108 protein-coding genes and 2 riboswitches (1 of these 110 only partly in view) are annotated in these 111978 nt (G+C 64.5%); of the genes, 68 read left to right on the plus strand and 40 right to left on the minus strand.

Features of this window, described 5'->3' with window-relative positions; genetic code table 11:
* Positions 1-81 precede the first annotated feature (81 nt).
* The 7 genes from MTR65_RS05170 to MTR65_RS05200 form a co-directional block, all read right to left on the minus strand.
* Positions 82-747 (minus strand): retropepsin-like aspartic protease family protein, encoded by a 666-nt coding sequence (locus MTR65_RS05170; protein ID WP_243797821.1) that lies wholly within the window; start codon positions 745-747, stop codon positions 82-84.
* Positions 748-802: 55 nt separating this feature from the next.
* Positions 803-1426 carry a retropepsin-like aspartic protease family protein gene (locus MTR65_RS05175; protein WP_243797823.1) on the minus strand — a complete coding sequence of 208 codons (624 nt, stop codon included), beginning with the start codon at positions 1424-1426 and terminating at the stop codon, positions 803-805.
* Entirely contained in the window at positions 1423-2598 is a 1176-nt protein-coding gene (locus MTR65_RS05180; protein ID WP_243797825.1) for a CCA tRNA nucleotidyltransferase, read from the minus strand. Before MTR65_RS05180 ends, MTR65_RS05175 begins: the two co-directional genes overlap by 4 nt.
* A complete protein-coding gene (locus MTR65_RS05185) occupies positions 2591-3184 on the minus strand; it encodes a CoA pyrophosphatase (protein WP_243797827.1) in 594 nt (197 codons plus the stop codon). The genes MTR65_RS05180 and MTR65_RS05185 overlap by 8 nt, the downstream gene beginning before the upstream one ends.
* The gene (locus MTR65_RS05190; RefSeq protein WP_243797830.1) at positions 3181-3726 is read right to left on the minus strand and encodes a DUF1285 domain-containing protein; all 546 of its coding nucleotides are present in this window, start codon (positions 3724-3726) and stop codon (positions 3181-3183) included. The genes MTR65_RS05185 and MTR65_RS05190 overlap by 4 nt, the downstream gene beginning before the upstream one ends.
* A gap of 103 nt (positions 3727-3829) precedes the next feature.
* On the minus strand, positions 3830-4357 hold the full coding sequence (locus MTR65_RS05195) for a GNAT family N-acetyltransferase (RefSeq protein ID WP_226636879.1): 528 nt from the start codon (positions 4355-4357) through the stop codon (positions 3830-3832).
* Between the two features lie 38 nt (positions 4358-4395).
* Entirely contained in the window at positions 4396-5583 is a 1188-nt protein-coding gene (locus MTR65_RS05200) for a PQQ-dependent sugar dehydrogenase (protein WP_243797833.1), read from the minus strand.
* A gap of 16 nt (positions 5584-5599) precedes the next feature.
* On the opposite strand from MTR65_RS05200, the gene MTR65_RS05205 reads away from it, so the two are divergent.
* The 5 genes from MTR65_RS05205 to MTR65_RS05225 all read left to right on the plus strand — a co-directional run bounded on the left by MTR65_RS05205 (position 5600) and on the right by MTR65_RS05225 (position 10707).
* The gene (locus tag MTR65_RS05205; RefSeq protein WP_052322643.1) at positions 5600-6238 is read left to right on the plus strand and encodes a ribonuclease HII; all 639 of its coding nucleotides are present in this window, start codon (positions 5600-5602) and stop codon (positions 6236-6238) included.
* A 263-nt stretch (positions 6239-6501) separates the two neighbouring features.
* Positions 6502-7635, plus strand: a complete 1134-nt coding sequence (locus MTR65_RS05210) for a site-specific DNA-methyltransferase (RefSeq protein WP_327194316.1) — start codon at positions 6502-6504, stop codon at positions 7633-7635.
* A gap of 58 nt (positions 7636-7693) precedes the next feature.
* Complete coding sequence (gene folP, locus MTR65_RS05215; RefSeq protein WP_243797836.1) at positions 7694-8806, plus strand: dihydropteroate synthase; 1113 nt, start codon at positions 7694-7696, stop codon at positions 8804-8806.
* A 238-nt stretch (positions 8807-9044) separates the two neighbouring features.
* Positions 9045-9419, plus strand: a complete 375-nt coding sequence (locus MTR65_RS05220) for a hypothetical protein (protein WP_243797838.1) — start codon at positions 9045-9047, stop codon at positions 9417-9419.
* 130 nt (positions 9420-9549) lie between these two features.
* Positions 9550-10707, plus strand: a complete 1158-nt coding sequence (locus MTR65_RS05225) for an alkaline phosphatase D family protein (protein ID WP_243797840.1) — start codon at positions 9550-9552, stop codon at positions 10705-10707.
* Here the strand turns inward: MTR65_RS05225 and MTR65_RS05230 are convergent.
* Positions 10704-12128, minus strand: a complete 1425-nt coding sequence (locus MTR65_RS05230; protein ID WP_226636869.1) for a sigma-54-dependent transcriptional regulator — start codon at positions 12126-12128, stop codon at positions 10704-10706. The genes MTR65_RS05225 and MTR65_RS05230 overlap by 4 nt on opposite strands.
* Before the next feature lie 284 nt (positions 12129-12412).
* Here MTR65_RS05230 and MTR65_RS05235 point away from each other — a divergent pair, with 284 nt between their 5' ends.
* From MTR65_RS05235 to gcvPB, 11 genes are all read left to right on the plus strand, one after another.
* Positions 12413-12538 carry an aa3-type cytochrome c oxidase subunit IV gene (locus MTR65_RS05235; protein WP_084592220.1) on the plus strand — a complete coding sequence of 42 codons (126 nt, stop codon included), beginning with the start codon at positions 12413-12415 and terminating at the stop codon, positions 12536-12538.
* Between the two features lie 44 nt (positions 12539-12582).
* The gene (locus MTR65_RS05240) at positions 12583-13716 is read left to right on the plus strand and encodes an NAD(P) transhydrogenase subunit alpha (protein ID WP_243797842.1); all 1134 of its coding nucleotides are present in this window, start codon (positions 12583-12585) and stop codon (positions 13714-13716) included.
* Positions 13717-13736: 20 nt separating this feature from the next.
* Positions 13737-14021 carry an NAD(P) transhydrogenase subunit alpha part 2 gene (locus tag MTR65_RS05245; protein WP_039393145.1) on the plus strand — a complete coding sequence of 95 codons (285 nt, stop codon included), beginning with the start codon at positions 13737-13739 and terminating at the stop codon, positions 14019-14021.
* A 32-nt stretch (positions 14022-14053) separates the two neighbouring features.
* Positions 14054-15520, plus strand: coding sequence for an NAD(P)(+) transhydrogenase (Re/Si-specific) subunit beta (locus MTR65_RS05250; protein ID WP_243798123.1), 1467 nt, complete (start codon positions 14054-14056; stop codon positions 15518-15520).
* Between the two features lie 39 nt (positions 15521-15559).
* A complete protein-coding gene (locus MTR65_RS05255; RefSeq protein ID WP_243797845.1) occupies positions 15560-15877 on the plus strand; it encodes a hypothetical protein in 318 nt (105 codons plus the stop codon).
* A 48-nt stretch (positions 15878-15925) separates the two neighbouring features.
* A complete protein-coding gene (locus tag MTR65_RS05260; protein WP_243798126.1) occupies positions 15926-17086 on the plus strand; it encodes a deoxyguanosinetriphosphate triphosphohydrolase in 1161 nt (386 codons plus the stop codon).
* Positions 17079-17780 (plus strand): NAD(P)H-binding protein, encoded by a 702-nt coding sequence (locus tag MTR65_RS05265; RefSeq protein ID WP_243797848.1) that lies wholly within the window; start codon positions 17079-17081, stop codon positions 17778-17780. The genes MTR65_RS05260 and MTR65_RS05265 overlap by 8 nt, the downstream gene beginning before the upstream one ends.
* Positions 17781-17842: 62 nt before the next feature.
* Positions 17843-17963: riboswitch (glycine riboswitch) on the plus strand.
* Positions 17964-18091: riboswitch (glycine riboswitch) on the plus strand. It abuts the riboswitch before it with no gap.
* A 44-nt stretch (positions 18092-18135) separates the two neighbouring features.
* Positions 18136-19284, plus strand: a complete 1149-nt coding sequence (gene gcvT, locus MTR65_RS05270; RefSeq protein WP_243798128.1) for a glycine cleavage system aminomethyltransferase GcvT — start codon at positions 18136-18138, stop codon at positions 19282-19284.
* 13 nt (positions 19285-19297) lie between these two features.
* Positions 19298-19669, plus strand: a complete 372-nt coding sequence (gene gcvH / locus MTR65_RS05275; RefSeq protein ID WP_039393152.1) for a glycine cleavage system protein GcvH — start codon at positions 19298-19300, stop codon at positions 19667-19669.
* 133 nt (positions 19670-19802) lie between these two features.
* The gene (gene gcvPA, locus MTR65_RS05280; RefSeq protein ID WP_243797851.1) at positions 19803-21173 is read left to right on the plus strand and encodes an aminomethyl-transferring glycine dehydrogenase subunit GcvPA; all 1371 of its coding nucleotides are present in this window, start codon (positions 19803-19805) and stop codon (positions 21171-21173) included.
* Positions 21170-22738, plus strand: coding sequence for an aminomethyl-transferring glycine dehydrogenase subunit GcvPB (gene gcvPB, locus MTR65_RS05285; RefSeq protein ID WP_243797854.1), 1569 nt, complete (start codon positions 21170-21172; stop codon positions 22736-22738). The genes gcvPA and gcvPB overlap by 4 nt, the downstream gene beginning before the upstream one ends.
* Positions 22739-22832: 94 nt before the next feature.
* Here the strand turns inward: gcvPB and MTR65_RS05290 are convergent, their stop codons facing one another.
* The 3 genes from MTR65_RS05290 to MTR65_RS05300 form a co-directional block, all read right to left on the minus strand.
* Positions 22833-22964, minus strand: a complete 132-nt coding sequence (locus MTR65_RS05290; RefSeq protein WP_243797857.1) for an entericidin A/B family lipoprotein — start codon at positions 22962-22964, stop codon at positions 22833-22835.
* 163 nt (positions 22965-23127) lie between these two features.
* On the minus strand, positions 23128-23259 hold the full coding sequence (locus MTR65_RS05295; protein WP_148627888.1) for an entericidin A/B family lipoprotein: 132 nt from the start codon (positions 23257-23259) through the stop codon (positions 23128-23130).
* Positions 23260-23329: 70 nt separating this feature from the next.
* Positions 23330-24340, minus strand: coding sequence for a DMT family transporter (locus MTR65_RS05300; protein ID WP_243797859.1), 1011 nt, complete (start codon positions 24338-24340; stop codon positions 23330-23332).
* A gap of 44 nt (positions 24341-24384) precedes the next feature.
* On the opposite strand from MTR65_RS05300, the gene MTR65_RS05305 reads away from it, so the two are divergent.
* On the plus strand, positions 24385-24591 hold the full coding sequence (locus tag MTR65_RS05305) for a hypothetical protein (protein ID WP_226636854.1): 207 nt from the start codon (positions 24385-24387) through the stop codon (positions 24589-24591).
* Positions 24592-24668: 77 nt separating this feature from the next.
* Positions 24669-25982 carry a phospholipase A gene (locus MTR65_RS05310; RefSeq protein WP_243797861.1) on the plus strand — a complete coding sequence of 438 codons (1314 nt, stop codon included), beginning with the start codon at positions 24669-24671 and terminating at the stop codon, positions 25980-25982.
* Positions 25983-26056: 74 nt separating this feature from the next.
* Here MTR65_RS05310 and MTR65_RS05315 read toward each other — a convergent pair whose 3' ends face one another.
* Positions 26057-27577, minus strand: coding sequence for a TadA family conjugal transfer-associated ATPase (locus MTR65_RS05315; RefSeq protein WP_243798131.1), 1521 nt, complete (start codon positions 27575-27577; stop codon positions 26057-26059).
* Positions 27578-27731: 154 nt separating this feature from the next.
* Here MTR65_RS05315 and MTR65_RS05320 point away from each other — a divergent pair, with 154 nt between their 5' ends.
* Positions 27732-28010, plus strand: a complete 279-nt coding sequence (locus tag MTR65_RS05320; protein ID WP_243797863.1) for an HNH endonuclease — start codon at positions 27732-27734, stop codon at positions 28008-28010.
* Between the two features lie 242 nt (positions 28011-28252).
* Here the strand turns inward: MTR65_RS05320 and MTR65_RS05325 are convergent, their stop codons facing one another.
* The 6 genes from MTR65_RS05325 to MTR65_RS05350 form a co-directional block, all read right to left on the minus strand.
* Complete coding sequence (locus MTR65_RS05325) at positions 28253-28510, minus strand: ATP synthase F1 subunit epsilon (protein WP_039393165.1); 258 nt, start codon at positions 28508-28510, stop codon at positions 28253-28255.
* A gap of 127 nt (positions 28511-28637) precedes the next feature.
* Positions 28638-30095: a F0F1 ATP synthase subunit beta gene (gene atpD, locus MTR65_RS05330; protein WP_226636849.1), complete on the minus strand. Its 1458-nt coding sequence runs from the start codon at positions 30093-30095 to the stop codon at positions 28638-28640.
* Positions 30096-30120: 25 nt separating this feature from the next.
* Complete coding sequence (locus MTR65_RS05335) at positions 30121-31002, minus strand: F0F1 ATP synthase subunit gamma (protein WP_226636847.1); 882 nt, start codon at positions 31000-31002, stop codon at positions 30121-30123.
* A 103-nt stretch (positions 31003-31105) separates the two neighbouring features.
* Positions 31106-32635, minus strand: a complete 1530-nt coding sequence (atpA, locus tag MTR65_RS05340; protein WP_226636845.1) for a F0F1 ATP synthase subunit alpha — start codon at positions 32633-32635, stop codon at positions 31106-31108.
* Positions 32636-32649: 14 nt separating this feature from the next.
* Positions 32650-33204, minus strand: a complete 555-nt coding sequence (locus MTR65_RS05345) for a F0F1 ATP synthase subunit delta (protein WP_148627881.1) — start codon at positions 33202-33204, stop codon at positions 32650-32652.
* A 540-nt stretch (positions 33205-33744) separates the two neighbouring features.
* Positions 33745-35922: a primosomal protein N' gene (locus MTR65_RS05350; RefSeq protein ID WP_243797865.1), complete on the minus strand. Its 2178-nt coding sequence runs from the start codon at positions 35920-35922 to the stop codon at positions 33745-33747.
* Between the two features lie 48 nt (positions 35923-35970).
* Here MTR65_RS05350 and MTR65_RS05355 point away from each other — a divergent pair, with 48 nt between their 5' ends.
* From MTR65_RS05355 to MTR65_RS05405, 11 genes are all read left to right on the plus strand, one after another.
* A complete protein-coding gene (locus tag MTR65_RS05355) occupies positions 35971-36696 on the plus strand; it encodes a DUF4197 family protein (RefSeq protein ID WP_243797867.1) in 726 nt (241 codons plus the stop codon).
* Positions 36697-36877: 181 nt separating this feature from the next.
* Complete coding sequence (gene fsa / locus MTR65_RS05360; protein WP_039393175.1) at positions 36878-37528, plus strand: fructose-6-phosphate aldolase; 651 nt, start codon at positions 36878-36880, stop codon at positions 37526-37528.
* 348 nt (positions 37529-37876) lie between these two features.
* Complete coding sequence (locus tag MTR65_RS05365; RefSeq protein WP_039393177.1) at positions 37877-38146, plus strand: hypothetical protein; 270 nt, start codon at positions 37877-37879, stop codon at positions 38144-38146.
* Between the two features lie 234 nt (positions 38147-38380).
* Positions 38381-40204, plus strand: coding sequence for a cobaltochelatase subunit CobT (cobT, locus tag MTR65_RS05370; protein WP_226636837.1), 1824 nt, complete (start codon positions 38381-38383; stop codon positions 40202-40204).
* Positions 40201-40863 carry a nitroreductase gene (locus tag MTR65_RS05375; protein ID WP_243797869.1) on the plus strand — a complete coding sequence of 221 codons (663 nt, stop codon included), beginning with the start codon at positions 40201-40203 and terminating at the stop codon, positions 40861-40863. Before cobT ends, MTR65_RS05375 begins: the two co-directional genes overlap by 4 nt.
* 25 nt (positions 40864-40888) lie before the next feature.
* Positions 40889-41794, plus strand: a complete 906-nt coding sequence (locus tag MTR65_RS05380; RefSeq protein WP_243797871.1) for an EamA family transporter — start codon at positions 40889-40891, stop codon at positions 41792-41794.
* Between the two features lie 279 nt (positions 41795-42073).
* The gene (locus tag MTR65_RS05385; protein WP_243797874.1) at positions 42074-42553 is read left to right on the plus strand and encodes a hypothetical protein; all 480 of its coding nucleotides are present in this window, start codon (positions 42074-42076) and stop codon (positions 42551-42553) included.
* Positions 42554-42559: 6 nt separating this feature from the next.
* Positions 42560-43132, plus strand: a complete 573-nt coding sequence (locus MTR65_RS05390) for a DUF2846 domain-containing protein (RefSeq protein WP_243797877.1) — start codon at positions 42560-42562, stop codon at positions 43130-43132.
* A gap of 93 nt (positions 43133-43225) precedes the next feature.
* Positions 43226-44677, plus strand: coding sequence for a cysteine--tRNA ligase (gene cysS, locus MTR65_RS05395; protein ID WP_243797880.1), 1452 nt, complete (start codon positions 43226-43228; stop codon positions 44675-44677).
* 276 nt (positions 44678-44953) lie between these two features.
* Complete coding sequence (locus tag MTR65_RS05400; RefSeq protein ID WP_243797883.1) at positions 44954-45904, plus strand: D-2-hydroxyacid dehydrogenase; 951 nt, start codon at positions 44954-44956, stop codon at positions 45902-45904.
* A gap of 118 nt (positions 45905-46022) precedes the next feature.
* Positions 46023-47696: an acetolactate synthase large subunit gene (locus tag MTR65_RS05405; protein WP_243797886.1), complete on the plus strand. Its 1674-nt coding sequence runs from the start codon at positions 46023-46025 to the stop codon at positions 47694-47696.
* 12 nt (positions 47697-47708) lie between these two features.
* On the opposite strand, the gene MTR65_RS05410 is transcribed toward MTR65_RS05405, so the two are convergent.
* Positions 47709-48092: a hypothetical protein gene (locus MTR65_RS05410; RefSeq protein WP_243797888.1), complete on the minus strand. Its 384-nt coding sequence runs from the start codon at positions 48090-48092 to the stop codon at positions 47709-47711.
* Complete coding sequence (locus tag MTR65_RS05415; protein WP_039393190.1) at positions 48082-48282, minus strand: hypothetical protein; 201 nt, start codon at positions 48280-48282, stop codon at positions 48082-48084. Before MTR65_RS05415 ends, MTR65_RS05410 begins: the two co-directional genes overlap by 11 nt.
* A gap of 103 nt (positions 48283-48385) precedes the next feature.
* Here MTR65_RS05415 and MTR65_RS05420 point away from each other — a divergent pair, with 103 nt between their 5' ends.
* Together MTR65_RS05420 and MTR65_RS05425 are read left to right on the plus strand one after the other, a co-directional pair.
* The gene (locus tag MTR65_RS05420) at positions 48386-49030 is read left to right on the plus strand and encodes a LexA family transcriptional regulator (RefSeq protein ID WP_243798134.1); all 645 of its coding nucleotides are present in this window, start codon (positions 48386-48388) and stop codon (positions 49028-49030) included.
* Between the two features lie 68 nt (positions 49031-49098).
* On the plus strand, positions 49099-49779 hold the full coding sequence (locus tag MTR65_RS05425; protein ID WP_327194317.1) for an MBL fold metallo-hydrolase: 681 nt from the start codon (positions 49099-49101) through the stop codon (positions 49777-49779).
* A gap of 13 nt (positions 49780-49792) precedes the next feature.
* Here MTR65_RS05425 and MTR65_RS05430 read toward each other — a convergent pair whose 3' ends face one another.
* Positions 49793-50185, minus strand: coding sequence for an MAPEG family protein (locus MTR65_RS05430; protein ID WP_243797891.1), 393 nt, complete (start codon positions 50183-50185; stop codon positions 49793-49795).
* A 163-nt stretch (positions 50186-50348) separates the two neighbouring features.
* Between MTR65_RS05430 and rpmF the strand changes: the two genes are divergently transcribed.
* The 5 genes from rpmF to MTR65_RS05455 all read left to right on the plus strand — a co-directional run bounded on the left by rpmF (position 50349) and on the right by MTR65_RS05455 (position 53430).
* Positions 50349-50528 carry a 50S ribosomal protein L32 gene (gene rpmF / locus MTR65_RS05435; RefSeq protein WP_013833797.1) on the plus strand — a complete coding sequence of 60 codons (180 nt, stop codon included), beginning with the start codon at positions 50349-50351 and terminating at the stop codon, positions 50526-50528.
* A gap of 28 nt (positions 50529-50556) precedes the next feature.
* Complete coding sequence (gene plsX, locus MTR65_RS05440) at positions 50557-51618, plus strand: phosphate acyltransferase PlsX (protein WP_039393202.1); 1062 nt, start codon at positions 50557-50559, stop codon at positions 51616-51618.
* On the plus strand, positions 51615-52589 hold the full coding sequence (locus tag MTR65_RS05445; RefSeq protein WP_327194319.1) for a beta-ketoacyl-ACP synthase III: 975 nt from the start codon (positions 51615-51617) through the stop codon (positions 52587-52589). The genes plsX and MTR65_RS05445 overlap by 4 nt, the downstream gene beginning before the upstream one ends.
* A 110-nt stretch (positions 52590-52699) precedes the next feature.
* Positions 52700-52996, plus strand: coding sequence for an integration host factor subunit alpha (locus MTR65_RS05450; RefSeq protein ID WP_243797895.1), 297 nt, complete (start codon positions 52700-52702; stop codon positions 52994-52996).
* A 50-nt stretch (positions 52997-53046) separates the two neighbouring features.
* Complete coding sequence (locus MTR65_RS05455; RefSeq protein WP_243798139.1) at positions 53047-53430, plus strand: MerR family transcriptional regulator; 384 nt, start codon at positions 53047-53049, stop codon at positions 53428-53430.
* A 136-nt stretch (positions 53431-53566) separates the two neighbouring features.
* Here the strand turns inward: MTR65_RS05455 and MTR65_RS05460 are convergent, their stop codons facing one another.
* From MTR65_RS05460 to MTR65_RS05480, 5 genes are all read right to left on the minus strand, one after another.
* Positions 53567-53884, minus strand: coding sequence for a hypothetical protein (locus MTR65_RS05460; RefSeq protein ID WP_243797898.1), 318 nt, complete (start codon positions 53882-53884; stop codon positions 53567-53569).
* A gap of 371 nt (positions 53885-54255) precedes the next feature.
* Positions 54256-54801 carry a SixA phosphatase family protein gene (locus MTR65_RS05465; RefSeq protein WP_243797901.1) on the minus strand — a complete coding sequence of 182 codons (546 nt, stop codon included), beginning with the start codon at positions 54799-54801 and terminating at the stop codon, positions 54256-54258.
* A gap of 59 nt (positions 54802-54860) precedes the next feature.
* Complete coding sequence (locus MTR65_RS05470; RefSeq protein ID WP_243797903.1) at positions 54861-57581, minus strand: ATP-dependent DNA helicase; 2721 nt, start codon at positions 57579-57581, stop codon at positions 54861-54863.
* Between the two features lie 104 nt (positions 57582-57685).
* Positions 57686-59128 (minus strand): amidohydrolase family protein, encoded by a 1443-nt coding sequence (locus MTR65_RS05475; RefSeq protein WP_243797905.1) that lies wholly within the window; start codon positions 59126-59128, stop codon positions 57686-57688.
* A gap of 90 nt (positions 59129-59218) precedes the next feature.
* A complete protein-coding gene (locus tag MTR65_RS05480) occupies positions 59219-60094 on the minus strand; it encodes a mechanosensitive ion channel family protein (protein ID WP_243797907.1) in 876 nt (291 codons plus the stop codon).
* 135 nt (positions 60095-60229) lie between these two features.
* On the opposite strand from MTR65_RS05480, the gene MTR65_RS05485 reads away from it, so the two are divergent.
* A complete protein-coding gene (locus MTR65_RS05485; protein WP_243797910.1) occupies positions 60230-61849 on the plus strand; it encodes a lysine--tRNA ligase in 1620 nt (539 codons plus the stop codon).
* A gap of 17 nt (positions 61850-61866) precedes the next feature.
* Here the strand turns inward: MTR65_RS05485 and MTR65_RS05490 are convergent, their stop codons facing one another.
* The 4 genes from MTR65_RS05490 to ettA form a co-directional block, all read right to left on the minus strand.
* A complete protein-coding gene (locus MTR65_RS05490; protein WP_243797912.1) occupies positions 61867-63630 on the minus strand; it encodes a DUF885 domain-containing protein in 1764 nt (587 codons plus the stop codon).
* Between the two features lie 146 nt (positions 63631-63776).
* A complete protein-coding gene (locus tag MTR65_RS05495) occupies positions 63777-64442 on the minus strand; it encodes a 2OG-Fe(II) oxygenase (protein ID WP_243797914.1) in 666 nt (221 codons plus the stop codon).
* A 113-nt stretch (positions 64443-64555) separates the two neighbouring features.
* On the minus strand, positions 64556-65392 hold the full coding sequence (locus tag MTR65_RS05500) for an RcnB family protein (protein ID WP_243797916.1): 837 nt from the start codon (positions 65390-65392) through the stop codon (positions 64556-64558).
* 251 nt (positions 65393-65643) lie between these two features.
* Positions 65644-67323 carry an energy-dependent translational throttle protein EttA gene (gene ettA, locus MTR65_RS05505; RefSeq protein ID WP_148627856.1) on the minus strand — a complete coding sequence of 560 codons (1680 nt, stop codon included), beginning with the start codon at positions 67321-67323 and terminating at the stop codon, positions 65644-65646.
* 177 nt (positions 67324-67500) lie between these two features.
* Between ettA and MTR65_RS05510 the strand changes: the two genes are divergently transcribed.
* Positions 67501-68874: a M28 family peptidase gene (locus MTR65_RS05510; RefSeq protein ID WP_243797918.1), complete on the plus strand. Its 1374-nt coding sequence runs from the start codon at positions 67501-67503 to the stop codon at positions 68872-68874.
* A gap of 48 nt (positions 68875-68922) precedes the next feature.
* Here the strand turns inward: MTR65_RS05510 and MTR65_RS05515 are convergent, their stop codons facing one another.
* Positions 68923-69801, minus strand: a complete 879-nt coding sequence (locus MTR65_RS05515; protein ID WP_243797921.1) for an HpcH/HpaI aldolase/citrate lyase family protein — start codon at positions 69799-69801, stop codon at positions 68923-68925.
* A gap of 389 nt (positions 69802-70190) precedes the next feature.
* Between MTR65_RS05515 and MTR65_RS05520 the strand changes: the two genes are divergently transcribed.
* From MTR65_RS05520 to MTR65_RS05535, 4 genes are all read left to right on the plus strand, one after another.
* The gene (locus MTR65_RS05520) at positions 70191-70730 is read left to right on the plus strand and encodes a peroxiredoxin (protein ID WP_243798142.1); all 540 of its coding nucleotides are present in this window, start codon (positions 70191-70193) and stop codon (positions 70728-70730) included.
* 185 nt (positions 70731-70915) lie between these two features.
* A complete protein-coding gene (gene prfB, locus MTR65_RS05525) occupies positions 70916-72043 on the plus strand; it encodes a peptide chain release factor 2 (RefSeq protein ID WP_243797923.1) in 1128 nt (375 codons plus the stop codon).
* Between the two features lie 143 nt (positions 72044-72186).
* Positions 72187-72939, plus strand: coding sequence for a class I SAM-dependent methyltransferase (locus tag MTR65_RS05530; protein ID WP_419145032.1), 753 nt, complete (start codon positions 72187-72189; stop codon positions 72937-72939).
* Positions 72940-73045: 106 nt separating this feature from the next.
* On the plus strand, positions 73046-74452 hold the full coding sequence (locus tag MTR65_RS05535) for an NAD(P)H-dependent flavin oxidoreductase (RefSeq protein WP_243797927.1): 1407 nt from the start codon (positions 73046-73048) through the stop codon (positions 74450-74452).
* 59 nt (positions 74453-74511) lie between these two features.
* Here the strand turns inward: MTR65_RS05535 and MTR65_RS05540 are convergent, their stop codons facing one another.
* Together MTR65_RS05540 and MTR65_RS05545 are read right to left on the minus strand one after the other, a co-directional pair.
* Positions 74512-75840 carry an ammonium transporter gene (locus MTR65_RS05540; protein WP_243797929.1) on the minus strand — a complete coding sequence of 443 codons (1329 nt, stop codon included), beginning with the start codon at positions 75838-75840 and terminating at the stop codon, positions 74512-74514.
* Between the two features lie 84 nt (positions 75841-75924).
* Positions 75925-76941, minus strand: a complete 1017-nt coding sequence (locus MTR65_RS05545) for a 2-hydroxyacid dehydrogenase (RefSeq protein ID WP_243797932.1) — start codon at positions 76939-76941, stop codon at positions 75925-75927.
* Between the two features lie 82 nt (positions 76942-77023).
* Here MTR65_RS05545 and MTR65_RS05550 point away from each other — a divergent pair, with 82 nt between their 5' ends.
* A complete protein-coding gene (locus MTR65_RS05550; RefSeq protein ID WP_243797935.1) occupies positions 77024-77500 on the plus strand; it encodes an SH3 domain-containing protein in 477 nt (158 codons plus the stop codon).
* An 82-nt stretch (positions 77501-77582) separates the two neighbouring features.
* Here the strand turns inward: MTR65_RS05550 and MTR65_RS05555 are convergent, their stop codons facing one another.
* Complete coding sequence (locus MTR65_RS05555; protein ID WP_243797938.1) at positions 77583-78776, minus strand: acetyl-CoA C-acyltransferase; 1194 nt, start codon at positions 78774-78776, stop codon at positions 77583-77585.
* 504 nt (positions 78777-79280) lie between these two features.
* Between MTR65_RS05555 and ndhC the strand changes: the two genes are divergently transcribed.
* From ndhC to MTR65_RS05655, 20 genes are read left to right on the plus strand one after another with little or no spacing between them, the layout of a single operon-like run.
* A complete protein-coding gene (gene ndhC, locus MTR65_RS05560; protein ID WP_039393231.1) occupies positions 79281-79655 on the plus strand; it encodes an NADH-quinone oxidoreductase subunit A in 375 nt (124 codons plus the stop codon).
* A complete protein-coding gene (locus tag MTR65_RS05565) occupies positions 79652-80215 on the plus strand; it encodes a NuoB/complex I 20 kDa subunit family protein (protein WP_039393232.1) in 564 nt (187 codons plus the stop codon). Before ndhC ends, MTR65_RS05565 begins: the two co-directional genes overlap by 4 nt.
* A 13-nt stretch (positions 80216-80228) precedes the next feature.
* Positions 80229-80978: an NADH-quinone oxidoreductase subunit C gene (locus MTR65_RS05570; RefSeq protein WP_243797940.1), complete on the plus strand. Its 750-nt coding sequence runs from the start codon at positions 80229-80231 to the stop codon at positions 80976-80978.
* A complete protein-coding gene (locus MTR65_RS05575; RefSeq protein WP_243797942.1) occupies positions 80975-82186 on the plus strand; it encodes an NADH-quinone oxidoreductase subunit D in 1212 nt (403 codons plus the stop codon). The genes MTR65_RS05570 and MTR65_RS05575 overlap by 4 nt, the downstream gene beginning before the upstream one ends.
* The gene (locus MTR65_RS05580) at positions 82183-82533 is read left to right on the plus strand and encodes a nuclear transport factor 2 family protein (protein ID WP_243797945.1); all 351 of its coding nucleotides are present in this window, start codon (positions 82183-82185) and stop codon (positions 82531-82533) included. Before MTR65_RS05575 ends, MTR65_RS05580 begins: the two co-directional genes overlap by 4 nt.
* Positions 82530-82730: a hypothetical protein gene (locus tag MTR65_RS05585; RefSeq protein ID WP_039393239.1), complete on the plus strand. Its 201-nt coding sequence runs from the start codon at positions 82530-82532 to the stop codon at positions 82728-82730. Before MTR65_RS05580 ends, MTR65_RS05585 begins: the two co-directional genes overlap by 4 nt.
* Complete coding sequence (gene nuoE, locus MTR65_RS05590; protein WP_039393241.1) at positions 82723-83391, plus strand: NADH-quinone oxidoreductase subunit NuoE; 669 nt, start codon at positions 82723-82725, stop codon at positions 83389-83391. The genes MTR65_RS05585 and nuoE overlap by 8 nt, the downstream gene beginning before the upstream one ends.
* Positions 83392-83394: 3 nt before the next feature.
* Positions 83395-84696, plus strand: coding sequence for an NADH-quinone oxidoreductase subunit NuoF (gene nuoF / locus MTR65_RS05595; RefSeq protein ID WP_226636760.1), 1302 nt, complete (start codon positions 83395-83397; stop codon positions 84694-84696).
* Positions 84696-86714, plus strand: coding sequence for an NADH-quinone oxidoreductase subunit NuoG (gene nuoG / locus MTR65_RS05600; protein ID WP_243797948.1), 2019 nt, complete (start codon positions 84696-84698; stop codon positions 86712-86714). Before nuoF ends, nuoG begins: the two co-directional genes overlap by 1 nt.
* Positions 86711-87754: an NADH-quinone oxidoreductase subunit NuoH gene (gene nuoH, locus MTR65_RS05605; RefSeq protein ID WP_243797950.1), complete on the plus strand. Its 1044-nt coding sequence runs from the start codon at positions 86711-86713 to the stop codon at positions 87752-87754. The genes nuoG and nuoH overlap by 4 nt, the downstream gene beginning before the upstream one ends.
* Complete coding sequence (gene nuoI, locus MTR65_RS05610) at positions 87754-88239, plus strand: NADH-quinone oxidoreductase subunit NuoI (protein WP_039393248.1); 486 nt, start codon at positions 87754-87756, stop codon at positions 88237-88239. Before nuoH ends, nuoI begins: the two co-directional genes overlap by 1 nt.
* Before the next feature lie 15 nt (positions 88240-88254).
* Positions 88255-88872, plus strand: coding sequence for an NADH-quinone oxidoreductase subunit J (locus MTR65_RS05615; protein WP_243797953.1), 618 nt, complete (start codon positions 88255-88257; stop codon positions 88870-88872).
* Entirely contained in the window at positions 88869-89174 is a 306-nt protein-coding gene (gene nuoK / locus MTR65_RS05620; RefSeq protein WP_039393252.1) for an NADH-quinone oxidoreductase subunit NuoK, read from the plus strand. Before MTR65_RS05615 ends, nuoK begins: the two co-directional genes overlap by 4 nt.
* 4 nt (positions 89175-89178) lie before the next feature.
* Complete coding sequence (gene nuoL, locus MTR65_RS05625; RefSeq protein ID WP_243797956.1) at positions 89179-91206, plus strand: NADH-quinone oxidoreductase subunit L; 2028 nt, start codon at positions 89179-89181, stop codon at positions 91204-91206.
* Between the two features lie 4 nt (positions 91207-91210).
* Positions 91211-92746, plus strand: a complete 1536-nt coding sequence (locus MTR65_RS05630) for an NADH-quinone oxidoreductase subunit M (RefSeq protein ID WP_243798145.1) — start codon at positions 91211-91213, stop codon at positions 92744-92746.
* The gene (gene nuoN, locus MTR65_RS05635; RefSeq protein ID WP_243797959.1) at positions 92746-94209 is read left to right on the plus strand and encodes an NADH-quinone oxidoreductase subunit NuoN; all 1464 of its coding nucleotides are present in this window, start codon (positions 92746-92748) and stop codon (positions 94207-94209) included. The genes MTR65_RS05630 and nuoN overlap by 1 nt, the downstream gene beginning before the upstream one ends.
* A gap of 12 nt (positions 94210-94221) precedes the next feature.
* Entirely contained in the window at positions 94222-94944 is a 723-nt protein-coding gene (locus MTR65_RS05640; RefSeq protein ID WP_243797961.1) for a biotin--[acetyl-CoA-carboxylase] ligase, read from the plus strand.
* Between the two features lie 17 nt (positions 94945-94961).
* Entirely contained in the window at positions 94962-95741 is a 780-nt protein-coding gene (locus MTR65_RS05645; RefSeq protein WP_243797963.1) for a type III pantothenate kinase, read from the plus strand.
* Positions 95738-97366, plus strand: a complete 1629-nt coding sequence (locus MTR65_RS05650; RefSeq protein ID WP_243797966.1) for a ribonuclease J — start codon at positions 95738-95740, stop codon at positions 97364-97366. Before MTR65_RS05645 ends, MTR65_RS05650 begins: the two co-directional genes overlap by 4 nt.
* Positions 97367-97426: 60 nt before the next feature.
* Positions 97427-97717, plus strand: a complete 291-nt coding sequence (locus tag MTR65_RS05655) for a DUF1467 family protein (protein ID WP_243798147.1) — start codon at positions 97427-97429, stop codon at positions 97715-97717.
* A gap of 46 nt (positions 97718-97763) precedes the next feature.
* Here the strand turns inward: MTR65_RS05655 and MTR65_RS05660 are convergent, their stop codons facing one another.
* Positions 97764-100526, minus strand: coding sequence for an ATPase (locus MTR65_RS05660; protein WP_243797968.1), 2763 nt, complete (start codon positions 100524-100526; stop codon positions 97764-97766).
* A gap of 429 nt (positions 100527-100955) precedes the next feature.
* Between MTR65_RS05660 and MTR65_RS05670 the strand changes: the two genes are divergently transcribed.
* The 3 genes from MTR65_RS05670 to MTR65_RS05680 are packed head-to-tail and all read left to right on the plus strand — an operon-like array spanning position 100956 to position 104546.
* Positions 100956-102167 (plus strand): hypothetical protein, encoded by a 1212-nt coding sequence (locus MTR65_RS05670; RefSeq protein ID WP_243797973.1) that lies wholly within the window; start codon positions 100956-100958, stop codon positions 102165-102167.
* A 35-nt stretch (positions 102168-102202) separates the two neighbouring features.
* On the plus strand, positions 102203-103174 hold the full coding sequence (locus tag MTR65_RS05675; RefSeq protein ID WP_243797975.1) for a hypothetical protein: 972 nt from the start codon (positions 102203-102205) through the stop codon (positions 103172-103174).
* Positions 103164-104546: a sensor histidine kinase gene (locus MTR65_RS05680; protein ID WP_243797977.1), complete on the plus strand. Its 1383-nt coding sequence runs from the start codon at positions 103164-103166 to the stop codon at positions 104544-104546. Before MTR65_RS05675 ends, MTR65_RS05680 begins: the two co-directional genes overlap by 11 nt.
* 129 nt (positions 104547-104675) lie before the next feature.
* Here MTR65_RS05680 and MTR65_RS05685 read toward each other — a convergent pair whose 3' ends face one another.
* On the minus strand, positions 104676-105959 hold the full coding sequence (locus MTR65_RS05685) for a citrate synthase (RefSeq protein ID WP_039393269.1): 1284 nt from the start codon (positions 105957-105959) through the stop codon (positions 104676-104678).
* A gap of 13 nt (positions 105960-105972) precedes the next feature.
* Complete coding sequence (gene gltX / locus MTR65_RS05690; RefSeq protein WP_243797979.1) at positions 105973-107442, minus strand: glutamate--tRNA ligase; 1470 nt, start codon at positions 107440-107442, stop codon at positions 105973-105975.
* Between the two features lie 403 nt (positions 107443-107845).
* Between gltX and MTR65_RS05695 the strand changes: the two genes are divergently transcribed.
* The gene (locus MTR65_RS05695) at positions 107846-109750 is read left to right on the plus strand and encodes a ComEC/Rec2 family competence protein (RefSeq protein ID WP_243797981.1); all 1905 of its coding nucleotides are present in this window, start codon (positions 107846-107848) and stop codon (positions 109748-109750) included.
* Between the two features lie 27 nt (positions 109751-109777).
* Here MTR65_RS05695 and lexA read toward each other — a convergent pair whose 3' ends face one another.
* From lexA to moaC, 3 genes are all read right to left on the minus strand, one after another.
* Complete coding sequence (gene lexA, locus MTR65_RS05700) at positions 109778-110464, minus strand: transcriptional repressor LexA (protein ID WP_243797984.1); 687 nt, start codon at positions 110462-110464, stop codon at positions 109778-109780.
* A gap of 122 nt (positions 110465-110586) precedes the next feature.
* A complete protein-coding gene (locus MTR65_RS05705) occupies positions 110587-111834 on the minus strand; it encodes a molybdopterin molybdotransferase MoeA (protein WP_243797987.1) in 1248 nt (415 codons plus the stop codon).
* Positions 111831-111978, minus strand: partial view of a cyclic pyranopterin monophosphate synthase MoaC gene (gene moaC, locus MTR65_RS05710; protein WP_243797989.1) — the final stretch only. Its footprint extends 350 nt past the window's final position; 148 of the gene's 498 nt are visible here — the last part of the coding sequence; its start codon lies off the right edge, out of view; its stop codon occupies positions 111831-111833. Before moaC ends, MTR65_RS05705 begins: the two co-directional genes overlap by 4 nt.

A 111978-nucleotide genomic window follows, 5' to 3' on the forward strand; every position in this document is an offset into this window, starting at 1 on the left:
TGGCGCGCCGCGCTGGCTGAAAGAGGTGAGGTCACCCATTTCGGGGCCAAGGGGCGATGGCCCCTTGAATAAATCCTTCTACTAGACTTCTTCCACCGACTGCGGATGGTTCGGCACGAGGATCAGCGTGCGTCCTTCAACCCGCCAGCTGGCAAGGCGCGAGAGCAGGTTCATCCCGATCACGTTCTGCTCGCCCAGGCCTGGCGCGACGACCGCGTCGAGATCGCGCGCGACGATGTTGCCGAAGCGCAGTTCGTCTACGGTGACCAGTTCGGCGGGGACGGTGCCATTGGCCGTGCGCATCGCGATCCGGCGCGGGACAGGCGAGGGTTCGATCTGCGCGGCCTGGGCCGTCACCGGGGCAAGCGCGGTGAGCGTCGCGCCGGTGTCGACGAGGAAGTCACGCTCGACACCGTTGATGCTGGCGCGGATCCAGAAGTGCCCGTCAGGGGCCATGGCAACCCGTGTCTCGCGGCCCTCGACGCTTTGCCGCTCAATGCCGACCTGGGGCAGGGCGAAGTCGAAGCCCGTATTGAGGCGCGCGAACTGGGCGATGGTGAGGAGCAGGGCGGCGACGAGGCCGAGGTTGCCCACGCCTTTCACGAAGCCGCCGAGGAAGGGCAGGGGACCGCGCAGGAGGCCGCCGATCATCGTGACCAGCAGCGCCCCCAGCGCGAGCGCAAGGAGCGGCTGGCCCGCGAGGTAGGTCGCAAGCTCATCGAGCTGGTCGGGAATTTCAAGGTCCATGGTCCCTATACTACCCGCAGATAGCTTGCCGGTTCCTGACCGGGATGGGCCGTGCTCACGGTGTCAGGATGAGCCGCTCGCCTTCCACGCGCCAGCTTTTCATCTGCGAGAGCAGGTTCATGCCGATGACGGCGGTGTCGTTCTGCGTGTCGGGCAGGACGGCGAGAGGCAGGTCGGTCGCCTCGATGGTGCCGAGGCGCAGCGAGCGGGCAAGGCCCATGCGCGCGACAACGGTGCCGTTGGCGGTGTCGAGCAGGCGTCCTTCGCCGCTCTGGCTGGCGGCAAGACCGGTGCGCTGCGCGACACTTTGCGGAACGGTAGTGTAAGTGGCGCCGGTGTCGATCATGAAGTCGACTGGTTCGCCATTGAGTTGGGCCTTGACCCAGAAGTGTCCGTCCGCGCGCATGGCGATGACGGTCTCGTCGCCTTCAATTCGGGCCTCGCGGGTGTGATCGAGCCAGAGCGCGGCGTCCGAGGTCCGGTTGCTGCCTGCGAACTGCACGACCGTCAGCAAGCCGGCGACAAGCAATCCGAGATAGGCGACATTGCGCATTCCCGTGCCAAGGCCCGGACGTTGCGTGCTCACCATCTGCGCGGCCACGGCGAGCACGATGGCGGCCACCGTTAACGCGAGGAGCGGCTGGCCTTCCAGCGTGGCACCAAGATCGCCTCCGCTCACGCGGGGCCTTGCTGCGCGATCACGTCGTCAAGCAGCTGCTCGACGCGCGGGCCTTCCGGGAACCCTTCCGCGATCCAGCGCGCTTCGACGGCGCGCAGGACACGCGCGACCTCGGGCCCAGCACCGACACCGCGCGCGACGATCTGTCCGCCCTTGAGCGGGAAGGTGGGGATGCTCCAGCCCTTGAGAGGGGTCACATCGGCCCCCGCAATCAGCAGGCGGTCGAGCGCCTGGTCCATGCCCAGTCGGAAGGCGAGGGCCCGCGGTGCACCGGGAATATCCTCGCGCGCCGCGGCAAGCGCCAGGCGCTTCTTCTGTGCGCCGGAAAGCCGGAAGCGCGAGGCGATCTGTTCGCCAAGAGCCACATCGGCCGGGAGCAGAGCGGCAAGTCGGCGTACTGGATCAGGCGCGATCCCCTCGCGCTGCTCGCAGGCGATAAGGGCGGCGAGCGCTTCGGGGCGGGCCTCGGGCAGGATCACGTCGAGAACGCCCAGCGCCTTCATGCGCGCGATGGTCGGCGCGGGATCGGCGAGGCCGAGGAGGTTCATCGTCTCCATGCCTACCCGCTCGCGCGAGAGGCCCTTGAGTGTCGCGGCGAGTTCGCGGCAAGCGCTTTCGGCTTCTTCGTCGGCGGGCTGGCTGCCGAACCGGGCCTGGAAGCGGAAGTAGCGCAGGATACGCAGGTGATCCTCGCGGATGCGCTGGCGGGCATCGCCGATAAAGCGCACGGTGCGCGTGGCAAGGTCGGCCTGGCCCTCGAAATAGTCGAAGATCGTGCCGTCCACAGGATCGGCGTAGAGGGCGTTGATGGTGAAGTCGCGGCGCGCGGCGTCCTCGTGCCACTCCTGCGCGAAGGCGACCGTGGCGCGGCGCCCGTCGGTGGAGACGTCGTGGCGCAGCGTGGTGATCTCGACCGGGCCGCCGGGCAGGACCGCGGTGACGGTGCCGTGTTCGATGCCGGTGGGCACGCGCCGGATCCCGGCATCCTCAAGGCGCTGCATGACCTCTTCAGGACGCAGCGTGGTGGCCATGTCGATGTCCTTGACGGCGAGGCCTAGCAAGGTATCGCGCACCGCGCCGCCGACGTAGCGCGCACAGTCCTTGCCCAGTGCCGCGACCAGATCGGCGAGATCCGCGCGGCCCATCCATTCGGCGCGAAGCCGTTCAGTCATGCCAGTTCAGCCTATGCGTCAGGTTGGTGATGATGGCGCCGGTGACGCCCCAGATGCGGTGCCCCTCCCACATGATCTCGACATATTCGCGCTGTGCGCCTTCCCATTTCAGACTCCTGGCTTTCTGGTTGGCGGGATCGAGCACGAAGTCGACCGGGGCTTCGAACCACTTGGCAACCTCGGCGGGGTTGGGGCGGATCTCGATGTCGGGGGGCACGATGCCAAGGACCGGCGTGATCTCGTAGCCGCTGCCGGTGCGGTAGAGATCACCCGTGCCGACGACCCGCACGCACGCGGGATCAATGCCCAGTTCCTCGTTCGCTTCGCGCAAGGCGGCCTCGACAGGCGCTTCGCCCGGATCGATCCGGCCGCCGGGAAAGGCGACTTGCCCCGGATGTGCGCGCATCGAGGAAGGGCGGTGAAGGAGGAGCATGCCGGGGCGCTCGCGTTCGGTCAGCGCGATGAGGACGGCGGCGGGGATGAAGTTCTCGATCTGCGCGGTGCGCGGATCGGTGAAGCGGTGGGGCTGGGCATGGCCCTCGCGCGCCTCGAAGCGGCGCTTCACGGCCTCGAACAGGGCGCTCATGCCGGGCTCAGCGGGAAACGGGCGGTGCCGCTGGTGACCGAGAGGTCATCGCCGGCAAGCGCGATCTCGGCGAGCTGGGCGTAGGTGCTGCGGTTGAGCCGGGCACGGCAGCCGTGGCGCACGCCAAGGTAGATGGCGGGGGTGTCGGGATCGCCTTCGGCCGTGACCCGGTGCGCAGGGCCCGCGATCACGAGGTCATCGGTGTTGAGGCGAAAGACGAGATTGCCGTCCTCCTCCTTGAGGTCGACGGCGAGGAACGCGGCGTCCTCCACCGCGATCGACAGCTTCTGGGTGGGGGTGACCAGCCAGTGCTGGCCGTCCCCGTCGCACAGCAGGAGCGATGCAAAGGCGCGCACCATCGCGGGGCGCGTGATCAGGCCGTCCTCGTGGTACCACCGTCCGTCGGCGGCGATGCGCATGTGGCTGTCCCCGACATGCGAAGGCTCCCAGGTCTCGACAGGCGGCAGCCGCCGCGCTTCGAGGAGCGCGGCCACATCGGCGAGGGAAAGGCCGGCAAGGTCGGGTGGGGCTTCATAGGGCATGGCGTGTGCGATGCCAGATAGGCACGCACGCGCCAAGCGCCAAGCCTTTCCAGCTTCATTCCCGAGCCAGGCGCCGCGATATGCGGCCGGGACCTGGTCCGGTTCAGCGCGTCCAGGGGCCGAGCGTGCCCTTTGCGGGCAGCACGGCGGGGTTGTCGCAGCGCACCAGCAGGCGGCTCGCCTCGAACGGACCGGGCAGGTCCCAGCCTTGCGTCTGGGCGTTGCTGAAGCCCCAGAAGCGGCCGTAGTATTCGGGATCGCCGATGAGGACCTGCGGGAGCGGGGCGCGTTCGTCGATGCCCGACATGGCCGCTGACATCAACGCCTGGCCGTAGCCGCGGTTCTGTTCCTCGGGTAGGACGGCAACGGGGCCGACCATGATCATCGGGTGCGCGCGACCATCGTCGTCGGTCAGCGCGACCGGCCAGCACTGGATCGAGCCGACCATCATGTCCTTGTCGTCCATGACCGCGAAGCTGAGCGCAGGCAGCCATTCCATGCCTTCACGCACCTTGTAGGCGGTGCGCTGGCGTCGCTCGGGTTCGAACGCACGGTCGAGGAGATCCTCGACGAGGGCGGGGTCGACGTTGTCGAGCGGAATGACGGTGGCGGTTTCGGACGAGTTGGACATGGCGCGCGCCGATAGGGCGGGCTGCGCGCTTTGTCGATTCAATTCGCGCTTTGGCCCTTGGCAGGCGGCACCAGTTTGAGGAGGTGTCCGCTGTCCGGAGCCGGCCCGTCTTCCAGCAGCCAGATCTCGCCCGAGGGTGTCTCGCGCACCTCGCGGATGCGGTGATCGAGTTCATAGCGTGCCTCTTCAACACCTTGCGTGCCGTTGAGGGCGACAAGGACGAGGCCGGGGACGGAGAAGGAGGCAATGACGGCCTTGTCGTGGAAGCCGGGGTAGCGGTCTCCCTTGTAGAGGATGAAATCGCCCGGTGCGATCACCGGGTTCCAGCTGATGGCGGGCCCGGCAAGGTCGGGGCGGGTGGAGTGGCGCGGGATCGGGTCACCGTTGTAGTGATCGCCGTCCGAGACCAGCGGCCAGCCGTAGTTGAGCCCTGCCTCGACGCGGTTGATCTCGTCGCCGCCAGCCGGTCCGTGTTCAAGGTCCCACAGGTCCCCGTTCGCATCGAAGGCAAGGCCAAGGACGTTGCGGTGGCCATAGGACCAGATCTCGTCCGAGGGTGAGCCCTTGTCGGCGAAGGGATTGCCAGGCGCCGGGGAGCCATCGGGCAGCAGGCGCACGATGGTGCCCAGCGTGTTCGAGGTGTCCTGTGCGGGCTCGCCCTTCTGCCGCTCCCCCGAGCTTACGAAGAGGTAGCTTTCGTCGGGCGAGAAGGCGAGGCGGTGCGAATAGTGTCCGGCGCCTGTCACCTTGGGGGTCTGGCGCCAGATGACCTCAAGGCCTTCCAGAGCACAGCTGGCCGGCGCCGAACAAGTGAGGGTGCCAAGCCCCACGGCTGCACCGCGCGTGTCGCCGTCGCCGGGCTCGGCCCAGGAAAGATAGACCCGGCGTCCGTCGAGCGAGCCGTTCTCGGGCGGTGTCCAGTCGGCCTGCGGGGCGAGGAGGACATCGCCAAGCCCGCCCTGGCCCTGGTAGGCGACCTTTGGCGCGCCGCTGACGGTTCCTGTGCTGCCATCGGGGAGGTAGAGGCGGATCGTCCCGGCTTTCTCGGTGATGATCGCGGTGTTGGTGGCCGCATCGATGTCCATCGCCCAGGGCTCCTCGAAGCTGGCCAGCGTTTCCACCGTGAAGGGGGGAGGCGCGGCTTCGGGAGCCGGGCGCGTGTCGGAGGCCGAAGATCCGCAGCTTGCCAGCGCCAGCCCGAGCGCCGATAGGGACGGCAGAAACATGGATTTTCCGGAGATCATGACGCTTCCTTCTATCGGCCCCTACGGGGGCATCGCGCTGGTTCGCCCGCATGTCATGGGCATCGACGAGGCCGGTCGTGGGCCGCTGGCCGGTCCCGTTGTGGCGGGCGCTGTGCTGCTTGGCAAGAACGCCCCGGCCGGGCTCGACGATTCCAAGAAACTCTCGGCCAGCCGCCGGTTGCAGCTGGAAACAGAAATACACAAAACCTGTCTCTGGGCGGTTGGCGTGGTGGATGTCGAGACGATCGATCGCATCAACATTTTTGCCGCGACCATGCTGGCGATGACCCGCGCGGCCAGTTCGCTGTGCTCCAAGGCCGGGCTCGAGCCGGACGAGGTGCTTGTCGACGGTAACAAGACGCCGGAGGGACGCAGCGAGGGCTGGCGCTGGCCCAACGTGCGCGCGATCGTGGGCGGCGATGGCAGCGAGGCGGCGATCTCGGCGGCCTCGATCATCGCCAAGCAGCACCGCGACCGGATCATGCGTGTCCTGGCGCAGGCCTTTCCGATGTATGGCTGGGAGCGCAATGCCGGTTACGGCACGGCGGGGCACCTTGCCGCCCTGCGCGAGCACGGGCCGAGCCCGCATCACCGGCGCAGTTTTTCGCCCATCGCCCAGCTTGAGATGGCCTTCTGATCGCGCACCTCTGATCCCGGGCGCGACATCGGATTTCGGGCTGGCGTAAAAAAATTTCGCGAAGGCCGGTTGGTTGCTCGGCACAAGATGTTGAGTCGGTCGTGAATCGCGAGACTCCATATGCTGTGTCGGATTCGTTTTGTTCCGTTTTATGATACCTTGAATCATCAGGATTCCCGGCGAGTCGCAGCTTGACGGCGACTCGCCGATGAATCATTAGGGTCGTCTTTCCACAGTTAATTACGGTTTTAGACGGGGTCATAATGGGTCAGGTACTGGTCAAAGAACGGATTCGTGCGAAGGCACCGGCGCCGACCCCGAAGGAACTGCTGCCGCTTGGCCAGATCATCCCGGGCGACTGCATCGAGGCGATGCGCCAGATCCCCGACGCGAGCGTCGACATGGTCTTCGCCGACCCGCCGTACAACCTGCAGCTGGGCGGCGATCTTGATCGTCCCGACGGCAGCCGCGTCGATGCGGTCAACGACGAATGGGACAAGTTCTCCAGCTTTGCCGCCTACGACCAGTTTACCCGTGACTGGCTGACCGAGGCGCGCCGTGTTCTCAAGCCCGATGGTTCGCTGTGGGTGATCGGCTCGTACCACAACGTGTTCCGCCTCGGCGCGATCATGCAGGACATGGGCTTCTGGATCCTGAACGACATCGTGTGGCGCAAGGCGAACCCGATGCCCAACTTCAAGGGCACACGCTTCACCAACGCGCACGAGACGCTGATCTGGGCGAGCATGGGTGAAAAGGCGAAGTACACCTTCAACTACCGCGCGATGAAGACGCTGAACGATGAACTCCAGATGCGTTCGGACTGGCACCTGCCGATCTGCAACGGCGCGGAGCGTCTGAAGAAGGAAGGCCGCAAGGTCCACCCGACGCAGAAGCCCGAGGCGCTGCTCTACCGCGTGCTGCTCGCCACCACCAACAAGGGCGATGTCGTCCTCGATCCCTTCTTCGGCACCGGCACCACCGGCGCCGTCGCCAAGCGCCTTGGCCGCGAATGGATCGGCTGCGAGCGCGAGGGCGACTACCGCGAAGCGGCGATGGAGCGCATCGAGATGGCGCTCGAACTCGACGAGAGTTCGCTCAAGACCATGCAGTCCAAGCGTGCGGCGCCCAAGGTCGCCTTCGGCACGCTGGTGGAGACCGGCTGGATCGCGCCGGGCACCGAACTGACCGCCAAGAAGGGCAAGTTCACCGCGACCGTGCGCGCCGACGGCTCGCTCGCTTCGGGGCCTGTGACGGGCTCGATCCATGGCGTGGGTAAGGAACTGCAGGGCGCGCCCTCGTGCAACGGCTGGACCTTCTGGAGCATCCAGCACGAAGGCAAGCTCAAGCCGCTTGACGACATCCGCCAGCTCTACCTGCTTGCCACCGAACCGTGAGACGAGGGCCTTCCTCACCCTCTCTCGACACCGTCCGGTAAAAGGCTAAAGAGCCGCCATGCCCCGCAAGATCTATATCCGCCCGATCGCTCTGGTCGACAGTCCCCAGAGCGAAGCGGGCAACGCTGTCCGCCTTGGCGGTTCGCTGGCCTGGGCCAGCCGCTTCGCCCTTATCGAACGTAAAGGGCGCAAGGTTGTCGCGCGCTCGCTGGTCGATGCAGCGGCCATGCCCGATGCGATTGCGGCGCTCGATGCGCCCCTGAAGGCGCAGGCCGAGGCGCAGTGGGCGGCGCTTGCAAAGGTTCACGCACCGATCACCTGCGGCGAGCGCACGATCCGGCTCGACCAGCCGCAGGTCATGGGCATTCTCAACATGACGCCCGACAGCTTTTCCGATGGCGGGCGCTTCCTGGACCACCCCGATGTCGCCATCGACCACGCCGTGGGCATGCTGGAAGAGGGCGCCGCGATCATCGACGTGGGGGGCGAGTCCACACGCCCCGGTGCAGCCGCGGTCTGGGAAGGGGATGAGATCAAGCGCGTCGTGCCCATGGTCGAGCGGCTTGCCATGATGGGCGCCGCGATCAGCCTCGACACCCGCCGCGCGGCGGTGATGGAGGCCGCGCTGGCGGCTGGCGCGCACATCATCAATGACGTCTCGGCGCTGCGCTACGATCCCCGCAGCCTGGAACTGGCGGCCGCTTCGAACGCGCCGGTGGTGCTGATGCACGCGCCGGGCAAGGGCGATGACCTCCACTCGGACGGGCACTACGCCGATGTCGTTCTCGACGTCTTCGACTGGCTGGAAGTGGCCCGCGACGAGGCCGTGGCCGCCGGCATCGCGCGCGAGCGCATTCTGCTCGATCCGGGCATCGGCTTTGGCAAGACCTTGGCCGAGAACCTCGCGCTGATGAACGCCCTCGCGCTGTACCACGCACTCGGCCATCCGCTGCTGGTGGGGGCAAGCCGAAAGCGCATGATTGGCGCCCTCTCGAACGAGGCGGCGGCGCACGAGCGTCTGGGCGGTTCGATCACGCTGGCGCTCAAGGCCATCGAGGCGGGCGCGCATATCGTACGCGTCCACGACGTGGCCGAAACGGTGCAGGCCGTGCGGGTGTGGCGCGGCATGCGCGATGCGGCGCTCACCGACTTCTCGCAACTGGTGGATTGATCGGGCCGCCACAGGGCGCTCCGATCTTCCGAAATCTTGACCGTGGATGAACCGCAGATTTCTGTGGGATGAACCCGCAAGGCGCGGTGCGTGCAGCGGTGCACGCATCGCCGTTTTCGTCGCGCCAAGGGTTCATTTCGTCGCTTCGCCGGGAGGGATTTGCCCGGCCGGCCCGTTTCCCTCTCGAACGCAAGGCAATCATGCCCGGCGCTGATTTCGAAGAAGGGAGATACGTCCCATGATCAAGACCAAGACCTTTCGCACCGCCGTTCTCGCCGCTGCCGTGGCCATCCCCGCAGGCGCAGCTGTCGCCGCCATGCCGATGAGCGACATGCCCATGACCGCCGAGCAGCAGTGGGCCCAGACCGAGGAAGGACGCATCATGACCTCGCCCATCGCGGGTATCGAGAATTCCCAGTGGTTCGATTACCAGGGCAATGTCCTGGAGACGAAGAAGGAGCTTTCGAGCGACCTCAAGCGCGCGACTGACCTGGAAGACGCCCGCGACGCTTACGGGGAGTACGCCCACGAGCTGAAGGACAACCGGCTCGATTATGCCGAATACATGGCGGAAAAGGGCCACACGGTGCCCCGCGTCTACCTCGAGAACTGATCCGACCTCTTTCCCCTCAAGAGATTTGGACAAAAGCGTCGTTGGCCTTGGGCCAGCGGCGCTTTCGCGTTGAAGGGAAGGCTCGGCCGTGATGTCTTGAAAAGGTCATGGCGCTTTGGGAGAAGGCGCCATGCTGACCTCCTCGCGCCGCCGCTTCCTGTTCCTGTCCACGAGCGGCCTTGTCGCAGGTGGAGCCGCTCATGCGCAGAACTCCACGCCAGCCGCGCTGCTGGAGCCCTACTACCGCGACCTTGAAGACGAGATCACGCTCCCCCGCGCGCCCGAGGGGCCGCAGCTTGCCCCCGAGACCGAGATCACCCGCTTTGCGGTCGGCAGCTGCAACAATCAGGAAGGCGACCAGTCCTTCTGGCAGGGCATCGCCAGCCGCAACCCTCAGCTCTTTCTCTACATCGGCGACAACGTTTACGGCGATCCGGGCTGGGACGGAGGTGCGGACCTGGGCTCGCTGCGCCGTGCCTACGAACGCCTCAATGGCCACCCGGAATTCCAGGAATTTCGCAAGACTGTCCCAATGCACACGGTGTGGGACGATCACGACTACGGCTTCAACGATGGCGGTGCCGTGTTCCCGTTCAAGCGCTGGTCCGAGCACATCTACGAGACGTTCTGGAATTCGCCCGAGGACGTGCGTGGGCGCGAGGGCGTCTACCATGCGCGCACTTACGGGCCGCAAGGGCGCCGGGTGCAGATCATCCTTCTCGACACCCGTTTCCAGCGCTCGCCGCTCGTGCCGCCTGCGCCGGGCCAGACCCTGCCGGTAAACGGGCGCTACGTGCCCGATACCAGCGCGGACGCGCAGATGCTGGGGGAGGCGCAGTGGACCTGGCTGGCCGAAGAGCTGGCAAAGCCTGCGGACCTGCGCGTGGTCGTCTCCTCGATCCAGGTGCTCTCCGATGCGCACTTGTGGGAGGGCTGGGAGCTCATGCCGCGCGAGCGGGAACGTCTTTACGCCGCGTTGGCTGCGCGCAAGGGCGGTGGGCTCGTCCTCCTGTCGGGCGACCGGCACGTTGGCGGGATCTACCGCAAGGACGTGCCCGGGGCCGCGCAGGGCCTTTGGGAGATGACCGCTTCCTCGCTCAACCGGCCCAACGCCAGCAATGCCGAAGCGACCGCGCGTGAGCCCGATGCGGACCGGCAGGGGATGTGCGTGGGCGATGCGAATTTCGGCGAAGTCGTCGTGGATTGGACAGCGCGCAAAGTGACGCTGACGGTCTGCCGCACGGACGGGCAGCCGCTCGTCACGCGCAGCTTCGGGTTTGCGGCCTAGGCCGCGTTGTCGATGCCGAGATCGGCCAGCTTGCGGTAGAGGGTCGAGCGGCCAATGCCCAGGCGCCGGGCCACTTCGGTCATCCGGCCCCGGTAGAGCCCGATGGCAAGACGGATAACGTCGGCCTCGATGTCCTCCAGCCGGCGCAGGTTGCCGTCGGGAGTGTAGAGCATCACGCCCGCACTCTCCTGCAGCGGATTGCCCGCGACGTTGGAGGGGCCGGGGCCGAGGATGGCGAGGAGCTGCGGGAAGTCCTCGGAGGTAAGTGCATCACCGTCGCAGAAGACTGAGGCACGGAACAGCGCGGCCTGAAGCTGGCGGACGTTCTCGGGCCAGTCGTAGGCGGCCAGAAGCGAGAGCGCGCCATCAGTGATGCCCAGTTCGCGCAGGCCCGGCTGTTCGCCGATCCGCGCGAGGAAATAGCGGGTGAGGGCCGGGATGTCGCCCGAACGCTCGCGCAAGGGCGGCAGCGTGACCTTGGTGTGGCCCAGCGCTTCGGCAAGTTCGGGAAGGAAGTTCCCGGTCGCGGCAAGGTCGGCCAGGGGCAGGTTGCTTGAGGAAATCAGGCGCACGTCGATGCGGAACGAATGGCGCGCGCCGATGGGGCGCACGTCCCCCTTGCGGATCGATTCGAGCAGGCGTTCCTGCACCGACATCGGCAGGCAATCGACTTCGTCGAGGGCAAGGGTCGCGCCGTCGGCGTGCTGAAGCGCGCCGACCTGGCGTTCGAAGGCGCCGGGAAAGGCGCCTTTCTCGTGCCCAAACAGGACAGACTCGATGGAATTGGCGGGAATGCCGCTGATGTTGATGAGGCGCAGCGGCATCTTCGCGCGCGAGGAGGCTGCGTGCATGGCGCGCACCAGCATCTCCTTGCCGGTGCCGCTCTCCCCCTCGATCAGCACGGGATGGTGGCCGCGCGCCGCCTTGGCGGCGACGGCGAGCGCCTTGCGGAAATTGGGGGCAGCCCCGATCATCGATTCGAAGTCGGGACGCGAGGGCATCTTCTCGGTGAGCGGGGCGAGCTCGTCGCGCGCGGCCTCGCGCGTGGTCGCCGAGCGCAGCGCGTGCATCAGCCGCTCGGGCGCGACGGGTTTCACAAGGTAATCGCTGGCACCCGCGCGCATCGCCTCGACCGCGAGCAGCGGCGAGGTGCTGGCCGTGATCATGAGGATGGGCAGGGCCGGGCGGCGCGACTTGAGTTCGCTGATGAGCGCACAGGCATCATCGCCAGGCACCCATTGGTCGAGAATGATCGCCGAGAGCTGCATGCCCTGACGTGTGCCAAGCATGGCGATGGCGGTTTCCGCGTCCTGCGCGATGACCGTACGCCAACCTTCGCGCGCCGCCAGCGCCGAAATGAGACGGCTCTGGGCCGGCTCGTCGTCGATCAGCATCAGCAGGCGTTGCTCGTATTCGGCCATGGTGCGCGTCAGGGTCCTCACATGTACCGGTTTGATACAGCACCTTATGTGCGGGAGGTAAAGACGGGATTAAGCCTGTTCTTTGCGACACGTAGCGTTGCGTTCGCCTTTAGGCTAATAGACCGGGCGTGCGGTGGCTCCGATAACACCCGGGCGCCGTGCAACGCGATGATTTCGACTGCCCCCGCGATATTGCGCCTGGCGCCGGGCGGGGAAGGTTGAGGGAACAGGACCGGCGCCCTAGGCTGGCGGTGGTCCGAATGAACAGGGGAAGGACGCAAGACATGGCTTCGGGGCACGACATCAAGACTTCGCAGGCAACCTACAACGGGTTCATCAAGGCCGCGACCTGGGGGACGGGGTTCTGCATCCTGGTGACCGCGTTCGTGGTGGGGCTCATCGCCTCCTGACCTGACACCAGGTCCACACCATTCGATAGAACAGGGGCTCGAACATGGTTACGGGCAGGAAGATCGCCGTTCTACGCGAACGTGCGAGCGGGGAGGCGCGCGTCTCGGCAACGCCCGAGACGGTGAAGAAATTGATCGCGCTGGGCGCGGCGCTCCATGTCGAGAGCGGGGCGGGCCTGTCAGCCTCGATCCCGGACGAGGCGTACCGCGAGGCGGGCGCCGATGTGGGCGAAGCGGCGGCGGTCGTGGCCGGAGCGGACATCGTCCTGGGCGTACAGGGCCCCGATGTTGCGCTCCTGTTCGGCGTTGCGCCGGGCGCATGGGTGGTCGCCGGGCTCGATCCCTTCGGTCAGCGCGCCCGAGTAGACGCCTATGCGCAGGCAGGTCTCGAGGCGCTGGCGATGGAATTCATGCCACGCATCACCCGCGCGCAGTCGATGGATATCCTCTCCAGCCAGTCCAACCTTGCGGGCTACAAGGCGGTGATCCTGGCGGCCGACACCTATGGCCGGGCCTTTCCGATGATGATGACGGCGGCGGGCACGATCAGTGCGGCCAAGTGCTTCGTGATGGGCGTGGGCGTGGCGGGCCTTCAGGCGATTGCCACCGCGCGGCGGCTGGGCGCACAGGTCTCGGCGACCGACGTGCGCTCGGCGACGAAGGAGCAGATCCTCTCGCTCGGTGCCAAGCCGATCTTCGTGGAGAATGTCGCGGGGATCGAGGGCGAAGGCGCGGGCGGCTACGCCACCGAAATGAGCGAGGAGTACCAGAAGGCGCAAGGCGAACTGGTGTCGAGCCATATCGCCAAGCAGGACATCGTCATCACGACCGCGCTCATTCCGGGTCGCCCCGCGCCGCGCCTTATCACCGATGCGCAGATTGCCTCGATGAAGCCAGGGAGCGTGATCTTCGATCTGGCCGCGCCCCAGGGCGGCAACGTGGAAGGGACCGTTGCCGACGAGGTGGTGGAAAAACACGGGGTGAAGATCATCGGCCTGTCGAACACGCCGGCGCACCTGCCTGCGGACGCCTCGGCGCTGTTCGCGCGCAACCTGTTCAATTTCCTCTCCGCCTTCTGGGACACGGAGGCAGGTGGGCCCGTGCTCGATGCGGAGATCGGTGATGCCATTCGCCTGACGCAGGGTGGCAAGATCGTTCATGAGCGGCTGCTCGGCTGACAGGGAGGAGGAGAAGACCCATGGATTTCATCAGTATCCTCTCGATCTTCGTGCTGGCCTGCTTCGTGGGCTACTACGTCGTCTGGTCGGTGACGCCCGCGCTGCACACGCCGTTGATGGCGGTGACCAATGCGATTTCCTCGGTCATCATCGTGGGCGCGCTGGTGGCGAGCGCGGCGGCTGGGGTTCCGGGCGCGAAGTGGCTCGGCCTTGCCGCGGTCGTCCTTGCCAGCGTCAACATCTTCGGCGGCTTTGCCGTCACCGAACGTATGCTTGCGATGTACAAGAAGAAGGAGAAGAAGTGATGGGGCTTCCTCTCCTCTCGGCCGTGGCGCCCATGCCGGTTATCGAGACCGTTCAAGAGATCGAAATCGTCGAGGGGCACGCGGTGAACCCCTGGGTGGCGCTCGCCTATCTTGTTGCGGGCGTCTGCTTCATCCTTGCTCTACGCGGGCTTTCGCATCCCACCACCAGCCGTAAGGGCAATCGCTACGGCATGATCGGCATGGGCATTGCGGTCGTGACCACTCTGGTCACGCACGAGATCGCCAGCCTGCCCGAAATCGCCGGAGCCATTGCGCTTGGCGGGGTGATCGGCTTCGTCATCGCGCGGCGCATCGCCATGACCGCGATGCCCCAGCTCGTCGCCGCGTTCCACTCGCTCGTCGGGCTCGCTGCCGTGCTGGTGGGACTGGCGGCCTGGCTCAATCCCGGCGCCTTCGAGATCCTCGATGCGACGGGTCAGATCATGGTTGCCAGCCGTATCGAGATGGGCCTTGGCATTGCCATCGGCGCGATCACTTTCTCAGGCTCGATCATCGCCTTCCTGAAGCTCAACGGGAACATGTCGGGATCGCCGATCCTGCTGCCTGGACGGCATCTCCTCAACCTGGCCGTGCTCGTCGCGATCCTGGGCCTTGTAGGGGCTTACGCGATGAGCGGGGCAGGCGGTCCGGGCGAGGGGCTGCTGATCGTGTGGATCACGCTCTTGGCCTTCGTGATCGGCTTCCTGCTCATCATCCCGATCGGCGGGGCGGACATGCCGGTCGTCGTCTCGATGCTCAATTCCTATTCGGGCTGGGCGGCCGCGGCGATGGGCTTTACGCTCCACAACACCGCGATGATCATCACTGGCGCGCTGGTGGGCTCCTCGGGTGCGATCCTTTCCTACATCATGTGCAAGGCGATGAACCGCTCGTTCGTCTCGGTCATTGCAGGCGGCTTCGGGGCGGATGCCGCAGGTTCAGCAGGGAACGGCGGAACCGGGGAACAGCGCCCCTGGAAACGCGGTTCCGCTGAAGACGCGGCCTTCCTGATGAAGGAGGCGGAGAACGTCATCATCATCCCGGGCTACGGCATGGCGGTTGCACAGGCCCAGCACGCGCTGCGTGAGATGACCGATATGCTGAAGGAGCACGGCGTCTCGGTGAAATTCGCGATCCATCCCGTGGCCGGGCGCATGCCGGGGCACATGAACGTGCTCCTCGCCGAAGCCAACGTGCCCTACGACGACGTCTTCGAACTGGAGGACATCAATTCCGAGTTCGCGCAGGCCGACGTCGCCTTCATCATCGGCGCGAACGACGTCGTGAACCCGGCCGCGCGCACCGACAAGTCCTCGCCCATCTACGGCATGCCCGTGTTCGACGTGGAGAAGGCCAAGACGATCTTCTTCATCAAGCGCTCCATGGGCGGGCAGGGCTATGCGGGCGTCGACAACGATGTGTTCTACATGGACCAGACCATGATGCTTCTGGCCGACGCGAAGAAGATGGTCGAGGAAATCGTCAAGGCGCTCGATTAACCCCTTGGAAAAACGGGTGGCACCCCCGACCTTGCGGGAATGACCACACTAATCCGACTGGCCGTGCTGGCCGCTGCCCTGTTCGCCGCCTGGACCTTCGGTGTGCCGGCCTATGCCCAGTTGCGGATCGACGGCGCGCTGCGCGATGCCGGTGTGCGCGAAAAGGTCGCCTCGTGCATCGCAGGCCGCATGGCCGAGGACCTCTCGCCCCTGCAGCTCTGGTCGCTGCGCAGCCTGGAAGGCGAGAAGACGACGATGCGCGACTGGCTCGACGCGGTCGGCCGGATCGAGGATCCCCAGGTGCTGCGTGTCGCGGGCCAAAGCGCAGCCTTGTGTTCGAGTGGGCTCGCCCGCTAGGACGGCAGGACGGATCGCTCAACGCCGAATGCGGGAAAGAATTTCAGCCTGATGCTTGCACCTTACGCTTCCGATCCGGCCCGCTCGCGCGGCCGGGAATTCCCGATGGAAAACGGCCTCGCGCGGGGCGAGCGTAGTCCCTACCAGCGCGACCGCGACCGTATCATCCACTCGATCGCGTTCCGCCGCTTGCGCTACAAGACGCAGGTCTTCGTCGCGCCCGATGGGGACCACTACCGCGTGCGCCTGACTCACAGCCTGGAAGTCGCGCAGATCGCCCGCGTGATCGCGCGCATTCTGGGGCTTGATGAGGATCTGACCGAAGGTCTTGCGCTGGCGCATGACATTGGCCATCCGCCCTTCGGCCATGCGGGAGAGGAGGCGCTCGACGCCGCGCTCCACAAGGCGGGCGGCTTCGATCACAACGCCAACACGCTGCGCACGCTGATGCGGATCGACAGCCCCTATCCGCACCATGACGGGCTCAACCTGACGTGGGAGACGCTGGAGGGCCTGGCCAAGCACAACGGGCCTGTTGCCAACCCGAGCTGGGCGCTGCGCGAGCTTAACGCGGCCTACGACCTCGAACTGGGCACCCACGCTTCGCTCGAGGCGCAAGTGGCCGCGCTTTCGGATGATATCGCCTATGACAACCACGATATCGACGATGGCCTGCGCGCTGGGTTTCTGGACCTCGACGAACTGCTCGCACATCCCTTCATCGCGGCCAACTGGGGCGAAGTGGAGCGGCGCTACCCGGACATTTCACGCGAGCGCCAGCTGGCCGAACTGCTGCGCAGCCAGATTGGCACGATGGTCAACGACCTGATCGCGGAATCGCAAAAGCGTCTTGTCGGTGTCGAAAGCGTCGAGGAAGTCCGCGCCGCAGGGCGCCCGCTCATCGCCTTCTCCGCCGAGATGGAAGAGGGCGAGCGCGCCTTCAAACGCTTCATGTACGAGAAGCTCTATTACCATCCCGAACAGCTGGAGACGGCGAAGCGCGCCCGGGCGGTCCTGGCTGAGCTCTACGCCGCCTATTCGCAGGAACCCGTCCTCATGGACGAGAGCTGGATCGACACGCTCCCGCGCACCGAGCCCGAACGCAGCCGGCATATCGCGGATTACATCGCCGGCATGACCGACCGCTTCGCGATCACCTGCCACGAGAACATCTACGGCCGTACGCCTGCGGGCCTGCGCAATGTCTGACAAGGCCTGCGCGGCGGGCCCGGTCCGCCGCATCTGCCTGGTCGGGGCAAGCGGCCTTGTCGGACAGGCCGTGCTGGCCGAGGCGGTGGGACGCCAGGATCTTCGCATCATTGCCGTGGCGCGCGGGGAAGTGCCCATGCCCGACGGCGCGCGCATGGACGTCCTGACCGGATCGCTGGAAAGCTGGCCCGAACTCATCGCCGCCGCGCGCGCCGACGTGCTCGTATGCGCGCTGGGAACGACCTTCGCCAAGGCCGGCTCGCAGGAGGCGTTCCGTGCGGTCGACCGCGATCTGGTGGTCGATTGTGCGCAAGCGGCGCGTAGTGCCGGTATCGACCACATGATCGTCGTCTCCTCGGTCGGCGCGGAGCGGGGAAGCCGCAATTTCTACCTGTCGGTCAAGGGGGGAATGGAAGAGGCTTTGGGCAAGATGGCCTTTCGTCGCCTCGATATCCTGCGCCCCGGTTTGCTGCGCGGACATCGCGCGGAGCGGCGGCGGCTGGAGGGGGTCGGGCAGGTTCTTGCCCCGCTCGCCGATAGCCTCGTCCTGCACGGACGCTGGCGCCGCTTTCGCTCGATCCGCGCGCGCGATCTGGCGCGGGTGATCCTTGGTGTAGCGATGGAAAAGGCGCAGGGGCGCTTTGTTGCCGAGCACGATAATTTTCGCAGGGTATTACAAAAAATACCTGCTTAATTGTGCAATGCGGTGATGCCCGATTGACTTGGGCCCCCGGCTGAACCAATCGTGAGGCGATCGCTGGCAGCGCGGGAGAGACCTGCGTGATTCGCAATTGCTTATGGCCGTTGCGCATTACGAATAGGCGCCGAAGGAGCAACCGCCCCGGAAACTCTCAGGCAAAAGGACCGCGCCTGCTGATAGCGATACTCTGGAAAGTGTCGGGCCCGAAAGGGTCAGGCCGCCGACGGTGTAACCTCGACGATTGGTCCTTTTCGGGCCGCTTCGAAGGGGGAAAACTCTCAGGTTTCCGTGACAGAGGGGGCACCGAACTGGTGTGACCTGACTGTTGCGGAGCTATGCCTTGAGCGAAATTTCCGATTTTGAAAATGACCCCGACCTGGAGCCCATCGAGCCGGCCATCCTGCCGCTTGATGCCTGGCACCGGGACAAGGGCGCGCGGATGGTCGAATTTGCCGGCTACCCCATGCCCATCCAGTACGAGGGCATCCTCGCCGAGCACCTGTGGACGCGCGAGAGCGCGGGGCTGTTCGATGTCAGCCACATGGGCCAGCTGTACATCGCGCCGGCCGAAGGTGCCGAGATCGATGTCGAGGCCGCGCTGGAAGCCGCGCTCCCCATCGATCTGGCGACGTTGAAGACCGGCTCGGTCCGCTATTCGCTGCTGCTCGATGAAGAGGGGGGCATCCTCGATGACCTCATGGTGACGCGCTGGAACAGCGGGTTCTACCTCGTCGTCAATGGCGCGACCAAGTGGGACGACATCGGGACCCTGCGCGAGTACCTGCCCGACGAGGTGAACATCAATCACCTCGACGAGAGCGCGCTTCTGGCGCTGCAGGGCCCCAAGGCGGTCGACGCGCTGGCGCGCCACGCCAAGGGCGAGACCCCGCTCACCGAACTGAAGTTCATGAAGGGCGCGGCCTACACGCTTGGCGGCGTTGATGCCTGGATCAGCCGTTCGGGCTACACCGGCGAGGACGGCTTCGAGATCGCGATCCCGGGCGAAGAGGCGGCCAAGGTCGCGGACCTTCTCTGCGGTGAACCCGAGGTCAAGCCGATCGGCCTTGGCGCACGCGATTCGCTGCGTCTGGAAGCGGGCCTGCCGCTCTATGGCCACGACATGAGCCCCGAGCAGGGCGCGGTCGAGGCCGGGCTGATCTTCGGCGTCAACAAGCGCCGCCGCGCCGAAGGTGGCTTCCCCGGCGCCGCGCGTGTCCAGAAGGATCTGGCCGAGGGCACGCAGCGCCTGCGCATCGGCCTGGCGCTCGAAGGCCGCATGGCCGCCCGGGAAGGCGCCAAGGTCATGTCGGGCGACAGCGAAGTCGGTGTCGTTACTTCGGGCGGGTTCGCCCCGACCCTCCAGCACCCCATTGCCATGGCCTATGTCGACACCGCCCTCGCGGCGAACGGCACGGCCCTGCAGATCGAAATGCGTGGCAAGCGGCTCGACGCACGTGTCGTCGCGATGCCGTTTGTCCCCAACCGTTACGTCCGCTGAGGAGCTTGCACCCATGTCTGTTTACTATTCCGAAGATCACGAGTGGATCGAAGTCGAGGGCGACCTCGGCACCGTTGGCATCACCGATTACGCACAGGGCCAGCTGGGCGACATCACCTTTGTCGACCTGCCTGAAGAGGGCGCGACGGTCGCCAAGGGCGATTCCATTGCTGTCGTCGATTCCGTGAAGGCGGCAAGCGACGTCTACACCCCGGTTTCGGGTGAGATCGCCGAGACCAATGACGCGCTCGCCGACGAGCCCGAACTCGTCAACTCCGACCCGGAGGTCGGCGGCTGGCTGTTCCGCGTCAAGCTGGCCGACGCCAGCGAGCTCGAGGAGCTCATGGACGAGGCGGCCTACAAGAAGTTCGTCGCGGGTCTCTGATGCCGGTGGCCTCCCGCTCACACGAGGGGGAGGCCCTGGGACCGCAGCTTACGGACAGGGCTGCGGCCCCTTTCTGTGCGCCCCCGGCATGGCCCGGGCGTGCGCCTCCCTCTCATTCAGGAATGCAAGCCTGATGCGCTATCTCCCCCTTACGCCTGCCGACAGGTCCAGCATGCTGGAGACCGTCGGGGCCTCGTCGGTCGACGAGCTCTTTTGCGATGTGCCCGAAGCGGCGCGTCTTTCCGGCCCCATCGCGGGCCTGCCCATGCACGCCAGCGAAATGGCCGTGGAGCGCCACCTCGGCAAGCTCGCCGCGAAGAACCTCGATGCGGGCTCGGCCCCGTTCTTCCTGGGCGCGGGCGCCTATCGCCACCACGTGCCGGCCTCGGTCGATCACCTTATCCAGCGCGGCGAGTTCCTCACCGCCTACACCCCCTACCAGCCCGAAATCGCGCAAGGCACGCTGCAGGTTCTCTTCGAGTTCCAGACGCAGGTCGCGCGCATGTTCGGCACCGACATCGCCAACGCCTCGATGTACGACGGCTCGACCGCGTGCTGGGAAGCCATCCTGATGGCCGCGCGCGTGACCCGCAAGGGCAAGGCCGTGCTCTCGGGCGGCCTGCATCCGCACTACGGCGAAGTAGTGCGCACGATGGCCAAGTTCACCAAGGACGAGATCGTCAGCCTGACGCCGGAACTGTCCGCACAGACCGACGACGCGGCGGTGATCGCGGCCATTGATGAGACGACCTCCAGCGTGGTCGTCCAGTACCCGGACATCATGGGCCGCATTCCCGACCTTGAAGCCATCGCCGAAGCGGCCCACGCGGCCAAGGCGCTGCTGATCGTGGTCGTGACCGAGCCGGTCGCGCTGGGCCTGCTCGAAGCGCCGGGCCACCTTGGCGCGGACGTCGTGGTGGGCGAGGGTCAGTCGCTGGGCGTTGGCCTGCAGTTCGGCGGACCTTACCTGGGTCTCTTCGGTTGCCGCGAGAAGTTCGTACGCCAGATGCCCGGACGCCTGTGCGGCGAGACCGTCGATGCAGAGGGCAAGCGCGGTTTCGTGCTCACGCTCTCGACCCGCGAGCAGCACATCCGCCGCGAGAAGGCGACGAGCAACATCTGCACCAACTCGGGCCTGTGCGCGCTGGCTTTCAGCATTCACATGAGCCTTCTGGGCGGGGAAGGGCTGGAGCAGCTGGCCGCGATCAACCACGATCGCACGCAGGCTCTGGTCGAGCGCCTTACGCAGATCCCGGGCGTGTCGCTCCTGAGCGATGCCTACTTCAACGAGGTCACGCTGGTCCTGCCGCGCGATGCCCGCGAGGTTGTGCGCGAGCTGGCCGATAAGGGCATCCTGGGCGGTGTCTCGCTGGGCCGCCTGTTCCCCGAGCAGGCTGACCTCCACAAGGGTCTCCTCGTCACCGCGACCGAGACCGTCACCCTGGAAGATATCGAGGAATTCGCCGCCGGCCTTGCGGCGGTGCTGGAAGGAGAAGCGGCATGAGCGGTGTGAACACGGCAGGCTGGCGTCCCAGCATGAACGAAGTTGCCCCTGGCGACATGGCGCCCGCCACGCAGAGCGGCGACCGCGCGCTGATGCTGGAAGAAGCGCTGATCTTCGAACTGGGCTGCGAAGGCCAGACCGGCGTCGACATCGAGGCGCCGACCAAGGCCGTCTCGCCAGCGCTTTCGAAGTTCCGCCGCAAGGCCGCGCCCGCGCTGCCCGGCCTGTCCGAGCCCGAAGCGGTGCGCCACTACACGCGCCTCTCGCGCCAGAACTACGGCATCGACCTTGGCCCGTTCCCGCTCGGCTCGTGCACGATGAAGCACAACCCGCGCCTGAACGAGAAGATGGCGCGTCTGCCCGGCTTCGCCGATGTCCACCCGCTCCAGCCGCAGAAGACGGTCGAGGGCGCCCTCGAAGTGATCGAGCAGCTGGCCGACTGGCTGATGAAGTTGACCGGCATGGCGTCGGTCGCGATGAGCCCCAAGGCGGGCGCGCATGGCGAACTGTGCGGCCTCCTGTGCATCCGCGCCGCGCTCGATGCGCGTGGGGAGAGCCGTGAGATCGTTCTTGTTCCCGAAAGCGCGCACGGCACCAACCCGGCGACCGCTGCCTTCGCGGGCTTCAAGGTGCAGGCCATTCCGGCAACGCCCGAGGGCCGCGTCGATCTGGAAGCGCTCAAGGCCAAGCTGGGTCCGGACGTTGCGGGCGTGATGATCACCAACCCCAACACCTGCGGTCTGTTCGAACCGGACCTCAAGGAAATCGCGGACGCGGTCCACGCGGTGGGCGGCTACGTCTACTGTGACGGCGCGAATTTCAACGCCATCGTTGGGCGCGTGCGTCCGGGGGACCTGGGCGTCGATGCCATGCACATCAACCTGCACAAGACCTTCTCCACGCCCCACGGCGGCGGCGGTCCGGGCGCAGGTCCGGTGGTGCTGTCCGAAGCGCTCGCCCCTTATGCGCCGCTTCCCTTCGTGACGCGCGGCGAAGACGGCGAGGTTCACCTTGTCGAGGAAGAAAACCGCGGGGAAGGGCACGAACGTGCCTTTGGCCGCATGGTCGCCTTCCACGGCCAGATGGGCATGTTCACCCGCGCGCTGGCTTATATCCTCAGCCATGGTGCGGATGGCCTGAAGCAGGTGTCGGAAGATGCCGTGCTGAACGCCAATTACATCCTGCGCAGCCTTGAGGACGTACTCGAAGCACCCTTCGGCAAGAGCGGTCCGTGCATGCATGAGGCACTGTTCAGCGATGCGGGCCTGCCCGAGGGCATTTCCACGCTCGACATCGCCAAGGGCCTGATCGACGAGGGTTTCCACCCGATGACGGTCTACTTCCCGCTGGTGGTCAAGGGCGCGATGCTGATCGAGCCCACGGAGACGGAAAGCAAGCAGGGGCTCGACCGTTTCATTGCCTCGATGCGCAACCTTGCCCAGCGCGCGCAGGAGCAGGATGAGAGCCTGCACACCGCGCCCCACTTCGCGCCGCGCCGCCGTCTCGACGAGACCCGCGCCGCACGCAAGCCCGTGCTGGTCTGGAAGGGCGACGAAGCGGCCTGAGCGCTTCGCTTTGGCACACACGAATTCGGCCGCAGTCCTTTTCGGGATTGCGGCCGTTCTCGTATCTGGCGCTGGTGAAACGCCAAGGGCGCGTTCAGTTGATGGCGCGCTCGCCCGCCTGACCCACCGATTCCACGTCGCGGCCAAGGCCCTTGACGGTGTTGCAGGCGGCTAGGCCAGCCAGAAGGCCGAGGGCGGCGAGAAGGGTAAGCGATTTGCCGATCATTGCGGTCGATCTTTTCGTGGTGGATGGGACAACCTTCTTACGCGAAGCATTGCCGTCCTGCCAAGATAGACCTTCCCCGTTCGGCTTGGGGACGGCACCGGACCGCGCAGGCGTCCCTGCTGGAGGGAGGGGCGCCTGCACGGTCCGGAACTGCCGGGGTGGCTCAGTTGATGGCGTCGTCGCCTGCCTGGCCGACCGATTCAATGTCTTCGCCCGCGCCCTTGACGGTGTTGCACGCGCTCGCACCCAGGACGAGGCCGCTGGCAAGGAGGGCAAAGGTGAACTTCTTGATCATGGTGTCTTTTCCTTTTCGTGCCGCGAGGCCGCAAGCGGCCGGGTCGCAGGGAAAAACACGCAAACCATGATCAGGTTCCGGTGCGGGAGACAGGATCGTCCTCGGCGGCCTCTTCCAGAGCGCTGGCGTCGATCGCGGAGGCCGGGGAGACCCGGCGTGAAAGATAGTGCTCGCGCCACGTAATGATGAGGCCTGCCGCGATGATGAGCGGGGCCCCCAGCCAGGTCGTGTGCGGCGGCCAGCTGCCGAAGATGACAAGGCCGTAAGTCGTCGCCCAGATGAGCGAGACGTAGTCGATGACCACCACGGTCGCGACCGAGGCGTAGCGCAGCGAGGCGGCGATGAAGAACTGCCCGAGCGTGCCGGCAAGTCCCAGCGCGATCAGGATGAGGTAGACCTGCGGTTCGTGCCAGCGCCCGTAGAAGGGGAGGAACAGGCTGGCCCCCAGCATCCCGAAAAGCGCGAACCAGAACACCATCGAGATCGGCGTGTCGGTGCGCGCAAGGTCGCGGATCTGGAAGCTGACCGTGGCAACGATGATCCCGGCGCCAAGGCCTGCCGCGACACCCAGCACCGGCACGTTGGCGATCTCGCCAGGCCCTGCGATCACGAGGACTCCGGCAAACCCGGCGATCACCGCAGTCCAGCGCCAGCGTCCGACATGCTCGCGCAGGATCAGCGCGGTGATGAGGACGGCGAAGAGCGGGGCCGTGAAGCCCAGTGTCGTGGCTACGGGCAGGGGAAGCAGGGTGGAGGCGGCAATGTTGCAGAACAGGCCCGCCGTCCCGACCGCCGCGCGGCCCGCGTGGGCCAGCGGACGGCGCGTGCCCAGCTTGCCGAACTGCCCCGTGAAATAGAGCGCCCCTGCAATGAGCGGCACGCTGATCGCCTGGCGCCAGAACATCAGCTCGGGCATCGAGACCCCATAGGTCCCGGCAAGCTTGATCAGCATGAACATCGTTGCCAGCGCCAGCGTGGCGCCCAGACGCAGCGAAATCGCCAGCAAAGGGTTGTGCGGGCGCTCGGCAGGAGCGGGGGGCGTCTTGGCGCTGGTTGCGGGCATGTCTGGGGAAGAGGTCACGAAGCCGCTTTAACTCCTGCGCGCTTCGGGGCAAGGGCAGGGGTATGGAACCGACCGATCAGATCATGGTGACGTGCGGTGCGGTGCTTGCCGTGCTGGCGCTGGTGGCAACACTGGCCGAGCGGCGACGCCTGCGGCGAACCGATCTCGACCGCGTGGGTTTCATGCCATGGAACGCGATCTTCCTTTTTGCGTTTCTGGGAGCTGTGCTGCTGATCGGTGTCGGTGGTCGCCACTGGCTGGGTGTCTAGCCAGAACGCGACGCGACACGGATTGCAGACAGGGAGCAAGCCCGTTCACAGGGGCGCTATCGGGTGACACGATCAAGATGACTTTTGCACGCAACCGGGCCGGTTGGCTCCGGACAGGCGCCGTCCTGCCGCTGGGCGCTCTAGCCCTCGCTCTTTCGCATGGCTCGGCCTGGGCTCAGGATCAGGCACCGGATGCGCCGCGCCTGCTCGTCGCGCAGATGGCGCCCACGCAGGACGAGGCCACCATCGAAATCGAGGTCGTAGCGCTCCCTGATCGAGCCGCATCCGCAGCCGTACCCGATCATCTGGAGGCGATCCTGACGGTGGGTATGCAGCGGGTTCCCGCAACGATCACGTGCGCTCCTGTGGCAAGCGGTGAAGCGGTCCCGGCCAGTCTCGCCACGCGCCAGTGCCAGCTGCGCCTGCCCAACGCGGTGACAGCGAGCGAGCAGGCAAGCGAAAGCGCTTCGATCTCGCTCAGCCTGGACGAGGGCGCGGCCTCGCCCCACTATCTCGTGCCCAGCCGCGCCGAGCGTCTCGCCGTGGCTGCCCCCGCAGTGGACCCGGCTGGCGAGGACACGGCCATCGCAGCGGCGCCCGAGGCGAAGCAGGCCGAGACCGGGATCGTGCTCGCGCCCAGCGAAGTCCCCTCGGCGAAGGGCGAGCGGGGCAATGCCTTCCTCGACAACCTCTCCGCCTACGGTCCGATCTATGCGGCCTATGGCCCCGGCACCAACAGCGAGGGCCGCATCCAGATCAGCTTCAAGTACCAGCTGTTCGGGGACCCGGGCGACGTTGGACTGGGCGCGCCCTTCGCCAACGGACTGCACTTTGCCTACACCCAGCGCATGTTCTGGGACCTGGGCGCGGATTCCTCGCCTTTCCGCAATATCGATTTCATGCCCGAGATCTTCTACCTGCAGCCCGCCGTCAAAGTGGGCGATGGGCTGTCGCTGGGCGGGCAGGTGGGCCTTCGCCACGAATCCAATGGCCGCGACGGCGATGCCTCGCGCAGCGCGAACACGGTCTACATCCAGCCGGTGGCCTCCGTGGAAGCGGGCGACTACACGGTGTCGTTCGGACCGCGCCTGTTCTTCTACGTGGGCGATCTTTCGGACAACCCGGATATCCGCCACTACCGGGGTTCGACCGGCCTCTTTGCCGAGATCGGCAAGCCTGATGGCCTGCGTCTCACCACGACCAGCCGCCTCAACTTTTCTTCGGGTAAGGGCGCGGTCGAAGGGGAGCTGTCCTATCCCATGGACAACATCATCGACACCGGGCTCAACCTCTACCTCTTCGGACAGGCCTTTGCGGGCTACGGCGAGAACCTGCTCGACTACAACCGCAAGGTCACACGTCTGCGCTTCGGTGTCTCCATCGTGCGCTGATACGGCGCGGATACGACAGGGCCCCGCCGGCACGAGGCTGGCGGGGCCCTGACGATTGCCTCGTGGGCGCGGGTCTAGAGGCAGGCCTCCAGATAGGCCTGGTCGAAGCCGAACTGGCGCGCCTTTTCCAGCGTGTAGGGGCGCAGGCCCGAGGCGCGGAACTCGCCGACGATCTTGCCGTCGTCGGTCTCGTCCAGATACTCGAACTTGAAGAGTTCCTGGGTGACGATGACGTCGCCTTCCATGCCGATCACCTCGGTGATGTTGGTGGTGCGGCGCGAACCGTCGCGCAGGCGCTTGACCTGGACGATGATGTCGACGGATTCGGCGATCTGGCGGCTGATCGCTTCCTTGGGAATCTTGATGTCGCCCATCAGGATCATGTTTTCCATACGCCCCAGACACTCGCGCGGCGAGTTGGCGTGGAGGGTACACATCGAGCCATCGTGACCGGTGTTCATGGCGGCGAGAAGGTCGAAACATTCCGCGCCGCGAATTTCGCCCAGAATGATGCGGTCCGGGCGCATACGCAGGGCGTTCTTGACGAGGTCGCCGATGGTGATGGCGCCTTGGCCCTCCAGGTTCGGCGGGCGGGTTTCGAGCGGCAGCCAGTGCGGCTGCTGAAGACGAAGTTCGGCGGCGTCCTCGATGGTCAGCACGCGCTCGCCCGGATCGATCATCTTGGACAGGGCGTTGAGCATGGTTGTCTTGCCCGAACCGGTACCGCCCGAGATGACCACGTTCATGCGGCACGCGCCTGCGATCTTGAGCGCGGTCGCCATCTTGTCCGACATCGAGCCGAAGTCGCGCAGCATGTCGATCGTGATCGGCTTCTCGGAGAACTTACGAATCGAGATCGCGGTGCCGCGCAGGCTGAGCGGCGGGACGATCACGTTGACACGGCTGCCGTCCTTGAGGCGGGCGTCGGCCAGCGGCGTGGTCTGGTCAACACGGCGGCCGACCTGGTTCACGATGCGCTGGGCGATCTGGAAGAGGTGCTGTTCGTCGCGGAACTTGGTCCCGGCCAGCTGCAGTTTGCCCTTCTTTTCGATGTAGGTCTGGTTGGGGCCGTTGACCATGATATCCGAGACATCGGGGTCGTTGAGAAGCTCCTCCAGCGGTCCGAAGCCGAGCAGCTCGTCGATCAGCACCTTCTCGAGCGCGAACTGCTCGCGCCGGTTGAAGGTGATCTTCAGTTCGGCGAGCACCTCGACGATGATCGGCCGGAATTCCTCGGAGAGTTCGTCCTTGGTGAGCGTCGCGGCCGCCTCGGGATCGACACGTTCGAGAAGGCGGGGAAGGACCTGCTCCTTGATCTTGTGGATCGAGGCCTCGAAGCTGTCCTGCTCCTGGTTCTCGTGCACGGCGTTGGCGCGATCCGCAAGCCGCGACATTGCATCTTCGCGCGAATTGGGATTGCCCGGAGCCTTCTCGGCTGCAGGGGCGGACGGGGCATCGTTGCCCGGCACGGGTGCGGAACCGGGAGCCGGGGCCTGCTGATCCTTGGCGCCTGCTCCGCCCTTCAGGGGTTTGGCCACCCCGAAAGCTGGACGCGTACCCTGTCCGATCCCACTGCGCCGCCCGAATGCCGTCATCGTATCGTCAACCCTAGTATCCATGGCCCGGTCTGGCGCCGGGCGAATTTCCATGTTTCAGGTGGGAGATTAAGGTTGAAACTTTGATAACTCCCTAATGCGTCGAGGGAAGAGAGGGGCTGGCAAGGCGCGCGCCGATCCCTAGATTGGGGGCATGGACGACGCGGAGAAGACCTGCTGGCTGTGCCTGCGCGAACTGGGACGAAAGGTGGAATGGCACCACCCGGTTCCCAAGAGCCGGGGAGGGCGTGCGACACGGCCCGTCCATCCGATCTGCCACCGCACGTTGCACGTGACGTTCAGCAACGCCGAGCTCGCGCGGATCGGTGAGGACGTCGAGGCGCTGCGCGGCCAGGCCGAGATTGCACGCTTCCTGGCCTGGATCGGGAACAAGCCTTCCGATTTTCACGCGCCGACGCGGCGGAAGAAGTGAGGTGGGGTGGGCTACACCAAATCAAAAAAGACAGTTCCGAGGGCCATCGCCCTCGGGCTCCCCAAACTGTCTGGGGCAGGTTTCTCACGCAGCCTTGGTTGGTAAGCGGGAGGTCGCCCATATCGGGGGCAAGGGGCTATGGCTCCTTGGAAACTTCCGGCTTCTGCACTGGATACGAAAAGGGCGCCGCCGGAGGTCCGGGGCGCCCTTTTCGTGTAAGATGGCGAGGTGATCGCGAAGGATCAGTTCTCGACGTGTTCGGCCAGGACGGTCAGGCCCTTGTCGCCGACTTCGGCAAAGCCGCCCGAGATCACGATCTCTTCGGGAATGCCGTTCTCGGTCTTGTAGACCTTGATCGCGCCATCGGCGACGGTCGACATGAAGGGGGCGTGACCGGCAAGAACACCGAACTCACCTTCGGTGCCGGGGACGACGACCATGTGGACGTCCTCCGAGCGAACGAGCTTCGCCGGCGTCACGAGTTCGAAATGCAGTGCCATGTTGCGTTTCCTTGCGCTTGGAAGAGGGCCCGAGGGGCGGGAATGGCCCTGTCGGGCATGCCTTCAGGAAGAGGCCGGGCCCGGCACCTGAACCTTGCGGAACGGTGCCGGGCTCCGAACGAATTCCTTAGGCGTCTTCTGCCAGCTTCTTCGCCTTGGCAACCGCTTCCTCGATGCCGCCGACCATGTAGAAGGCCGCTTCGGGGAGGTGGTCGTATTCGCCTTCGACGACGGCCTTGAACGACTTCACGGTGTCTTCGAGCTGGACGAACTTGCCCGAGATGCCGGTGAAGACCTCGGCGACGTGGAACGGCTGCGAGAGGAAGCGCTGGATCTTACGGGCGCGGGCGACCGTCAGCTTGTCCTCTTCCGAGAGCTCGTCCATGCCGAGAATGGCGATGATGTCCTGCAGCGACTTGTACTTCTGCAGGATTTCCTGGACGGCGCGGGCGGTCTCGTAGTGCTCGTTGCCGACAACGCGCGGTTCGAGAACGCGGCTGGTCGAGTCGAGCGGGTCAACGGCCGGGTAGATGCCCAGCTCCGAGATCGCACGGTTCAGCGTGGTCGTCGCGTCAAGGTGGGCGAACGAGGTAGCCGGAGCCGGGTCGGTAAGGTCGTCCGCGGGGACGTAGATGGCCTGGACCGAGGTGATCGAGCCCTTGGTCGTCGAGGTGATGCGCTCCTGCAGCTGGCCCATGTCGGTCGACAGGGTCGGCTGGTAGCCCACGGCCGAAGGAATACGGCCAAGCAGAGCCGACACTTCGGCGCCGGCCTGGGTGAAGCGGAAGATGTTGTCGACGAAGAAGAGAACGTCCTGGCCTTCCTGGTCACGGAAGTACTCGGCCATGGTCAGGCCCGAGAGCGCGACGCGGGCACGGGCGCCCGGGGGCTCGTTCATCTGACCGAAGACGAGGGCGACCTTCGAACCGTCGGAGATCGCGTTGCCTTCGGCGTCCTTGGCGATAACGCCGGCGTCGAGGAACTCGTGGTAGAGGTCGTTACCTTCACGGGTACGCTCACCCACACCGGCGAACACGGACACGCCGCCGTGGCCCTTCGCGATGTTGTTGATGAGCTCCTGGATGAGCACGGTCTTGCCCACGCCTGCGCCGCCGAACAGGCCGATCTTGCCGCCCTTGGCGTAGGGAGCGAGAAGGTCGATGACCTTGATGCCCGTCACGAGGATGGCCGCTTCGGTCGACTGCTCGATGAACGGGGGCGCTTCGGCGTGGATCGCCGAGTGCATGTCCGAACCGATCGGGCCGCGTTCGTCGATGGGATCGCCCACGACGTTCATGATGCGGCCGAGCGTCTTGGGGCCGACCGGCACCGAGATCTGCTTGCCGGTCGAGGTCACGTCCTGACCGCGGGTGAGGCCGTCGGTGCCGTCCATGGCGATGGTGCGCACGGTGTTCTCACCGAGGTGCTGCGCGACTTCGAGAACCAGCTTCTGGCCGTTGTTCTCGGTCTCGAGCGCGGTGAGGATGGGGGGCAGCTCGCCTTCGAAGATGACGTCGACGACGGCGCCGATGACCTGGCTGATCTTGCCAGCGGTAGTCTGGTTAAGCACGGGTGCAGTGGCCATTTGAGGTTTCCTTGCCTGCGATGTCTTAGAGCGCTTCCGCGCCCGCGATAATTTCAACGAGTTCGGTGGTGATCGCGGCCTGGCGGCTGCGGTTGTACTGGATGGTCAGCTTCTGGATCAGGTCGCCCGCGTTGCGCGTGGCGTTGTCCATGGCCGTCATCGACGCACCCTGTTCGGATGCGGCGTTCTCCAGCAGGGCACCGAAGAGCTGGGTCTTGAGGTAACGCGGCAGCAGCGCGGCGAGGATTTCTTCCTCTTCCGGCTCATACTCGGTCACCGCGTCCTGACCGGCCGTCGCAGCGGCAGCCTCAGGCGTGGGAACGGGGATGATCTGCTGACCGGTCGGCTCCTGAACCAGCGCCGAGCGGAACTTCGCGAAGAACAGATGCGCGACGTCGAACTTGCCCTTTTCGTAGAGGGCAACCAGTTCGTCCGCGATCTGTTCGGCTTCGTTGAAGCCGGGATTGCGCACGTCGGTCGTGTCGAACATGTGCTCGATCTGCTTGGGGAATTCGCGCTTGATCACCGCGCGGCCCTTGCGGCCCACGAGGTAGAACAGCACGGTCTTGCCTTCGGCTTCGAGCTTGCGGGCCTTCTGGACCGCCGCCTTCACGATGTTCGAGTTGAACGCGCCGCACAGACCCTTGTCCGAGTTGGCGACGACAAGGAGATGAACCTGGTCGCTGCCGGTCCCAGCCAGGAGCTTGGGGCTGTTCTCGCTGATCGTGACCTTGCTCGCGAGCGAGCCCATCACCTCGGCGAGGCGAGCGGCATAGGGGCGCGCCTGTTCGGCGGCTTCCTGTGCCTTGCGCAGCTTGGCCGCGGCGACCATCTGCTTGGCCTTCGTGATCTTCTGGGTCGACTTGACCGAGTTGATCCGGCCCTTGAGTTCCTTGAGCGATGCCACTCAATTTTCTCCATTCGTCATCCCGGACAAAGCCGGGATCGTGTGCGGCAGGACTTGCGTCGTGCCGGGTGCGGCCCCGGCTTTCACCGGGGCGACGCAGGGCTTACGCGAAGGTCTTGGCGAACTTGTCGAGCGCGGCGACGGTCTTGTCCTTCACCTCGCCCTCGAACTTCTTGCTCTCGCGAATCTCGGCCAGAACCTCGGCGTGCTCCGAACGCATGAAGCTGAGCATCTCGGCTTCGTAGCGGACCACGTCCGACACCGCGACGGTGTCGAGGTAGCCGTTGGTGCCCGCGAAGATCGACACGGTCTGCTCTTCGAACGGGAGCGGCGAGAACTGGGGCTGCTTGAGCAGCTCGGTCAGGCGCGCACCGCGGTTGAGGAGCTTCTGGGTCGAGGCGTCGAGGTCCGAACCGAACTGCGCGAAGGCCGCCATTTCGCGGTACTGCGCGAGCTCGAGCTTGATCGAGCCGGCAACCTTCTTCATCGCCTTGGTCTGGGCCGAACCGCCGACGCGGCTGACCGACAGACCGACGTTGATGGCCGGACGCACGCCCTGATAGAACAGACCGGTTTCAAGGAAGATCTGGCCGTCGGTGATCGAGATCACGTTGGTCGGAATGTAGGCCGAGACGTCGCCTGCCTGGGTCTCGATGATCGGCAGCGCGGTCAGCGAGCCGGCACCCATCTCGTCGCTCATCTTCGCAGCGCGCTCAAGGAGACGGCTGTGGAGGTAGAACACGTCGCCGGGGTACGCTTCGCGGCCCGGGGGACGGCGAAGGAGCAGCGACATCTGACGGTAGGCAACGGCCTGCTTGGAAAGGTCGTCGTACACGATCACGGCGTGCATGCCGTTGTCGCGGAAGAACTCACCCATCGCGGCGCCGGTGTAGGGCGCGAGGTACTGCAGCGGGGCGGGCTCCGAAGCGGTCGCGGCGATGACGATGGAGTATTCCATCGCGCCGTTCTCTTCGAGCTGACGCACGATCTGCGCAACGGTCGAGCGCTTCTGGCCGACGGCGACGTAGATGCAGTAGAGCTTCTTGCCTTCGTCGTCGCTCTGGTTCGGACCCTTCTGGTTGATGAAGGTGTCGATGGCGACGGCGGTCTTGCCGGTCTGACGGTCACCGATGATCAGCTCGCGCTGGCCACGGCCGACGGGAACGAGGGCGTCGATGGCCTTGAGGCCGGTCTGCACGGGCTCGTGCACCGACTTGCGCGGGATGATGCCCGGAGCCTTCGATTCCACGCGGCGGCGCTCGGTGTACTCGATCGGGCCCTTGCCATCGATCGGGTTGCCCAGCGCGTCGACGACGCGGCCCAGAAGGCCCTTGCCGGTCGGCACGTCGACGATGGTGCCGGTGCGCTTGACGGTGTCGCCTTCCTTGATCTCGGCGTCCGAGCCGAAGATCACGACGCCGACGTTGTCGGCTTCGAGGTTGAGCGCCATGCCCTGGATGCCGTTGGCGAATTCGACCATTTCACCAGCCTGGCACTGGTCGAGGCCATGAATGCGGGCAATACCGTCACCGACGGAGAGCACCTTGCCCACTTCCGAAACCTGAGCTTCGGTGCCGAAGTTGGCAATCTGGTCCTTGATGACCTTCGAGATTTCTGCTGCGCGGATATCCATTCTAATGCCTTTCTTCAGCCCTTCATGGCCTGGGCGAGCGAATTGAGACGGGTGCGGATCGAGCTGTCAATACGCTTCGAACCGATCGTGACGACAAGGCCGCCAAGAAGGTCCGGATCGACGCTCGTCTTGATTTTTACGTTGCGGCCTTCGCGCGCTTCCAGCTTCTGGCGAAGCTGCTCGACCTGCAGGTCGTCGAGCGCATGGGCCGAAGTGACTTCGGCCGTTGCCTCGCCGCGCTGCGCAGCGGCAATCGCGCTGAAGGCCCGGATGATTTCGGGCAGGGCCGAGAGGCGACGGTTGTCCGCCAGCACGCCCAGGAAGTTTTTGCTCACCGGGGACAGGCCCAGGATGTCGGCCACGGCGTCCATCGCCTTGGCGGCATCCTTGCGGCTGACTTCGGGATTCCGAATCAGGCCGGCGAGGTCCTCGTTCTCGGCAATCGCCTGAGCGGTCTTGTCGAGGTCGCTTTCGACTGTCGTTACGGTGCCGTTTTCGCTGGCAAGTTCGAACAGCGCCGAAGCGTACCGTCCTTGCAAGCTGGCCTTGATTCCGCCGGAGTTCTCCACGCGTGTCCTATCCTTACATCGGGTGGGCTGAGGCACTGAACGGGGAACCTGTTGTGCACGTCCCCCCGGCCTGCAGACGGGGCGCGCATAGCGACGATAATGCGACTATGCAAGGCACCCCGGCACACGAGCCCACGTTGATGTGGGAACTTAGCCGCAGTTACTGCAAAAGGGTAGCGTTCACAGTAGTCGGTGCAGTCTTGTGCGTGGGCGATATCCAATTTCCGCTGCGATGCCGTTCAGCGCTCTGGAAATTCTAGGGAATTACACGGTGGTGCGTGCCAATTCGTTGGCAGGCTTTTTGAATTTCGTTGCCGGTTTGGTGGGGGCGGCGTGCCGCAAGTTGCAAATTGCGGCGCGCGGCGCGCAACTTCGCATATGGCAACATTATCCTTTCGTCTGGGGTGCGGGCTAGGTTCCTTGGGGAATCGACTGAATGCCAGATGAACATGGCGTCCTGGACCGCTTGGGACGGTGCGGTGCGTTCATTCGGTCTGCAAAATCGCGACCTGTTCGTTCGTCGGAGACTCGCCGTGCCGGTCAGACGAAGCTGTAGGGGTCGACGTCGACGTGGACGCGCACACCCTTGGGGAAGTTGAGGGGGCCGAGCCAGGCGCGCACGATCTTTTGTAGTTGGGCCGAGCGGCGCGCGTTGATGAGAAGGCGAAAGCGATGCCGTCCGCGCAGAAGCGATAGGGGGGCAGGGGCAGGGCCCAGGACCAGCATGTCGGGCAGGTCGGGTGCGGTGCCGCCGATGGCGCGGGCCGCATCGCGCGCTTCGGCCATGTCCTCGGAGGAGACGATGATCGCGGCCCAGCGTCCGAAGGGAGGAGCGCCTGCGTCGCGGCGAGCTTCGGTCTCGGCGTCGTAGAAGGCGTCGCGGTCGCCTGCGGCCAGCGCGGCGATGACCGGAGCTTCAGGGTGGCGCGTCTGGATGAGCACTTCGCCCGGCTTCTCACCGCGTCCGGCACGCCCTGCAACCTGGGCGACCTGCTGGTAGGTGCGCTCGGCCGCGCGCAGGTCTCCGCCTTCGAGGCCAAGGTCGGCATCGATCACGCCGACCAGCGTCAGGTCGGGGAAGTGGTAGCCCTTGGTCACGAGCTGCGTGCCCACGATCACGTCGATGGCCTTGTTCTCGGCCTTGGCAACGAACTCGGCGATGGCTTCGGGGCTGTTCATCGTGTCCGAGGTGATGAGCGCGACGCGCGCTTCGGGGAAGATCTCGGCGACCTCGTCGGCAATGCGTTCGACGCCAGGGCCGCAGGCAACGAGGCAATCCTTCGCGCTGCATTCCGGGCAGGCGTCGGGAACGGGCTCTTCGTGGCCGCAATGGTGGCAGGCGAGGCGCTGGCTGAAGCGGTGCTCGACCAGCCAGGCGGTGCAGTGGCTGCACTGGAAGCGGTGGCCGCAGTTGCGGCACAAGGTGAGCGGGGCATAGCCGCGCCGGTTGAGGAACAGCAGCGACTGTTCGCCGCGTTCCAGCCGGGCCTGCATCTGCGCGACGAGGGGCTTGGCGATCCAGCGACCCTTGTCGGGAACGTCCTTGCGCAGATCGAGGATCTGGATGTCGGGTAGCTGCGCGCCGCCAAAGCGGGCCGGGAGTTCGATCTTGGTGTAGATGCCCGCTTCGGCGAGCTGCATTGATTCCAGAGCCGGCGTCGCGCTCGCCAGGATGATCGGTGCCTTCTCGTAGCGCGCGCGTATGACGGCGACGTCGCGTGCGTTGTAGCGCACGCCTTCGTCCTGCTTGAACGAGACTTCGTGCGCTTCATCGACAATGATGAGGCCAAGGCGCGCATAAGGCAGGAACAGCGCCGAGCGGGCGCCGACAACGACCTGCGCGCCGCCGTTGGCCGCACCCTTGACGATGGCGCGCCAGGCGCGGCGGCGCTCGCTGGCCTTCAAGGAGGAGTGCCACTGGATCGGGGCAACGCCGAAGCGTTCCTCGAAGCGGCGCAGGAAGTTTTCGGTGAGCGCGATTTCGGGGAGGAGGACAAGGACCTGCTTGCCGTCCTCGATGGCGGCGGCGACCGCTTCGAAGTAGGTCTCGGTCTTGCCCGAGCCGGTGACCCCGTCGAGGAGGAAGGGGGCGAATTCATTGGCCTTCACCGCGTCCACGAAGGTATCTGCGGCCTTGCGCTGGTCGTCGCTGAGCGTGGGCGCGTTATGCTGCGGATTGGCGGGCGGGTAGGGCTTGTCGAGATCGACCGTAATTGCTTCGAGCAGGCCCGCCCCGACCATGCCGCGCAAAACCCCCTCGGAGACCGAGGCGAGTTCGGCGAGTTCGCGGATCGAGGCCTGCTCTCCATGCAGCGCATCCATTGCAGCGGCGCGCTGGGGGGTGAGGCGCTTGGGTTCCACTCCTGTCAGGCGGTACTCGGTGGTCGTGCCGCCCCCGCGCAGCGCGGCCATTGAGCCGAGCGCCATGCGCGCGACCGCAGAGAGCGGCGCGCAATAATAGTCGGCCGTCCACTCGATCAGTCGGCGCAGTTCGGCCTTGAGCGGAGGGACGGGCAGGACTTCGAGGATCGGGCGCAGCTTGGCCTCGGGCACGTCCTGGGCTTCCAGGCGCTCGGGCTCCCAGGCAATGCCCAGGATCTGGCGCGGCCCGAGCGGCGCGATCACGATGGAGCCGGGTTCCACCTGCATCCCCTCGGGCACGCGGTAATCGAGAACGCCGAGTGCGGCATTGAAAACTAGGAGTCGAACACGGAGCATTGCCCGTGCATATAGGCACTTGAAGTGAGGCTCGGGAAGGAGTGGGTAATGCGTAGTTGGGGAATGCAGTCCAAGGGCACGGTGGTACGCGGTGCAGCGATGGGCCTGAACCGGCGCGATGTGCTGGCGGGCGGCGCTGCTGTGGTCGCGCTGTCTGTGCTGGGTGGTGGGCTGCTGGGAAGTCAGAGCGCACAGGCGGCGGTCGCCCCCGATCAGCGGGCCGATGTCGTGCGCCACCTCTTGGCCGCAGCGGCCAAGGAGGCCATCGCGATCCTGACGAAATCGGAAGGGTTCTGGAACAGCTCGGTCGCCCGGGTTGGCCTGCCGGAAATCTTCAAGTCGCAGCCAAGTCTGAGCGAAACGCAGAAGAGCGCGCTCATGTACGAGCAGAACCGTCTTGCCGAGGAAGCCGTTCGCGAGGTGGCACCGCGTGCGCGTGCGCCGATCGCGAAACTGGAGGTGCCCGATACGGACGAAATTCTGGGCGGCTCGTTCACGGCCGCGACGTCCTACCTGCGTGCGCAGGTCGGGATGGGGCTGATCGAGGCGATGACGCCTATTCTTGTCGCCATCCTGAAGAAGCACGACGATTCGTACACGATGAAAGTCGTGAACTCCCTGCCGGAGGTCACTCTCGCGCAAGCGGCCGCGGCCATGGCCGTCGAGGCGGACAACGCGATCTGGTATGAAGTCGGCGTTCAGGAAGCGAGCCTGCGCCGCGATCCCGAGCCGAGTGGCGATCCTCTGCTCATATCGGCCTTCGGCGACGCGTGACCGGAGCTTGCGTGGCGGAAGCGGGCGCCAGATGACCGGGGCGGTCGCTGGCGGGTGTCTTCGGTCGCGTGGCTCGGGAGAGTCTGGTCCGATGCGAAAGCTGCGCCTATAGGGGCGCCAGATTCGCATCCGGCCCGCACCGGGGCCGTCCCCCAGCTTCAACCCAGTTCAGGAACCCGCCATGAAGTTCTTCGTCGACACCGCCGAAATCGCCGACATCAAGGAAATGGCCGACACCGGCCTCCTCGATGGCGTTACCACCAACCCTTCGCTGATCGCCAAGTCGGGCCGTGACTTCATGGAAGTCACCAAGGAGATCTGCGAGCTCGTCGATGGCCCGGTCAGCGCCGAAGTCGTCGCGCTCGACCACGCAGGCATGATGCGTGAGGCCGAAATCCTGCGCAAGATCGCCGACAACGTGTGCATCAAGGTGCCGCTCACCGTCGATGGTCTCAAGACCTGCAAGGCGCTGAGCAGCGAAGGCACGATGGTCAACGTCACGCTGTGCTTCTCGGCCAACCAGGCGCTGCTTGCCGCCAAGGCGGGCGCCTCGTTCATCTCGCCCTTCATCGGCCGTCACGACGACAATGGCTTCGATGGCATCCAGCTGATCGAAGATATCCGTCTCATCTACGACAACTACGCTTTCGAGACCGAGATCCTCGCCGCCTCGATCCGTCACCCGATCCACCTGCTGCAGTGCGCCAAGATCGGTGCGGACGTTGCGACGATGCCGCCGTCGGTCATCAAGAACCTGTTCAAGCACGTTCTGACCGAAAAGGGTATCGAAGGCTTCCTCGCCGATTGGGCGAAGACCGGTCAGTCGATCTGATGGTTTGACTTGATGATTACTTCTGGCGAAAGCGAGAGGTGATGTGAATACGCCGCTGCGCCTGTTTTAATACGGTGCGGCGGCGTTTTTTATTTTGTGGATTAGTTTGTTGGGTGCGTGGGTGTGTTGCTTTTGCAACACGTCCGGGCGCCCCGAAATCGTTAAAATTTTGAATTCGGGCACTTTTGGTTTTTCCCGGCCGAACTGCTCCATTCCTGAACGGGTTTCTCCTCAGTATCCCCGATTCCTGCGCCCTCAAGCTGTGGTATCCTGCCCGCACACCCTGGATTGATTCGCATCGATCAAGGGGCGGGGCGGCGAGATGCGCCGTCAGGTGAGGAGAGTTCAATGGCGCGAACAATCGAGGCCTACGTTGATGACCGTGGGCATCTTCATACTTCTCCATCGACGGCTGTTGTCGCCGATATTGCCGCCATACTTGGTCGCGTGGGCGACGAGGGCGGGCTGACCAGCGGCGTGGCCGCCTTGATCCTGGAAAAGCGCGAGGCCATCGAAAAGGCCTTCGCCGATTTCGACAAGCTCACGGCCAACGGCGGCGAAGTGATCGACGCGAGCGACCGTCTGCGCTGGAAGGCATCGGGCGACAAGTCACTCTGAGGCGAAGTTTTCGCCACGCGGTCTGAAGCTCCCGGCGTTCTGTTCGGGCGGGGCGGTTGGCCGCGGGCAGAGACGGGCCGGGACGCTCAACGCGTTCCCGGCTCTTGCGTCCTTGTCCGGACGGGTTTGCGGCTTCCGATCAGGGCTCTCAATCTCAGCCTGTTTCCTTGGCCAAGTCGTTGGCATGGCGAACCTGTTTGAGGCTCGGGGCCGTATGCGCTAGCTGTCATCCCCATGTCCGACGAATCTCCAGCCGACCGCTTCAAGTCCGCCCTTGCCGTAGCCTCGCGCGCCATCGCGCAGGACAACGAGATCGAGGTGAACTGGACTGCCGATACCGCCAGTTCCTCGGGCAGCCTTTTCCGCATTCCGATGCCCGGCCGTCAGGTGCCGCGCGATGCCGCGATGAAGGCGCGCGGCGAGGCGGACCGCCTTTCGCTGCGCCTGCGCTATCACAACCCCAAGTCCCACATGCGCGAGGCGCCGAGCGAACCCATCGCGCGCGCCTGCTATGACGCGGTCGAGGCTGTGCGCTACGAAGCCATCGGCAGCAACGCCTACGAGGGCATGCGCGCCAATCTCGACAGCGCGCTCGAGGCGCGCATCGCGACCGATCCCATCGCCCGCGCTGAAGCGCCCGATGAGGTGCCGATTGCCTCGGCGCTCTCGCTGCTCCTGCGCGAGCGCCTGACCGGCCAAGACATTCCCGAGGTCGCACGTCCCGGTGTCGACATGGTGCGCACCTGGATCGAGAGCCGTGCTGCCTCCGATTTCGAGGCGCTCGCCAATTCGGTCGAGGACCAGCGGGCCTTCCAGTCGCTCTCGCTCGACATGCTCCAGCACCTCGAACTGACGCGCATGGAGCCGACCGACATGCCGCCCGAGGACAATGACGACCTCGATGGCGACGAGGAGACCGAGGAGCAGCAGGACGGCGAGGACGCCGGGCAGGAGCCCCAGCCCTCCGAGATGGCCGCCGAGCCCCAGATGGGCGAAAACGAGGGCGAAAGCGACGCCGAAGGCGATGCCTCCGACGACATGGAGGAAGGCCAGGAAGGCGACGAGGGCGAAGAGGGCATGATGCCCGTGCGGCCCAACCGCCAGTGGACCGATATTCCCGCCGATTTCGACTACGAAGTCTTTACCGAGGCCTTCGACGAGGTCGTGAGTGCGGCGGACCTGTGTGACGAGGATGAACTGACGCGCCTGCGCGCCTATCTCGACGCGCAACTGAAGGGCCTCCAGGGCGTCGTCACGCGGCTTGCCAATCGAATGCAGCGCCGCCTCATGGCGCAGCAGAACCGCTCCTGGGACTTCGACCAGGAAGAGGGCATGCTCGACGCTGCGCGCCTCGCCCGTGTCGTCGTCTCGCCCGGCTCCTCGCTTTCCTACAAGGTCGAGCGTGATGTCGAGTTCAAGGACACCGTCGTGACCCTGCTGCTCGACAATTCGGGTTCGATGCGCGGACGTCCGATCTCGATCGCGGCGATCAGCGCAGACGTCATGGCGCGCACGCTTGAGCGCTGCGGGGTCAAGGTCGAGATTCTGGGCTTTACCACGCGCGCATGGAAGGGCGGGCAGAGCCGCGAGCACTGGCTGGCCAACGGCAAGCCCGCGCACCCCGGCCGTCTCAACGACCTTCGCCACATCGTCTACAAGAAGGCCGACGAGCCCTGGCGCCGCGCGCGCAAGAACCTGGGCCTGATGATGCGCGAGGGGCTGCTCAAGGAAAACATCGACGGCGAGGCGCTGCTCTGGGCGCACGAGCGCCTGCTCGCCCGGCCCGAGGATCGCCGTATCCTGATGGTGATCTCCGATGGCGCGCCGGTCGACGATTCCACCCTTTCGGTCAATTCCGCCGGTTACCTGGAGGCGCACCTGCGCCGGGTGATCGAGTGGATCGAAGGCAAGTCGCCGGTGCAACTGGTCGCCATCGGCATCGGGCACGACGTGACCCGCTACTACCGCCGCGCCGTCACGATCATGGACGCCGAACAACTGGGCGGCACCATGATCGAGCAATTGGCCGGCCTGTTCGAGGAAGAAAAGAAAGCATGAATGTTACCGAGGCTGTCGCCAGCCGCCGCTCGATCCGCGCCTACACGGACGAGAAGGTGCCGCTCGACGTCCTGACCCGGGTTCTCGACAAGGCGCGCATGGCGCCCTCGGGCTGCAACTTCCAGCCTTGGGAAGCCACCGTTTTGACCGGTGAGCCGCTCAAGGCCCTGCAGGCCAAGCTCCTGCCCGCCGAGCGCCAGGACCCGATCGAGTACAGCTACTCCGAACCGCAGAAGTCGGAGCGTTATCTGCCCCGCCTCCAGGAACTGGGCGCGCAGATGTACGGCGCGATGGGCATCGCGCGCGACGACAAGGAAAGTCGCAACCGTTTCGTGGAGGCCAACAAGGTTTCGTTCGGCGCGCCGGTCCTGATGCTGATCTACATGGAGCGTCTGCACGCTGCGCCGCAGTGGTCGGACGTGGGCATGTGGCTGCAGACGATCATGCTGCTGCTGCGCGAAGAGGGGCTCGATTCCTGCCCGCAGGAGTGGATGAGTGACTTCGGCCGTATCATCAAGGACCATATCGGGGTGAGCGATGAAACGCACATCCTCTTCTGCGGCCTTGCCATCGGGTACGGCGACCGTTCCGATCCGGTCAACCAGTTCGAACGTACCCGTACGCCGCTTGAGGATCAGGTCCGCTTCGCGGGCTTCTGATCCCGGCCTGCGAGAGCCTGCGCGCATGACGTCTACTTTCCTGTGGGTGCCGTTCACCCTGGCGGCCGCGCTCGCGCAGGTATTTCGCAACGCTTTCCAGTCCCGCCTGACGGGACGGATCGGCACGGCCGGAGGCACCCAGGTGCGCTTCGTCTTCGGCCTGCCGTTCGCGGTGCTGTTCCTGGCAACGCTTGTCGGAATTACCGGACAGGACCTGCCCGCCATACCGCCCGCCTCGTGGGGCTGGGCGGCGCTGGGCGGGGTGACCCAGATCGCCGCGACCGCGCTGATGCTGGTCGTCATGTCGCGCCGGGACTTCGGCGTTGCCTATGCCTACATCAAGACCGAGCCCGCGACCGTGGCGGTCCTCGGGCTCGTTCTCATTGGCGACCGCCTGCCTGCACTGGGCTGGCTGGCGGTGGTGGTCGTCACAATCGGCGTCGTGCTCGCCTCGCTCAAGCCCGGGGACGGGGCGGGGGACCTGGCCGACTGGAAGTCGCTTGTCGTAGGTGTCATCAGCGGCGCGCTTTTTGGCCTCACCGCCATCTGCTTTCGCGCTTCGATCGAGGCGGTGGGTGAGGGCACATTTCTCATGAGCAGCCTGCTCATGCTGGTGACTTCACTGGCGATCCAGAGCGGGGTGATGGCGCTGTGGTTCGTCTTTCGCGATGCCAAGGCCTTCACCCATTCCTTGCGCGAATGGCGCCTCAGCGTGCCTGCGGGCGCGCTGGGCGCACTGGCGTCGGCAGGCTGGTTCATCGCCTTCTCGCTGACGATGGCGGCCAACGTGCGCACGCTGGCGCTGATCGAGATGCCGATCGTTGCGCTGGTCTCGCGCTATATGTCGGGACGCTGGCTCACCAGCCGCGAATGGACAGGCTTCGTGCTCATCACGCTGGGGGTCTGCGTGTTGATGATTGCCCACGCCTGACAGGATTGCGCGCGGCCCGCAAGGTAACCTGAACAGCGGCTGCGTGGGCCTGCATTTTTGACATTGCAAACTCTGTAAATCGGAACATAAGCAAGGTTAACCCGGATATCGATCCGGAGATTCTTGGGAGAGCAGCACATGCGCAAGGGTGTGCTTGTGTGCCTTGGCGCGGGTGTGTTGGCGCCGTTTCCATGCCTGGCTGAGGAGGCACCCCCGGTGCCGTCTTCCGCGTCTTCCGCGCCAGCATGTCAGTACGCCATTCCTGCCTTGACCCCGATCGTGATCGAGACCCTTGTCGATCTTGGTAGCGCGGTGAGCCAGTCGCTCGACACTTTCCCGCTCCGCCTTGCCGAACCCATCGTCGTCGATGGGCACGAGGTGCTGCCCGCAGGCAGCGCGGGCGAAGGCGAAGTGGTCCATGCGAAGAAGGCCGGGGGCAGTGGGACGCCGGGCGAACTTGTTCTGGCGGCGCGCTGGCTGGAGGCGTGCGGAACACGGCTTCGGCTGCGTTCGATGCATGTCGCGCTGGCTGGGCAGGGGGCGGTTGCAACCGTGAATGCGATCAACGCGGGGGCGGCGCTGGCGCCCGTTCCTATCGGGCTCGTAGGCTTTGCGATACGCGGCCGCAATGTGCTCTATCCCGCAGGGACCCGCGCCACGGCGAAGATTGCGGTGCTGTTCGAGCCGCCCGCGCCGGTCCCGGAAGCACAAGACCTTTTGCCGACATCCAATCCGGATGCGGCTGTTTACGAAGGGTAAACACCAATGAAGAGTGAGGCAAAATGGTCGGTTCTGGCCGGGCTCGGGCTTGCGTTGTCCACACAACCCGCGCTGGCTGCCAGCGAGGCGGACCCTGTTGCAATCCCGGCGCCGCCTGCCGGTAAGGGACAGATTGTCTTCTACCGCACTGGCACGATCATGGGAGCGGCCATGGGCTGTTCGGTCAACGAGAACGGCGAGAAGATCAGCTCGCTGGGGGCAGGGCGCTACTTCATCCTCGTGACCGAGCCGGGGCGTCACGAATACACCGTGAAGAGCGAGGCCAAGGATGTGCTCGCACTTGAGGTCGAGCCCGATGAAACCCAGTACGCGATGTGCCGGATCAAGATGGGCTTCATGGCGGGGCGGCCGGATCTGAGGCCCTCGACCGAGGCCGAGTTCGTGAAGTCCGGGACCGATCGTCTCGTCGATGCAGACGACATGGGACCTGGCCCCGGAGCCCTGCGCCCCGATGAGGTCGAACTTGCCCTTTCAGGCGCGGCGGGCGCGGCGATAGAAGATGACGCGCCGATTGCGGACGAGCCAGCCGATGCGGAGGAGGGCGCTCCGGCAGCCTGAGCGAACGTGTGCGGACGGGAGGGGGCACGCTTCCTCCCGATCCGTGCCTCGAGGCGCCTTGACCTTTGGCGCGGCCTGCCTAATGCCGCGGGCATGACCGATCTTCCCGAGCTGACGCTGTTCAACAGCCTGACCCGCCAGATGGAACCCTTCCAGCCCGTCCACGAGGGCGAGGCGCGGGTCTATACCTGCGGGCCGACGGTCTACAACTACCCTCACATCGGCAACATGCGCGCCTATGTCTTCGCCGACATTCTGGGCCGGACGCTCAGCCACCGGGGCCTCAAGCTCACCCACGTCATCAACATCACCGACGTCGGCCATCTGACCGATGATGGCGACGAGGGCGAGGACAAGATGGAAAAGATGGCCGCGCAAAAGGCGCAGTCGATCTGGGACATCGCGCGCCACTACACGCAGGCGTACTGGGACGACATCAAGGCGCTCAACATCCGCCAGCCCGCGCACTGGTCGATTGCGACCGACTACGTCGAGCAGATGATCGACTTCGCCAAGGAAATTGCGCCCAGGCACTGCTACGAGCTGGAAAGCGGTCTCTACTTCGATGTCTCCACCGTCGCCGACTACGGGCGCCTTGCCCGTGCGGTCACCGAGGAAGGCGAGGGCCGTATCGAGGCGGTCGAGGGCAAGCGCAACGCGGCCGACTTCGCGATCTGGCGCAAGACCCCGGCGGGCGAGAAGCGCCAGATGGAATGGGATTCGCCGTGGGGGCCGGGCGCGCCGGGCTGGCACCTGGAATGCTCGGTCATGTCGGGCAAGCTGCTGGGCTTCCCCTTCGATATTCACACCGGCGGCATCGACCACCGCGAGATCCACCACCCCAACGAGATCGCCCAGAACCAGGCGTTCTGCTGTGCAGGTGGCCTCGACGTGCCCGGAAATTCGGGCGCGAAGGTGTGGATGCACAACAACTTCCTCGTCGAGCGTTCGGGCAAGATGAGCAAGTCCTCGGGCGAGTTCCTGCGGCTGCAGCTGCTCATCGACAAGGGCTATCACCCGCTTGGCTACCGCATGATGTGCCTTCAGGCGCATTACCGTTCGGAGCTGGAGTTCTCGTGGGATGGTCTCGCCGCCGCGCTGACCCGCCTGAAGCGCATGATCATGGCGGCAGAGCGGCTGAAGGACGTCGAGGCGGGGGCGCCTGCCCACCCCAAGCTCGCCCCGATGATCGCGACGTTCGAGAAGGCCCTGGCCGAGGATCTCAACACCCCCATCGCGCTGACCGCGCTGGAGGACGTCCTGGCCGCCAAGAAGGTCGACCCGGCCGCCAAACGCGCGGTGGTTGAGATGATGGACGAGGTCTTCGGCCTTGGTCTGTTCGAGACCGGCCGAGCGGACCTGCGCTTGCGGCCGCTGTCCGCTGAAATCGCCGAAGAGGAGATCGAGGAGACGCTGGTGCGGCGCAAGGAAGCCCGTGCGAACAAGGACTTCGCGACCTCCGATGCCCTTCGCGACGAACTTGCAGGCAAGGGCGTCGAGGTCATGGATGGTGACCCGCTCGGCTGGGAATGGAAGCTCGGCTGATTTCAGCTCTTCCATTCAGGAAAGGCTGAGAGAAGAAAAGGATAGTTCCGAGGGCCATCGCCCTCGGGCTCCCCGTACCGTCGGCCTCACCCTCCGAACGCCATGGGCGCGGGAGTGACTTGAGGTCGCGCATTCTGGGGGTGTCAACACCTACCCGGAATGGCTCTGTAAGCTCCGCGCATGGCGCGTGCAAAAAAGACGATTGAACCTGAACGCAATTGCGTCCGTTATCCCTCCAAACGCCGTTTGATTTCCGACGCTTTCGAGGAATAGCCTGTGACCCGCGCTCTTGTTCATGCCAATTTTCGCCGCTTTCTCGACGGACAGATGCCTGACGGTGTCGAGCCGGTCTGGTACGAGAACGACGAAGAATTCGCCGCGAAACTCCGTGATGTGGAGGTGGTCTGGCCCGATTATCTCATTCGCGATTCGGCCGATGCGGTGCTGGGCAAGGCGCTGGAAGGCGCCAACGTGCTGCAATGGTGCAGCGTCATGTCCTCAGGCGTCGACTGGCTGCCGCTTGCCTCGTTTCGCGCGAACGGCATCACGCTCACCAATGGGGCCGGGCTGCACGCGCACAGCGTGGCCGAATTCGCGCTCCTGGGCATGCTCTCGTTCAACAAGAAGTGGGGGCAGATACGCGACAGCCAGGCGCGTCATGAATGGCTGGAGGAGGCGCCGGGCACGGGCGAACTGCTCGATGCACGGGTACTGGTGATCGGCGCGGGCGAGATCGGCCAGCGTATCCGCACGCTGCTCGAAGCCTTCGACGCGCAGGTCACGATGGCCCGCCGCACGCCGCAGGGCGAGGATCTGGGCCAGGACGAATGGCGCGCACGGCTGGGCGAGTTCGACTGGGTGGTGCTGATCGTGCCCTCGACGCCCGAGACGATCGGCATGTTCGGCAAGGACGAACTGGCCGCGATGAAGAAGGGCGCTGCGCTTGTGAATGTGGCGCGCGGAGAAGTGCTGGATCAGGACGCCTTGCTCGAGGCGCTGCGTTCGGGGCATCTGGGCGGCGCCTACCTCGATGTGACCGACCCGGAACCCTTGCCGGCCGATCATCCACTTTGGGACTGCCCGAACGTGGAGATTTCGATGCACTGTTCAGGGCTTGCCCAGAACAGTCTGCTGCGCCGGGCCTCTCTGCGTTTTCTGGAGAATCTGCGCCGGTTCCAGGCGGGCGAGGATCTCGTTCACCGAGTCGATTTCGACCGCGGCTATTGAGGCCGGAACGGAACTTTGCTCCCGGCCGTTGGTAGGACAAGGTGCCCGTTTGCAAGGTCGCGCCCATCCGGGCAACCTGCAGCGGATACGTAGCTGGATCGAGAAGGAGGACCCCTAGATGGCGGAAGCGGATACGACCAAGGCTTCGGACCTGTTCGTGCAGTGTCTGGAAAACGAAGGGGTCGAATACGTCTTCGGCGTGCCGGGGGAGGAAAACCTCGACTTTCTCGATTCGCTCTCGCGCTCGGGTTCGATCCGGCTGATCCTCACGCGCCACGAACAGGGCGCCGGTTTCATGGCGGCCACCTACGGGCGCCATACCGGCAAGGCGGGCGTGTGCCTTTCCACGCTGGGGCCGGGCGCCACGAACTTGGTCACCGCGGCGGCTTATGCGCAGCTGGGCGGCATGCCGATGGTGATGATCACCGGTCAGAAGCCGATCAAGAAGTCCAAGCAGGGGCGCTTCCAGATTCTCGATGTGGTCGCGCTCATGCACCCGATCACCAAGTACGCGCACCAGATGGCCTCGGCGGACAATATCCCGAGCCGGGTGCGCGAGGCGTTTCGCCTTGCTGAAGAGGAAAAGCCCGGCGCCTGCCACATCGAACTGCCCGAGGATATCGCGGATGAGCGCACGCTCTCGCGCCCGGTCGCAGGGTCGGTGGTACGCCGTCCTTCGGCGGACGTGAAATCGATCCGTCAGGCCTGCGAGGCTTTGGAATCCGCGCGCAAGCCGCTTCTCGTCATCGGCGCAGGCGCCAACCGCAAGATGACCAGCAACATGCTGAGCGAATTCGTCGAGAAAACGGGCATTCCTTTCCTGACAACGCAGCTGGGCAAGGGCGTGATTGATGAGCGCCATCCCAAGTTCCTGGGCTGTGCGGCACTTTCTGCGGGTGACTTCGTTCACCGCGCGATCGAGGATGCGGACTGCATCGTCAACATCGGTCACGACGTGATCGAGAAGCCGCCGTTCTTCATGCACAACGATGCGGCGTGCCAGGAGCGCAAGGTCATCCACGTCTCGACCCAGACGGCCGAAGTAGACCCTGTCTATTTCCCCCATATCGAGGTGATCGGCGATATCGCCAACGCCATGTGGCAGATCAAGGAGGCGATCAAGCCGTCCTCGAAGTGGGATTTCTCGGCGATGCTGCGCTACCGCGAGGCCGAAGTCGAGCACACCGCCGGGCTGGCGTCGGACGCCCGCTTCCCGGTCTTCCCGCCGCATCTTGTGCGCGAAGTGCGTGATGTCATGCCCGAGGACGGGATCGTGTGTCTCGACAACGGCATCTACAAGATCTGGTTTGCGCGCGGTTACACCGCCTACCAGCCCAATACGGTGCTGCTCGATAACGCGCTTGCCTCAATGGGCGCGGGGCTTCCCTCGGCCATGGCCAGCGCCATGGTCTATCCTGAGCGCAAGGTCATGGCCGTGTGCGGGGATGGCGGGTTCATGATGAACAGCCAGGAACTCGAGACGGCGGTGCGTCTCAAGCTCAACCTGACCGTGCTGGTGCTGAACGACAATGCCTATGGCATGATTCGCTGGAAGCAGGCGAACATGGGCTTTGCCGATTTCGGACTGACGTACGACAATCCCGATTTCGTCCAGTACGCGCAGAGCTACGGGGCCAACGGATACCGGGCCGAGAGTGCGGGGAACTTGCGCGAATTGCTGGAGCATTGTCGGGACACGCCGGGCGTCCACCTGATCGACTGTCCGGTCGATTACTCGGAAAACGACCACATCCTGAATACCGAGATCAAGGAGCTTTCCCGGGCGCTCTGAGAGCGCGGGGACCTAGATGTCGTCGAGGAGGAGGATTTCGATTTCCACCGAAAGGCGGGGCGGCGCGCCGTTGACGTGATCGGTTCCGCGCAGGGCTGCATCGGCAACGAGGTGGCCGGGGATCACGAATTCGTGGTCCGCAAGGGCCTCTATGAACTGCTCCCCGTCCTCGATCGCCTCGTTTCCCTGAAAGGTCAGCGCAACCGAATGGCGTGCGCCGGCGAAGGTCGCGCTCGACCAGGGGCGCTCACAATGGCGAAGGAGTTCGGCGCGGGGCCCTGCCAGTTGCAGGATCTGGGTGACGATCTGCAGCCAAGGGCCGCGCTGCGGGCGGGCGCGCGCGGCGGACGTATCGCGCCCCTTGGTCTCGGCGTGGAGGGCAAGATCAACGTGCATGGGCGGTCTCCCCGTTGGCGGCGCGGTAGCCGGACATGAACCCTTCGACCCTGTGGGTCATGGCTGCGCGCGGTTCGCGTCCGTTGCGCAGGTCTTCCACGAAGCGCGGGTCGCGGGCGACGAGCCTGCCGAAGCGGGTGCGGGACATCTTGGTCGCGCTCAGGAAGCGCTCGATCTCGCGAATCAACATGAGGCGGATTTTCCTTTCCTTCATTGGTTGAGCTAATGTTCATCTTATGTTCCAACTCAAATCCTACTTGTCTAGGAAATTTCCTTCGTGTACGGATTACATTATGGTAAGCGATCCTATCCGAAGCCGCCTGTTGGAACTCGCCGATGCGCGCGGGGTAAGCCTCTCCGCGCTGTCGCGAATGCTGGGGAAGAACCCAAGCTATCTCCAGCAATTCGTGCGTAAGGGCAGTCCGAAGAAGCTTGAGGAGACGGACCGTGGTGCTTTGGCCCGGTTCTTCCGGGTAGGCGAGGAGGAGCTCGGTAAGCCGGAGGATATTTCCTCCGGTTCTGGAGGAAATTCGTCGCAGTGGGTGGAAATTCCCCGCCTCGTGCTGGGTGCGTCGGCGGGGCCGGGGGCGCTCGATTCGCAGGACGCCGCGTTCGATTCGGTCCGTTTTTCCACGCGTTGGCTTCGGGCCATGGGGTTGCAACCCGGAAACCTCGCGATGATCGCCGTCCTCGGCGATTCGATGGAGCCGACCTTGCGCGATGGCGACGAGATCCTCGTCGATCAGGGGCAGCGCGGCTTGCGCGATGGCATCCATGTCGTGCGCGTGGATGGCACGTTGTTGGTCAAGCGCGTCGAGACCGGGCGGCCGGGCCTTGTCGCTTTGCGCAGCGACAACCCGGCCTATGGCGTGATCGAGTGCCGTCCCGAAGATGTCGCGGTTGTCGGGCGCGTGGTCTGGAAGGGTGGGCGGATCTAGCGGCTGGTTCGCCGCTGCAACAGATCGTGTGGTTGCATTCGGCGCGGGCCGGAGTCATGTCCCGGAGCATGACCGAACCAAGCCAGCCCATGCGTGTGGGCATCATCCCTGTCACTCCGCTCCAGCAGAACTGCTCGCTCGTGTGGTGCACCAAGACCATGCGTGGCGCGCTTGTCGATCCGGGCGGTGACCTGCCCAAGCTCAAGCAGGCGCTGGAGCAGACCGGCGTTATCCTGGAGAAGATCCTGATCACGCATGGTCATCTCGACCACTGTGGTCAGGCGGGTGTGCTCGCCAAGGAGATGGGCGTGCCTATCGAAGGGCCGCACGAGGAAGATCGCTTCTGGATCGCCCAGCTCGACGATGACGGGCCGCGCTGGAACATGGAGGCGCACACCTTCGAGCCCGATCGCTGGCTGGAACATGGCGATACGGTGACGGTCGGCGATCTGGAACTCGATGTCGTCCATTGTCCGGGGCACACGCCTGGTCACGTCGTGTTCCACCACGCACCGAGCCGCTTTGCGATGGTAGGTGATGTTCTCTTCCAGAACGGGATCGGGCGCTGGGACTTTCCGCGTGGTAATCTGGAGGACTTGGTCAACTCGATCACGCAGCGGCTCTGGCCGCTGGGCGATGACGTGACCTTCGTGCCCGGGCACGGGCCTGTCAGCACCTTCGGGGACGAGCGCCGCACCAACCCCTACGTCAGCGACAAGGCGCTCGAGCGCGGTCTTCCCATGAGCTGAGAGCGCAGCTCGCTCAGAACAGGCCCAGCGCGATCAGGACGGCAACTACGGCGAGGCCCAGCGTGACGAGGAGGCCGATCCCGAAGCCGCCGGCGCGCAAGGCATTGATGTCGCTGCGGTCCATGCCCAGGCCATGGCACACCCGCGCGGCCATGAAGAGCGCTCCGGCAAGGGGGAGCCAGATGCCGCCCTTGCCGGAAATCTCGATGGCGCCTGCCAGGATCAGCAGGAAGGGCGCGTTCTCGATGAAGTTCGCTTGGGCGCGCATGCGCTGCATCAGGCGCGGATTGTCGCCGTCCCCATGGAGGATCTTTTCCTGACCGCGCATCTTGCCGATCCGGGCGCCAAGCCAGAGGTTGATCAGTACTGCAGTCGCTGCAAGGCACAGTGTTGTAGGCAGGATCATGGTGTTTTGCTCTCTCGTGAAGCCCGTTAGTTTGTGATGGGGTGAGGAACGGCTTGCAACTCTCCAGAAATCGGGTATAGGCCCGCCTTCGCAAGCCGCCGGTCCGAGTACGGGCCCTGGCGGCCTTTTTTACATTAACGCATTTCCAGGAACAGGTGCCGAGATGGCAGTCCCCAAAAGAAAAACCACCCCGTCCCGCCGGGGCATGCGTCGCAGCCATGACGCGCTCAAGGTCGAGGCTTTTCACGAGTGCCCGAACTGTGGTGAGCTGAAGCGCCCGCACAACCTCTGCAACGCTTGTGGCCACTACAACGGCCGTGAGATCGTCGCGGTCGAAATCTAAGACCTCGCACGAAGTTCGGAGATTGCCCATGAGTTTGCCGCGTATCGCCATCGATGCGATGGGCGGCGACGAGGGGGTGCGCGTCATGATCGAGGGCGCTGCACTTGCGCGCCGTCGTCATGACCAGTTCCAGTTCCTGCTCGTCGGCGACGAGGAGCGGATCAAGAATGCGCTTCAGGATCATCCGAACCTGCGCGCCTCGTCCGAGATCATCCATACCGATGGTGTGATCAGTGGCGAGGACAAGCCGAGTCAGGCTCTTCGCCGTTCCAAGGGGACGTCGATGGGGCGTGCCATCGAGGCGGTGAAGGCAGGTGATGCCGGCGCCGCCGTCAGTGGTGGCAACACCGGCGCGCTGATGGCCATTTCCAAGTTGACCCTGCGCACCATGCCGGGGATCGACCGGCCTGCGCTTGCCGCACTTATGCCCACGCTCGGCGACAACGACCTGATCATGCTTGATCTGGGCGCCAACACTGAGTGCGACAGCCGCAACCTGGTCCAGTTCGCGATCATGGGGGCGGCCTATGCACGCGTCGTGTCCGGCCGGGCCGAGCCGCGCGTGCGTCTGCTCAACATCGGCACCGAAGAGATCAAGGGCACCGAGCTTCTGCGCGATGCCTCCGCGATCCTGCGCGAAGCGGCCAAGGAACTGTCGATTTCCTTTGACGGGTTCACCGAGGCCGACAAGATGGCGCATGGCAACGTCGATGTCGTGGTGACCGATGGCTTCTCGGGCAACATTGCCCTCAAGGCCGTGGAAGGGACGGCGCGTTTCGTCGCGGACCTCCTGCGCCGCAGTTTTTCCAGTTCGCTGCGCTCGAAGATCGGTTTCCTGATCTCGCGCCCTGCCACTGAACTGCTCAAGCACCATCTTGACCCCAACAATCATAACGGCGCGGTCTTCCTGGGTCTGAACGGCATTGTCGTGAAGAGCCACGGGGGCGCCAGCGCCGCAGGTGTCGCAAATGCGGTCGCCGTGACCGCCCGCCTTCTGGAGGAACGAGTGACCGAGCGTATCAGCGCCGACCTGGCCCGTGTAGGCGATTCATCGCTGTGGATGCCGGGTGCCCAGGAAGAGCGCGCCTGATGCGCCGTTCGGTTCTGCTCGGTACCGGTTCGGCTCTCCCCGAAAAGGTTGTCTCCAACAGCGAACTCGCCCAGCGTGTCGACACCAGCGATGAATGGATCGTCGAACGTACCGGGATCACCCAGCGCTATATCGCAGGTCCCGATGAAACGACGTCGAGCCTGGCTACCAAGGCGGCGCTGAAGGCGATCGAGGCCTCGGGCATCGAAGCTGCCAGCATCGATCTCATCGTGCTGGCGACGGCCACCCCCGACCAGACGTTCCCGGCTACGGCGACCACGGTCCAGCACAATCTGGGCTGCGGCGGGTGCATTGCCTTTGACGTAGCAGCGGTCTGTTCGGGCTTCCTCTATGCCGTGGGCGTGGTCGACTCGATGCTGCGTTCGGGCATGGCCCAGCGCGCGCTTGTGATCGGGGCCGAGACGTTCAGCCGGATTCTCGACTGGGAAGACCGCACGACCTGCGTCCTTTTTGGAGACGGTGCGGGTGCGATCGTGCTCGAAGCGCAGGAGCAGGCCGAGGGCGAAACGCCCCGCGGTATTCTCGCAACCAAGCTCCATGCCGATGGGGCCCACAATCAGTTGCTCTATGTCGATGGCGGCCCTTCGACCACCGGTACCGTGGGCAAGCTGCGCATGAAGGGCCGTGAGGTGTTCCGTCATGCCGTGGTGAACCTGGCCCAAGTGCTTCACGAAGTGCTCGAGGCAGAAGGTCTGACGACGGCGGACATCGACTGGCTGGTGCCGCACCAGGCCAATGCCCGTATTCTGGATGGTACCGCCAAGAAGCTTTCGCTCTCGCCCGAGAAGGTCGTCAAGACGGTGGGCGAGCATGCGAATACCTCGGCCGCCTCGGTTCCGCTGGCGCTTGATCAGGCCGTACGCGATGGCCGGATCACGCAGGGCGACCTCGTCGTGCTGGAAGCCATGGGCGGTGGTTTCACTTGGGGCGCGAGCCTTTTGCGGGTCTGAATTCGATAAAACGCATTTTGGATGCGTTCCTTATTCGACCCAGCATTGCAATTTTCGTTGATTTTCATATCATCCCCTCAGGATAAGCGTTTGAAGGGGATGCAGGCTTGATGCGGTCAGTGGATACATTGACGCGAGCGGAACTCGCGGACGCGATTCATCGTCAACTCGGACTGTCGAGGACGGAGTCGCTCTCCATGGTGGAATCTATCCTCCAGCACATGGTGACGGCCCTCGGTGACGGTGAGAACGTGAAGATCTCCGGTTTCGGAACATTCCTCCTGCGCGACAAGGGTGAGCGCATGGGGCGTAATCCCAAGACCGGGGTGGAGGTGCCGATCACGCCGCGGCGTGTCCTCACCTTCCGGGCCAGCCAGATGCTGAAGGACCGCATTGCCGGGGCCTGAGGCCAGACGGAGTGCGGATTCTGAAGACTTCTTCCAACAATTTGAAGGCAATGCACGGGGCGCCGGGCTCGCACAAGCAGCCCGGCGCTCTGCGTACGATCGGTGAGGTCAGCGCCTTGCTGGGCCTGCGCCAGCATGTCCTGCGCTATTGGGAGACCCAGTTCCCGATGCTGCAGCCGGTCAAGCGCAGCGGTTCGCGGCGCTACTACCGTCCCGAGGATATCGCGCTGCTGCGTCGGATCGATGATCTGGTCCATCGCGAAGGGTATACATTGCGCGGTGCCAGCCAGCTTCTGGAGCAAGAGGCGTCTGGCGGAGAGGCTTTGCGCGCGTCGAACTCGTCCGAAGTTTCCGATCTGAATACAGACGAATCAATGCGGAAAACCCTTAGTAAAATTCGTGAAAAGCTCCGGTCAGCACTTGAGGCTGGTTAATAATCTGTAAGGTGGATTGGCGAGCGTTGGCGCGGAGTTATCCCGAGATCGGCAGGAGAATACCCTGACGGCTTTCGCCCATAGGGTGGACATTGCCACGAGTGCCGCCGACATGTGACGACAATAGGACGGCGGATCACTTCCGCTGCCGGGCGATCCTGCGCTTCCACTTCGCCTTCGTTGCGCTTCCACTGGCGTGATATTCGGGCGCCAGAGCGAACTTGTCGCGCGCGTCAAACTGGCGATCACCGCGAGCAGCAAAGGCTTTGAACAGCCTGTAGGCTCGCCATGCTGTAAAGGCGGTCCAGGCACTAGCAGCAATGCCGGCAATGACCCAGGCCCACGTTGCAGCTGTAGTGCCCACATGCGACTGGATCGCCCCAGCCAGCACGAACGGCAGTATCGCGAGAAGCGGCGTAACCGGCCGCACTCGTGTGCCCAGATCGTGATCCACGAAGCGGCGCAACCGTAGATATGGGCTTGTTTTGCGTTTCACACGGAAAGTCTGCCACACTTGGCGGTGTGCCGCTACTAACAGCCTTTCGCGGGCAACAGTGATGCGGGGGCGCCTGAAAAGTTTTGGGGCGCGCGGGTTCTGCTTGAGGCGTTTCGTGTGATTGTGGAACGTGGGCGTCCGGGAGTGTGCGACGAGAAGGGGCTGCCTATCCGGAAGTTTGACGCCTGGTCAGTCCGTGAGGTGAAATAAATCAAGCACTTGTTTTTCGGGAAAAAGATACGCTCGCCGATTTGATGCTTGGCAGAATAAGCTGGCCGATAGCGTCCTCGCCACAGGGCGACGTGCCTGCTGCTTTCTGAACCTGACGCCTAGAAGTTGGCGTTCGGGCCGAGGTCGGGATCGAGATCGCGCGGGCGCTGCAGGTGGACGAGCTTGGCGCATCCCATATCGACCTTGTCCCAGCTGTCGATGTCGAGCTGGAGCACGGCGAACGCGGCAGTCGGCAGCTTCTCCTCCACGATGTCGCGTAGGGGGCTGTTCCCATCGTCGGGCACGAGATCGAAGATGAGGTCTTCGAGGCCGGGGTTGTGGCCGACCATCATGATCGAGGCGGGGTCGCCATCCTGTTCGCGCAGCACGTCGATGAGCGTGGCGGAACTGGCCAGATAGATGCGGCGGTCCCAGGTGATCGACGGGGCCGCGCCGGCCGCTTCGCTGGCAAGGTCGAGGGTCTGGGTGACGCGGACCGCAGGCGAGGCGAGAATGCGGCTCCAGTTCTGGGCATGGTCACGGATGTGCAAACCCATGATGGCCGCGCCCTTGCGGCCGCGCGCGTTCAGGGGGCGGTCGAAGTCGCGAAGGCGCGCATCGTTCCAGTCCGACTTGGCGTGGCGAAAAATTCCAAGGGTCTTCATGGGCTCTGCCGCTTCCTAAAACATCTGCCTGCGCGCCAGGCGGGCGTGGTGCCGGTTCTTCATCCGCGATCAGCCGGGTCGGCCGGGTTCGCGATCGGTTTCCCTGAAGCATGACCGGCGACGCGCTGTAAAGCCTCGTCGAGCGAAATTCGCGCGATGGGGGTGCCTTCGGGGAAGGCGTCGAGCAGCCGTGAGGGAAAGGCCGAGGACAGCACGATGAAGTGCCCGCGATCCTCCTTGCTGCGGATAAGACGCCCGAAGGCCTGCGCAAGGCGGGCCCGGATGATGCTGTCGTCATAGGCCGACCCACCGCCCGCCATGCGCCGTGCACGGTGCAGGATCGTGGGCCGGGGCCAGGGCACTTGCTCCATGATGACGGTGCGAAGCGAGTGGCCAGGAACGTCCACGCCGTCGCGCAGTGCATCGGTGCCCAGCAGAGAGGCGCCCGGATCATCGCGAAAGATGTCGACCAGTGTGCCGGTGTCGATGGGATCGACGTGCTGGGCGTAGACGGGAAGGCCACCGCGCGCGAGCCGGTCCGCGATACGCCCGTGAACGGCACGAAGACGCCGGATCGCGGTGAACAGGCCGAGCACGCCGCCGCCCGAAGCCTCGATCAGGCGCCCGTAGGCGGCGGCAAGCGCGGCAATGTCGCCGCGCGGGACATCGCGCACGATCAGGACCTCGGCCTGCGCGGCATAGTCGAACGGGCTGGGGCTGAGCGACAGGCGCGGGCTCACCTCGATATGCGGCGCGCCCGAGCGGGCGATGGCGCGCTCCCAGCTGTCGCCATCGCGCAAGGTGGCCGACGTCATGATCACCCCGTGCGCGGGTTCGAGTACGACCTTGGCGAAGGGTTTCATCGGATCGAGCCAATGGCGGTGGATGCCGATGTCGAATTCGCGCGCTTCGGAACGGGCAAGGGCCAGCCAGTCGACGTATTCGGGGTCTGCAGGGCCACCGAGGCGTTCGAGCAGGTTTTCCCAGGCGACCAGCAGGTCAATGCGCCAGGTCAGCGAATGGCGTGCGCCCTCAATGCGCGCGCGGCCCTGTCCGTCGAGCCAGTCCGGCCCGTCTTCGAGCAGGGCCTCGAGGCGAAGGCCGAGCTGGATCAGCGGACGGCGTAGTTCCGAAAGGGCAAGGCGTGCGGCCTGGGAAGCCTCGACGAAGGGCCCTTCCAGCCCGGCCGCTTCGGTCTCGAGGCCATAGCCGGCTTCCTGCCCGCCGCTCTCATCGCGCGCGTACACGGTGGCGCGAACCGCGGCGAGCAGCTCTTCCAATGGACCGGACGGCTCGCCGTCGTTGATGCGTTGCAGCCAACCTTCGGAAGGGAGGGCTTCGGCGGCGGAAAGGGCGGTCAGGATCGCCTTGTCGCCTTCATCGTCGTAACTGGCGACATCGGCGAGGCGGGCGGCGAGGCCGCGGCGGCGTCCGCGCGATTTCTTTTCCGGGCCGATCACCCAGCGCCGCAGCTCGATCATCTCGGTGCCCGAAAGCTCGGCGGCGAAAGTCGAATCGGCTGCATCGAAGACATGATGGCCTTCGTCAAACACGATGCGGGTCGGGCGCGAGGCGACATCGCGGCCGCGCGCCGCGTTGATCATTACAAGCGCGTGGTTGCCGATAACGAGGTCCGCGTTGACGCTGGCGCGCGCGGCGCGCTCGATGAAGCATTTGCGGTAGTGCGGGCAGCCGGCATAGACGCATTCGCCGCGCTGGTCGGTTAGTGCCGCGATGCCGCGCTTGCGGAACAGGGTGCCAAGCCATCCGGGCAGATCCCCGCCGATCATGTCGCCGTCCTGCGTGTAGGCGGCCCAGCGCCCTACAAGTTGCGCGAGGATGGCGGCACGCCCGGCAAAGCCACCCTGGAGCGCGTCCTCCAGGTTCAGCAGGCACAGGTAGTTCTCGCGCCCCTTGCGCACGACGACCGGTTGTGAGCCATCGGGCCGCGTCTCGGGCCAGGCGCGGCGGCTTTCCTTGCGCAGCTGGCGTTGCAGCGCCTTGGTGTAGGTCGAGACCCAGACCGTGCCGCCGCTGGCCTCGCTCCAGACCGAGGCGGGGGAGAGGTAGCCCAGCGTCTTGCCCACACCCGTGCCCGCCTGGGCCAGAACGACATGGGGCAGGCCAGCGCGGGTGCGCGGCGCAAAGGCGTGGGCGGCCTCGACGGCGAAGGCCTTCTGGCCCGCGCGCTCCTCGGCGCCTTGTCCGGTGAGGTGGGCCAGGCGGTCGAGAACGGCGCCATCGGGGATGTTGAGCTGGCGCGGCTGGGGCGGCTCGGGCGATTCTTCCCACTCGGGCAAGCGCGTGAAGATCCAGCGCTCGGCCTTCTGCGGCTTGGCGAGGCGCGGGGCGAGAAGCTTGGCCCAGGGCCAGCGCATCTTCACTAGCGATTGCAGCGAGGTCCAGGCGCCTTCGCGCTCTGCCCAATCAGGCTGCTCGCAGGTTTCCAGGAGGCGCATCGCGGCGCGCTGGAGAAGTTCGGGCACTTCACTGTCAGCTTCAGGCCGCGGCAGGCCCAGCGCATCGGCGAGACCCTTGGGCGTGGGCACGACAAAACGGGCGGGGTGCATGAAGGCGTAAAGCTCGAGCAGGTCGAGCCCGGCAAGATCGGGATAGCCAAGCCGCGTCGCAAGTAGCGGGGCGTTCAGGATCAGGTGCGGGGCATCGGCGACCGCGGTGACGGCCTGCCCCTTGGAGAGGGCGCGGGCGCTTCCCTGTCCGTCGTGCAGCCAGCAGCCGCTGTGGCTGGCGTGAAGAGCGGGTAGTCGGGACGCGGACATAGGTCAGGTCTTAAGCGCAGGTGGAACGGAAGGGAATGCGCGCCGTGCATCTATCCGCACCTCAATGGCTGGGGCGCGGCGAAGGGCGGCCCGTTCGCTCCGGTTCACATTCCCAGAGTGGCGGGATCGAGCGGCGTGCCTTGCGCTTCCATTCCAGCCATGAGGTTGCGCAGGGTCCGATCGCTGTTGGGATGTCTGGCGCTTTCGAGAAGCGTGTCGAGATCCTGCCTGTCATGATAACGCCCTCGGGCGATGACGGCCTCGATCTCGCGGCTGCAGCGGATCGTTTCGGCAGGGTCACAGCGGGTGAGGACGATATCGGCTCGGCAGCCTTGCGAGAGGCACCCGCCTGTCTGGTCCTCGTCCAGAACGTCCGCGACGTTGGAGGTGCTCGCGCGCAGGGCCCGGATGGGGGACATTCCGCCGCGCACCATCAGGGCAAGTTCATCGTGCAGGGACTGGCCGGGGATGTTGGTGAAAATACCAGCATCGCTGCCGGTCACCAGGGTGACCCCAGCTTCGTCGAGCATTGCGGTGAAGCGACCGAGCCACAGGTCCTTGGCGGCGTGCTCGGTTGGCTCCTGCCTGGACCACAGCGCGATATACTCCGCCTCTGTCTGCTGGGTCACGGGGTTGAGGGTCTCGGTACCGGCGCGCGCGGCGTAGGCGCCTTTCGTGCGGGCCACCATGACGAGATTGTGGTGCGCCAGAAGCGTTGGCGTGATCGGCGTGCCGCTCTGCGCGATCCGCAGGGCAAGGGCCTGCGCAGCCGTGTCGTCCTGCTGGTCTGCGAGGCCATGCCACAGGATCGATTCGACGTGTTCGATGGTCTCGAAACCGTCGTCGAGGATGTCCTCGAAGGCGATGGAGAAGGGGATATCGCGGGGCATGCCGGGGCGGCGTTCGCCTTCGGGCGCATGCCCGGTGAGGAGCATGTGGCGCTGTGCGGCTTCGTCGCGGATTGCTTCGTAGGCTTCGCGGCGCAAGTTGGAATAGGTCTTGAGGCGGGTGAACCCGGCCGCGTGCTGGGCTGCGACCGCGGCGCGGGCCTCCTGTGCGGTCTCGACGATCTGATGATTGATCTGCTGGTTCGCGCCCGCGCTGTTGAGGATGGGGCCGCTGGTAAGAAGGCGCGGTCCATCGAGTTCGCCCCGCGCGATACGCTGTGCGAGCTCAAGGTGAAAAGGCATGCCCGACATGTTGCGCACGCTCGTCACACCGTGGGCGAGGTAGGCGCCCAGTTCCGCCTCGTCCCAGACATGGACGTGCATGTCGGTGAGGCCGGGAAATGCGGTGAGGCCCGTGCCATCGATGACACGCGCGCCGTCAGAGGGTGGGGCCGAGCCGGAAGGCCCTGCGTAGACGATGGTCTCGTCGGCGATGACCAGAGTGGCATCGCGTGTGCGTGGGCTAGCCTCTTGCCCGGGATCGAGAAGTGTAACCCCGGTGACGACAAGGCGTTTGTCCGAGCTCGCGGCTGAGGCCGTGCCCGGCTGGAGCAGCGCCACGGCGGCAAGACAAAGCTGCAGAATGCGAAAGGCCGGCATGAATCCCCTCCATGCCGGCCAGTCTGCGCATTATCGCGCCCGGTTCAAGTCACCAGAGTGATCCGGCTTGAACGGACGCAATTCGAATGGTCAGGATTCGTTGGCGGCCAGCGGCGCCTTCTCGACCGGAAGCGCTTCCTTGAAGGTGTGCGTGACGTAGGGGAACGGGATCTCGATCTCGGCGTCGTCGAGCGCCTTCTTGATCGCCATGATCACGTGGCTCTTGGTCAGACGCTTGTCCTGCTCGCCGGTATTGCTCCACCACAGCACCAGGAAGTCAACCGAGCTTGCGCCGAATTCCTGCGCGAAGACGAGCACGCCCTTGTCCTTGTCGACTTCGGCAATGCCTTCCACGGCCTTGCGGATGGTCGCTTCGGCGGTCTCGAGGTCGGTGTCGTAGGAGACCCCGACGACAACCTGCTCACGGCGCACGGCCTGATCGTTGAAGATGTCGACGGCGTTCTTGAACAGCATCGAGTTGGGCACGACGGTCAGCTCGCCCGAGAACTGGCGGATGTAGGTTTCGCGCAGGGTGATGCGCTCGACCGAACCCATGATGCCGTTGCACGAGATCGAATCGCCGATGTTCATCTTCTCGCGCAGCATGATGAGAACGCCGGCGAGGAAGTTCTCGAAGATGTCCTGGAAGGCAAAGCCGATGGCCAGGGCACCGACACCCAGACCTGCAACGGCGCCTGCCGGGGTGAAGCTGGGGATCGCGACGGTAAGCGCGATCAGGATGCCCAGGATCCAGACCGCAAGTTTGGTTATCGTCTCGAACAGCTGCTGCAGATCGGTGCGCAGGCCTGCGCGCTTGGTGACCCGGCCGATGATGCGCACGAACACGCCAACCATGATCCAGGTGAGTACGACGATGCCAAGGGCGATGGCGAACGAGGGCAAGAGCTGGAAGAAGCCCATGGCCATGCCTTCCAGCTCCTTGGTCAGGGTCTCGATATAATTCACGAAGATTTTTCCGTCCTTCTGGTGCGTTTGGCACCTAACTGACGAGGACCGCCGGGGGTTCCTCTTCCGGTTTGCGCGCACACGGAGTGCCGAAGGCGCTTGCGAAATCGCGCGCAATCGCAGATGAGCGCGCGCATGACTGAAAATGCCCTGATCGAAGCCGCCCGTGTGTCCAAGGCCTGGCCCTTCCAGGAGGCCCAGAAACTGCTCAAGCGCTATCCTAATGGCAAGAGCGCAGCCGACGGTTCTCCAGAGCCTATCCTGTTCGAGACGGGATATGGTCCCTCGGGGCTGCCGCATATCGGGACGTTCCAGGAAGTCCTGCGCACCACGCTGGTGCGCCGCGCCTACGAAGCGCTGGTCGGTGCGAAGCCCGAGGACGGGGTGACCCGGCTGGTCGCCTTCTCGGACGACATGGACGGTCTGCGCAAGGTGCCCGACAACATTCCTCAGGCTGAACTTCTCGCCGCGAACCTCGGAAAGCCGCTCAGCCGGATCCCCGATCCGTTCGGAAAGTTTGAAAGTTTTGCGCATCATAACAACGCGATGCTGCGCGAATTTCTTGATCGCTTCGGGTTTGATTACGAGTTCGTCTCGGCCAGCGATCGGTACAATTCGGGGCGCTTCGACAATGCCCTGAGCGGCGTTCTGAGCAATTACGATGCCATCATGGGCGTGATGCTGCCCACGCTGCGCGAAGAGCGTCGCAAGACCTATTCGCCGGTGCTGCCGGTCTCGCCGACGACGGGCGTGGTCCTGCAGGTTCCGGTCGAAGTACTCGATCCGGCCTCGGGCATGATCCGCTTCACCGATGAGGATGGCTCCACGGTCGAGCAGAGCGTGTTCGGCGGTCAGGCCAAGCTGCAGTGGAAGGTCGACTGGGCCATGCGCTGGGTGGACCTGGGTGTCGATTACGAGATGTGCGGCAAGGACCTGACCGATTCGGTCACGCAGTCGGGCAAGATCGCGAAGATCCTCGGCGCGCGCCGTCCCGAAGGGCTGATCTACGAACTGTTCCTCGACGAGAACGGCGAGAAAATCTCCAAGTCCAAGGGCAATGGTCTCACTATCGAGCAGTGGCTGACCTACGGCACCGAGGAGTCGCTCGGCTTCTACCTGTTCCGTGAGCCCAAGAGCGCCAAGCAGCTGCACATCGGCGTGATCCCGAAGGCTGTCGACGAGTACTGGCAGTTCTATGGCAACCTGCCCAAGCAGGCGCTCGACAAGCAGCTGGGCAATCCGGTGTGGCACCTTCTGCGCGCGAACGGCCAGGATCAGAACGATGTGCCGGTGCCGCCGGTGACCTTCGCCCTGCTCCTGAACCTTGTCGGTGTGCTGGGCGCCAACGCCACGCGCGAGCAGGTCTGGTCCTACTTGGCCAACTACGTCGACAACGCCGATCCGGCCGAGCACCCCGCGCTCGATGCGATGGTCAGCTGCGCGCTCGCGTACAACCGCGACTACATCGCGCCGACCCTGCAGCGCCGCAAGCCGGAGGGCGGTGAAGTGGCCGCGCTTACCGAACTCGATGCGCAGCTGGCCAAGGTCGAGGCCAATGCTTCGGCCGAGGACCTGCAGAACATCGTCTACGAGATCGGCAAGGACGAGCAGTACGGCTTTGAAAGCCTGCGCGACTGGTTCAAGGCGCAGTACGAGACGCTGCTCGGCTCCAGCCAGGGGCCGCGCATGGGCAGCTTCATCGCACTCTACGGTGTGCCCGAGACGCGCAAGCTCATCGCCGAAGCGCTGGCCTGAGGCTGCGCGAACCCAAACTAGCGGGCATGCCGCGCAAGGGGTGATCCCTCTTGCGTGGCAACCCACCGCTCGACCTTCTCTTGCAGGAGGCCGAGCGGCAACGCGCCCGAGCCTAGAACGGCCTCATGGAAGTCCCGGATGTCGAAACGTGGGCCGAGGCGTTGCTCGGCGTCCCGGCGCAGCTTCTGGATGGTGAGCGCGCCGATCTTGTAGGACAGCGCCTGCGCGGGCATCGCGCTGTACCTATCGACTTCGGCCTCGGCATCGCTGTGGCCCATCCCCGAATGGGCAAGCATGTAATCGATCGCCTGCGCACGCGACCAATGACGGGCGTGAATGCCGGTGTCGACGACCAGGCGCATCGCGCGCAGCATCTCATCGTCCAGCGTTCCCCAGTGCTGGAGCGGGTCGTCGTAGAGGCCCATGTCGTAACCCAGAGTCTCGGCGTAAAGCGCCCAGCCTTCCACGAACGCGCTGGTCTGCGAATTGCGCTGGAAGGCGGGGAGGGCGGAATTCTCGCGGGCAAGGCTGATCTGCAGGTGATGGCCGGGCATGGCTTCGTGCAGGTAAAGTGTCGTCACTCCCGAGACGAAGCGATGTTTCAGGTCATAGGTGTTGTAGAAGAAGGTCGCCGGAATTTTCCCTGAACCTTCCACGTAGGATCCTCCAGCCTCGTAGCGGGCGCGATCGGGAGGGTAGGCCTGCACCTGGAGAGGGCTCTCGGGGCGCATGCGAAAGAAGCGCGGGAGCGCGGTGTCGACCGTGGCGGCCACCTTGCCAAAGCGCTGGGGCAAGTCTTCGGACGAACGGGGATGAAAACGCGGATCGCTGCGAATATTCTCGAAGAATTCGGGCAGGGGGACATGGCTGCCCAGGTCGCGGGCAACCTTGGCCATCTGCGTCTCGATCCGCGCGACCTCGCGGGTGCCAAGCGCGTGGATATCGTCGGGATCGAGTGCAAGCGAGGTCTCGCGCGCGATCAGCGCCCGATACAGAGCGGCGCCGCCCGGCATGTCGGAAAGGCCGATCGAAGGGCGTGCAGCGGGAAGGTAGTCCTCAGCCAGGAAAGCGCGAAGGCGGCGGTAGGCGGGCAGAATATCCGTGCGCGCAGATGCCGTGAACGTGTGGACGAGGTCGGCCTCCACGCCCCGTGACAGCGAGGGCGGAAGATCCTCGATGGGGGTGAGGAAGCGTTCCTCGGGATCGGCCCCATCCAGCAGGGCGTCGATCTGCGCGACCATGTGCTCCACCGTCAGGCGAGGCAGGACCACTCCCTGCCGCGCGCCTGCGCGGAAGCGGGTGATGGCGGTATCGATGATCGTCGGGAAGGCGGCGTAGAGGCGCAGTACCTCACGGTAGTTGCTTTCGTTCTCGTAGGGAAAGGCCCCTCCGGGCGCGATGAGCGAGGGGAAATCGAGCTGGAGCCCCGCAAAATGGTGGAACGGGAATGCCCCTTCGAGGCTCCGCATTTCCGGCCGGAGCGAGGCAACTTCCTCGGCCTTGCGGGCGCCGAAGAGGGCGTGGGAAAGGCGTAGGTCGTCCGTCAGCGCGCATCGGTCGATAGCTGCGAGCAAGGCAAGGCTGCGCCGGGCGGATGCGAACCGTTCGCGTTGCAGCGCATCGGTGTAGATGCGCGCGAGATCGGCGCTGTCCGGTACCTCGCCCCTGTAGAGCGCGGCAATCGGATCGAGGGCCGCTTCGCGGGCCTCGTCGTCCGCGAAAAGTGCGCGCAGGGCACGCACGTCCTGTCGGCTTTCGGTCTGCTCGGGCGCGGTTATCACAGGGCAGGGCGGCTGGGGGCCGGGCGCAACTGCGCACACCGCTGGCGCAGTGGACGCAAGCCATCCAAGGATGACAAGGCTACCGGCCAATGCTCGCCGCCCCCGATCCTGCCGCTTTCGAAGTGCGGGAGATGGGCCTGCGCGGCTTATTGCCAGGTGTGGGAGCGAAACCATTTCGTGACAATGTACTTGGTGCCCCGCACGACCGGCCGGGCGGCGTGGAGGGTATAGGGATTGGGGCGCCCGTCAGGCAAGGCGTTGTTCCAGAGGAGAAGGCCGCCCAGCCTTGGACGAATGCGCAGCGAAAGCCGGGTGAACTCGGTCGCGCCCCCTTCATCGACGGCGTTGAGGTAGATCATCGCGGTCCAGCTGCGTTGACCTCCGCAGTTCTTCTCGCGCTGCCAGTATTCGGCGCTCGTGTCGAACCAGTCGCAATGTTCGGCGAAGAACTGGCCGCACTCGTAGCGCTGTCCCTGCGCAGCCTCGCTGCGCTGGCCGGAGAGGCCGGTCAAGGCGCACAGGCGCGCGTCGAGGCGGCGTACCACCGAATCCTCGGGGTCTATGTCGCTGGAACAGCTCGTGCGGATCTGCGTGTTGTCGGAATCGTCGACAAGTGCCGAGGGCTGCGCTTCGGCATCGATGAGGTCGATCAGGTGGCGGCAGCAGTCCGCGTCGAGGAAATTGTCGAGCGTGTAAATTTCGGCGCGTTCGTCGGGTAGGCGGCGTACGGCGGGTGCGGCGTCGAGCCGGTTGCGCACCCGGGTGCCGATGCGGGCGAGGATCTCTCGATCCAGAAGTCGCTCTGCGTCCATCGAGCCATGCTCGCAGGTTCACGAGGACGGATCAATCTCGGGATTGTCCCGGATACGAAAAAGCCCCCTTGCTGCGGTGCAAGGGGGCTGATCGCGAACGATGTGCGAGGGTGTTACCAGAAGAAGTCGTAGATTACGTCAACAACTTCGCCCGTATAGGTGTTCACCAGAAGCACGTCGTCATAGTAACGGACCCAGCGGTAGGGGCCGTAGACGGCCGGCAGACGGTAGGCCCAGGGGTCGTTGATCCAGTAACGGCTGCCGTAGAACATCGCACCCAGCGAGAAGCCGATGCTCAGGCGGCGGTAGGCATAGCCGCGGTAGGGGGCGTAATACCGTCCCAGGCGGTAGTGCGAGCGGTGCTGGGCCCGATAGCTGCGCCAGTTGTAGCGGTTGTTGCGGCGCCACTCGTTGCGGTCCCAGCGCCGTTCGGCCCGGCGGGCGGAGCGATAGCCGCGGCGGTTATCGCGGCGTTCGTAGCGATCTCCACGACGGTTGTTGCGACGGTCATAGCGATCTTCACGACGGTTGTTGCGACGGTCGTACCGGTTGTCCTGGCGCTGATCCCGGCGATCATAGCGGCGGTCGCGGCTGGTATCCGGCCGGGCCGTGCGCTCGGGGCGGCTGGCGCGGCCGCGATCAAGACCTCGCAGGCTGCCAGCTTCGCGGCGGCTGTAATCGCGCTCGCTGCGCTCCTGGCGACGTTCGATGCGGGCTTCACCGCGGTTGTTGCGGGTCTGTGCCGGACGGCTGGGACGCGCCTGACGCTGCGGGCTTGCCTGGCGTTGTGGACGCGCCTGGCGCTGGCCGCCGCGATCGCCGCGATCTCCACGGTTAGCGCGCTCGTGACGCCCGCGTTCCTGCGCCATGGCGATGTCAGGAAGGACCATTCCGGTCGTGGCAAGGAGCATGGCTCCCCAGGCTCCGGCCTTCAGAAGTGTTCTGGACATTGTGCGATACCTCTTCTGCTCTCGCAGCCAATCGTTCCGTGACCATTGCGCGGGGTGGGGTGAGAGCCTTATCCAATCGTTTTCAGCGTTGATCCGGTTCTACCCTGAGGCGACTTGCCCGAACCTGAACTGGGTTACGGTTCTTTGTTCATGTTTGTGTATATTTTTATGAACGCCGCAGCAGAGGTCGTCAGATACGAAAACGGCCCGCCGTTTCGGGCGGGCCGTCTCGATCCTTCCGGAAGGACGTGTCAGCGCGTCAGCTTCTTGTAGGCCAGCGCGGTCGGACGGTCAGCCGCATCGCCCAGGCGACGGCGCTTGTCCTCTTCGTAGGCCTCGAAGTTGCCTTCGAACCATTCGACGTGGCTGTTACCCTCGAAGGCGAGGATGTGGGTCGCCAGACGGTCGAGGAAGAAGCGGTCGTGCGAGATGACCACGGCGCAACCGGCGAAGTTCTCGATCGCCTCTTCGAGCGCGCCCAGGGTTTCGACGTCGAGGTCGTTGGTCGGTTCGTCGAGCAGGAGGACGTTGCCACCCTCCTTGAGCATCTTGGCCAGGTGGACGCGGTTGCGTTCACCGCCCGAGAGCTTGCCGACGTTCTTCTGCTGGTCCTGGCCCTTGAAGTTGAAGGCGCCGACATAGGCACGGGTCGATACGTCGTGGCCGTTGACCTTCATATAGTCGAGGCCGTCGGAGATTTCCTCCCAGACGTTGTTCTTGCCATCAAGGTGGTCGCGGTTCTGGTCAACGTAGCCCAGGTGTACGGTCTGGCCGATCTCGATCTCGCCGGTGTCGGGCTTTTCCTGGCCGGTGAGCATCTTGAAGAGGGTCGACTTGCCCGCACCGTTGGGGCCGATGACGCCGACGATGCCGCCCGGCGGCAGGATGAACGAGAGGTCCTCGAACAGGAGCTTGTCGCCAAACGCCTTGGAGATGCCCTTGGCCTCGATGACCTTGCCGCCAAGACGCTCGGGCACCTGGATGACGATCTGGGCCTTGCCGGGGGTGCGCTGGTCCTGCGCGTTCTGCAGTTCCTCGAACTTGCGGATACGGGCCTTGGACTTGGTCTGGCGTCCCTTGACGCCGGCGCGGATCCACTCGAGCTCGTCCTTGAGAGCCTTCTGGCGGCCCGTCGCCTCGCGGTCTTCCTGCTCGAGGCGCTTGGCCTTCTTCTCGAGGTAGGTCGAGTAGTTGCCTTCGTAGGGGAAGTACTTTCCGCGGTCGAGCTCGAGGATCCAGCCCACCACGTTGTCGAGGAAGTAGCGGTCGTGGGTGATCATCAGCACGGCACCGTGGTACTCGGCGAGGTGATTTTCCAGCCAGTTGACGCTTTCGGCGTCGAGGTGGTTGGTCGGTTCGTCGAGCAGCAGGATGTCGGGCTTCTGGATGAGCAGGCGGGTCAGCGCAATGCGGCGCTTTTCGCCGCCCGAGAGGCTCTTCACGTCCCAGTCGCTGGGCGGGCAGCGCAGGGCTTCCATCGCCACTTCGAGCTGGTTGTCGAGTGTCCAGCCATCGACGGCGTCGATCTTGTCCTGGAGCGTGCCCATTTCCTCCATGAGCGCGTCGAAGTCGGTGTCGTCCTGGGGATCGCCCATCTCCGCCGAGATCGCGTTGAAGCGGTCGACCATGTCGGCCACTTCGCGCGCGCCGTCCTTGACGTTTTCGAGCACGGTCTTGCTCTCGTCGAGCTGGGGCTCCTGCGGCAGGTAGCCCACGGTGATGTTCTCACCGGGCCAGGCTTCGCCCGAGAAATCGGTGTCGATACCGCCCATGATCTTCATGAGGGTCGACTTACCCGCGCCGTTCGGGCCCACGATGCCGATCTTGGCGCCCTGGTAGAACTGCAGGTTGATGTTGGAGAGCACCGGCTTGGGTGCGCCCGGGAAGGTCTTGGTCATGTCCTTCATGACGAAGGCGTATTGCGCGGCCATGCGGTCCTCGGATGCTGTGTTGATGGGATACTTGGCCTTGGCCCTTACAGAGCCCGTCCCCGGCCTGCAAGCGGCCCGATGCGTCGAAAGGGTCCGGTAAGGCATGGACGCGGACAGCTTGCGCGCCAGAGCGTTTCGTTGCTTGGCAGGCGCCTATGGCCGCGATACCTTCGTGCAATGACACGCAAGATTCCTTCAACCGCGCTTGGCGCGGTGCTCACCGCCGTTGCCCTTTACGCCTCTCCCGTTGCTGCCAAGCCCGTCGAAGGCGAAGGGGTTGCCTGGGAAATCACCGAGGGACTGACCACCGAGGTCGGCCCGCGCATGGCAGGCTCCGAAGCCGAGGACCGTGCCCGCGACTGGGGCAAGGCCAAGCTCGAGGCGCTGGGCTTCCAGAATGTGCGGATCGAGGAATTTGCGACCACGACCTGGCAGCGTGGTCCTGAAGCGGCGCGCCTGACCGCGCCCTATCCGCAGCCCCTTGCCATTACCGCGCTGGGCTTCTCGGTGCCCACGCCCGAGGGCGGTCTGACCGCGCCGCTGGTCTATTTCCCGACGCTGGAGGCCCTGGAGGCGGCCCCGGACGGTTCGCTCAAGGGCAAGATCGCCTTTGTCGACCACGCCATGCGCCGTGCGCAGGATGGTTCGGGCTACGGTCCTTATGGCAACGTGCGCCGGGCCGGGCCGGCAATGGCGTCCGAGCGCGGGGCTCTTGCCATCGTCATCCGTTCGGCGGGCACCGACAGCCACCGCAATCCCCATACGGGCGTGACCGCCTTTGGAAAGGCAAACCCGATCCCGGCGGGGGCGGTGTCGAACCCCGATGCAGACCTGATCGCGCGGATTGCAGGCGGCGGCAAGCCGATGGAGATCTCCCTGCGTCTTGAAGGCAGGCCGCTGGAGAAGGCGACCTCGGGCAACGTGATCGCGGATCTGCCAGGGCGCGATCCCAGCCTGCCGATGATCCTGGTGGGCTGCCACCTGGATTCCTGGGACCTTGGCACCGGGGCCATCGACGATGCTTCGGGCTGCGGCATCGTGGCGGCGGCGGCCCTTGCTGCGCAGGACGGTGGTCAGGCGCTGCGCACGATCCGCGTGCTGTGGGCGGGCGATGAAGAGCAGGGCATCTACTACAGCGGCGGCGATCACTACATGAAGCTGCACGCAGGCGAGCCGCACGCGCTCGCCATGGAAAGCGATTTCGGTGCGGACCGGGTCTGGCAGGTCAAGACCCGCTTTGCGGCGGCCAACAGCGATCTTGCCGACAAGGTCAACGGTGCCGTCCTGCCGCTGGGCATCGTGCCGCATGAGGGCGCGGCGCATGGCGGCACCGACATTGGCCCGATCATCGCGGAGCAGGAACTGGCCGTGGTCGATCTTGGCCAGGATGGCACGCACTACTTCGACCTGCACCACACGCCCGACGACACGCTCGACAAGGTCGATCCGGCCGCCCTTCAGCAGAACGTCGATGCCTGGACTGCGGTTCTGAAGATCGTCGCGAACGAGCCTGGGGCGATCAGCCCGGTGCCCGCGCACGACGAACCCTGAGGCAAAGCCGGTCGCAGCGCATCTGAATACGCTGCGACCGGCCCGGCATTAGCCCATCGCGGCGATCTGCTGCGTAACGGCAAGAAGCTGGCGGGCCTGTTCGAGGTGGAGCAGTTCGGTCATCTTCCCCTCGACGCGGATGGCGCCCTTGCCGGCGTTTTCGGGAAGGTCGAAAGCTGTGATCACCGCTTCGGCCCAGGCCAGCTCCTCGGCGCTCGGGCTGAACACGGTGTTGCAGGGCTCTACCTGAGCGGGGTGGATCAGGCTCTTGCCGTCGAAGCCGAAGTCCAGGCCCTGGCGTGCCTCGGCCTCGAATACGTCGAGGTCGCGGAACTCGTTGCACACCCCGTCGAGGATGGTGAGGCCGTGGAGCCGTGCGGCTGCCACCGCCTGCGCCATGAAAGGCAGGAACGGAGTGCGTTCGGGCGTCAGGCGGGCGCGCATTTCCTTGGCAAGGTCATTGGTGCCCATGATCCAGAGCGAGAGGCGCGTGGTCGCGGCCATAGCAGCGAGCGGCTCCAGGTTGAGAACCGCACCGCAGGTCTCGATCATCGCCCACAGCTGCATCGCCTCGGGCGCGGTCTCGAGCGCTTCCTCGTAGCGGCCGATGTCGAGGGGGGTGGAGACCTTGGGCACGAGGACCGCGTCTGCCTTCGATGCCGCGAGCGCAGCAAGATCGTCCGCGCCCCATTCGGTATCGATCCCGTTCACGCGCACGGCAACCTCGCGCGCGCCGAAGCCACCCTCGTCAAGCGCGGCAAGCGCAGCCTCGCGGGCATCCGCCTTGGCTTCGGGGGCAACTGCATCCTCAAGGTCGAGTACGACCACGTCGCAGGGCAGGGTGCGCGCCTTCGCAATGGCCCTCGCGTTCGAGGCCGGCAGGTAGAGGGCGCTGCGGCGCGGACGGATCGGGGCGTTTGCGGACATCGGTGGCTCTCCTTGTATCGGTCTCGTCCTTGGGGTGCGGGTGCGTTCGGGTCAAGCCGGCTGCACGTGGATCTTTGCGCGCAGGGCAAAGGTCCTGGGACCCTCGCGGCCCCAATCTCCACCCAAAGTGCTAGTGCAATCGTTTCCAAGCGCGGCTAGTAAGAATGGCAAGCGGGGTCGCATCCTCCAGGACCGCGCTGAGACTAAAAACACGCTCGTGCCGGGCCTCTCTCACTCTCTCTCCTGTTCGGCACGGGAAAACTCCAAGGGTCGCCCCACCGCCCCGTTCACCCCGCCAACGTGCAAGGTGAACGGGGCGTTTCTCTTTGCGGTGAAGGTTCCTGGTGAGCAGGCTGGACAGCGCGGCGCACGCGCGCCAGAGTGTTGCCATGCGCAAGATCATCCTCCCGCTCGCCGCTCTCGGGCTTTCCGTCCTCTCCGTGTCGGCGCAGGCCGCTCTTCCCGTCGGGGCCAAGGCGCCCGCGTTCGTGACCAAGGGCGCGAAAGCGGGCAAGGAGACGACGTTCGATCTCTCGGCCGCGCTGCGCAAGGGGCCGGTAGTCCTGTACTTCTACCCCAAGGCGTTCACGCAAGGGTGCACCCTGGAGGCGCATGCCTTTGCCGAGGCGACCCCCGAATTCGCCAAGCTGGGCGCAACGGTCGTAGGCATGTCAGGCGATGACTTGCCCACGCTCAAGAAATTCTCGACCGAGGAATGCCGTGACAAGTTTGCCGTCGCCATCGCTTCGCCCAAGGTCATCAAGGACTACGACGTCGCCCTCAAGGTCGACGGGCTTCCCGATGGCCTGACCCAGCGCGTGAGCTACGTAATCGGACAGGATGGCAAGGTCGTCATGGTGCACTCGGACAGTGACTACCGCGACCACGTCAAGCTGACGATGGCGGCGGCGAAGAAGCTCGCCCGCTAATCCTCTGTAGGCCTGTCTCGCCGCGATGATACGCAGGCGAGGGGGAATTGCAGGCGAGGGGCTTGAACACCACGCCTGTCCGCGGATATGGGGCAGCCTTTCCGGCTCGTCTCGTCGCGGGCGGCTTTGCATTCCGCGTAGCGCCCGCTAGGGCGAGCGCGCAATCTGATTTGGAGTATCGCGCCATGCGTGCCGAGGGGCAGGCCCACATTGACCGTATCGAAAAAGCGCTCGCTCTCGTGCGCAAGTCGCTCGACTGGGAGCGCGCGCTGCGGCGATTCGATGAGCTGAACGCGCGCGTCGAGGACCCCACGCTCTGGGACAACCCCAAGGAAGCCGAGGCCGTCATGCGCGAGCGTCGCCGCCTCGAGGCTTCGATCGGCGCGGTCAACGAGATCACCGCCGAGATGAACGATGCGGTCGAGTTCGTGGAACTGGGCGAGATGGAAGGCGATGACGAAACCATCGCCGAAGGTCTTTCGACCCTGTCCGAACTGGCCGCGCGTGCGGATCGCGACAAGATCCAGGCCCTGCTCTCGGGCGAGGCCGATGCCAACGATACCTACCTCGAAGTCCATGCCGGTGCGGGCGGGACCGAGAGCCAGGACTGGGCCCAGATGCTCCAGCGCATGTACACCCGCTGGGGTGAGCGCAAGGGTTTCAAGGTCGAACTGGTCGAATACCACGCGGGCGAAGCGGCGGGCATCAAGAGCTGCACGCTTCTGCTCAAGGGCGAGAATGCGTACGGCTGGGCCAAGACCGAAAGCGGCGTCCATCGCCTCGTGCGCATCAGCCCCTATGACAGTTCGGCGCGCCGTCACACCAGCTTTTCCTCGGTCTGGGTCTACCCGGTGATCGACGACAGCTTCGAGATCGACATCAACCCGGCCGATCTCAAGATCGACACCTACCGTGCCTCGGGTGCGGGCGGGCAGCACGTCAACACGACGGACTCGGCCGTGCGCATCACCCACCAGCCTTCGGGCATCGTGGTGGCGAGCCAGATCGACCGTTCGCAGCACAAGAACCGCGAAATCGCGATGGGCATGCTCAAGTCGCGTCTCTTCGAGGAAGAAATGCGCAAGCGCGAGGAAGCCGCCAGCGCGGAGCACGCGAGCAAGAGCGACATCGGCTGGGGCCACCAGATCCGTTCCTACGTTCTGCAGCCCTACCAGCAGGTCAAGGATCTGCGCACCGGCGTCGTCTCGACGGCACCGGACGATGTTCTCGATGGCGAACTCGATCCCTTCATGGCCGCCGCGCTTTCGCAGCGCGTGACCGGCGAGAAGGTCGAGATCGAAGACGTCGACTGAGATCGACGCGCGAGAAAGGGATGCCAGCGCGAGGTGCGGGGCGGGCCGGGAGGTCGGCCCCCTTTCAGGGCTTTGCCAAGCCGAAGCGAACGCGGTACACCAGCGCGATGCTGCGTTCCTCGCGTAAGTTTCGGCCTTGCCCGATGCGGTCCTCCAGGGCCAGCCTGATCTCCTCTGGACTGCTGCTGTGCGCAGTGTCGGCCCTGGCTGGCTGCACGCCGAGCGAGGCCGATGCGGATCGTCCGGCCACCTCGCGCGACTTTCCGGTGCCCGACCGTCCGATCTCTCCGGGGGGCTCGACGGCCTTTTCCAACGAAGTCCAGCGTGACAGCGTCAACGAAGCAAAGGTCGTGATGGACCTGGCCCGGATTTCCGAGGGCATGACGGTTGCCGACATCGGTGCGGGCGATGGCTATTACACGGTGCGCCTGGCGCAGCGGGTGGGTTCTTCCGGACGGGTACTGGCTGGCGATATCGATCCTGAAGTCATCCAGAAGCTGGGCCTTCGCGTAGAGCGTGAAAGGCTGGAGAATGTCTCCATCAAGCTGGGGACACCCGACGATCCACGCTTGCCGGAAAACAGTTTCGACCGCATCTTCCTGGTTCACATGTACCACGAGGTGAGCGAGCCTTATGCCTTTCTGTGGCGCCTGCGACCGGCGCTGCGTGAAGGGGGCAAGGTGATCGTCGTGGACGTCGATCGCTCGACAGGTGAACATGGCATGCCGCCGGAACTTCTCTTCTGCGAATTTGCAGCGGTAGGCTTCCGTTTGAGCCAATTTGTCCGTAAGCCTGAGCTCCAGGGCTACTACGCGCAGTTCGAAGCTTCCGGAGGACGACCGGGACCGGAAGCAATCGTGCCGTGCCGTATGTCCAGTGAGGCGGACACGGAATAGCTCTGTATCAGGGTTCAGGCAGGAAAATTCCATTCACGGGCGTTGAATGGTTACACCGACTTCCTAAGTCGGAGTTTGACGCCGAGGGGGAAAGATAAGAGTTACGATGGGTTTCAAGGGTTTAAAGCCGATTAACTATGGTGGACGTGAAGTCTGGCCGCTGATTGAAGGCGGTAAGGGCGTCTCGGCCACCAACCATATGAGTTCGGGTGCCTGGGCGGCAGCGGGCGGCATCGGCACGGTCAGTGCCGTCAACGCCGACAGCTACGACGCCGAGGGCAAGATCGTTCCGCAGGTCTACAATGCACTGACCCGCAAGGAGCGCCACGAGGAACTGATCCGCTACGCCATCGATGGCGGCGTCGAGCAGGTCCAGCGGGCATACGAGATTTCCAACGGCCAGGGCGCGATCAACATCAACGTCCTATGGGAAATGGGCGGCGCGCAGCAGGTGCTCGAAGGCATCCTCGAAAAGACGCCGGGTCTCGTGACCGGCGTGACCTGCGGGGCGGGCATGCCTTATCGCCTGTCCGAGATCGCGGCGCGCTACAACGTCAACTATCTTCCCATCGTCAGCTCGGGCCGTGCCTTCCGCGCGCTCTGGAAGCGTGCGTACCACAAGGTGGCGGACCTGATGGCCGCCGTGGTCTACGAGGATCCCTGGCTCGCGGGTGGTCACAACGGCCTTTCCAACGCGGAAGATCCGCTCAAGCCCGAAGATCCCTATCCGCGCGTCAAGGCCCTGCGCGATGTGATGCGCAAGGAAGGCATCTCGGACGATGTGCCGATCGTGATGGCGGGCGGCGTATGGTACCTGCGCGACTGGGAAAACTGGATCGACAACCCCGAGCTTGGCAGCATTGCCTTCCAGTACGGTACGCGTCCGCTGCTGACTACGGAAAGCCCGATCCCGCAAGCCTGGAAGGACGCACTGCGCGACCTTGATCCGGGTGATGTGCTGCTGCACCGTTTCTCGCCGACCGGTTTCTACTCTTCGGCTGTGCGCAATCCGTTCCTGCGCTCGCTCGAAGCGCGTTCGGAGCGCCAGATCCCCTACTCGAAGGTTGAGGCCGGTGAGCACACCGTGCGTCTCGACGTTGGTGTCAAGGGCAAGAACTTCTGGGTCGCGCCCAAGGATCTCGACCGCGCGCGCGGCTGGGCGCAGGAAGGCTTCACCGACGGCTTGCGGACGCCCGACGACACCATCGTTTTCGTGGCTCCGGACGAGCGCGACGAAATCCGCAAGGATCAGGCCGACTGCATGGGCTGCCTCTCGCACTGCGGTTTCTCGTCGTGGAAGGATCATGACGACTACACCACGGGTCGCCTGGCTGATCCACGCAGCTTCTGCATTCAGAAGACGCTCCAGGACATTGCCCATGGCGGACCCGTGGAGGAGAACCTGATGTTTGCAGGCCATGCGGCCTACAACTTCAAGCGGGATCCCTTCTACTCGAACGGCTTCACACCAACCGTGAAGGAACTGGTCGATCGCATCCTGACCGGCGACTGATCGGTTTGAAAGAACTGTAAGAAGGCCCTGCAAGATTCGGATCTTGCGGGGCTTTCTTGTTAGAAGCCCTCAGGTGTGGCGATGTCGAGGCCCTGGTCGACGCACTCTTGCGCTGGGCGCATCGGCCGAACCAGCGAAACCATGGTTGCCAGAACGAGCGTGGTCGCCGCAACCCAGATCGTGGCGAGTGCGAGCGTTCCGGCCTGTCCGATCAACTGATCTATCAGGCTGGTGCCGGAGGGGTGCCCTGTGCCTCCCAGCGCAGGCTGGATGAAGGGGACGACAAGCAGGCTGCCGCAGGCTCCGCCCCCTGCAAACACGCTGGCGAGTACGCCAGCGTCTCCCAGACGGGTCCGGGCTTGCAGTGTCCTGGCAAGACTGTAGCTGACCGTCGTTCCGAACGCGCCGATCACGATGGCGCCTCCAGGCGATACGTAGCCGGCCGCCGGCGCGATGCAGGCAAGGCCGCAAAGAATGCCGCGAGCCAGGGAAAGCGGCCCTGGCGGACAGTTCGTGGCACGTCCCAGAAGCAGCCATGTCATCGTCCCCGCAGCGGCTCCCAGCAGGGTTGCCAGCATGGCGGCTGCGGCATCGTCGTTGCCGGTGAGCGCCTGCCCGCCACTCGCCGCGATACGCCCGACGAGGAAAAGTGTCGCGCCGAGAAGAGCAAGCAGAAGGCCAAGCGGCGAGAGTGGGGAGGGGGCTGGTTCGCGATCTGCACCCATGAGTGCGAGGACGAGCCCGCTCACTCCCACGCCGACGCCGATCACGATGCCCCCGTTCCAGTCAATCGGGAGAAACTTCTCCGAGATCCAGCCACCTCCCCAGATTGCGTGGGCAAGCGGGGCATAGGCGACCAGAGACCACAGAGGCGCAAAGAGCATGAGCCAGGCGGTATTCATGCGGCCGGATCGGAACGCGACCAGGATTGCGACCGGCAGAAGGGCCGAGGTTGACTGAAAGAGGGCAAAGCCGCTCTCGGGGATGCTTGAACCTGCGCGCAGATTGCCGAATTCACGTAGCATCCATGCGTTTCCCGCGCCAAGCCAGCCCCCTGTGGCATGGCCGAAGGCAAGCGTGTAGCCCGCGATCGCCCAGGCAAGCGTGCTGGCGAGTACCGCGCCCATGCCTTGGTACAAGGTCGTGATCTGGTTGCGCCCGCGCGCTTGGCCACAGGCGAAGAGTACGAAGCCGGGAAGCGTCGCGGCAAAGGCGAGAACGCTCGCCGCGAGGATCCAGGCCGTATCGCCCGTATCAGCGAGATCGAGCGCTCCGCTCTGGGCACAGGCGGGACTGGAAATGGAGGCAAAGAGCAGGCTGCAAGCCGAAAGGGCGAGGCGGTGTCCGGCCTTTCCGATCTGTCCGTCTGCACGTCCCATCCCGTTCATGCCCCTGTCCTGTGCGTCGCTATTTGGCCGCCATTTAGAGCATGGTATCGGTTAACGCCAAGCGCACGCCGATCACGCCAACGGTCAGTCGATCTCGGGCAGGACCTGATCGGGTGGGCGATGGCCATCGACCCAGAAGCGGATGTTGGCGATGATCTTGTGACCGGCGGTCTCTCGCCCTTCGAAGGTCGCGCTGCCAAGGTGGGGCAGGGCCACAAGATTGGGCGCTGCCAGAAGTCGGGGACTGACCTCGGGTTCGTGGGCGAAGACGTCCAGGCCAGCGCCCGCGATCCGTTCCTGTTCCAGCGCTTCGACAAGGGCGTCTTCGTCGATCAGGCCGCCTCGGCCGGAATTGATGATGCAGGCGGTGCTCTTCATGCGCGCGATCTGTTCGGCGTCGACAAGGTGATGCGTCGCGCTGGTCAGCGGGCAGTGGAGGCTTACGGCATCGGACGTGGCGAACAGCCGTTCAATCTCTGGCTCGAAGGAAGCCGAGAGCATGTTCTCGAGCGCTTCGGGCAGACGGTGGCGATTGTGGTAGACGATATTCATGCCAAAGGCCCGCGCACGGTGAGCTACGGCCTGCCCAATCCGACCCATGCCCACGATGCCCAGCGTCTTGCGCGACAGGCTGTGGCCCAGCATGCTGGTTGGCCCCCAACCTTCCCAGGCGCCGTTCTGAAGGGTCTGCGCACCGGCCTTGAAGCGCCGCATGGTGAGTATGAGCAGCGCGAATGTCAGATCCGCGGTGTCATCGGTGAACACACCCGGGGTGTTCGTTACGAGAATGCCCCGGGCCCGTGCTGCCGCCAGATCGATATGTTCGGTTCCTGCTCCGAAATTGGCGATCATGCCAAGATTGGGTCCCGCCGATTCGATAAGGTCCCGGTCGATCGTGTCGGTCACGGTGGGTACGAGTACGTGGCAATGCGCCATCGCCGCGCGCAGTTCCTCGCGTGAGAGGGGGGTGTCGGGCGTGTTGAGATCGGCATCGAACAACTCGCGCATGCGCTCTTCGACCGCAGGGGCGAGCCGCCGTGTCACGACGACCGAGGGGCGTGTGGGAAGCGGCGGGCGAGCGGTAATATCGGATGCAGACATGGCGTCTTTAGGCTATCGCGCTGTGCAGTCGCGCGGTCAAGACGTCTTGATGAAGCCGCGTTTCGGGAAGTAAGTCAGAACCATGTTGCGCAAATACTCGATCCTGGCCGCTCTGGCGGCTGCGTGCATCTTTCCCTCGCTCGCGCAGGCCGCGGACGAGGACAAGGTGCCTTACTGGGCATCCATCGACGTCGATGAAGCCAACATGCGCGTGGGGCCCGGCAACAGCTTTCGTATCGCATGGGTCTACCGGCGCCTGCATCTGCCGGTGAAGGTCATTCGGCGCGAGGGGCCCTGGCGCCAGGTGGAAGATCCGGACGGTGCCCGGGGGTGGATGCGCGACCTTCTGCTCTCACGCCAGCGCGGAGCCATCGTGCGCGGTGATGACCTCATCGAAATGCATGCGGAGCGCGGTGAGGCTGCCCCTGTCCTGTGGCAGGTCGAACCCGGTGTCGTCGGCCTTCTTGGCGAGTGCGAGGCAGGGTGGTGTGAACTCGACATCCAGGGGCATCGCGGCTGGGTGCCTGAAAGCAGCCTCTGGGGCGCCGGCACGCCCTGAGGAGCAAGCAGGCGTGGCAACGAAAAAGCCCCGCGGATGCGAACCATCCGCGGGGCTTTTTCGTAGGCTGGGTCGGGGCAGATCAGGCCAGTTCGACCGCGATCGCGGTGGCCTCACCGCCGCCGATGCACAGCGAGGCGATACCCTTCTTGAGGCCGCGGCTCTTGAGGGCGTTGATGAGGGTGACGATGATGCGGGTACCCGACGCGCCAATGGGGTGACCAAGTGCGGTCGCACCGCCGTTCACATTCACCTTGTCGTGCGGGATGCCCAGGTCCTTGATCGCGAACATGGCAACGCAGGCAAAGGCTTCGTTGACCTCGAAAAGGTCGACGTCCGAGGCGCTCCATCCCGTCTTTGCAAGAAGCTTCTCAATGGCGCCGACAGGAGCGGTGGTGAAGTCCTTGGGCTCCTGTGCGTGCGCTTCCACGGCAACGACAGTCGCGACCGGCGACAGACCCTTCGCGTCGGCCACGCTCTTGCGGGTGAGCACAAGCGCGGCCGCGCCATCCGAGATCGAGCTCGACGAGGCGGCCGTGATCGTGCCGTCCTTGGCAAAGGCTGGGCGCAGGGTCGGGATCTTGTCAGGCTTGCCCTTGGGCGGCTGTTCGTCCGTTTCGACGATGGTGTCGCCCTTGCGGCTCTTCACCGTCACAGGGACAACTTCGTCGGCGAAGGCGCCGGTGGTGATGGCCTCGTTGGCGCGGCGCAGCGACTCGATGGAATAATCATCCTGCATCTCGCGCGTGAGCTGGTAGTCGTTGGCGGTAACTTGCGCGAACGAGCCCATCGACGCGCCCTCGTAGGCATCTTCGAGGCCGTCGAGGAACATGTGGTCGTAGATCGTGTCGTGCCCGGCGCGGGCACCCGAGCGGTGCTTCTTGGAGAGATACGGCGCGTTGGTCATCGACTCCATGCCGCCGGCGATGACAAGATCGATCGAGCCCGAAGCAAGGGCCTCGGCACCCATGATGACGGTTTGCATGCCCGAGCCGCAGACCTTGTTGACGGTCGTAGCCTGGACCGACTTGGGCAGGCCCGCCTTGAGCGCAGCCTGGCGGGCAGGGGCCTGGCCAAGCCCGGCTGGCAGGACGCAGCCCATGTAGATGCGTTCGACATCCTCGCCCGCGACGCCGGCGCGCTCCACGGCGGCCTTGACGGCGGTAGCGCCGAGCTCGGTGGCATCGACCCCGGCAAGAGCGCCCTGGAGGCCGCCCATCGGAGTGCGTGCGTAGGAGAGAACGACAATGGGATCGGAAGCGGAAATCTGGGTCATGGCGTGGAGCCTTCCTGCCTGAATGCGGTTCGCGTCCTCATTCGATAATGTTGCGCTGCGCCATTTTCAACGCCGCTTCTTCCAACAACGCCCGGGTGGTGCCCGTCATGGGTCGCGGCGAGGGCGGCGTCATAGGCGCGGACAACCTTCGAGATCCGATCTTTTGCATATCGGTGTAAATGCAAATGACTCGCAATATCTTTTCTGCGTGTGATTTTCAAGAAAAGAGAGGCGAATCGTGCCGCATTTGGCTTGCAAAGAGTTCACCCTGCTGTGCGCACTATTGCAGATTGTTTCCTTCAAGTGACCCGATAAGATCGCTGTGGGCCTAGAGCTCCTGCGGTTTTGCGTCTTTTTGTTGCAGTGCGATGGACGGGAAGGGAATAATCCTGACGGACACCTTGCGGTGTGCGGAGGGACGGCCTAAGGACCCGCTCAACGCCCGGAAACCACACACGGTGCCATAAGCGGCTCTGCCGCCACCCGGTAAGAGGCCAGAGACCATTGACTGATCTGTCGCAATATCTGCCGATATTCATTTTTCTCGCGATCGCGCTCGCCCTGTCCGCGATCATCGTGTTCCTGCCCATGGGCGTGGCGCACCTCACGGGGTCTGCCAAGCCGAATGCGGACAAGCTGAGCGAATACGAGTGCGGTTTCCCCGCATTCGAGGATCCGCGCAGCCAGTTCGACGTGCGCTTCTATCTCGTCGCGATCCTTTTCATCGTGTTCGACCTTGAAGCCGCGTTCCTGTTCCCCTGGGCCGTCTCGCTTGACCTTACCGGCTGGGCCGGTTGGGGCACGATGATGGTGTTCCTCGGTGAACTGGCCATTGGCCTCGCCTATGCATGGAAGAAGGGAGCTCTGGACTGGGAATGAGCACGCTCGTCAACGCATCCGGACAGCCGCTGGCGTCGGGCCAGAGTGGTCAGGTGACCGCCCCCGACCAGGCGTTTTTCAACGACCTCAACCAGGAAGTATCCGACAAGGGCTTCCTCGTCACCTCGACCGAGGAACTGTTCCAGTGGGCCCGTACTGGCTCGCTGTGGTGGATGACCTTCGGCCTTGCCTGCTGCGCGGTCGAGATGATCCACGTGAACATGCCACGCTACGACATGGAGCGCTTCGGTGCCGCCCCGCGCGCCTCGCCGCGCCAGTCCGACGTGATGATCGTCGCGGGCACGCTGTGCAACAAGATGGCTCCGGCGCTGCGCAAGGTTTACGACCAGATGTCGGAGCCCAAGTACGTCATCTCGATGGGTTCGTGCGCCAACGGCGGTGGTTACTACCACTACAGCTACAGCGTCGTGCGTGGCTGTGACCGCATCGTTCCGGTCGACATCTATGTCCCGGGCTGCCCGCCGACCGCCGAGGCGCTGCTCTATGGCGTGATGCAGCTGCAGCGCAAGATCCGCCGCGTTGGCACGATCGAGCGTTGAGAGGAAGCCGACCATGACCGTTCTTCACTCCGCTCCCAAATACGCTTCCAACGACGGTGTCGTGGAAACGCTGAGCGCCGCCCTGGGTTCGATGCTGATCTCCGCCACGGAGCAGCACGGCGAAGTCGTCCTGACTGTCGCGCGCCCGGAAATCGCCAACGCCCTCAAGCTGCTGCGTGACGAACACGAATACCAGCAGATGATGGAGATGGCGGGTGTCGACTACCCCTCGCGCGTCGAGCGCTTCGAGGTGGTCTACATGCTGCTCTCGGTGACCAGGAACCACCGTCTGCTGGTCAAGTGCACGGCCTCGGAAAGCACGCCTGTGCCGACCGTGACCACGCTGTGGCCCAATGCGGGCTGGCTCGAGCGTGAGGTCTTCGACATGTACGGCGTGATCTTCGCCGGCAACAAGGACCTGCGCCGCATCCTCACCGACTATGGCTTCGAAGGACACCCCTTCCGCAAGGACTTCCCGCTTACGGGCTATGTCGAGCTGCGCTACTCCGAAGAGGACAAGCGCGTTGTCTACGAGCCGGTCAAGCTGGCCCAGGACTTCCGTACCTTCGACTACATGAGCCCCTGGGAAGGTTCCGACTACATCCTTCCCGGTGACGAGAAGGCCGATGCGCCGCCCGTCGCCGAGAAGAAGACGACCGACAGCCCCAAGGATACCGGTGCCGACAAGGACACCGACGCCAAGGCTGCCAAGAAGGAATCTCCGCCGGCGCCCGCCAAGGACGAAAAGGGAGACAAGGCATGAGCATGCAGCTTGAGCAGTCGCCCACGACCGGCGACGAAGTCATCAGCAACTACACGATCAACTTCGGTCCCCAGCACCCGGCGGCCCACGGCGTTCTGCGCATGGTCATGGAGCTGGACGGCGAGATCATCGAGCGTGTCGATCCGCACGTCGGTCTTCTCCACCGCGGCACCGAGAAGCTGATCGAGAACAAGACCTACCTCCAGGCGCTGCCGTACTTCGACCGGCTCGACTACTGCTCGCCGCTGGGGATGGAGTACAGCTACGTTCTCGCGGTCGAGAAGATGCTCAACATCGAGGTTCCGCTGCGGGCTCAGTACCTGCGCGTGTTCTTCGCCGAGCTGACCCGTATCTCGAACCACATGATGAACATCGGCAGCCACATCATGGACGTCGGCGCGATGACGCCGAACCTGTGGCTGTTCGAGATCCGTGAGGACTGCCTCAACTTCTTCGAACGCGCTTCGGGCGCCCGCATGCACTCGGCCTGGTTCCGTCCGGGCGGCGTGCACCAGGACGTGCCGCTCAAGCTGCTCGCCGACATCGGTGACTGGCTCGACACGCGCCTGCCCGAGCTGTTCGAGGACGCGATGAGCCTCGTCGTCGACAACCGCATCTTCAAGCAGCGCAATGTCGATATCGCGAAGGTTTCGCGCGAGGATGCGCTGGCCTGGGGCTTCTCGGGTCCGATGATCCGCGGCGCCGGTATCCCCTGGGATATCCGCAAGAGCCAGCCCTACGACGTTTACGACCGCATGGAATTCGATGTTCCGGTCGCCACGGAATCGGACTGCTACGGCCGTTTCATGGTTCGCGTCGAGGAAGTGCGCCAGTCGGCGAAGATCATGAAGCAGTGCCTCGCGCAGATGCCCGAAGGCCCGATCATGACCACCGATCGCAAGGTTGGTCCGCCCAAGCGTGCCGAGATGAAGACTTCGATGGAATCGCTGATCCATCACTTCAAGCTCTACACCGAAGGCTTCCACGTCCCCGAAGGCGAAGTCTACGTCGCGACGGAAAGTCCCAAGGGCGAATTCGGCGTGTACCTGGTCTCGGATGGCTCCAACAAGCCGTACCGCTGCAAGATCCGTCCCACGGCCTTCAGTCACCTCCAGGCGATGGACTTCCTGTGCAAGGGCCACATGCTGCCCGACGCCACGGCCATTCTGGGTGCCCTTGATATCGTGTTCGGAGAGTGTGACCGGTGAGTAAGCTCGAAACAGCCAAGGCGATGATCGCGGCCTACAACGCCAAGGACGCCGATCTCTACGTCTCCTACATGACCGACGACGCCTGCGAGGCAGGGTACCGCGGTGCGGTCGTGCGCGAGGGCAAGGAAGGTACGCGTACCGGCCTTGCCGCCGCCTTCGTCAAGTGGCCCGAGAACCACGCCGAGATCGTCTCGATCGAGGAAACCGAGAACTTCGTCGTCTTTCGCGAACACGTCACGCGTGGTCCGGCGAGCGACGGGTCCGAGCTCGTCGAGCCGTTCGACGTTCTCGCCGTCTACAGCTTCGAGGGCGACAAGTGCAGCCGGGTGGAGTTCATTCGATGAACCTCTCCTCGGTTGAGATGCTGCGCGTCTGGGCAGGGCTTACGGGCCTCTGCCTCGTCGCGTTTTATTTCGGCGTGATGTCGGTGGGCGGGGTTCCCTCGCAAACCGTCGCCATGCTGGCGACCGCCATCGGTGGTTTTGAGATTTTCTTTTTCGGCCAGGAACAGTGGCTGAAGCGCAGAGGTAAGCATGGCTGACCGCTATATCGAACCGGATACGCCGGAACTGCGGGCGCGCTGGGGCAATTTTGCCTGGACGCCTGAAAACGCCGAAAAGGCGAAGGACGTACTCTCGCGGTACCCGGAAGGGCGTCAGCGCTCGGCCGTGATGCCGCTGCTCGACCTCGCCCAGCGCCAGGTTGGCGCCGAAGAGAACACGCAGGGCTGGCTGCCCATCCCCGTGATGGAATACGTGGCCGCCTACCTCGACATGCCGATCATTCGCGTCGTCGAGGTTGCCACCTTCTACACGATGTACAACATCGCGCCGATCGGTCGGTTCCACGTCCAGGTCTGCGGCACGACGCCCTGCATGCTGCGTGGCTCGGATGACCTCATCTCCGCCTGCAAGAAGCGCGGCATGAAGGCTGGCCACATCTCGGAGGACGGCCTGTGGTCGTTCACCGAAGTTGAATGCATGGGCAACTGTGCCTCGGCTCCGATGGTCCAGATCAACGACGACAACTACGAGGATCTGACCGCAGAGCGCCTCGACAAGGTGCTCGACGCACTCGCCGCCGGCGAAACGCCCAAGGCCGGTACGCAGGAGCCCGGTCGTCACACGGTCGAGCCGGTCGGTGGTCCGACCACGCTCAAGGACATGGTCACCGAAAATCACGATTACCGGGGGGAGTGGTAAGTCATGGCACTCGCCGACAAGGATCGCATTTTCACCAATCTCTACGGGTTCCAGCCCTGGAACCTGAAGGAAGCCATGGCGCGCGGCGCCTGGGACGGCACCAAGGATATCCTCGCCAAGGGCAAGGAAGCCATCGTCGAGGAAATGAAGGCTTCGGGTCTTCGTGGCCGCGGCGGCGCAGGCTTCCCGACCGGCCTCAAGTGGTCGTTCATGCCCAAGGAGCCGCCCAAGGACGCCGCCGGCAATCCCAAGCCCAGCTTCCTCGTCATCAACGCGGACGAATCCGAGCCTGGCTCGTGCAAGGACCGCGAAATCATGCGCCACGACCCGCACCTTCTTTTCGAAGGCGCGCTGGTGGCCGGTTTCGCGATGGGCGCGCGTGCGGCCTACATCTACATTCGCGGCGAATACATCCGCGAAGCCGAAGTCCTCTTCGCGGCACGCGAGGAAGCCTACGCGGCAGGCCTGCTCGGCAAGAACGCGTGCGGTTCGGGCTACGACTTCGATGTCTTCGTGCACCGCGGTGCAGGCGCCTACATCTGCGGTGAGGAAACCGCGATGATCGAGAGCCTGGAAGGCAAGAAGGGCCAGCCCCGTCTGAAGCCGCCGTTCCCGGCCGGTGCCGGCCTTTACGGCTGCCCGACCACCGTGAACAACGTGGAATCGATCGCGGTTGCGCCCACCATCATGCGGCGCGGCGCGGCCTGGTTCTCCAGCTTCGGCAACGAGAACAACCGCGGCACCAAGCTGTTCCAGATCTCGGGCCACGTCGACAAGCCGTGCGTGGTGGAAGAGGAGATGTCGATCTCCTTCCGCGAACTGATCGAGAAGCACTGCGGCGGCATCCGCGGCGGGTGGGACAATCTCTTGGCCGTGATCCCGGGTGGCTCGTCGGTTCCGCTGGTGCCGGCCAAGGACATCATCGACTGTCCGATGGACTACGACGGTCTCAAGGCCGTGGGTTCGGGCCTCGGCACCGCGGCGATCATCGTCATGGACAAGTCCACCGACATCGTGCGCGCCATCAGCCGCATCTCGTACTTCTACAAGCACGAGAGCTGCGGCCAGTGCACGCCGTGCCGCGAAGGCACGGGCTGGATGTGGCGCGTCATGGAGCGCCTGCGCACCGGCGACGCGTCGGTCGAAGAAATCGACATGCTGTTCCAGGTGACCAAGCAGGTCGAAGGCCACACCATCTGCGCCCTGGGTGACGCCGCTGCATGGCCGATCCAGGGTCTGATCCGTCATTTCCGCCCCGAGCTGGAACGCCGGATTGCCGAAAACATGCCGGAGGCTGCTGAGTAATGCCCAAGGTCAAAGTAGACGGCGTAGAAATCGAGGTACCGCAGGGCGCAACCGTCCTGCAGGCCTGCGAACTCGCCGGCAAGGAAATCCCGCGCTTCTGCTACCATGAGCGCCTGAGCATCGCCGGCAACTGCCGTATGTGCCTGGTCGAGGTGAAGCCCGGACCGCCCAAGCCGCAGGCGTCCTGCGCGCTGCCCGCCAACGAAGGCCAGGAGATCCGCACGGACTCCGAGATGGTCAAGAAGGCGCGCGAAGGCGTGATGGAGTTCCTCCTCATCAACCACCCGCTCGACTGTCCGATCTGTGACCAGGGCGGCGAGTGCGACCTTCAGGACCAGTCGGTGGCCTATGGCCGTGGTGGTTCGCGCTATGACGAAAGCAAGCGCGCCGTCACCACCAAGAACATGGGGCCGCTCATCAAGACCACGATGACGCGCTGCATTCACTGCACCCGCTGTGTGCGCTTCTCCGAGGAGATCGCCGGCGTGGACGAGATCGGCGCGATCTATCGCGGCGAGAACATGCAGATCACGACCTATCTCGAAAAGGCGGCGACGCACGAGATGTCGGCCAACGTGATCGACCTGTGCCCGGTCGGCGCGCTGACTTCGCGTCCCTACGCGTTCGAGGCCCGTCCCTGGGAGCTGAAGAAGACGATCGGCATCGACGTCTCCGACGCTGTGGGTTCGAACATCCGCATCGACAGCCGTGGCCGCGAAGTGCTTCGCGTGCTTCCGCGCGTCAACGACGACGTCAACGAGGAATGGATCTCGGACAAGGCGCGCTACCAGGTCGATGGCCTGACCAAGCGCCGTCTCGACAAGCCGTTCCTGCGCAAGGACGGCAAGCTGGTTGCGGTGAGCTGGCAGGAAGCCTTCTCGGCCATCGCCTCGCTCAATCCAGGCAACTCGATTGCCGCCGTCGCCGGTGACATGCTCGATTGCGAGACCATGTTCGCGGCCAAGAAGCTGCTCGGTGCGCTTGGGTCGTCGCTCCTGGAAGGTCGTCAGACCGGTATGGACTACGACTGTTCGAGCCTGGCTGCGGTCAACTTCAACACCGGCTTCAACGACATCGAGACCGCTGATGCGATCCTGATCGTGGGTAGCCAGGTCCGTACTGAGGCTCCGCTCGTCAACGTCCGTCTGCGCAAGGCGGTCAAGCGCGGCGCCAAGGTTTTCCTGATCGGTCCCGAGTGGGAAACCACCTTCGGCGGTGAATTCCTCGGCGAGGACCTCTCGGTTCTCAACCAGCTTCCGCAGCATGTCTGGGATGCTCTCCTCAATGCCAAGCGTCCGGCGATGATCGTCGGCGGGGCAGGGCTGGGCCGTGGTGGCCTCGAAGCATCGCTCTCGATTGCCAGCCAGCTCAAGCTCGTACGGGAACTGGAAGACGGCTCGACCTGGAACGGCTTCAATGTTCTGCATCTCTCGGCGGCCCGCATGGGTGGCCTGATGCTGGGCTATGCGCAGAAGGGCGGCATTGCCGATCTCGTGGCTGCGGCGCCCAAGGTGCTCCTGGCGCTGGGTTCGGACGAAGTGGACTTCACGAAGTTTGCGAACTCCATGGTCGTCTACATCGGCCACCACGGCGACAAGGGCGCGCACGCGGCCGATGTCATCCTGCCGGCCGCGGCCTACACCGAGAAGAACGGCACGTACGTCAACACGGAAGGGCGCGTTCAGCTTTCGGACAAGGCGGTCTTCGCTCCGGGCGACGCCCGTGAAGACTGGACGATCCTGCGCGCCATGGCCGATGCCTTCGGTGTCTCGGTCGGCTTCGACAACTTCGAGGAACTGCGCGCCGCAATGGCCGCTGAGGTTCCTGCACTTGGCAGCGAAGGTCTGGCCGACTACGGGCATGACCTGCCTGCCGGGGGCGGCTCCGCTTCCGGTGTGATCGCTTATCCGATCAAGGACTTCTATCTGACCAACCCCATCGCGCGCGCCAGCGCGGTGATGCAGCAGTGTTCGGCTGAACTGCTTCACGGGGAAGAGATCGCGGAGGCCGCGGAATGACCGCTTTCTTCCAATCGCTTGGAATGACCTATGACTGGGCGTGGTTTGTCGCGACCATCTGCGGCATTCTCCTCATCGCCCTGCCGCTCATGCTGGCCGTTGCGATGATCATCTACGTCGATCGCAAGATCTGGGCCGCCATGGCGCTTCGCCGTGGCCCCAACGTGGTCGGCCCGTTCGGCCTCCTCCAGTCGTTTGCGGACGGTCTGAAGGTTTTCCTCCAGGAAACCATCGTTCCTTCGGCCGCGAACAAGGGCATCTTCCTCATCGCGCCGGTGGTGACCTTCACCATCGCGCTGATGGCCTGGGCGGTGATCCCGTTCAACTCGGGCGCCATGCTCGCCGACATCAACGTCGGCCTGCTCTACATCCTCGCGATCAGCTCGCTGGGTGTCTACGGCACGATCATGGCGGGTTGGGCTTCGAACTCGAAGTATCCCTTCTTCTCGGCGATGCGCGCATCGGCCCAGATGATCTCGTATGAAGTCTCCATCGGCTTCATCATCATCTGCGTCGTTCTGTGGTCGGGCACGTTCAACATGAACGACATCGTCAAGGCGCAGCAGGGACATGTCTTCCGTATCTTCAACGGCTTCGTGTTCAACCCGCTGCTGTTCCCGATGTGGGTGATGTTCCTCATCTCCTCGCTGGCAGAAACCCAGCGCGCTCCGTTCGACCTTACCGAGGCGGAATCGGAACTCGTGGCCGGTTACCAGACCGAGTACTCGTCGATGGCGTTCGCCGCCTACTGGCTGGGTGAGTACGCGAACGTCCTCCTGATGTGCGCGCTCAACACCACGCTGTTCTTCGGTGGCTGGCTGCCGCCGCTGGACTGGGCGCCGCTGTACCTTGTCCCGGGCTTCATCTGGTTCCTGCTCAAGGTCTTCTTCTTCTTCTTCGTCTTCTCCTGGGTGAAGGCGACCGTCCCGCGCTACCGCTACGACCAGCTGATGCGTCTTGGCTGGAAGGTCTTCCTGCCGGTTTCGCTCCTCTTCGTGGTCCTGGTCTCGGGCTACCTGATGCTGACGAGGTATTCCTGATGAGCGTCGCTCAACTCGTAAAGTCCTTCACGCTCTATGAGTTCGTGAAGGCCCACACCCTGACGCTGAAGTACTTCTTCAAGCCGAAGGCGACGATCAACTACCCCTTCGAGAAGAACCCGCTTTCGCCCCGCTTCCGTGGTGAGCATGCCCTTCGCCGTTATCCCAACGGTGAGGAGCGCTGCATCGCGTGCAAGCTGTGCGAGGCGATCTGTCCGGCACAGGCGATCACGATCGAAGCCGCGCCGCGTGATGACGGTTCGCGCCGTACCACGCGCTACGACATCGACATGACGAAGTGCATCTACTGCGGCTTCTGTCAGGAAGCGTGTCCGGTGGATGCGATCGTCGAGGGGCCGAACTTCGAATACGCGACCGAAACGCGCGAGGAACTGCTCTATGACAAGGCTAAGCTTTTGGCGAACGGCGATAAGTGGGAGCGGGCAATTGCCGCGAACCTTGAAGCCGATGCGCCGTATCGCTAGGGGGCTCGCGGGGTCATGATTCACGTTATTGCCTTCTATCTTTTCGCGGTGATGACCGTTGCCTCGGGCGCGATCACCATCCTTTCGCGCAACCCGGTGCACTCGGTCCTCTGGCTGATCCTGGCGTTCTTCAACGCGGCTGGCCTTATGGTCCTGGTCGGTGCCGAATTCATCGCGATGCTGCTTGTCATCGTTTACGTGGGCGCGGTCGCCGTCCTGTTCCTGTTCGTCGTCATGATGCTCGACATCGACTTCGCCGAACTGCGTGCAGGCTTCGTTCGCTACTTCCCATTGGGTGCGCTCGTGGCGCTCGTCCTTCTGGCTGAAATCGTCCTCGGGGTTGGTGCCTACCGCGCCGGTTCGCTCGAGCTCGGAACGCCGGACGGTACCGCTGCCGTCGCTGAGGGTGTCTCGAACACCACCGCGATCGGTGCGCTCCTCTACAGCCGCTACCTGTTCCTCTTCGAGGCAGCCGGTATCATCCTGCTTGTCGCCATGATCGGCGCCATCGTCCTGACCCATCGTCAGCGCGGCGAGGCTCTCGTTCAGAACATCTCCAAGCAGAACGCGCGTCGTCCCGATGAGGCGACCGTCAACGTGAAGCCCGAAGTGGGCAAGGGGGTTACGCTGTGATCGGCGTCGAACACTATGTCGTGGTGAGCTCGATCCTGTTCGTGCTCGGTGTCCTCGGCATTTTCCTCAACCGCAAGAACGTGATCATCGTCCTCATGGCGATCGAGCTCATCCTGCTTGCGGTGAACATCAATCTCGTTGCGTTCAGCGCCTTCCTGGGTGACCTGACCGGTCAGATTTTCGCCATGTTCGTTCTGACTGTTGCTGCGGGTGAAGCCGCGGTCGGTCTGGCGATCCTCGTTATCTACTTCCGTGGCCGCGGCACTATCGCCGTCGACGACGTCAACCGGATGAAGGGATAAGGCCTTGCACCCGATCCTGATCATCGTATTCCTGCCGCTTCTGGCAGCGATCATCACTGGCCTTGGGAACAAGGATCTCGGTGGAATGCCGGCCAAGGTCATCACGACCGTGGGCTTGTTCATCTCCGCTGCCCTGTCCTGGTCGGTCTTCATCCCCTACCTCACCGGCTCGGCCGAGCCGACGGTGGTCCCGGTGCTTCACTGGGTCGCCTCGGGTAGCTTCGTCTTCGACTGGGCGCTGCGCGTCGACACGCTGACCGCGGTCATGCTGGTCGTGGTGACGTCGGTCTCCTCGCTCGTGCACCTCTACTCGTGGGGGTACATGGACGACGAGCCGGACAAGCCGCGCTTCTTCGCCTACCTCTCGCTCTTCACCTTCATGATGCTCATGCTGGTGACGGCCGACAACCTGGTGCAGATGTTCTTCGGTTGGGAAGGCGTGGGCCTCGCCTCGTACCTTCTCATCGGTTTCTACCTGCGCAAGCCTTCGGCAGGGGCCGCCGCCATCAAGGCCTTCGTCGTCAACCGTGTTGGTGACCTTGGCTTCATGCTCGGCATCTTTGCCACCTACATCGTCTTCGGCACCGTCTCGATCCCCGACATCCTTGATGCGGTTCCGGGCATGGCGGGCTCGACCATCGGCTTCCTCGGCATGCGTGCCGACACGATGACGGTGATCACGCTGCTGCTGTTCGTGGGTGCGATGGGTAAGTCGGCGCAGCTGGGCCTCCACACCTGGCTCCCGGACGCGATGGAAGGCCCGACCCCGGTCTCGGCTCTCATCCACGCGGCGACCATGGTCACTGCCGGTGTCTTCATGTGCTGCCGTCTTTCGCCCATGTTCGAAGCCAGCGCGACCACGATGACGGTGATCACCTTCATCGGCGCGGCGACCTGCTTCTTCGCGGCAACCGTGGGCTGCACGCAGTGGGACATCAAGCGCGTGATCGCGTACTCGACCTGTTCGCAGCTCGGCTACATGTTCTTCGCCATCGGTGTCGGCGCGTTCGGCTCGGCGATGTTCCACCTCTTCACGCATGCCTTCTTCAAGGCCCTGCTGTTCCTCTGCGCCGGTTCGGTCATCCACGCGATGCACCACGAGCAGGACATGCGGTTCTACGGGGACCTACGCAAGAAGATCCCGGTAACCTTCTGGGCCATGACGATGGGCACGCTGGCCATCACGGGCGTGGGTCTCTTCGGTGTCGGCTTTGCCGGGTACTACTCGAAGGACTCGATCATCGAAGCCGCTTTCGCAAGCGGCACCTCGATGGGTCTGTTCGCCTACTGGATGGGTATCGCCGCTGCGCTCATGACGAGCTTCTACTCGTGGCGCCTGGTGTTCCTCACCTTCTTCGGCAAGCCCCGCTGGGCCGGTTCGGAGCACATCCAGCACGCTGTCCATGATGCGCACGGCCACGGTCATGACGACCATGGTCACGGCGATCACGGCCACGCGGTCGAAGGTACCGGGGGTTACCACCCGCACGAGAGCCCGCTGGTCATGCTTCTGCCGCTGATCATCCTTTCGGTGGGCGCCGTGGTTGCCGGCTTCGCGTTCCAGCACTGGTTCGTCAGCGAAGGCACGGGTGAATTCTGGCAGGGCGGTCTCGTCTTCCACGAGCACCTGATCCACGCGCTCCACGAAGTCTCGGGTATCTACAAGTACATGCCCTTTATCGTGATGCTGATCGGCCTGGTCATTGCCTGGTACGGTTACATCAAGAACACGTCGTTCCCCGCCAAGGTCGTGGAGCAGATCGGTCCGGTCTACACCTTCGTCTACCGCAAGTGGATGTTCGACGAACTTTACAATCTCGTGTTCATCAAGGGCGCCTTCGCTTTCGGCAAGCTGTTCTGGAAGGTGCTCGATATCGGGATTATCGACCGGTTCGGTCCGGACGGCGCGGCCTGGGTCGTGTCCAAGGGGTCGACCTACGCGCAGAAGGTCCAGTCGGGCTACCTGTACAGCTACGCTCTTGTCATGCTGCTGGGCCTTGTTGGCGCCATCAGCTGGGTGATCGCGGGATAAGATGATGAGTGGTTTTCCGATCCTCAGTCTGATGCTCCTGGTGCCGCTCGCGGCGGCACTGGTGTGTCTTTACCTTGATGCCAAGTCAGCGCGTGTCCTCGCGCTGGCGGCAACCCTGGCCAATCTGGCTCTTGGTGTTGTCCTTTGGCTTAACTTCGATGTGGGCGGTGCCCAGTGGCAGTTCCAGGAGAGCCACGAGCTCTTTGCGGGCTTCAAGTATGCCTTGGGTATCGATGGCATTGCTCTCCTCCTGATCATGCTTTCCGTCTTCCTCATGCCGGTCTGCATTGGCGCGAGCTGGAAGTCGGTCGAAAAGCGTGTGGGCGAGTACATGGCCGCCTTCCTGCTGGTCGAGATGCTCATGATCGGCGTGTTCGCCGCTCAAGATCTCTTCCTGTTCTACATCTTCTTCGAAGCTGGCCTGATCCCGATGTATCTGATCATCGGCATCTGGGGCGGTGCGGACCGTATCTACGCGTCCTACAAGTTCTTCCTCTACACGCTTCTCGGCTCGGTGCTGATGCTGATCGCGATGCTGTGGATGGTGAATGTCTCGGGCACGACCGATATCCCGACCCTGATGGCCTACGATTTCGATCCGCAGGCGCAGACCTGGCTGTGGCTGGCCTTCTTCGCGAGCTTTGCCGTGAAGATGCCGATGTGGCCGGTGCACACCTGGCTTCCCGCGGCGCACGTTCAGGCGCCGACGGCGGGCTCGGTCATTCTGGCCGGTGTCCTTCTGAAGATGGGCGGCTACGGTTTCATCCGCTTCTCGCTTCCGATGTTCCCTGAAGCGTCGGCACAGTTCGCGCCGCTGATCTGGGGCCTCTCGATGACCGCGGTTGTCGTCACCTCGCTCATCGCGCTGGTGCAGGACGACATGAAGAAGCTGATTGCCTACTCGTCGGTCGCGCATATGGCGATCGTCACCGTCGGTCTCTTCGCGTTCAACGCGCAGGGTCTTGAAGGTTCGATGCTGGTCATGCTGAGCCACGGCCTCGTGTCGGGTGCGCTGTTCCTGTGCGTGGGCATCATCTACGATCGCCTCCACACCCGTGAGATCGCCCGCTACGGCGGTCTTGCCATCAACATGCCGCGTTACGCGCTGTTCTTCCTGCTGTTCACGATGGCTTCCATCGGTCTGCCGGGTACCAGCGGGTTCGTTGGCGAATTCCTGAGCCTTGCAGGCGCCTACCAGGTCTCGAGCTGGGTTGGCCTTATCTCCACCACCAGCATCATCCTGGGTGCAGCCTACATGCTCTACCTTTACCGCCGGGTGGTCTTTGGCCCCCAGAAGAACGCCGATGCCGCCGCCATGCCGGACCTGGACGCGCGTGAGATCCTGATGGTTGTCGCGCTTGCTATCCCGGTCCTGTGGATGGGCATCTACCCTGAGAGCTTCATGGCTCCGATGCGCGCTGATATTGCCGCGCTGGAAGCCCGGATCGCCCGTGCGGCACCGGAGGGTGATGCCAAGCCGACGGCAGGCAATCCTAAGCCTGCGCATGAAGAAGTCTCTGCGCATGAGGGGGCACACTGATGGACTGGTCGCAGTCGCTGCGCCTGATCGCGCCTGAAGAAACAATCACCGTCGCAGGCCTGGTTCTGCTCCTTGTCGCCGCCTGGGGCGGGGACAAGGCGAGCCGCCTCATCTCGATCGTGTCGGTCGCCACGCTCGTCGCGGCCATGGCACTTGTCGCGCCCGCCCTTTGCGGCGGGGCGATGGGGCCGGAAACCTCGGCCTTCTTCGGCCAGTTCCGCGCGGACGCCTTTGCCAGCTACGCCAAGATCCTGATCTACGGGTCGGCCGCGGTGACGCTGGTTCTCGCGCCGAGCTACTTCGAACGCTACGATTCGATGCGTGCCGAATTCCCGCTGCTCGTGCTTTTCGCGACTGTGGGCATGGGCATGATGGTTTCGGCCGCCGATCTGCTGACGCTCTACATCGGCCTCGAGATGATGTCGCTCTCCTCCTACGTCCTGGCTGCCATCCTGCGCAGCGACGGACGTTCGGCGGAAGCGGGTCTCAAGTACTTCGTGCTGGGCGCTCTGGCCTCGGGCATCCTGCTCTTCGGCATGAGCCTGACCTACGGTTTCGCAGGGACCACCTCGTTTGCCGGCATCAACGCCAGCGTTTCGGATGGCCTTTCGAATGGCGCGCTGTTCGGCATCGTCTTCATGCTGGCCGGTCTGGCCTTCAAGATCAGTGCCGTGCCGTTCCACATGTGGACGCCGGACGTCTATGAAGGTGCGCCGACCCCGGTAACCACCTTCTTCGCGACGGCGCCTAAGGTGGCAGGTCTCGGTCTCATCATGCGCGTTCTTCTGGATGCCTTTGGCGAGCAGGCAGCCGCCTGGCAGCAGATCATCCTCTTTGTCGCGCTGGCTTCGATTGTCGTGGGTGCCCTTGGCGCCATTGGCCAGAGCAACATCAAGCGTCTGATGGCCTACTCGTCGATCAACAACGTCGGCTTCATTCTTGTTGGCCTTGCCACGGCGACGCAGGCCGGTGCCTCGGGCATGCTGATCTACGTGACCATCTACGTGGCGATGTCGATTGCCGGGTTCACCGCGATCCTCATGCTCAAGGACGAGAGCGGCAATTACGTCGAGGACATCCCCAAGCTGGCCGGTCTCTCGCGCACGCGTCCGGGCCTCGCCCTGGCGCTGGCGACCGTGATGTTCAGCCTTGCCGGTATCCCGCCGCTGTTCGGCTTCTGGGGCAAGTTCGTGGTCTTCCAGGCAGCGGTCCAGGCCGACATGCTCGCGCTGGCCTTCATCGGTATCGCGGCTTCGGTGATCGGCGCCTTCTACTACCTCAAGGTCGTCAAGGTGATGTACTTCGACGAGCCTGCCGATGTGGTGAAGGGTGAAAGCGACATCTGGCACAAGCTCATCCTCGTTGTGGCCTGTGCATTCATCTCGCCGCTGGGTTACTTGGTGACCTCGTGGCTGGGCGAGACCGCCAACACGGCGACGACCGCTCTGTTCGCCGCTCTCTGATCCGGATCCGTCTTGATCCGGTATGTTGAGGAAACCGGTTCGACCAACTTCGATTTGGTCGACCGGTTGAAGCGGGGCGAGTACCTTCCCGAAGGCGACTGGCTGGTTTCAGACCGCCAGTCGCAGGGAAGGGGCCGCCTGGGTCGCGATTGGTTCGACGGCTCGGGAAATTTCATGGGTTCGACAGTGGTCCATTGGGGGCCTGGTCAACCCGCTCCGTCGACACTGGCATTTGTCGTTGCGTTAGCCGTTCACGAAGCCGTGGGCGGCTTTCTGCCTTCCCGCGATGGCCTTGTCATCAAGTGGCCCAACGACCTTCTGCTCAAGGGCGCGAAGCTGGCAGGAGTTCTTCTGGAGATGATCCAGGGGCGCGTTGTCGTTGGTGTGGGGGTGAACCTGTGTTCGGCCCCGAATTTGCCAGACAAGCCCGCGACGAGTTTGCGGGATCTTGGCGTGACGGTCGATCGTAACGTGTTTGCCGAGCGCCTTCAGGAGGCTTTCGCTCTGGAACTGGAGCGGTGGCGGGGGGCAGGGCTTGCTCCGGTGCTACGGCGCTGGCAGACTGCGGCGCATCCTGAGGGGACGGCGCTTCGCGTTCATCCTCCCGGGGAAGAGCCTGTTTCGGGGCGCTTTGCCGGGCTGTCGCCGGAAGGGAGCCTGCGGCTGCGATGTGCGGACGAGATGGTTCGTGAGATCCATGCCGGCGATGTGTTTCTACCCGATATCCCGGGTTGAGTTAGAGGTTGCCTTTCATGCTGCTTGCGATTGATGCCGGGAACACGAATGTCGTGTTTGCGCTGTTCGAGGGCTCCGAGGTGCGCGCACGGTGGCGCATTGCCTCGGATGCGCGCCGGACCGGTGACGAATACGCCGTGTGGCTGATGCAGTTGCTCGACATCCACAAGGTGGATCGCGGGGCCATCGACAGCATCATCATTTCGACCGTGGTGCCGCGCGCGCTGCACAATCTCGAAGTGCTGTGCCGTCATTATTTCGACGTGGAGCCTCTCGTGGCAGGTGTCGGGAAGGCAACCTACGATATCGAGATCGACGTGGATGAGCCCCGCACGCTGGGTGCCGACCGCGCGGTCAACGCGATTGGCGCGCATGCCAAATACGAAGGAGACCTCATTGTCGTCGACTTCGGTACGGCGACAACCTTTGACGCGGTCGATTTCAATGGCGCCTACAAGGGCGGGATCATCGCGCCCGGCATCAACCTGTCGCTCGACGCGCTTGTGGGCAATACCGCCAAGCTCCCGCGCATCGGCATAGCCGTACCCAGTTCGACGTCGGTCATCGGTCGCAATACCGAGGACCAGATGCTGATCGGCGTGTTCTGGGGCTACGTTGCGATGATGGAAGGCCTGATCGCGCGTATGCAGCGCCAGATCGGCCGTCCGGCGAAGGTCATCGCGACCGGAGGCCTTGCGGTGCTGTTCGACAAGGCAACCGACATTTTTGACGCCGTGGAAGCGAATCTGACGCTCGAAGGGCTGGCCATTCTTGCAGAGAGAGCATCGACCAAGTGATACCGGGTAAGGAACTGATCTTTTGTGCTCTAGGCGGTTCGGGGGAGATTGGCATGAACGTCAATCTTTACGGGTGCCAGGGCAAGTGGCTGATGGTCGACCTGGGCATGACCTTTGGCATGAACGAATATCCCGGGGTCGATCTTGTCTTTGCGGATCTGGAGTTCATCGAGTCCGAGCGGGAGAACCTGCTGGGCATCGTGCTGACCCACGCGCACGAGGATCATATCGGCGCGGTGCCTTACTTCGCACAGGATCTTGGTGTTCCCATCTATGCAACGCCTTTCACGGCCAAACTGGTCGCGGCGAAGCTGGAAGAGGCGGGAATTGCCGGCGAAGTTGAACTTATCGTGGTTCAGGACGAGGAACCCTTCGATCTGGGACCGTTCGGCATCCGCTACGTGCCGCTCGCCCATTCGATTGCCGAAGGCAACGCGCTCGTCATCGACACGCCCTATGGCCGCATTTTCCACACGGGTGATTGGAAGCTGGACGAAGCGCCGCAGGTCGGTGTGCCTGCGACCGAGGAAGAACTGCGCGCGATTGGTGACGAAGGTGTGCTCGCCCTCGTTTGCGATTCCACCAACGTGTTCAATCCCAAGGCCTCGGGTTCCGAAGGCGCTGTTTACGAGGGCCTGCTCCAGGAAATCTCGCGCCATGAAGGGCGGCGGGTTCTGGTGACAACGTTTGCCTCCAATGTGGCGCGCCTCCAGACCTTGGGCGCGATTGCCGTGAAGACGGGGCGTCAACTCTGTGTCGCGGGGCGCTCGCTCGACAGGATCATCGGGGTTGCCAAGTCCTGTGGCTATCTTCCTGATTTTCCTGAGGTCATTGATGCGGATGAGGCCATGGACCTGCCGCGCGACGACGTCCTGATCGTGGCCACTGGCGGGCAGGGCGAGGCGCGTGCTGCGCTGGCTCGCATTGCTGACGGCAACCATGCGATCAAGCTCGACAAGGGCGATGTCGTTCTCTTTTCAAGCCGTCAGATCCCGGGCAACGAGATCCCTATCGGCCGTATTCAGAACCGACTGGCCGAGGCTGGTGTCAAGGTCGTCACGGATCGTCAGAGCATGATCCACGTTTCGGGACATCCGGGCCGTCCGGAGCTCGAAGCCTTGTACAGCTGGATCCGTCCCGAGGTCCTGATGCCGGTGCATGGTGAAGTTCGCCACATGAAGGAGCAGGCCGCCTTTGGCCGTTCCTGCGGGATTCCCAAGGCGGTGTTCCAGAAGAACGGCGACCTGGTCCGTCTGGCTCCAGGGCATCCGGGCAAGTTCGGTGAAGTGCATTCCGGACGCCTGATCCTTGATGGCGACATCATTGCGCCGGCTGATGGCGAAGCGATGGTGATGCGCCGGCGCATTTCCTACCAGGGGGTGGTCTCGGTGGCCGCGACGCTGAATGGAAAGGTCAAGGTCAGTGCGGTTGGCTTGCCGCTCGACGAGGACTACGCCGATTTCGTGGCCGAGGCGGAGGAAGACGTCGCCAAGGCCTTGCAGCGTACGCGCAAGGCAACGCCTGAGGATCGCCATGAGGCGGTGCGCCTTGCGACCCGCCGTGCGGCCACGCGCTGGTCGGGCAAGAAGCCGCAGGTTCAGGTGCTGATCCTGGGGAACGACTGAACACCTCCGGCCGACTCGCCGCCATAGGGCGGGCGGCCGGGAGAGGAGATGATGACGCCGATGCAATGGACGTCCCTGATCGCGATTTTTGGGCTATTCTGGGTTTTGAGTGCCTTCATTGTCCTGCCGATCGGCTTGCGCACGCCCGATGAGGTCGAAGGCCATGAGGTCCAGACAGGCCACGCAGATTCCGCGCCTGTGAATTTCCGTCCGGGTAAAGTGGCCTTGCGGGCCACGATTCTGGCCGCGATCCTCAGCACCCTGTTCGCCCTCAACTGGTCCTATGGGTGGATCACGCGGGAGGATCTCAACTTCTACGGCGAGATGCCGAGCGAAGACCTGGGCTACTGAGGCGGGTACGAGCCGCGGCCTGATCGCGGCCGCGGCTTTGCTTGTCTCAATTGCGCAGGCGTTCGATGGCCTGGGCTAGGGCCACATAGAGCTTGCCCATGTCTGAGGAGAGCAGGGTCACCCCCATCGCATTGCCATCGCGGGTCGAGAGGACCTGGCGAAGGAGCGATTCGAAGTCGTGGATGTAACGGCTTACGTGTTCGCGGAAAGCGTCGTCGCTTTCGAAGGTCTGCTGGATCGCCTTGGCTTCGCTCGAATCGATAAGGGTGACGGCGCGGCGGGTGAAGATTCCGCGATCACCGCGCAGATAGGAAGCCCAGGCCGTGTCGGAGACCTCGCTCGACATGGCGGCGGCGATGTCGATGGCGTTGGAGTTGAGAGACTCCGTGATGAGTGCGGCGCGGCGGGCAAAGTCATTGTTGACCTGCTCGCTTGCCCGTTCGCGGGCTTCGTCGAGCCGGGCTTCGAGGTTGCCGACCAGTTCGGTGACCTTTTCCATCTGCTCGCGCAGCTGGACCGTGGCCTCGCGGCTGACACCCGTTGCATGGGCCACGGCCTGCTCGAGCTGTCCCGAAATTTCGGCCGCCGTGGTCCGCATCGCCTTGTCGATGGCCTTGCCGCTTTCGTCTCCGAGCATCTGGGTCACGCTATCGATGCGTGCAGGGGCGCTCGTTTCAATATCGGCAATCGCCTCGTCGAGATTCTGGCGCAGATCGGAAATGGCCTGCGTCAGTTCGCCGCGCGCATGGTCGGCGTTTTGAAGCAACGTGCCTTCGATCTCGGTCAGGCTGCGCTGGAGGTCCTCAAGGCGCTGTGCGTGATCGTTGGCGCCCTCGGCGATGGCGGCCTGCGCTTCGACAAGGTGTTGGTGCAGCCTGTCCAGTGACGTTCCGGATTGCAGGATCGTCTCGGAGAGAGCCTGGCCGCTCGTGGAGGAGTCGGCCAGCTTGCCGCGTACCTCGGTGATCGCGATGTCGATCCGGCCGAGTTGCTCTTCGGAATGGTTGAGTGCCTGGGGTAGTTCGTTCTGCGCCTGGCTGGAACTGGCGCGCAGGAGATCGAGCAGGCGCAGGCTGTCGTCCGTCAGCTTGGCAACGTCGCCATCCGCCGCCGATAGCGAGGCGCGGCTCGCGGCAAGGTTTTCAGCCAGGCCGTGCAGCGAGCTCGAAAGACGCCCTTCGGCATCCGCGCTTTGCGTTGCGATGGAGCGCAGGCGCGCGTCGAACTGCTCGAGCTGCGAGGTCACGCTGCGCGCGCGTTCACTCAGTGCTTCGGCCTGGTGGCGATGCCCTTCGAGCCTTTCGGCCACGGCGTTGTCGAGTTCGACCAGCATGTGCTCGATATGGGCCAGCGCATGACGCTCCTGTTCGAGCTGGCGCTGGTGGCGTTCGCTCGCCTCGGTGGCGAACTGGCCGTCCCGGTCCTTCAGGCGTGCAAAGGCGGCGTCGGCCTGCGCGCAAACTTCGGAGAGACGGTCGGTGAACGTGGCAAGCACGGTCTGCTGGGCAGAAGAGATCCGGTCTTCAGTGCGGGCTGCGTCCGTTCCGAGGGCCTCGATGCGTTGGGAGAGCTGATCGAGCGTGGTCTCGTGCGCGGCGACGAGCAGGTCGTGCGCGGTCTCATGCTCGGCCTTGAGTGTGTCGAAGCTTTCCTGAACGGTGCGGGTGGCCTGACCCTGGGCATCCGTGATGCTGCGACCGACCACGCCGCATTCCTCGCGCAGCGCGGAAAGACGTGCGCGCAGCGAGGTGAGGGTGGCTGCCTCGCTCTCGTCCAACTGTTCGCGGGTCTGGTGAAGCTCACTTTGCAGGGCGGCCGAGCGGGTGCGGATCGCCGCAAGAGCGTCGGTTTCGTGACGCTCGAGCTCGCTCCGGAATTCCTGACCCTTCTCGGCGAGAGCTTCGAAGCGCTGGCGGGCGAGGACTTCCAGATCCTCGCATTGACCGGCGAACTGGGCGAGCGCGGCATCGACTGCGGTGCGCACGGAGGCAATCTGGCGTTCGTTCGCCTGCCCGAATTCGTTCAGGCGATGGAAGCCGGCGATCATGTCCTCGATCTGGGAGCGCGCTGTCCGACCGGCGTTGCCGATGTTGCTGGTCACATCCTTGGCTGAGCTGGCGATCACGGGAAGCTGGCCGCGCAGCTTCTCCATGTTGTCGAGGGCCGTGGTGCTGACCGTGCCGATGGTTTCGAGGCGTTCGCCGTTTTCTTCGATGAGTTCCTGCAGTTTCTGGGCGTTGCCGGACAGTCGCTCCGACGCCACCCGGCCCAGTGATTCCAGATCGCGCGACTGGGCCGCGACGAACTCGCGGGCAAGGCTGAGTTCCCGATTGACGCTGAGGAGGCGGCGTTCGAGGCGCTCACTTTCGAGCGAGAGGGAGCTGGCAATGTCCCCGAAACGCTTGCCCTCACGTGTGGAATGGCGAAGGGCGAGCAGCCAGACTATGCCGATCAACAGCGGGGGAACACACCACTGGCTGATGAGGGCGGGAACCGCGGCGAGGGTGAAGTCCGCCTGAAAATAGGTCCAGTGCGCGGCGAGGAAGAGACCGCTCCACGCGAGGAGAGCGAAGCCCGCCAGGGCCGGGGCGATCCAGCTTCTGGGATGCCGTGCATCGCTGCTTTCGCTCGTCGTTTCGCCGCTGCCGATCCAGGCATCGTCCCAATCCGAAGCGGCCGGGGCGTCCTCCGTATCGCTGGAGGGCGCGAGTGCATCGCGCAGCCGGGTTGGGTCGTCGGCCTTGGCCTGCGTGGCGCTATCCTCGGTGGAGGCACCGCCGAACGATATGATCCTGCTATCTCCAGACATCGCTCTACGATACCACGCCGGGGGGCTCAGGAAACCCCGGATTAAGACTTGGTTCGGTAATCTGGGGATATGGCGTATGAGACAGGAGCCTTGGAAGCAACGTTCGCAGCGGCGGCGGGAGGGGATCCTGAGCTGCTGGCACAGTTGCGCCAGTCCTATCGAGAAAGTGTATCGCGTCAGGTGGATCTCCTGGCGCGGTCCCGGTGCGACGGGAACTGGACGCTCGCGGCAACCCGTTTGCAGGGGCTTGCTGCAAGTTTTCATTCCGGTGAGCTGCACGTTCTAGCGCTCGAGGCGCTGGATGCGGCTCCGGGCGAGCCAGCGGTCCTGCGGCGTCTACGGGACTATTTGCAGCGTTTTCCCGATTCGTAGTGCCGCCTGACGCTTGGCACCGGGCGGTACGGGGCCTAGAAGGACGCCCTCGGTGGAGTGAGTGTTCTGCGCATAGCCTTGTTATCAATGACGGAGCCAACCGGTGCCGGCCAGACCCCGCCGCGCGCCGGTCTGCGGGTGGCTGGAGCAAGTCTGGCGAGGCACCAGCTTGGTCTTGTTCTTGCCTTGAAGTGCCATCGCATCGTGTGCCTTGCTGCAGGCGGTTCGTCGGAGGTCCAGGATCTGGAGCGCGCAGCCCAGGATGCAGGCGTGCAGTTCAGGATCGTTTCCGGGCCGCATGACGTACCCGCCCAAGTAGGGGAAGCCGACGAACTTTTCGTCATCACCGATGGCTTGTTCGTTGATCCGGACGTGGCTCTCCCGCTTCTGGATGACATTCGCAGCTGCGTTCTGGTGCAGCCTGTCGAAGGCGCCCGGACCGCCGGATACGAACGGATCGACCTCAATCGCTGCGCCGCGGGGCTGATGCGATTGCCGGGAGGCGTAGTGGAAAGATTGCGCGAGGTGCCCGAGGAAAGTGATACGATCTCGATCCTGACGCGCCTTGCCCTGCAAGCCGGTACGCCCATGCGCGATGTGCCGGCCGCTGTGTGCGGAGGTGCGAACTGGCGGCTCGTCACCTCCGAAGCCGATGCCATCGGCCTGGAGGAGGAGTGGCTACACCGGCATTTCACAGCCAGTCGCGGGCAATCTCCGGGCAGGCTCCTGGCCCAGTATGGTGCCGTCGCGTTCGGTGCGACGTTGCTTCAGGTCGGCCGTGCGAGCAATGTCCTCAGTGCGGCGGCGCTGGTTCTTCTCGCGTTGGCTGGCCTGCTGGGCTGGTTCGGCTTGCCGGGAGTGGGCTTTTTCGTGGCCGGACTGGCCTGGATACTCATCGAGGGCGGGCGCAAGGTGCGTGCTGCCGAGCGCAGGCCGCTGGGCGAAGCTGTTCCGGCGATCGAGCGGGCGGACGCGATGGTCTGGTTGGTCGATGTTGTTCTGGCCGGCCTCGTCCTGCTTGCGGCCGAGCGTCTGCCCGGTCAGGACATCCTGCACTGGCTCTATGGGCCGGTGTCGCTTTTTCTCGTCATCGCGCTGGCGCCGAGGATCCTGGAGGGATGGACCGGAGCTCTCATCAGTGACCGTGCCGTGCTGGCCTTGCTCCTCGCCCTGGGCGCGACCTTCGGACAGGTTCTCGGTGTCGTCCAGGTCCTTGCCCTGTGTATTCTCGTGGCTCAACTTGTCCTGGCAAAACGGACGGGAGTATAACCTCGATTTAACCAAGGCCGGTTTAGGCACATGGCATGAACGACCAGGCAGCCTTCAGGGATGGGGCCCGTCAGCTGGAAAGCATGATGGGTGAGGAACTTGCGCGAGGTGATGCCTCGGCGCAAACGATGTTGCCCATTCTCAGGCACCTCATAAGCGCCCAGGATAACTCGGTTTTCAGCGATGAGATCCTTGCGCGCGTGCGCGGCATGGTGGGCGATCTGGCGGGCCAGCTCATGGCTGCGCTCACGTCCTGCCGAAGCGATCCTGACGCGCTGGCGGATTACGGATCGCAGACGGCCCTTCTGGGACAGGCTCTCATCGATAATCCGCAGTTGCTTACGCACCTGCACGGGCTCGCGCTCGAATGGCAGCTGACCGAACGCCTCCAGGCACGCCATGCTCTCGACCCCGTCGTACCGCCCCTGCTTCAGGCTCTGATCTCCTCGAACGACCCGGAAACTCAGGACACGGCCATGCGCTTCCTCGCCGCGCAGGCGCGGTGGGGGCAGGCGCAGCGGCGCATGCGATTGCCGCTTACCGAACTGCCGGGGGAACTTCTTCATGCCGCATTGATGACCCTGGTCCAGCTGGACGGGGAGAATCCGCGCTGGATAGCGGACTGCGAGCGGGCGGCTGCTGAAGTGCGGGCGCGCTTCGATGAAGGGGCGTCCCGTATCGGGCTGGCCGCGCAGTTGATCCTGGCCCTGGGCGGGGGCGCGCAGGCGGCCCTATCCATCTGCAGCGCAGGACTTGCCCTGTTCCTGAGTGCCCTCGCTCTCGCGTCCGGGCAGGAGCGCGATCACGTTATCTTCTCTACGCACGAGGGGCAGATGGCGCGACTGGCCCTCTCGCTCCGGGCAGCCGGGCTGAAGACCGGGGCAATCGAGCAGGAATTTCTGGCCCTGCATCCCGATGTCCTGCTTCCCGAAGGCTTTGGCAGTATCGGGGCGGATCGTGCGGCGGCCATTCTCAACTCGGTTGCGGGGCGCACCGATGCGTTCTGACGGCACCATTCTCGCGCGCGGGCAAAGCGACGCCCAGGACTGCCTGCTGAGCGCCGACGAGCCGCTCGCTGGTCTGCACCTTCGTTGCGGCGGGCAGTTGCCGGGCCCCATCGCCGTTCCGGAATTGATGGAACTGGTGCGTAAGGCGAGGCGCTATGGCTTTCGTCTCGCCCGCGCCGTGTCTGCGCATGATGGCGGCGAGGTCATCACGGCCTGGGTGGAGGCCGAGCCGCGCGACGGTGGGCAGGGCTGCGAAATCCGTATTCGCAACTGGCGCAGCGCCCCCCAGCCTTCGGAGGATTCCACGGCGAGCGAGGCACGGCGTGCGGCGACCGACCGCCATCTCGCCGAGCTGACGGCGCGCCTGGACGCGGGGCAGCGTATTCTTGCTGTGGAGACGGAAAGCGCGGAATTGCGCGAGCTCGCCGCGGCCATGGAGAACGGCATCGGACGGCTCTGGACCGATTTCCTGCCCCCTGAGAATGTCACCCACCATCAGCCGCTGCACTGGCGGCTGCTTGATGGCAGCCGGGTGATCGTGCCCGCCTCCTCGCGCCCGTTCCAGGTGCGCCTGCTTCCGGCGATGCAGCCGGGCTTCGATCCGGCGGGCTTCGAACTCCTGCTCATTTCAGATGTTCCAGCTCCCACGGCAGCGGCTTCGGCGGCAGGCGCTGCGATGCCGAGCAATCGGCGGGGCTTGGTCGGGCAGGAACTGGCTCCGGTCCTGCGCCAGCCCATCGCCCGTATCATTGCAAATGCCGAGACCATTCGCACGCGCATGGCCGGTCCCTTACCCGATGCGTATGCGGGCTATGCCAGTGAAATTTCGAGCGCGGGGCAGCTTCTGCTCGACCTGCTCGACGATCTCTCGGACCTGGAAGTCGTCGAGTCCCGCGACTTCCAGACCGCGCCCGATCAGATCGACCTTGGCGAAGTCTCACGCCAGGCGGCGGGCATCCTCAACGTGCGGGCGCGCGAAAAGAGTATCGCCCTGATCGCGCCCGAGCCCGGCGAGGCACTGCCTGCCATCGCGGAATTTCGGCGGGTGCTACAAGTGCTTCTGAACCTGATCGGCAATGCGATCCGCTATTCCCCGGAAGGCTCGCATATCTGGATACGTCTGGAAGGCGAGGGAGCGAACGCACGGGTCATCGTGGCCGATGAGGGGCCGGGCATCTCGCCTGAGCAGCAGGCGCGCGTATTCGACAAGTTCGAGCGCCTGGGGCGTGTGGGCGATGGTGGATCGGGCCTTGGCCTGTTTATCTCACGCCGCCTCGCCCGGGCCATGGGTGGTGATCTCACGGTTGACAGCGAACCGGGGCGCGGTGCGCGTTTCATTCTCACCGTACCTGCAGATCCTGACGCGCCCTGACGGCGCTGCCGCACGAGGTGGCGCTGCGCGGATCTGCGCGCTCTTGCACAAAAGGCATGAAGCCAACGAAAAAGGCCCCCGCTTTCGCGGAGGCCTCTTCGTTCAGATGGTCAGATCCTGACCGTCTGCTCAACGCTGGCTGAGCGGCACGTAGTCGCGCTGCGTCGGGCCGGTGTAGAGCTGACGCGGACGGCCGATGCGCTGGCCGGGATCCGAGATCATTTCGTTCCACTGCGCGACCCAGCCCACGGTGCGGGCAAGGGCGAAGAGCACGGTGAACATGTCGGTCGGGAAGCCGATCGCCGAGAGCACGACACCCGAGTAGAAGTCGACGTTGGGGAAGAGCTTCTTCTCGATGAAGTACGGGTCGTTGAGGGCGATTTCCTCGAGGCGCATGGCAGTCTCGAAGAGCGGGTCCTGAACGTTGAGCGCTTCGAAGACTTCGCGCACGGTCGACTGCATGACCGTCGCACGCGGGTCGTAGTTCTTGTAGACGCGGTGACCGAAGCCCATGAGACGGAACGGGTCGTTCTTGTCCTTGGCGCGTTCGATGTAGTGCGGAATGCGGTCGGGGGTGCCGATTTCACGCAGCATGTTGAGGCAGGCTTCGTTTGCGCCGCCGTGGGCAGGGCCCCAGAGGCAGGCGATGCCGGCCGCGATGCACGCGAACGGGTTGGCGCCCGACGAACCGGCAAGACGCACGGTCGAGGTCGATGCGTTCTGCTCGTGGTCGGCGTGCAGGATGAAGATGCGGTCCATCGCCTTTTCGACGGCGGGGATCACTTCGTATTCCTCGGCGGGAACGCCGAAGGTCATGCGCAGGAAGTTGCCCGTGTAGGACAGGTTGTTGTCCGGGTAGAGCATCGGCTGACCGACCGAGTACTTGTAGGCAGCGGCCGCAATCGTCGGCATCTTCGCGATCAGGCGATGGCTGGCGATCTTGCGCTGTTCGGGGTCGGTGATGTCGGTCGAGTCGTGGTAGAACGCCGACAGGGCGCCGACGATACCGCACATGATGGCCATCGGGTGCGCGTCACGGCGGAAGCCCTGGTAGAAGTGACGCAGCTGCTCGTGGATCATCGTGTGACGGCTGATCGTGTACTCGAAGTTCGAGAGCTCGTCCTGGCTCGGCAGTTCGCCGTTCAGCAGCAGGTAGCTGACTTCCATGAACGAGGAGCTCTCAGCGAGCTGGCCGATCGGGTAGCCGCGGTGCAGCAAGACGCCCTCGCCACCGTCGATGTAGGTCAGCGCGGATTCGCAGCTTGCCGTCGACGTGAAGCCGGGGTCGAAGGTGAACTTACCGGTCTGGCCGTAGAGCTTGCGGATGTCGATGACTTCCGGGCCCACGCTGCCCTTGAGGACGGGGTATTCCAAATCCGCGCCGTCCGCGCTCAGTTTAACCTGATCACCCACCAGTTCTTACTCCTTATGCTTGTGTCTCGGTATGCTCCCCGGCCTGCGCAGAGATGCGCGCGAGACTTTCGTCCCGGCCAAGAAGTACCAATACGTCAAAAATCCCTGGCGACGTTGTCTGACCCGTCAGGGCCGCCCGCAGGGGTTGTGCGAGCTTGCCGAGGCCCAATTCGAGCTCTGCGGCCATTGCCTTCAGGTTGGCTTCCAAAGCCTCAAGGGTCCATTCGGGCTCCCCGCTCAGACGCTCGTGGATCGCGGCCAGACGCTCGCGCGCCTCGTCGGTCAGGAGCTTCTGCGCCTTCTCGGTCATAGTGAGAGGACGTTTGGCAAAAAGGAAAACAGCGCCTTCTGCAAGATCGTTGAGGTCCTTTGCGCGGACCTTCAGTTCGGCCATGGCGCGCGCCAGCAGGGCCTTGTCGGCGTCCGGGTATCCGGCAGCGACAAGCCGCGGCAGAACGAGATCGGCGAGATAGTCGTCGCTCGCTTCGCGCAGGTAGTGACCGTTGAGATTTTGCAGCTTCGCGAGATCGAACCGCGAGGCGCCCTTGTTGACATTGGTGATGTCGAACCATTCGATGGCCTGCTCGCGGCTGATGATTTCCTCATCGCCGTGGCCCCAACCGAGGCGCAGCAGGTAGTTGAAGACCGCGTCGGGCAGGAGGCCCATCTCGTCGCGGTAGGCATCGACACCGAGCGCACCGTGGCGCTTGGAAAGCTTGGCACCATCGGCGCCGTGAATGAGCGGAATGTGGGCGTAGACCGGGTCTTCCCAGCCTCCCTCAATCACGTTCATTGCGCGCAGGATCACCAGCTGGCGAAACGCGTTGTTGATATGATCGTCGCCGCGAATGACGTGGGTTACGCCCATGTCGCGGTCATCCACAACCACGGCCAGCATGTAGGTCGGCGTGCCGTCCGAGCGCAGAATTACGAAATCGTCGAGCTCACGGTTCTGGACCGTGATGGGGCCCTGGACCTGGTCGTCGATGGTGGTTTCGCCCTCGCGGGGAGCCTTGACGCGCACCACGTAGGGTTGATCCTCTGGCCACTGCGAAGCGTCGGCGTCGCGCCATTCGCTGTCGAGGCGGAAGGGACGACGTTCGTCCTGTGCCTTCTGGCGGCGTTCGGCGAGCTGTTCGCTGGTCAGGTAGCAGCGATAGGCTTGGCCTGCCTCCAGCAGCTTCGCGGCGACTTCTGCGTGACGCTCGGAACGGGCGAACTGGAATACCGGCTCCTCATCGCCGTTCAGTCCCAGCCAGGACAGGCCGTCGAAGATGGCCTCGATCGCGGCATCGGTCGAGCGGGCACGGTCGGTGTCCTCAATGCGCAGGAGGTACTTGCCACCGTGGTGGCGGGCAAAGAGCCAGTTGAACAGCGCGGTGCGGGCACCGCCGATATGCAGAAAGCCGGTCGGCGAGGGAGCAAAGCGCGTAACGACGGCCTTGGTGCCGCTCGATCCGCTCGTTGCACTTCCACTTGCCATTCCAATCACCTTCTGTCCTATTCCGGGCATGGCGATCGAGGTCACCCGACCCGGTAAAATTGTGGGCCCGGACATCATGTCCGGAGACGCTGCATTGCGGGGTCGGCAATGGAACAGCGAACGCAACTTGTCGAGTGCTTTGGCGGCAATCGAAGGATTTCTTTCGCAATCGTGTCGCGATCGTGTCCCGTGGCTTTCCGTGGCTTTCGGGACCGGCATCGCGGCATGGTTTGCGCTTCCGAAGCCGTCCCAATGGGCAGGCCTCATTGCGTTGTGCTGTGCAGCAAGCTTGGCGACCCGAGTTTGCTGGCGGCGATGTGGTGCGTTTCAAACTGTCTCGCAAGCTTTTTTTTGGGTGCCTCTGATGGTCGCTGGGGGCTGCGTCCTGATCTGGGGGCGCTCCATGATGGTGGGGACACCTCCCATCGAGCGGCCTTTGTATGGAGCGTTCTCGGGGCGGGTGCTCGCGGTGGAGCCGCAATCGGCCCAATCGCGGCGCAGGTTGGTGGTCGCCACGCGCGACCCGGCAAGCGGGCGTGCTCTCAAAATCCGGCTCAACCTGCCGGACGAACTGTCCGATGGCGAATCTGTCCGACCGGCGGAGATCGGTGAGGGCAGTCTCATCCAGTTCGAGGCGCGGATCATGCCGCCGGCAGCGCCCCTGCTCCCGGGTGGTTATAATTTTGCAAGAACGGCCTGGTTTGCCGGGCTCGCCGGTTCGGGAACGATCTTGAAGCCCGTGACCGTCCTGGAGCCAGCGGCAGGAGGGGAAGCGCCTTTGGCGCGCATTCGGCGCGGACTGGCTGGCCATGTTCGCGAGCAGGTCGATGAGCAGGCGGCTGGCATTGCCGTGGCGCTCGTCACGGGGGATCGAGGGGGCATCACGGCAGACGATGCGCAGGCCATGCGAGATTCCGGCCTGGCGCACCTGTTGGCCATAAGCGGGCTCCACGTGACGGCCGTAATCGGCCTGATCTACGTTCTGTCCGTTCGGGCGCTCGCATTGTGGCCCGCCTTGGCCCTGCGGGTTCGCCTGCCGATGCTGGCTTCCGGGCTCGCGGCGCTCGGGGGGATTGGATATACACTGCTGACTGGCGCGCAGGTGCCGACGGTTCGTTCGTGTATCGCGGCGCTGCTCGTGCTTGGCGCCCTGGCACTGGGCCGTGAGGCGTTGTCCTTGCGCATTCTGGCGGTGGCGGCATTCGCCGTGATGCTTCTATGGCCTGAGGCCGTGGTGGGGCCGAGCTTCCAGATGAGCTTTGCCGCTGTCCTCGCCATCGTGGCCCTGTCGTCCTGCGCGCCCGTGCGCAATTTCCTGGGGCCGCGTGAAGAATCTCCTTGGATGCGCGGCGTGCGGTGGTTCGGCATGCTCATGCTGACCGGGCTCGTAATCGAGCTCGCCCTGATGCCGATTGCGCTGTTCCACTTTCACAAGGCCGGGCTCTACGGTTCATTGGCCAATCTCGTGGCAATCCCATTGACGACCTTTGTGATCATGCCCGGGGTCGTCCTGGCCCTGGCGGCCGATGTCGTGTCCCTTGGCGGGCCGCTCTGGGGCCTTGTGGGATGGACCATCAATGCGGTGCTGGGACTGGCGCATTGGGTCTCGGCGCAACCAGGGGCTGTGACGCTGGTGCCGGGCATGGGCGAGGCGGCTTTCTCGCTGTTTCTTGTCGGAGGTTTCTGGTTGGCGCTGTTGGTCGGAAAGGTGCGTCTGCTGGGCGTTGTTCCCTGCCTCGTGGGCTTTCTTGTTCTTTATAATCAGTCGCCGCCTGATCTGCTGATCGCCGGGGATGGCCGCAACGTAGGCGTTGTGGAGCGGACGGCCGGGCGTGATGCGCCAAGGCTGCTGCTGCTACGCAACACGCGTAGCGACTACGTGCGCGACAATTTCCAGGAGAATGCGGGGTTGCGAGGAGAGACGATCTATCTCCCCGATCATCCGGGCGCGCGTTGCAATGCCGATTTCTGTTCGATCACCTTGCAGATGCAGGCGCGCGCAGCCAACGTCCTGTTGTCGAGGAGCCGGGACATCGTGCCCGAGCGCGAACTGGCTGCCGCCTGCGACCGGGCTGACATCGTGATCTCGGATCGTTGGCTGCCGCGGGCATGCCGACCGCGCTGGTTCAAGGCCGATCGCGGCACGCTCAGCCAGACGGGAGGCCTGAGCGTCGATCTGTCCCGCGGCGTGGTGCGCAATGTCGCGCAGGGGCAGGGGATGCATGGATGGTGGCATGGACGCAAAGGCGAGATGTCCTTGCAGGACCTCATCCCGCCCATGCCCTCATCGATGTCTTCGGATCGATAGCGCGCGGGGCGCTGCGATCCGGTCGGCTCAGTGGAAGTAGCGGCGCAGGAGGCCTGCGAGCTTACCCTGCACCTTGATCTCGTCGGCCGCATAGATCTGCGGTTCATAGGCCGCGTTGGCCGGGTCAAGGCGGATCATGCCGTTTTCACGGCGCAGGTACTTGAGCGTCGCTTCCTCGCCGCGCACGAGGGCGACCACGATCTCGCCATCGTTGGCGATATCGGTGCGTTTCACCAAGGCAAAATCGCCATCAAGAATGCCTGCCTCGATCATCGAATCGCCGGAAACCTCCAGCGCGTAATGTTCACCCGCGCCCAGAAGCGCGGCGGGCACGGGAAGGATCGCCTGGTCTTCCAGCGCCTCGATCGGAACGCCCGCAGCGATGCGTCCGTGCAAGGGGATCTCGATCACATCGGCCGTCGGTGCGGGAGCGGCGGTTTCGGGCCTGGCGAAGGGCACGACGTTCGAGTTGGCGGCCGGAGCCGTTGTCTGGCCGCCTTCGTCGGCACGGCGCAGCACTTCGAGCGCGCGGGCGCGGTTGGGCAAGCGGCGAATGAAGCCGCGTTCCTCCAGCGCGGAGATCAGGCGGTGCACGCCCGACTTGGACTTGAGGTCCAGCGCGTCCTTCATCTCTTCGAAGCTGGGCGAAATGCCGGTTTCGTCAAGCCGGGTCTGGATGAACCGGAGCAATTCGTGCTGCTTGCGGGTCAACATGTTCGCTGCCTCTTTCCTGCGCCTGCCGCACACGGAAATTCGGCTTCCCGCGCATCAGCTGTTCTTCTGGATGTTCCACTTGTGAACATTCTGAGAACAATTAAGCAACAGAATTTCCCACGTCAAGCGATACCGCCGTTCTGGAGTATGTAGATGCGCACGTTTGCGCCAGAAGGTGTTTCCGATCCGTTCGCAGGACGGTCGATGAGGACGTTACTGCCCGCAAGAGCGCCCAGGGCCCCGCTGTCCTGCACGCGCACGGCTCGCACGCATTCCCCGTCCCAGGTGCCGCGCAGGAATTCGCGGCGTGCGCCGGTGGCCGGCAGGTCCCCGTCGAGACGGGTGGTGACAGCCATGGGCGCGGGATCGAGTGCGCCCATCAGACGGCGCAGCAGCGGGAGCAGGAAATGGTAGCCGGTAACGAGTGCGGAGACCGGATTTCCGGGCAATCCAATGATGATCTGGCGGCGCTGCGAGCGGGGGCGGGTGGCGACGAGGAGCGGCTTGCCCGGCTTGATCGCGATGCGCCAGAAGTCGAGCTTCGCGCCCCAGGCTTCGAGCGCGGGGCGGATGAGGTCGTGGTCGCCAACGGACGCGCCGCCGCTGGTGACGATGACGTCGGCATGGGCGGCCTCGTCAAAGGCGGATAGGAGCGCGTCGAGCGTGTCGCCGACCGGTCCGATGCGGCGTGTCTGGACCGCGAGCCCGGCGACCATTGCCTCCAGCATGGCGCCATTGCTGGCCGGGATCTGGTGCGTGGCGCAGTTCTCCGGATCGGAGGAAAGCTCATCGCCGCTGTCGATGATCGCGACCTGGGGCGCGCGGAAGACGGGCAGGTGCCTGTGTCCGGCCGAGACGGCGAGCGCGATCTGGGCGGGGCCGATGCGGGTTCCGGCGGGCAGAACCTCCTTGCCAGCTACGAAGTCCGAGCCGAGGCGGCGCACGTGGCGATCCTGCGGGCTGGGGCCTGTGCCGGTGAGCGTGAGTGCCGTGTCGCTGCGCGCGAGGTCTTCCTGCACGATGACCCCGGCGGCATCGCAGGGCAGCAGGGCGCCTGTGGAGATGCGCACGGCTTCACCGCGCGTCATGCTGCCTACGAAGGGGTGCCCGGCCGCGCTTTCGCCCACGATGGTCCAGGGGCCGGCAAGATCGCCATCGGTGACCGCATAGCCGTCCATTGCGGAAAGGTGCCCGGCGGGTTGGGTGCGGCGGGCGAGCAGTGGCTCGGCAAGGTAGCGGCCGATGGCGCCTGCCATGTCGACATGTTCGCGGCGCATCGGGTCGGCGAGCGCGAGGAGGCGGCGCTGCGCTTCTTCGAGCGGGATCGGGGGCGTCATGACGGGCACGTCGGGAGAAGGCGCGGTGCTCATACCCACCCTTCGGCTTTCCAGTGGCCCGACTTGCCGCCCTGCTTCTCGACGAGGCGGATGTCGGAGATGACCATGCCCTTATCGAGCGCCTTGGCCATGTCGTAGATGGTGACCAGCGCAATCGAGACGGCGGTGATGGCCTCC

It is taken from the genome of Novosphingobium mangrovi (genome assembly GCF_022818885.1).
Classification (GTDB): Bacteria; Pseudomonadota; Alphaproteobacteria; order Sphingomonadales; family Sphingomonadaceae; genus Novosphingobium; species Novosphingobium mangrovi.

Bases quoted from the DNA above. Each gene is read 5' to 3' on its own strand.
- MTR65_RS05170 (WP_243797821.1), bottom strand. From the start codon at position 747: ATGGACCTTGAAATTCCCGACCAGCTCGATGAGCTTGCGACCTACCTC.
- MTR65_RS05180 (WP_243797825.1), bottom strand. From the start codon at position 2,598: ATGACTGAACGGCTTCGCGCCGAATGGATGGGCCGCGCGGATCTCGCC.
- MTR65_RS05185 (WP_243797827.1), bottom strand. From the start codon at position 3,184: ATGAGCGCCCTGTTCGAGGCCGTGAAGCGCCGCTTCGAGGCGCGCGAG.
- MTR65_RS05190 (WP_243797830.1), bottom strand. From the start codon at position 3,726: ATGCCCTATGAAGCCCCACCCGACCTTGCCGGCCTTTCCCTCGCCGAT.
- MTR65_RS05195 (WP_226636879.1), bottom strand. From the start codon at position 4,357: ATGTCCAACTCGTCCGAAACCGCCACCGTCATTCCGCTCGACAACGTC.
- MTR65_RS05200 (WP_243797833.1), bottom strand. From the start codon at position 5,583: ATGTTTCTGCCGTCCCTATCGGCGCTCGGGCTGGCGCTGGCAAGCTGC.
- MTR65_RS05205 (WP_052322643.1), top strand. From the start codon at position 5,600: ATGACGCTTCCTTCTATCGGCCCCTACGGGGGCATCGCGCTGGTTCGC.
- MTR65_RS05210 (WP_327194316.1), top strand. From the start codon at position 6,502: ATGGGTCAGGTACTGGTCAAAGAACGGATTCGTGCGAAGGCACCGGCG.
- folP (WP_243797836.1), top strand. From the start codon at position 7,694: ATGCCCCGCAAGATCTATATCCGCCCGATCGCTCTGGTCGACAGTCCC.
- MTR65_RS05220 (WP_243797838.1), top strand. From the start codon at position 9,045: ATGATCAAGACCAAGACCTTTCGCACCGCCGTTCTCGCCGCTGCCGTG.
- MTR65_RS05225 (WP_243797840.1), top strand. From the start codon at position 9,550: ATGCTGACCTCCTCGCGCCGCCGCTTCCTGTTCCTGTCCACGAGCGGC.
- MTR65_RS05230 (WP_226636869.1), bottom strand. From the start codon at position 12,128: ATGGCCGAATACGAGCAACGCCTGCTGATGCTGATCGACGACGAGCCG.
- MTR65_RS05235 (WP_084592220.1), top strand. From the start codon at position 12,413: ATGGCTTCGGGGCACGACATCAAGACTTCGCAGGCAACCTACAACGGG.
- MTR65_RS05240 (WP_243797842.1), top strand. From the start codon at position 12,583: ATGGTTACGGGCAGGAAGATCGCCGTTCTACGCGAACGTGCGAGCGGG.
- MTR65_RS05245 (WP_039393145.1), top strand. From the start codon at position 13,737: ATGGATTTCATCAGTATCCTCTCGATCTTCGTGCTGGCCTGCTTCGTG.
- MTR65_RS05250 (WP_243798123.1), top strand. From the start codon at position 14,054: ATGCCGGTTATCGAGACCGTTCAAGAGATCGAAATCGTCGAGGGGCAC.
- MTR65_RS05255 (WP_243797845.1), top strand. From the start codon at position 15,560: ATGACCACACTAATCCGACTGGCCGTGCTGGCCGCTGCCCTGTTCGCC.
- MTR65_RS05265 (WP_243797848.1), top strand. From the start codon at position 17,079: ATGTCTGACAAGGCCTGCGCGGCGGGCCCGGTCCGCCGCATCTGCCTG.
- gcvH (WP_039393152.1), top strand. From the start codon at position 19,298: ATGTCTGTTTACTATTCCGAAGATCACGAGTGGATCGAAGTCGAGGGC.
- gcvPA (WP_243797851.1), top strand. From the start codon at position 19,803: ATGCGCTATCTCCCCCTTACGCCTGCCGACAGGTCCAGCATGCTGGAG.
- gcvPB (WP_243797854.1), top strand. From the start codon at position 21,170: ATGAGCGGTGTGAACACGGCAGGCTGGCGTCCCAGCATGAACGAAGTT.
- MTR65_RS05290 (WP_243797857.1), bottom strand. From the start codon at position 22,964: ATGATCGGCAAATCGCTTACCCTTCTCGCCGCCCTCGGCCTTCTGGCT.
- MTR65_RS05295 (WP_148627888.1), bottom strand. From the start codon at position 23,259: ATGATCAAGAAGTTCACCTTTGCCCTCCTTGCCAGCGGCCTCGTCCTG.
- MTR65_RS05305 (WP_226636854.1), top strand. From the start codon at position 24,385: ATGGAACCGACCGATCAGATCATGGTGACGTGCGGTGCGGTGCTTGCC.
- MTR65_RS05310 (WP_243797861.1), top strand. From the start codon at position 24,669: ATGACTTTTGCACGCAACCGGGCCGGTTGGCTCCGGACAGGCGCCGTC.
- MTR65_RS05315 (WP_243798131.1), bottom strand. From the start codon at position 27,577: ATGACGGCATTCGGGCGGCGCAGTGGGATCGGACAGGGTACGCGTCCA.
- MTR65_RS05320 (WP_243797863.1), top strand. From the start codon at position 27,732: ATGGACGACGCGGAGAAGACCTGCTGGCTGTGCCTGCGCGAACTGGGA.
- MTR65_RS05325 (WP_039393165.1), bottom strand. From the start codon at position 28,510: ATGGCACTGCATTTCGAACTCGTGACGCCGGCGAAGCTCGTTCGCTCG.
- atpD (WP_226636849.1), bottom strand. From the start codon at position 30,095: ATGGCCACTGCACCCGTGCTTAACCAGACTACCGCTGGCAAGATCAGC.
- atpA (WP_226636845.1), bottom strand. From the start codon at position 32,635: ATGGATATCCGCGCAGCAGAAATCTCGAAGGTCATCAAGGACCAGATT.
- MTR65_RS05350 (WP_243797865.1), bottom strand. From the start codon at position 35,922: ATGCTCCGTGTTCGACTCCTAGTTTTCAATGCCGCACTCGGCGTTCTC.
- MTR65_RS05355 (WP_243797867.1), top strand. From the start codon at position 35,971: ATGCGTAGTTGGGGAATGCAGTCCAAGGGCACGGTGGTACGCGGTGCA.
- fsa (WP_039393175.1), top strand. From the start codon at position 36,878: ATGAAGTTCTTCGTCGACACCGCCGAAATCGCCGACATCAAGGAAATG.
- MTR65_RS05365 (WP_039393177.1), top strand. From the start codon at position 37,877: ATGGCGCGAACAATCGAGGCCTACGTTGATGACCGTGGGCATCTTCAT.
- cobT (WP_226636837.1), top strand. From the start codon at position 38,381: ATGTCCGACGAATCTCCAGCCGACCGCTTCAAGTCCGCCCTTGCCGTA.
- MTR65_RS05375 (WP_243797869.1), top strand. From the start codon at position 40,201: ATGAATGTTACCGAGGCTGTCGCCAGCCGCCGCTCGATCCGCGCCTAC.
- MTR65_RS05380 (WP_243797871.1), top strand. From the start codon at position 40,889: ATGACGTCTACTTTCCTGTGGGTGCCGTTCACCCTGGCGGCCGCGCTC.
- MTR65_RS05390 (WP_243797877.1), top strand. From the start codon at position 42,560: ATGAAGAGTGAGGCAAAATGGTCGGTTCTGGCCGGGCTCGGGCTTGCG.
- cysS (WP_243797880.1), top strand. From the start codon at position 43,226: ATGACCGATCTTCCCGAGCTGACGCTGTTCAACAGCCTGACCCGCCAG.
- MTR65_RS05405 (WP_243797886.1), top strand. From the start codon at position 46,023: ATGGCGGAAGCGGATACGACCAAGGCTTCGGACCTGTTCGTGCAGTGT.
- MTR65_RS05410 (WP_243797888.1), bottom strand. From the start codon at position 48,092: ATGCACGTTGATCTTGCCCTCCACGCCGAGACCAAGGGGCGCGATACG.
- MTR65_RS05415 (WP_039393190.1), bottom strand. From the start codon at position 48,282: ATGTTGATTCGCGAGATCGAGCGCTTCCTGAGCGCGACCAAGATGTCC.
- MTR65_RS05420 (WP_243798134.1), top strand. From the start codon at position 48,386: ATGGTAAGCGATCCTATCCGAAGCCGCCTGTTGGAACTCGCCGATGCG.
- MTR65_RS05425 (WP_327194317.1), top strand. From the start codon at position 49,099: ATGACCGAACCAAGCCAGCCCATGCGTGTGGGCATCATCCCTGTCACT.
- MTR65_RS05430 (WP_243797891.1), bottom strand. From the start codon at position 50,185: ATGATCCTGCCTACAACACTGTGCCTTGCAGCGACTGCAGTACTGATC.
- rpmF (WP_013833797.1), top strand. From the start codon at position 50,349: ATGGCAGTCCCCAAAAGAAAAACCACCCCGTCCCGCCGGGGCATGCGT.
- plsX (WP_039393202.1), top strand. From the start codon at position 50,557: ATGAGTTTGCCGCGTATCGCCATCGATGCGATGGGCGGCGACGAGGGG.
- MTR65_RS05450 (WP_243797895.1), top strand. From the start codon at position 52,700: ATGCGGTCAGTGGATACATTGACGCGAGCGGAACTCGCGGACGCGATT.
- MTR65_RS05455 (WP_243798139.1), top strand. From the start codon at position 53,047: ATGCACGGGGCGCCGGGCTCGCACAAGCAGCCCGGCGCTCTGCGTACG.
- MTR65_RS05465 (WP_243797901.1), bottom strand. From the start codon at position 54,801: ATGAAGACCCTTGGAATTTTTCGCCACGCCAAGTCGGACTGGAACGAT.
- MTR65_RS05470 (WP_243797903.1), bottom strand. From the start codon at position 57,581: ATGTCCGCGTCCCGACTACCCGCTCTTCACGCCAGCCACAGCGGCTGC.
- MTR65_RS05475 (WP_243797905.1), bottom strand. From the start codon at position 59,128: ATGCCGGCCTTTCGCATTCTGCAGCTTTGTCTTGCCGCCGTGGCGCTG.
- MTR65_RS05485 (WP_243797910.1), top strand. From the start codon at position 60,230: ATGACTGAAAATGCCCTGATCGAAGCCGCCCGTGTGTCCAAGGCCTGG.
- MTR65_RS05495 (WP_243797914.1), bottom strand. From the start codon at position 64,442: ATGGACGCAGAGCGACTTCTGGATCGAGAGATCCTCGCCCGCATCGGC.
- MTR65_RS05500 (WP_243797916.1), bottom strand. From the start codon at position 65,392: ATGTCCAGAACACTTCTGAAGGCCGGAGCCTGGGGAGCCATGCTCCTT.
- ettA (WP_148627856.1), bottom strand. From the start codon at position 67,323: ATGGCCGCGCAATACGCCTTCGTCATGAAGGACATGACCAAGACCTTC.
- MTR65_RS05510 (WP_243797918.1), top strand. From the start codon at position 67,501: ATGACACGCAAGATTCCTTCAACCGCGCTTGGCGCGGTGCTCACCGCC.
- MTR65_RS05515 (WP_243797921.1), bottom strand. From the start codon at position 69,801: ATGTCCGCAAACGCCCCGATCCGTCCGCGCCGCAGCGCCCTCTACCTG.
- MTR65_RS05520 (WP_243798142.1), top strand. From the start codon at position 70,191: ATGCGCAAGATCATCCTCCCGCTCGCCGCTCTCGGGCTTTCCGTCCTC.
- prfB (WP_243797923.1), top strand. From the start codon at position 70,916: ATGCGTGCCGAGGGGCAGGCCCACATTGACCGTATCGAAAAAGCGCTC.
- MTR65_RS05530 (WP_419145032.1), top strand. From the start codon at position 72,187: ATGCGGTCCTCCAGGGCCAGCCTGATCTCCTCTGGACTGCTGCTGTGC.
- MTR65_RS05535 (WP_243797927.1), top strand. From the start codon at position 73,046: ATGGGTTTCAAGGGTTTAAAGCCGATTAACTATGGTGGACGTGAAGTC.
- MTR65_RS05540 (WP_243797929.1), bottom strand. From the start codon at position 75,840: ATGAACGGGATGGGACGTGCAGACGGACAGATCGGAAAGGCCGGACAC.
- MTR65_RS05545 (WP_243797932.1), bottom strand. From the start codon at position 76,941: ATGTCTGCATCCGATATTACCGCTCGCCCGCCGCTTCCCACACGCCCC.
- MTR65_RS05550 (WP_243797935.1), top strand. From the start codon at position 77,024: ATGTTGCGCAAATACTCGATCCTGGCCGCTCTGGCGGCTGCGTGCATC.
- MTR65_RS05555 (WP_243797938.1), bottom strand. From the start codon at position 78,776: ATGACCCAGATTTCCGCTTCCGATCCCATTGTCGTTCTCTCCTACGCA.
- MTR65_RS05565 (WP_039393232.1), top strand. From the start codon at position 79,652: ATGAGCACGCTCGTCAACGCATCCGGACAGCCGCTGGCGTCGGGCCAG.
- MTR65_RS05570 (WP_243797940.1), top strand. From the start codon at position 80,229: ATGACCGTTCTTCACTCCGCTCCCAAATACGCTTCCAACGACGGTGTC.
- MTR65_RS05575 (WP_243797942.1), top strand. From the start codon at position 80,975: ATGAGCATGCAGCTTGAGCAGTCGCCCACGACCGGCGACGAAGTCATC.
- MTR65_RS05585 (WP_039393239.1), top strand. From the start codon at position 82,530: ATGAACCTCTCCTCGGTTGAGATGCTGCGCGTCTGGGCAGGGCTTACG.
- nuoE (WP_039393241.1), top strand. From the start codon at position 82,723: ATGGCTGACCGCTATATCGAACCGGATACGCCGGAACTGCGGGCGCGC.
- nuoF (WP_226636760.1), top strand. From the start codon at position 83,395: ATGGCACTCGCCGACAAGGATCGCATTTTCACCAATCTCTACGGGTTC.
- nuoG (WP_243797948.1), top strand. From the start codon at position 84,696: ATGCCCAAGGTCAAAGTAGACGGCGTAGAAATCGAGGTACCGCAGGGC.
- nuoH (WP_243797950.1), top strand. From the start codon at position 86,711: ATGACCGCTTTCTTCCAATCGCTTGGAATGACCTATGACTGGGCGTGG.
- nuoI (WP_039393248.1), top strand. From the start codon at position 87,754: ATGAGCGTCGCTCAACTCGTAAAGTCCTTCACGCTCTATGAGTTCGTG.
- MTR65_RS05615 (WP_243797953.1), top strand. From the start codon at position 88,255: ATGATTCACGTTATTGCCTTCTATCTTTTCGCGGTGATGACCGTTGCC.
- MTR65_RS05630 (WP_243798145.1), top strand. From the start codon at position 91,211: ATGAGTGGTTTTCCGATCCTCAGTCTGATGCTCCTGGTGCCGCTCGCG.
- nuoN (WP_243797959.1), top strand. From the start codon at position 92,746: ATGGACTGGTCGCAGTCGCTGCGCCTGATCGCGCCTGAAGAAACAATC.
- MTR65_RS05645 (WP_243797963.1), top strand. From the start codon at position 94,962: ATGCTGCTTGCGATTGATGCCGGGAACACGAATGTCGTGTTTGCGCTG.
- MTR65_RS05655 (WP_243798147.1), top strand. From the start codon at position 97,427: ATGCAATGGACGTCCCTGATCGCGATTTTTGGGCTATTCTGGGTTTTG.
- MTR65_RS05660 (WP_243797968.1), bottom strand. From the start codon at position 100,526: ATGTCTGGAGATAGCAGGATCATATCGTTCGGCGGTGCCTCCACCGAG.
- MTR65_RS05675 (WP_243797975.1), top strand. From the start codon at position 102,203: ATGAACGACCAGGCAGCCTTCAGGGATGGGGCCCGTCAGCTGGAAAGC.
- MTR65_RS05680 (WP_243797977.1), top strand. From the start codon at position 103,164: ATGCGTTCTGACGGCACCATTCTCGCGCGCGGGCAAAGCGACGCCCAG.
- gltX (WP_243797979.1), bottom strand. From the start codon at position 107,442: ATGGCAAGTGGAAGTGCAACGAGCGGATCGAGCGGCACCAAGGCCGTC.
- MTR65_RS05695 (WP_243797981.1), top strand. From the start codon at position 107,846: ATGATGGTGGGGACACCTCCCATCGAGCGGCCTTTGTATGGAGCGTTC.
- lexA (WP_243797984.1), bottom strand. From the start codon at position 110,464: ATGTTGACCCGCAAGCAGCACGAATTGCTCCGGTTCATCCAGACCCGG.
- MTR65_RS05705 (WP_243797987.1), bottom strand. From the start codon at position 111,834: ATGAGCACCGCGCCTTCTCCCGACGTGCCCGTCATGACGCCCCCGATC.